This window comes from Flagellimonas sp. S3867 (assembly GCF_014698935.1).
Lineage (GTDB): Bacteria > Bacteroidota > Bacteroidia > Flavobacteriales > Flavobacteriaceae > Flagellimonas.
In genome coordinates, this window is record NZ_JACVMN010000001.1 from 1,556,637 (window position 1) to 1,671,979 (window position 115,343).

Annotated in this window: 120 protein-coding genes (2 of these 120 cut by a window edge); 46 read left to right on the forward strand and 74 right to left on the reverse strand. The window is 39.2% G+C overall.

What is annotated here, in order from left to right:
* The 5 genes from IAG46_RS06915 to IAG46_RS06935 all read left to right on the forward strand — a co-directional run.
* Window positions 1-368 carry the final stretch of a TonB-dependent receptor gene (locus tag IAG46_RS06915; protein ID WP_190809567.1) on the forward strand. The gene continues 2,944 nt to the left of window position 1, outside the view, so only the last 368 of its 3,312 coding nucleotides appear in the window; its start codon lies beyond the left edge, outside the window; the stop codon is at window positions 366-368.
* A gap of 33 nt (window positions 369-401) precedes the next feature.
* Entirely contained in the window at window positions 402-1,928 is a 1,527-nt protein-coding gene (locus tag IAG46_RS06920) for a RagB/SusD family nutrient uptake outer membrane protein (protein WP_190809568.1), read from the forward strand.
* Between the two features lie 145 nt (window positions 1,929-2,073).
* Window positions 2,074-4,350: a TIM-barrel domain-containing protein gene (locus IAG46_RS06925; RefSeq protein WP_190809569.1), complete on the forward strand. Its 2,277-nt coding sequence runs from the start codon at window positions 2,074-2,076 to the stop codon at window positions 4,348-4,350.
* A 6-nt stretch (window positions 4,351-4,356) separates the two neighbouring features.
* On the forward strand, window positions 4,357-7,674 hold the full coding sequence (locus tag IAG46_RS06930) for a VCBS repeat-containing protein (protein WP_190809570.1): 3,318 nt from the start codon (window positions 4,357-4,359) through the stop codon (window positions 7,672-7,674).
* A 79-nt stretch (window positions 7,675-7,753) separates the two neighbouring features.
* Complete coding sequence (locus IAG46_RS06935) at window positions 7,754-9,115, forward strand: exonuclease domain-containing protein (protein WP_190809571.1); 1,362 nt, start codon at window positions 7,754-7,756, stop codon at window positions 9,113-9,115.
* A gap of 1 nt (window position 9,116) precedes the next feature.
* Here IAG46_RS06935 and IAG46_RS06940 read toward each other — a convergent pair whose 3' ends face one another.
* From IAG46_RS06940 to IAG46_RS06950, 3 genes are all read right to left on the reverse strand, one after another.
* Window positions 9,117-9,893, reverse strand: a complete 777-nt coding sequence (locus IAG46_RS06940; RefSeq protein WP_190809572.1) for an aldose 1-epimerase — start codon at window positions 9,891-9,893, stop codon at window positions 9,117-9,119.
* Between the two features lie 3 nt (window positions 9,894-9,896).
* Window positions 9,897-10,877 (reverse strand): PLP-dependent cysteine synthase family protein, encoded by a 981-nt coding sequence (locus IAG46_RS06945; RefSeq protein ID WP_190809573.1) that lies wholly within the window; start codon window positions 10,875-10,877, stop codon window positions 9,897-9,899.
* A gap of 163 nt (window positions 10,878-11,040) precedes the next feature.
* Window positions 11,041-12,282 carry an ABC transporter permease gene (locus tag IAG46_RS06950; protein ID WP_190809574.1) on the reverse strand — a complete coding sequence of 414 codons (1,242 nt, stop codon included), beginning with the start codon at window positions 12,280-12,282 and terminating at the stop codon, window positions 11,041-11,043.
* Window positions 12,283-12,285: 3 nt separating this feature from the next.
* Between IAG46_RS06950 and IAG46_RS06955 the strand changes: the two genes are divergently transcribed.
* Window positions 12,286-13,512, forward strand: coding sequence for an exo-beta-N-acetylmuramidase NamZ domain-containing protein (locus IAG46_RS06955; RefSeq protein WP_190809575.1), 1,227 nt, complete (start codon window positions 12,286-12,288; stop codon window positions 13,510-13,512).
* On the opposite strand, the gene IAG46_RS06960 is transcribed toward IAG46_RS06955, so the two are convergent.
* Both IAG46_RS06960 and IAG46_RS06965 read right to left on the reverse strand, forming a co-directional pair.
* Window positions 13,509-14,339 carry a sterol desaturase family protein gene (locus IAG46_RS06960; protein ID WP_190809576.1) on the reverse strand — a complete coding sequence of 277 codons (831 nt, stop codon included), beginning with the start codon at window positions 14,337-14,339 and terminating at the stop codon, window positions 13,509-13,511. The two genes, IAG46_RS06955 and IAG46_RS06960, sit on opposite strands and share 4 nt — an antisense overlap.
* Before the next feature lie 21 nt (window positions 14,340-14,360).
* Entirely contained in the window at window positions 14,361-14,855 is a 495-nt protein-coding gene (locus tag IAG46_RS06965) for a YkgJ family cysteine cluster protein (RefSeq protein WP_190809577.1), read from the reverse strand.
* 82 nt (window positions 14,856-14,937) lie between these two features.
* Here IAG46_RS06965 and IAG46_RS06970 point away from each other — a divergent pair, with 82 nt between their 5' ends.
* Entirely contained in the window at window positions 14,938-15,648 is a 711-nt protein-coding gene (locus IAG46_RS06970) for a bifunctional 2-polyprenyl-6-hydroxyphenol methylase/3-demethylubiquinol 3-O-methyltransferase UbiG (RefSeq protein WP_190809779.1), read from the forward strand.
* 41 nt (window positions 15,649-15,689) lie between these two features.
* The gene (locus tag IAG46_RS06975; protein ID WP_190809578.1) at window positions 15,690-16,487 is read left to right on the forward strand and encodes a hypothetical protein; all 798 of its coding nucleotides are present in this window, start codon (window positions 15,690-15,692) and stop codon (window positions 16,485-16,487) included.
* Window positions 16,488-16,491: 4 nt separating this feature from the next.
* Here IAG46_RS06975 and IAG46_RS06980 read toward each other — a convergent pair whose 3' ends face one another.
* Complete coding sequence (locus IAG46_RS06980; protein ID WP_190809579.1) at window positions 16,492-17,124, reverse strand: 7-carboxy-7-deazaguanine synthase QueE; 633 nt, start codon at window positions 17,122-17,124, stop codon at window positions 16,492-16,494.
* 112 nt (window positions 17,125-17,236) lie between these two features.
* Here IAG46_RS06980 and IAG46_RS06985 point away from each other — a divergent pair, with 112 nt between their 5' ends.
* The 3 genes from IAG46_RS06985 to IAG46_RS06995 all read left to right on the forward strand — a co-directional run bounded on the left by IAG46_RS06985 (window position 17,237) and on the right by IAG46_RS06995 (window position 20,349).
* Window positions 17,237-18,760, forward strand: a complete 1,524-nt coding sequence (locus tag IAG46_RS06985; protein WP_190809580.1) for a helicase HerA-like domain-containing protein — start codon at window positions 17,237-17,239, stop codon at window positions 18,758-18,760.
* A 15-nt stretch (window positions 18,761-18,775) separates the two neighbouring features.
* Window positions 18,776-19,312: a hypothetical protein gene (locus IAG46_RS06990; protein WP_190809581.1), complete on the forward strand. Its 537-nt coding sequence runs from the start codon at window positions 18,776-18,778 to the stop codon at window positions 19,310-19,312.
* Window positions 19,313-19,386: 74 nt separating this feature from the next.
* Window positions 19,387-20,349 (forward strand): DUF4440 domain-containing protein, encoded by a 963-nt coding sequence (locus tag IAG46_RS06995; RefSeq protein ID WP_190809582.1) that lies wholly within the window; start codon window positions 19,387-19,389, stop codon window positions 20,347-20,349.
* Here IAG46_RS06995 and IAG46_RS07000 read toward each other — a convergent pair.
* Complete coding sequence (locus tag IAG46_RS07000; RefSeq protein ID WP_190809583.1) at window positions 20,346-20,768, reverse strand: helix-turn-helix domain-containing protein; 423 nt, start codon at window positions 20,766-20,768, stop codon at window positions 20,346-20,348. The genes IAG46_RS06995 and IAG46_RS07000 overlap by 4 nt on opposite strands.
* Window positions 20,769-20,865: 97 nt before the next feature.
* On the opposite strand from IAG46_RS07000, the gene IAG46_RS07005 reads away from it, so the two are divergent.
* A complete protein-coding gene (locus IAG46_RS07005) occupies window positions 20,866-21,705 on the forward strand; it encodes an alpha/beta hydrolase (RefSeq protein ID WP_190809584.1) in 840 nt (279 codons plus the stop codon).
* A gap of 75 nt (window positions 21,706-21,780) precedes the next feature.
* Here the strand turns inward: IAG46_RS07005 and IAG46_RS07010 are convergent, their stop codons facing one another.
* Genes IAG46_RS07010 through IAG46_RS07020 form a run of 3 tightly spaced genes read right to left on the reverse strand, consistent with a single transcriptional unit; the run spans window position 21,781 to window position 24,713 of the window.
* Window positions 21,781-23,223 (reverse strand): Gfo/Idh/MocA family protein, encoded by a 1,443-nt coding sequence (locus IAG46_RS07010; protein WP_190809585.1) that lies wholly within the window; start codon window positions 23,221-23,223, stop codon window positions 21,781-21,783.
* Window positions 23,224-23,239: 16 nt separating this feature from the next.
* Window positions 23,240-23,917: a DUF1080 domain-containing protein gene (locus IAG46_RS07015; protein WP_190809586.1), complete on the reverse strand. Its 678-nt coding sequence runs from the start codon at window positions 23,915-23,917 to the stop codon at window positions 23,240-23,242.
* Between the two features lie 4 nt (window positions 23,918-23,921).
* The gene (locus tag IAG46_RS07020; RefSeq protein WP_190809587.1) at window positions 23,922-24,713 is read right to left on the reverse strand and encodes a DUF1080 domain-containing protein; all 792 of its coding nucleotides are present in this window, start codon (window positions 24,711-24,713) and stop codon (window positions 23,922-23,924) included.
* A gap of 192 nt (window positions 24,714-24,905) precedes the next feature.
* Here IAG46_RS07020 and IAG46_RS07025 point away from each other — a divergent pair, with 192 nt between their 5' ends.
* Window positions 24,906-25,328, forward strand: coding sequence for a VOC family protein (locus tag IAG46_RS07025; RefSeq protein ID WP_190809588.1), 423 nt, complete (start codon window positions 24,906-24,908; stop codon window positions 25,326-25,328).
* A 2-nt stretch (window positions 25,329-25,330) separates the two neighbouring features.
* Here IAG46_RS07025 and IAG46_RS07030 read toward each other — a convergent pair whose 3' ends face one another.
* Window positions 25,331-25,948 (reverse strand): DUF2306 domain-containing protein, encoded by a 618-nt coding sequence (locus IAG46_RS07030; protein ID WP_190809589.1) that lies wholly within the window; start codon window positions 25,946-25,948, stop codon window positions 25,331-25,333.
* A gap of 123 nt (window positions 25,949-26,071) precedes the next feature.
* Here IAG46_RS07030 and IAG46_RS07035 point away from each other — a divergent pair, with 123 nt between their 5' ends.
* Window positions 26,072-26,227: a hypothetical protein gene (locus tag IAG46_RS07035; RefSeq protein WP_190809590.1), complete on the forward strand. Its 156-nt coding sequence runs from the start codon at window positions 26,072-26,074 to the stop codon at window positions 26,225-26,227.
* Here IAG46_RS07035 and IAG46_RS07040 read toward each other — a convergent pair whose 3' ends face one another.
* The 3 genes from IAG46_RS07040 to IAG46_RS07050 all read right to left on the reverse strand — a co-directional run bounded on the left by IAG46_RS07040 (window position 26,228) and on the right by IAG46_RS07050 (window position 30,370).
* On the reverse strand, window positions 26,228-27,112 hold the full coding sequence (locus IAG46_RS07040; RefSeq protein ID WP_190809591.1) for a bifunctional 5,10-methylenetetrahydrofolate dehydrogenase/5,10-methenyltetrahydrofolate cyclohydrolase: 885 nt from the start codon (window positions 27,110-27,112) through the stop codon (window positions 26,228-26,230).
* 74 nt (window positions 27,113-27,186) lie between these two features.
* Window positions 27,187-28,515 (reverse strand): signal recognition particle protein, encoded by a 1,329-nt coding sequence (gene ffh / locus IAG46_RS07045; RefSeq protein WP_190809592.1) that lies wholly within the window; start codon window positions 28,513-28,515, stop codon window positions 27,187-27,189.
* A 100-nt stretch (window positions 28,516-28,615) separates the two neighbouring features.
* Complete coding sequence (locus tag IAG46_RS07050; RefSeq protein WP_190809593.1) at window positions 28,616-30,370, reverse strand: hypothetical protein; 1,755 nt, start codon at window positions 30,368-30,370, stop codon at window positions 28,616-28,618.
* A gap of 114 nt (window positions 30,371-30,484) precedes the next feature.
* On the opposite strand from IAG46_RS07050, the gene IAG46_RS07055 reads away from it, so the two are divergent.
* From IAG46_RS07055 to IAG46_RS07065, 3 genes are all read left to right on the forward strand, one after another.
* Complete coding sequence (locus tag IAG46_RS07055) at window positions 30,485-30,982, forward strand: RNA polymerase sigma factor (RefSeq protein WP_190809594.1); 498 nt, start codon at window positions 30,485-30,487, stop codon at window positions 30,980-30,982.
* Between the two features lie 147 nt (window positions 30,983-31,129).
* Window positions 31,130-32,041 (forward strand): FecR family protein, encoded by a 912-nt coding sequence (locus tag IAG46_RS07060; RefSeq protein ID WP_190809595.1) that lies wholly within the window; start codon window positions 31,130-31,132, stop codon window positions 32,039-32,041.
* The gene (locus IAG46_RS07065) at window positions 32,022-34,589 is read left to right on the forward strand and encodes a carboxypeptidase-like regulatory domain-containing protein (RefSeq protein WP_190809596.1); all 2,568 of its coding nucleotides are present in this window, start codon (window positions 32,022-32,024) and stop codon (window positions 34,587-34,589) included. Before IAG46_RS07060 ends, IAG46_RS07065 begins: the two co-directional genes overlap by 20 nt.
* A 1-nt stretch (window position 34,590) precedes the next feature.
* On the opposite strand, the gene argS is transcribed toward IAG46_RS07065, so the two are convergent.
* Window positions 34,591-36,369, reverse strand: coding sequence for an arginine--tRNA ligase (gene argS / locus IAG46_RS07070; protein ID WP_190809780.1), 1,779 nt, complete (start codon window positions 36,367-36,369; stop codon window positions 34,591-34,593).
* Window positions 36,370-36,475: 106 nt separating this feature from the next.
* Here argS and IAG46_RS07075 point away from each other — a divergent pair, with 106 nt between their 5' ends.
* From IAG46_RS07075 to IAG46_RS07090, 4 genes are all read left to right on the forward strand, one after another.
* Complete coding sequence (locus IAG46_RS07075) at window positions 36,476-36,901, forward strand: hypothetical protein (protein ID WP_190809597.1); 426 nt, start codon at window positions 36,476-36,478, stop codon at window positions 36,899-36,901.
* The gene (locus IAG46_RS07080; RefSeq protein ID WP_190809598.1) at window positions 36,898-37,413 is read left to right on the forward strand and encodes a DUF1648 domain-containing protein; all 516 of its coding nucleotides are present in this window, start codon (window positions 36,898-36,900) and stop codon (window positions 37,411-37,413) included. The genes IAG46_RS07075 and IAG46_RS07080 overlap by 4 nt, the downstream gene beginning before the upstream one ends.
* 134 nt (window positions 37,414-37,547) lie before the next feature.
* Entirely contained in the window at window positions 37,548-39,029 is a 1,482-nt protein-coding gene (locus IAG46_RS07085) for a carboxypeptidase-like regulatory domain-containing protein (RefSeq protein ID WP_190809599.1), read from the forward strand.
* A gap of 136 nt (window positions 39,030-39,165) precedes the next feature.
* On the forward strand, window positions 39,166-39,363 hold the full coding sequence (locus tag IAG46_RS07090) for a hypothetical protein (protein ID WP_190809600.1): 198 nt from the start codon (window positions 39,166-39,168) through the stop codon (window positions 39,361-39,363).
* A gap of 287 nt (window positions 39,364-39,650) precedes the next feature.
* On the opposite strand, the gene IAG46_RS07095 is transcribed toward IAG46_RS07090, so the two are convergent.
* From IAG46_RS07095 to IAG46_RS07110, 4 genes are all read right to left on the reverse strand, one after another.
* Window positions 39,651-40,574: a PD40 domain-containing protein gene (locus IAG46_RS07095; protein ID WP_190809601.1), complete on the reverse strand. Its 924-nt coding sequence runs from the start codon at window positions 40,572-40,574 to the stop codon at window positions 39,651-39,653.
* Window positions 40,575-40,674: 100 nt separating this feature from the next.
* Window positions 40,675-41,811 carry a glycosyl hydrolase 53 family protein gene (locus IAG46_RS07100; RefSeq protein WP_190809602.1) on the reverse strand — a complete coding sequence of 379 codons (1,137 nt, stop codon included), beginning with the start codon at window positions 41,809-41,811 and terminating at the stop codon, window positions 40,675-40,677.
* Window positions 41,812-41,870: 59 nt separating this feature from the next.
* Window positions 41,871-42,800, reverse strand: coding sequence for a citrulline utilization hydrolase CtlX (ctlX, locus tag IAG46_RS07105; protein WP_190809603.1), 930 nt, complete (start codon window positions 42,798-42,800; stop codon window positions 41,871-41,873).
* Between the two features lie 47 nt (window positions 42,801-42,847).
* On the reverse strand, window positions 42,848-43,762 hold the full coding sequence (locus IAG46_RS07110; protein ID WP_190809604.1) for a dimethylarginine dimethylaminohydrolase family protein: 915 nt from the start codon (window positions 43,760-43,762) through the stop codon (window positions 42,848-42,850).
* 281 nt (window positions 43,763-44,043) lie between these two features.
* On the opposite strand from IAG46_RS07110, the gene IAG46_RS07115 reads away from it, so the two are divergent.
* Window positions 44,044-44,511, forward strand: coding sequence for a hypothetical protein (locus tag IAG46_RS07115; protein WP_190809605.1), 468 nt, complete (start codon window positions 44,044-44,046; stop codon window positions 44,509-44,511).
* A gap of 57 nt (window positions 44,512-44,568) precedes the next feature.
* Here the strand turns inward: IAG46_RS07115 and IAG46_RS07120 are convergent, their stop codons facing one another.
* The 37 genes from IAG46_RS07120 to IAG46_RS07300 form a co-directional block, all read right to left on the reverse strand.
* Entirely contained in the window at window positions 44,569-45,852 is a 1,284-nt protein-coding gene (locus IAG46_RS07120; protein ID WP_190809606.1) for a citrate synthase, read from the reverse strand.
* Window positions 45,853-45,982: 130 nt separating this feature from the next.
* Window positions 45,983-47,521: a glycogen synthase gene (locus IAG46_RS07125; protein ID WP_190809607.1), complete on the reverse strand. Its 1,539-nt coding sequence runs from the start codon at window positions 47,519-47,521 to the stop codon at window positions 45,983-45,985.
* 122 nt (window positions 47,522-47,643) lie between these two features.
* A complete protein-coding gene (gene eno, locus IAG46_RS07130) occupies window positions 47,644-48,936 on the reverse strand; it encodes a phosphopyruvate hydratase (RefSeq protein WP_190809608.1) in 1,293 nt (430 codons plus the stop codon).
* Window positions 48,937-49,053: 117 nt separating this feature from the next.
* On the reverse strand, window positions 49,054-50,166 hold the full coding sequence (carA, locus tag IAG46_RS07135) for a glutamine-hydrolyzing carbamoyl-phosphate synthase small subunit (protein WP_190809609.1): 1,113 nt from the start codon (window positions 50,164-50,166) through the stop codon (window positions 49,054-49,056).
* Between the two features lie 95 nt (window positions 50,167-50,261).
* Window positions 50,262-50,768, reverse strand: a complete 507-nt coding sequence (rplQ, locus tag IAG46_RS07140; protein WP_190809610.1) for a 50S ribosomal protein L17 — start codon at window positions 50,766-50,768, stop codon at window positions 50,262-50,264.
* Between the two features lie 60 nt (window positions 50,769-50,828).
* Window positions 50,829-51,821, reverse strand: a complete 993-nt coding sequence (locus IAG46_RS07145; RefSeq protein WP_190809611.1) for a DNA-directed RNA polymerase subunit alpha — start codon at window positions 51,819-51,821, stop codon at window positions 50,829-50,831.
* Window positions 51,822-51,839: 18 nt separating this feature from the next.
* Window positions 51,840-52,445, reverse strand: a complete 606-nt coding sequence (rpsD, locus tag IAG46_RS07150; RefSeq protein WP_190809612.1) for a 30S ribosomal protein S4 — start codon at window positions 52,443-52,445, stop codon at window positions 51,840-51,842.
* A gap of 101 nt (window positions 52,446-52,546) precedes the next feature.
* Entirely contained in the window at window positions 52,547-52,939 is a 393-nt protein-coding gene (gene rpsK, locus IAG46_RS07155) for a 30S ribosomal protein S11 (protein ID WP_190809613.1), read from the reverse strand.
* Between the two features lie 100 nt (window positions 52,940-53,039).
* Window positions 53,040-53,414, reverse strand: a complete 375-nt coding sequence (gene rpsM / locus IAG46_RS07160) for a 30S ribosomal protein S13 (protein ID WP_190809614.1) — start codon at window positions 53,412-53,414, stop codon at window positions 53,040-53,042.
* A 2-nt stretch (window positions 53,415-53,416) separates the two neighbouring features.
* Complete coding sequence (gene ykgO / locus IAG46_RS07165; RefSeq protein WP_013621733.1) at window positions 53,417-53,533, reverse strand: type B 50S ribosomal protein L36; 117 nt, start codon at window positions 53,531-53,533, stop codon at window positions 53,417-53,419.
* A gap of 5 nt (window positions 53,534-53,538) precedes the next feature.
* Window positions 53,539-53,754: a translation initiation factor IF-1 gene (gene infA / locus IAG46_RS07170; protein WP_014031991.1), complete on the reverse strand. Its 216-nt coding sequence runs from the start codon at window positions 53,752-53,754 to the stop codon at window positions 53,539-53,541.
* Between the two features lie 3 nt (window positions 53,755-53,757).
* Window positions 53,758-55,101, reverse strand: coding sequence for a preprotein translocase subunit SecY (secY, locus tag IAG46_RS07175; RefSeq protein WP_190809615.1), 1,344 nt, complete (start codon window positions 55,099-55,101; stop codon window positions 53,758-53,760).
* A gap of 12 nt (window positions 55,102-55,113) precedes the next feature.
* Window positions 55,114-55,566 (reverse strand): 50S ribosomal protein L15, encoded by a 453-nt coding sequence (gene rplO / locus IAG46_RS07180; protein ID WP_190809616.1) that lies wholly within the window; start codon window positions 55,564-55,566, stop codon window positions 55,114-55,116.
* A 13-nt stretch (window positions 55,567-55,579) separates the two neighbouring features.
* Window positions 55,580-55,759, reverse strand: coding sequence for a 50S ribosomal protein L30 (gene rpmD, locus IAG46_RS07185; RefSeq protein ID WP_190809617.1), 180 nt, complete (start codon window positions 55,757-55,759; stop codon window positions 55,580-55,582).
* Window positions 55,760-55,771: 12 nt separating this feature from the next.
* The gene (gene rpsE, locus IAG46_RS07190; protein ID WP_190809618.1) at window positions 55,772-56,296 is read right to left on the reverse strand and encodes a 30S ribosomal protein S5; all 525 of its coding nucleotides are present in this window, start codon (window positions 56,294-56,296) and stop codon (window positions 55,772-55,774) included.
* A 7-nt stretch (window positions 56,297-56,303) separates the two neighbouring features.
* On the reverse strand, window positions 56,304-56,657 hold the full coding sequence (gene rplR / locus IAG46_RS07195) for a 50S ribosomal protein L18 (protein ID WP_190809619.1): 354 nt from the start codon (window positions 56,655-56,657) through the stop codon (window positions 56,304-56,306).
* A gap of 11 nt (window positions 56,658-56,668) precedes the next feature.
* Window positions 56,669-57,211, reverse strand: a complete 543-nt coding sequence (gene rplF / locus IAG46_RS07200) for a 50S ribosomal protein L6 (protein WP_190809620.1) — start codon at window positions 57,209-57,211, stop codon at window positions 56,669-56,671.
* 19 nt (window positions 57,212-57,230) lie between these two features.
* Window positions 57,231-57,629 carry a 30S ribosomal protein S8 gene (gene rpsH, locus IAG46_RS07205; protein WP_190809621.1) on the reverse strand — a complete coding sequence of 133 codons (399 nt, stop codon included), beginning with the start codon at window positions 57,627-57,629 and terminating at the stop codon, window positions 57,231-57,233.
* A gap of 17 nt (window positions 57,630-57,646) precedes the next feature.
* On the reverse strand, window positions 57,647-57,916 hold the full coding sequence (gene rpsN / locus IAG46_RS07210) for a 30S ribosomal protein S14 (RefSeq protein WP_055397065.1): 270 nt from the start codon (window positions 57,914-57,916) through the stop codon (window positions 57,647-57,649).
* A gap of 1 nt (window position 57,917) precedes the next feature.
* Window positions 57,918-58,469: a 50S ribosomal protein L5 gene (rplE, locus tag IAG46_RS07215; protein WP_190809622.1), complete on the reverse strand. Its 552-nt coding sequence runs from the start codon at window positions 58,467-58,469 to the stop codon at window positions 57,918-57,920.
* 2 nt (window positions 58,470-58,471) lie between these two features.
* On the reverse strand, window positions 58,472-58,783 hold the full coding sequence (gene rplX, locus IAG46_RS07220; RefSeq protein ID WP_223826600.1) for a 50S ribosomal protein L24: 312 nt from the start codon (window positions 58,781-58,783) through the stop codon (window positions 58,472-58,474).
* A 16-nt stretch (window positions 58,784-58,799) separates the two neighbouring features.
* Window positions 58,800-59,168 carry a 50S ribosomal protein L14 gene (rplN, locus tag IAG46_RS07225; protein ID WP_190809623.1) on the reverse strand — a complete coding sequence of 123 codons (369 nt, stop codon included), beginning with the start codon at window positions 59,166-59,168 and terminating at the stop codon, window positions 58,800-58,802.
* 2 nt (window positions 59,169-59,170) lie between these two features.
* The gene (gene rpsQ, locus IAG46_RS07230) at window positions 59,171-59,428 is read right to left on the reverse strand and encodes a 30S ribosomal protein S17 (protein ID WP_109661651.1); all 258 of its coding nucleotides are present in this window, start codon (window positions 59,426-59,428) and stop codon (window positions 59,171-59,173) included.
* Window positions 59,429-59,441: 13 nt separating this feature from the next.
* Entirely contained in the window at window positions 59,442-59,633 is a 192-nt protein-coding gene (gene rpmC, locus IAG46_RS07235) for a 50S ribosomal protein L29 (protein ID WP_190809624.1), read from the reverse strand.
* A 19-nt stretch (window positions 59,634-59,652) separates the two neighbouring features.
* On the reverse strand, window positions 59,653-60,072 hold the full coding sequence (gene rplP / locus IAG46_RS07240) for a 50S ribosomal protein L16 (RefSeq protein WP_055397052.1): 420 nt from the start codon (window positions 60,070-60,072) through the stop codon (window positions 59,653-59,655).
* 20 nt (window positions 60,073-60,092) lie between these two features.
* Window positions 60,093-60,809, reverse strand: a complete 717-nt coding sequence (rpsC, locus tag IAG46_RS07245; protein ID WP_190809625.1) for a 30S ribosomal protein S3 — start codon at window positions 60,807-60,809, stop codon at window positions 60,093-60,095.
* Between the two features lie 8 nt (window positions 60,810-60,817).
* A complete protein-coding gene (rplV, locus tag IAG46_RS07250) occupies window positions 60,818-61,225 on the reverse strand; it encodes a 50S ribosomal protein L22 (protein WP_190809626.1) in 408 nt (135 codons plus the stop codon).
* A gap of 7 nt (window positions 61,226-61,232) precedes the next feature.
* Window positions 61,233-61,511 carry a 30S ribosomal protein S19 gene (rpsS, locus tag IAG46_RS07255; RefSeq protein WP_097047030.1) on the reverse strand — a complete coding sequence of 93 codons (279 nt, stop codon included), beginning with the start codon at window positions 61,509-61,511 and terminating at the stop codon, window positions 61,233-61,235.
* A gap of 12 nt (window positions 61,512-61,523) precedes the next feature.
* Window positions 61,524-62,348, reverse strand: coding sequence for a 50S ribosomal protein L2 (gene rplB, locus IAG46_RS07260; RefSeq protein WP_190809627.1), 825 nt, complete (start codon window positions 62,346-62,348; stop codon window positions 61,524-61,526).
* 9 nt (window positions 62,349-62,357) lie between these two features.
* Window positions 62,358-62,648, reverse strand: a complete 291-nt coding sequence (gene rplW / locus IAG46_RS07265; protein WP_190809628.1) for a 50S ribosomal protein L23 — start codon at window positions 62,646-62,648, stop codon at window positions 62,358-62,360.
* Window positions 62,649-62,655: 7 nt separating this feature from the next.
* Entirely contained in the window at window positions 62,656-63,285 is a 630-nt protein-coding gene (gene rplD / locus IAG46_RS07270) for a 50S ribosomal protein L4 (RefSeq protein ID WP_190809629.1), read from the reverse strand.
* Window positions 63,285-63,902, reverse strand: a complete 618-nt coding sequence (rplC, locus tag IAG46_RS07275) for a 50S ribosomal protein L3 (RefSeq protein WP_190809630.1) — start codon at window positions 63,900-63,902, stop codon at window positions 63,285-63,287. Before rplC ends, rplD begins: the two co-directional genes overlap by 1 nt.
* 158 nt (window positions 63,903-64,060) lie before the next feature.
* Window positions 64,061-64,366 carry a 30S ribosomal protein S10 gene (gene rpsJ / locus IAG46_RS07280; RefSeq protein WP_007094989.1) on the reverse strand — a complete coding sequence of 102 codons (306 nt, stop codon included), beginning with the start codon at window positions 64,364-64,366 and terminating at the stop codon, window positions 64,061-64,063.
* Between the two features lie 12 nt (window positions 64,367-64,378).
* Window positions 64,379-66,505, reverse strand: coding sequence for an elongation factor G (gene fusA / locus IAG46_RS07285; RefSeq protein ID WP_190809631.1), 2,127 nt, complete (start codon window positions 66,503-66,505; stop codon window positions 64,379-64,381).
* Window positions 66,506-66,513: 8 nt separating this feature from the next.
* Complete coding sequence (gene rpsG / locus IAG46_RS07290) at window positions 66,514-66,990, reverse strand: 30S ribosomal protein S7 (RefSeq protein ID WP_190809632.1); 477 nt, start codon at window positions 66,988-66,990, stop codon at window positions 66,514-66,516.
* Between the two features lie 22 nt (window positions 66,991-67,012).
* The gene (gene rpsL, locus IAG46_RS07295) at window positions 67,013-67,387 is read right to left on the reverse strand and encodes a 30S ribosomal protein S12 (RefSeq protein ID WP_031445118.1); all 375 of its coding nucleotides are present in this window, start codon (window positions 67,385-67,387) and stop codon (window positions 67,013-67,015) included.
* A 289-nt stretch (window positions 67,388-67,676) separates the two neighbouring features.
* Entirely contained in the window at window positions 67,677-68,432 is a 756-nt protein-coding gene (locus IAG46_RS07300) for a hypothetical protein (protein ID WP_190809633.1), read from the reverse strand.
* A gap of 422 nt (window positions 68,433-68,854) precedes the next feature.
* Between IAG46_RS07300 and IAG46_RS07305 the strand changes: the two genes are divergently transcribed.
* The 5 genes from IAG46_RS07305 to rlmB all read left to right on the forward strand — a co-directional run bounded on the left by IAG46_RS07305 (window position 68,855) and on the right by rlmB (window position 79,490).
* Entirely contained in the window at window positions 68,855-72,103 is a 3,249-nt protein-coding gene (locus IAG46_RS07305; protein WP_190809634.1) for a SusC/RagA family TonB-linked outer membrane protein, read from the forward strand.
* Between the two features lie 20 nt (window positions 72,104-72,123).
* Complete coding sequence (locus tag IAG46_RS07310; RefSeq protein WP_190809635.1) at window positions 72,124-73,845, forward strand: SusD/RagB family nutrient-binding outer membrane lipoprotein; 1,722 nt, start codon at window positions 72,124-72,126, stop codon at window positions 73,843-73,845.
* 32 nt (window positions 73,846-73,877) lie between these two features.
* Window positions 73,878-75,152 carry a hypothetical protein gene (locus IAG46_RS07315; RefSeq protein WP_190809636.1) on the forward strand — a complete coding sequence of 425 codons (1,275 nt, stop codon included), beginning with the start codon at window positions 73,878-73,880 and terminating at the stop codon, window positions 75,150-75,152.
* Between the two features lie 206 nt (window positions 75,153-75,358).
* Window positions 75,359-78,718: a VCBS repeat-containing protein gene (locus IAG46_RS07320; RefSeq protein WP_190809637.1), complete on the forward strand. Its 3,360-nt coding sequence runs from the start codon at window positions 75,359-75,361 to the stop codon at window positions 78,716-78,718.
* A gap of 40 nt (window positions 78,719-78,758) precedes the next feature.
* Window positions 78,759-79,490 carry a 23S rRNA (guanosine(2251)-2'-O)-methyltransferase RlmB gene (gene rlmB / locus IAG46_RS07325; protein WP_190809638.1) on the forward strand — a complete coding sequence of 244 codons (732 nt, stop codon included), beginning with the start codon at window positions 78,759-78,761 and terminating at the stop codon, window positions 79,488-79,490.
* Window positions 79,491-79,493: 3 nt separating this feature from the next.
* Here rlmB and IAG46_RS07330 read toward each other — a convergent pair whose 3' ends face one another.
* Window positions 79,494-80,219 carry a rhomboid family intramembrane serine protease gene (locus IAG46_RS07330; protein ID WP_190809639.1) on the reverse strand — a complete coding sequence of 242 codons (726 nt, stop codon included), beginning with the start codon at window positions 80,217-80,219 and terminating at the stop codon, window positions 79,494-79,496.
* A 119-nt stretch (window positions 80,220-80,338) separates the two neighbouring features.
* Here IAG46_RS07330 and IAG46_RS07335 point away from each other — a divergent pair, with 119 nt between their 5' ends.
* Complete coding sequence (locus tag IAG46_RS07335) at window positions 80,339-81,616, forward strand: replication-associated recombination protein A (RefSeq protein WP_190809640.1); 1,278 nt, start codon at window positions 80,339-80,341, stop codon at window positions 81,614-81,616.
* Here IAG46_RS07335 and IAG46_RS07340 read toward each other — a convergent pair.
* The 6 genes from IAG46_RS07340 to radC are packed head-to-tail and all read right to left on the reverse strand — an operon-like array spanning window position 81,613 to window position 87,209.
* Window positions 81,613-82,458 carry a hypothetical protein gene (locus IAG46_RS07340; protein WP_190809641.1) on the reverse strand — a complete coding sequence of 282 codons (846 nt, stop codon included), beginning with the start codon at window positions 82,456-82,458 and terminating at the stop codon, window positions 81,613-81,615. The genes IAG46_RS07335 and IAG46_RS07340 overlap by 4 nt on opposite strands.
* Before the next feature lie 13 nt (window positions 82,459-82,471).
* A complete protein-coding gene (locus tag IAG46_RS07345) occupies window positions 82,472-83,926 on the reverse strand; it encodes a DUF5723 family protein (RefSeq protein WP_190809642.1) in 1,455 nt (484 codons plus the stop codon).
* The gene (locus IAG46_RS07350; RefSeq protein WP_190809643.1) at window positions 83,923-84,474 is read right to left on the reverse strand and encodes a hypothetical protein; all 552 of its coding nucleotides are present in this window, start codon (window positions 84,472-84,474) and stop codon (window positions 83,923-83,925) included. Before IAG46_RS07350 ends, IAG46_RS07345 begins: the two co-directional genes overlap by 4 nt.
* 56 nt (window positions 84,475-84,530) lie before the next feature.
* Complete coding sequence (locus tag IAG46_RS07355) at window positions 84,531-85,217, reverse strand: YjjG family noncanonical pyrimidine nucleotidase (RefSeq protein ID WP_190809644.1); 687 nt, start codon at window positions 85,215-85,217, stop codon at window positions 84,531-84,533.
* Window positions 85,210-86,505, reverse strand: a complete 1,296-nt coding sequence (locus tag IAG46_RS07360; RefSeq protein ID WP_190809645.1) for a polysaccharide deacetylase family protein — start codon at window positions 86,503-86,505, stop codon at window positions 85,210-85,212. The genes IAG46_RS07355 and IAG46_RS07360 overlap by 8 nt, the downstream gene beginning before the upstream one ends.
* 5 nt (window positions 86,506-86,510) lie before the next feature.
* Entirely contained in the window at window positions 86,511-87,209 is a 699-nt protein-coding gene (radC, locus tag IAG46_RS07365; protein WP_190809646.1) for a DNA repair protein RadC, read from the reverse strand.
* A gap of 52 nt (window positions 87,210-87,261) precedes the next feature.
* On the opposite strand from radC, the gene IAG46_RS07370 reads away from it, so the two are divergent.
* The 3 genes from IAG46_RS07370 (at window position 87,262) to IAG46_RS07380 (ending at window position 90,546) form a co-directional block, all read left to right on the forward strand.
* The gene (locus IAG46_RS07370; RefSeq protein ID WP_190809647.1) at window positions 87,262-87,711 is read left to right on the forward strand and encodes a DUF1569 domain-containing protein; all 450 of its coding nucleotides are present in this window, start codon (window positions 87,262-87,264) and stop codon (window positions 87,709-87,711) included.
* Window positions 87,712-87,816: 105 nt separating this feature from the next.
* The gene (locus IAG46_RS07375) at window positions 87,817-88,749 is read left to right on the forward strand and encodes a hypothetical protein (RefSeq protein ID WP_190809648.1); all 933 of its coding nucleotides are present in this window, start codon (window positions 87,817-87,819) and stop codon (window positions 88,747-88,749) included.
* Between the two features lie 18 nt (window positions 88,750-88,767).
* Window positions 88,768-90,546 (forward strand): SMI1/KNR4 family protein, encoded by a 1,779-nt coding sequence (locus IAG46_RS07380; protein WP_190809649.1) that lies wholly within the window; start codon window positions 88,768-88,770, stop codon window positions 90,544-90,546.
* Window positions 90,547-90,566: 20 nt separating this feature from the next.
* Here IAG46_RS07380 and IAG46_RS07385 read toward each other — a convergent pair whose 3' ends face one another.
* Window positions 90,567-90,728, reverse strand: a complete 162-nt coding sequence (locus tag IAG46_RS07385; RefSeq protein WP_190809650.1) for a hypothetical protein — start codon at window positions 90,726-90,728, stop codon at window positions 90,567-90,569.
* A 487-nt stretch (window positions 90,729-91,215) separates the two neighbouring features.
* Here IAG46_RS07385 and IAG46_RS07390 point away from each other — a divergent pair, with 487 nt between their 5' ends.
* Window positions 91,216-92,088: a hypothetical protein gene (locus IAG46_RS07390; protein ID WP_190809651.1), complete on the forward strand. Its 873-nt coding sequence runs from the start codon at window positions 91,216-91,218 to the stop codon at window positions 92,086-92,088.
* Between the two features lie 27 nt (window positions 92,089-92,115).
* Here the strand turns inward: IAG46_RS07390 and murC are convergent, their stop codons facing one another.
* On the reverse strand, window positions 92,116-93,477 hold the full coding sequence (murC, locus tag IAG46_RS07395; RefSeq protein WP_190809652.1) for a UDP-N-acetylmuramate--L-alanine ligase: 1,362 nt from the start codon (window positions 93,475-93,477) through the stop codon (window positions 92,116-92,118).
* Between the two features lie 95 nt (window positions 93,478-93,572).
* On the opposite strand from murC, the gene IAG46_RS07400 reads away from it, so the two are divergent.
* The 4 genes from IAG46_RS07400 (at window position 93,573) to IAG46_RS07415 (ending at window position 95,639) form a co-directional block, all read left to right on the forward strand.
* A complete protein-coding gene (locus tag IAG46_RS07400) occupies window positions 93,573-94,046 on the forward strand; it encodes a cupin domain-containing protein (protein WP_190809653.1) in 474 nt (157 codons plus the stop codon).
* Between the two features lie 22 nt (window positions 94,047-94,068).
* Entirely contained in the window at window positions 94,069-94,380 is a 312-nt protein-coding gene (locus IAG46_RS07405) for a cupin domain-containing protein (RefSeq protein WP_190809654.1), read from the forward strand.
* 1 nt (window position 94,381) lies between these two features.
* On the forward strand, window positions 94,382-95,167 hold the full coding sequence (locus IAG46_RS07410; protein WP_190809655.1) for an SDR family oxidoreductase: 786 nt from the start codon (window positions 94,382-94,384) through the stop codon (window positions 95,165-95,167).
* Between the two features lie 91 nt (window positions 95,168-95,258).
* Complete coding sequence (locus IAG46_RS07415) at window positions 95,259-95,639, forward strand: DoxX family membrane protein (protein ID WP_190809656.1); 381 nt, start codon at window positions 95,259-95,261, stop codon at window positions 95,637-95,639.
* A gap of 66 nt (window positions 95,640-95,705) precedes the next feature.
* Here the strand turns inward: IAG46_RS07415 and IAG46_RS07420 are convergent, their stop codons facing one another.
* From IAG46_RS07420 to IAG46_RS07455, 8 genes are all read right to left on the reverse strand, one after another.
* A complete protein-coding gene (locus IAG46_RS07420) occupies window positions 95,706-96,425 on the reverse strand; it encodes a LytTR family DNA-binding domain-containing protein (RefSeq protein WP_190809657.1) in 720 nt (239 codons plus the stop codon).
* Complete coding sequence (locus tag IAG46_RS07425) at window positions 96,422-97,480, reverse strand: sensor histidine kinase (protein WP_190809658.1); 1,059 nt, start codon at window positions 97,478-97,480, stop codon at window positions 96,422-96,424. The genes IAG46_RS07420 and IAG46_RS07425 overlap by 4 nt, the downstream gene beginning before the upstream one ends.
* A gap of 52 nt (window positions 97,481-97,532) precedes the next feature.
* Window positions 97,533-97,742 (reverse strand): hypothetical protein, encoded by a 210-nt coding sequence (locus tag IAG46_RS07430; RefSeq protein ID WP_190809659.1) that lies wholly within the window; start codon window positions 97,740-97,742, stop codon window positions 97,533-97,535.
* Between the two features lie 241 nt (window positions 97,743-97,983).
* Window positions 97,984-100,041, reverse strand: coding sequence for a S9 family peptidase (locus IAG46_RS07435; RefSeq protein ID WP_190809660.1), 2,058 nt, complete (start codon window positions 100,039-100,041; stop codon window positions 97,984-97,986).
* 162 nt (window positions 100,042-100,203) lie between these two features.
* Window positions 100,204-100,728: a DUF4136 domain-containing protein gene (locus IAG46_RS07440; protein WP_190809661.1), complete on the reverse strand. Its 525-nt coding sequence runs from the start codon at window positions 100,726-100,728 to the stop codon at window positions 100,204-100,206.
* 63 nt (window positions 100,729-100,791) lie between these two features.
* The gene (obgE, locus tag IAG46_RS07445; protein WP_190809662.1) at window positions 100,792-101,793 is read right to left on the reverse strand and encodes a GTPase ObgE; all 1,002 of its coding nucleotides are present in this window, start codon (window positions 101,791-101,793) and stop codon (window positions 100,792-100,794) included.
* On the reverse strand, window positions 101,790-102,326 hold the full coding sequence (locus tag IAG46_RS07450) for a GNAT family N-acetyltransferase (protein WP_190809663.1): 537 nt from the start codon (window positions 102,324-102,326) through the stop codon (window positions 101,790-101,792). Before IAG46_RS07450 ends, obgE begins: the two co-directional genes overlap by 4 nt.
* Window positions 102,327-102,346: 20 nt before the next feature.
* Window positions 102,347-103,456 carry an adenylate kinase gene (locus IAG46_RS07455; RefSeq protein WP_190809782.1) on the reverse strand — a complete coding sequence of 370 codons (1,110 nt, stop codon included), beginning with the start codon at window positions 103,454-103,456 and terminating at the stop codon, window positions 102,347-102,349.
* Between the two features lie 118 nt (window positions 103,457-103,574).
* On the opposite strand from IAG46_RS07455, the gene IAG46_RS07460 reads away from it, so the two are divergent.
* The 5 genes from IAG46_RS07460 to IAG46_RS07480 all read left to right on the forward strand — a co-directional run bounded on the left by IAG46_RS07460 (window position 103,575) and on the right by IAG46_RS07480 (window position 108,277).
* Entirely contained in the window at window positions 103,575-104,735 is a 1,161-nt protein-coding gene (locus IAG46_RS07460) for a 5-(carboxyamino)imidazole ribonucleotide synthase (protein ID WP_190809664.1), read from the forward strand.
* Window positions 104,732-105,223, forward strand: coding sequence for a 5-(carboxyamino)imidazole ribonucleotide mutase (gene purE / locus IAG46_RS07465; protein WP_190809665.1), 492 nt, complete (start codon window positions 104,732-104,734; stop codon window positions 105,221-105,223). The genes IAG46_RS07460 and purE overlap by 4 nt, the downstream gene beginning before the upstream one ends.
* Window positions 105,224-105,309: 86 nt before the next feature.
* The gene (locus tag IAG46_RS07470; RefSeq protein WP_190809666.1) at window positions 105,310-107,340 is read left to right on the forward strand and encodes a M3 family metallopeptidase; all 2,031 of its coding nucleotides are present in this window, start codon (window positions 105,310-105,312) and stop codon (window positions 107,338-107,340) included.
* A gap of 149 nt (window positions 107,341-107,489) precedes the next feature.
* Complete coding sequence (locus tag IAG46_RS07475) at window positions 107,490-108,044, forward strand: sigma-70 family RNA polymerase sigma factor (RefSeq protein ID WP_190809783.1); 555 nt, start codon at window positions 107,490-107,492, stop codon at window positions 108,042-108,044.
* Between the two features lie 2 nt (window positions 108,045-108,046).
* Window positions 108,047-108,277 (forward strand): hypothetical protein, encoded by a 231-nt coding sequence (locus IAG46_RS07480; RefSeq protein WP_190809667.1) that lies wholly within the window; start codon window positions 108,047-108,049, stop codon window positions 108,275-108,277.
* Here the strand turns inward: IAG46_RS07480 and IAG46_RS07485 are convergent.
* Complete coding sequence (locus IAG46_RS07485; RefSeq protein ID WP_190809668.1) at window positions 108,274-109,098, reverse strand: hypothetical protein; 825 nt, start codon at window positions 109,096-109,098, stop codon at window positions 108,274-108,276. The two genes, IAG46_RS07480 and IAG46_RS07485, sit on opposite strands and share 4 nt — an antisense overlap.
* Window positions 109,099-109,224: 126 nt before the next feature.
* On the opposite strand from IAG46_RS07485, the gene gcvP reads away from it, so the two are divergent.
* From gcvP to IAG46_RS07510, 5 genes are all read left to right on the forward strand, one after another.
* A complete protein-coding gene (gene gcvP / locus IAG46_RS07490; RefSeq protein ID WP_190809669.1) occupies window positions 109,225-112,077 on the forward strand; it encodes an aminomethyl-transferring glycine dehydrogenase in 2,853 nt (950 codons plus the stop codon).
* Window positions 112,078-112,241: 164 nt separating this feature from the next.
* Window positions 112,242-113,300: a 3-oxoacyl-ACP synthase III family protein gene (locus IAG46_RS07495; protein WP_190809670.1), complete on the forward strand. Its 1,059-nt coding sequence runs from the start codon at window positions 112,242-112,244 to the stop codon at window positions 113,298-113,300.
* Between the two features lie 132 nt (window positions 113,301-113,432).
* The gene (locus tag IAG46_RS07500; protein WP_190809671.1) at window positions 113,433-113,981 is read left to right on the forward strand and encodes a methyltransferase; all 549 of its coding nucleotides are present in this window, start codon (window positions 113,433-113,435) and stop codon (window positions 113,979-113,981) included.
* A 49-nt stretch (window positions 113,982-114,030) separates the two neighbouring features.
* Complete coding sequence (locus tag IAG46_RS07505) at window positions 114,031-114,873, forward strand: glycosyltransferase family 2 protein (RefSeq protein ID WP_190809672.1); 843 nt, start codon at window positions 114,031-114,033, stop codon at window positions 114,871-114,873.
* Between the two features lie 37 nt (window positions 114,874-114,910).
* Window positions 114,911-115,343: the 5' end (the start) of a D-glycerate dehydrogenase gene (locus tag IAG46_RS07510; protein WP_190809673.1), read on the forward strand. Its footprint extends 548 nt past the window's final position; 433 of the gene's 981 nt are visible here — the first part of the coding sequence; the start codon lies at window positions 114,911-114,913; the stop codon falls past the right edge of the window.

Consider the following 115,343-nt stretch of genomic DNA (forward strand, 5'->3'; position numbering starts at 1 on the left):
ACAGACAGAATATGTCAGCTGACTTAGTCAATGCATGGTCACCACAAAATACAGGAAGTACTATTCCACGGAATATTTTTGGAGACCCTAACAACAACATTCGCCCTTCAAGTTATTTTCTTGAGGATGGGTCTTATTTCAGACTCAGAAACTTGCAAGTTGGTTATACATTCACTGAAAATGTGATGGACAATCTTCCAATTGACAGTTTGCGATTATACTTGACCGCTACCAATGTGTTTACCATTACAGATTATTCTGGTTTTGATCCAGCTTTGGGTAATGGAGGAACTTTTACAAGAGGTGTCGACAGAGGTTTCTATCCTTTGTCCAAATCCTTGATCCTTGGTTTGAACATTTCACTTTAATTAAAAAAATTGAACTATATAATACTTAAGATCATGAAAAGGAACAAGTATATCATAATCGCGATTTTAACCCTAATCGGGTTCAACTCGTGCAGCGATGATTTTATAGACGTTGAAAACAAAGAAGTGCTAACAGATTCCAGTTTTTGGCAGACCGAGGCACATGCTTTGCAGGCACTTACAGCAACCTATGCCGCCTTGCATAGCTCCAGTGGAAGCAAATGGGCATTCTTTGAGGAAATATATACGGCCATGGCCTACAAAGCCGATGACATGACCAATAATACGGCTGAAACCTATAGTAGATCCTTGGCCAGTTTTACCAATACAACGGAGGAAAGTGGACCTTTTAATATTTGGAGGACTGCTTATTCGGGTATCGGAAGGGCAAATCAGATTTTGTTGCAAGTACCAGAAATGGAAGCACTTTCGCAACAGACTAAAGACGTAATTATAGCAGAAGCAAAGTTTCTGAGGGCATATTTCTACTTTTGGCTGGTAACAGGTTTTGAGAATGTTCCTTTGGTAACATCCTATGAAACCGACCCTGAAAGTCTTTTCCCAGGTCAAGCATCACCAGCTGAAATTTGGGCTCAGATTGAAAGTGATTTGAATGACGCTGAACCGGCCCTTCTGGATGAGCATTCCTCTGAATGGAGAGGACGTGCCACTACGGGTGCCGCCAGAGCTTTACTCGGAAAGGCTTATCTATTTCAAGAAAAATGGGCAGATGCCGAATCCAAATTAGCTCAAGTTGTTGGCATGAACTATGCGTTGTTACCAAACTACGAGGATAACTTCAACGGAAATGCCGAAAACGGAAGCGAAAGTGTTTTTGAAATCCAATTTACGGGTGATCGATCCAATGGAAATGACGAACGACAAGTTTTCAATTTTGAAGTATCTCCATATGCCTTTGGTGGTTGGGAATTATTTTACCCTTCGCAATGGTTGGTAGATGAGATGAAAACTGACCTTAATGTCGGAGGAGAACCTAGTGATAGGGTGTATGCCAGTATTTTCTTTGATGATCCCGGTTCCGAAATGTATAGCAGGGATACTGATGAAAATGTAGCCTATAGCGATGCAGCTGGTAGTCTTGACAACCCCAACTACTTCAAAAAGTACTCCTTTAATGTAGATACCAATTTTTATAACGGAACCAACATTGCACTAATCAGATTTGCTGATGTATTGCTGATGTATGCCGAAGCATTGAATGAAAATGGCAAAACAGATGAAGCCATCACCGAAATCAACAAGGTTAGAGAAAGAGGAAACGCGGTGCCAATTACTTTAGGCAGTATGAATCAAAGTGAGTTGAGACAGCAGATTCGTCATCACGAACGTCCTGTAGAACTTTCCATGGAATTCGGAATCCGATGGTTCGACCTATACAGGTGGCAGCGAGGAAGCACAGCAACCGAATCTGTCAAAACCACATTGGAAAACCATAACAAACCATTCTCTGAGAATTTTCAAGAAAGAGATATTCTTTTCCCAATTCCATTGCAGGAAATCAATATCAATGAAAATCTTGATCAAAACCCTGGGTGGTAACACGATTAAGTTTAGTTGAGAGAGTTCAGTTAGTTTAGTAATTAGTAGCTTTTTCACCACCTAAGGGTCGCGGCGATCCTTAGGTGGTTTTTCATATCGGATAACACCCACCAAATCAATAAGACCTAACACTAACCACAATAAAATGAGGATAGCTTTTGTATTCTTTTTAGCTCTTTTTACAGCCCTAACGAGCTGCACGTCAGATAAAAACATAAACTATGACGGCTATACAACAAAAATCTATCTAGCTGATTCTGTTGAAATTTCATGGTACTCTCCCAAAATGTTTCGTTTTCGGGTATCCAAACTCAAAGGCGAAAAATTCGATTCCAAATATGATATTCCATTCCTAAATGGTCATTTTGAGCCATGGGAGAAAGTAAATTGTAGTTTTCAGGAAACTCGCACTAATTATAAAATATCAACGTCCGAAATTCAGTTGGATGTCAACAAGAAAACTTTGGAATGGAAAATCAATGACTTAAAAGGAAACAAAATTTATCCCTCCAAAGGTCAGGTTATTGGAATGTTCAAAGATGGATATTCCAAATTTGATAACGCCAGCGCCTTTAATGAATTCAATTTAAACAGCAGATACACCCATTGGTTCTATAACAAGGATACAGAAAGTTATACAGACACCTTTATAAAAGATAGCTTGATCAAAGATGATTATTTCATTTATGGTCCAGATTATAAAAGTATTTTTAAGCAATTTAACGAGTTGGTAGGCCCTGAACCCCTTCTTCCTAAAAAGGGATATGGTTTTTTTCAAACCCAACATTTAAGCTGTTCCGGAGATCAGGATGAATTTATGCAAGTTGCACATTTATTCAGAGAAAAAGACATTCCCTGTGACAACCTGATTCTTGATTTTGGATGGGGAGATGCATGCATTGGCGACAAGGAAATCACATGGGGCAGTAGTTTGGATTGGTCTGAAAATTACATCCAACCGCTATCTGCCGTACAAATGATTGATTCCCTAAAACAAATGAATTTGGATTTGATGTTGATCCATCACAATGCTCCCAATCATGTCAATAGGATAAACCATGGATGGACAGAAACCCTGTTCGATGAAGACGTTTGGTGGAAGCGGTATAAGGAAAAACTGGATATGGGAATAGCTGGTACCTGGCAAGATACCCGAAGAAATAACATTACAGATGCAGAAATTTGGAATGGCACCCAAAATTACATAGGCAAAAATCAAAGAGTGCTGTTCTTAGGATGCCGAAGAATGCAAGAAACCAACCCTTGGGATGACGGCCCAACCCAAATACCGGTGAATGCCATGATTGGCCAAAGAAGATACCCTTTTAGATGGGTTGGTGATTCCGATTTTACTTGGTCAGAGATGAAGTGGCAGATAAACGCCATTACCAATACCCATGGATCCATGAAAGGAATGTCGCACCTCACTTGGGATGTCTATGGCAAAACTCCATTGATTCAAGCGCGAATGAACCAGTTTGTGGACTTTTTAGGAGTATCCCGTTCACATAACCTAAAACCTTGGTCCGTTAGTTCGGATATCAATCAATGGAAAGAACGGATTGTCATTGAACGCTCCTCGGTCAAATCTTCCAATCAAGAAAATGCGGAGCGAATGGCTAGAGCTGATGAATATACCGCAGAAAAAAGTATCCGTAGACACAGAAAACTTAGATACCGACTCCTACCCTATATCTATTCCTTGGCCTATCAAAATTATTTAGAAGCAATGCCCATCTGCAGACCCATGGTTCTGCAATATCCTGAAGATGACCAATGCAATGGTAATCAATGGCCGTATCAGTATATGTTTGGCCCATCTTTGATGGTAGCACCGGTGTACCATCCTGAAGCAACACATACAATATATCTTCCCAAAGGTCAGGCATGGTATGATTACTGGTCGAAGCAAAAATTTGAAGGGGGACAAGTGATTAAATATGATTCGAGCGACCCGGATATGCTACCTTTACTGGTGCCCGAGGGAGCTACGCTTTGCTATGGAAAAGACAGAAATTGGATAACCCCAGGAGAACAGGATGAAACACTCTGGCTCGAAATATATCCGGGACAACAAGGAGAAACCATCATTTATGAAGACGACGGACAATCGATAGCTTATCAAGAAGGTGAATTTGCAAAAACCAAAATTCATTGGGAAATTGATCAAAATACCGGAGTCCTAAAATTAAATATTGACAAGGCTTCAGGTAATCACCAAAACAAGCTGATCCAAAGAATTTGGAAAATTAGAGTACTTGATCCTGAAAATACATATAACTCGGTAATTTCCGATAGGAATATTTTACATTTTGAAACCCCTTCGGTCATTGATAAAACCGAACTTGCAAACAATAGCCAATTTAAAGAAGTGACTTTAAAAGCTGCCTTAGATCAAAAAATCGAAATCAAATTTCAATAAGATCTTGTGAAGAAAAAGACCCTGTTCAAACTATTTGCTTATTCTACTGCAATTTTGTTATTGCTTTTGAGTGGTTTTTCCTGCACCAATTCCATAGAACGACCTGAAACAGAAGCTCCATATCTATTTACAGAAGTTCCTTCATCTGAAACTAGAATCACTTTCGTCAATGAAATTCCGGAAAACAGTGCCATGAACAGTATGGTTTACGAATATTTTTACAATGGGGGCGGGGTGGCCATTGGAGATATCGACAATGATGGACTTTCCGATATTTACTTTACGGCTAACCTTAAAGGGAATAAACTCTATAAAAATCTTGGAAATCTTAAATTCCAGGACATCACCACAAAGGCCAATGTGCAGAGTACTTTCGGTTGGACTACTGGGGTTACCATGGCCGATGTGAATGCCGATGGATGGTTGGACATTTACGTATGCAAATCCGGAAAAGGAAAAGCCACGAACAGAAAAAATCTCCTATATATTAACAATCAAAATGGGACTTTTACCGAAAAAGCCTCCGAATATGGACTCGATTTTTCGGGATACAGCACCCAAAGTTCCTTCTTTGATTATGATAAAGATGGAGATTTGGACATGTTCTTGTTAAATCACAATGTGAATCCCATAAATACCAATAACCCAGAAAACTTTAAAAACGAAAAGAACGAACTGGTCGGGGATTGTTTGTTTAGAAATGACAATGGTAGGTTCACCAATGTATCCAACCAAGCCGGTATCATCCAAAATTCATTAGGTTTTGGATTAGGTGTTTCCATTGGGGATATTGACCAAAACGGATGGCCCGATATTTATGTCGGAAATGACTATATCGAGCAAGACTATCTCTATTTCAATAATGGAGACGGCACTTTTACCGAAAAATTAAAGGCTAATACGGGGCATACTTCAAACTTTTCCATGGGAACCGATATTGCCGATATCAATAATGATGGCTATCTCGATATTATCTCTTTGGACATGGTCGCTGAAGATAATTATGGAATCAAAACGAGCATGAGTGGAATGAACCCCAAGTCATTCAATCATGCTGTTGATAATGGATTTCATTACCAATACATGTACAATGCTTTACAACTTAACAATGGTAATGGGCATTTTAGCGAAATAGGACAGCTTGCCAATATTTCGAGTACGGATTGGAGTTGGGCTCCTCTTCTTGCCGATTTTGACAATGATGGATTTAAAGATCTTTTTGTGACCAACGGATTAAAACGTGATTTCAGGAACAACGATTTCAAAAAATATAAGCTCAAACGGTTGCAACAAGCTCAAGAAAATGGCGAAAAGATGCCCAAGGTTATCGAAGAGTTAGTTCACAAAACTCCACAGCGCAAAACGCAAAATTACTTTTTTAAGAATAATGGAGATCTTACATATACCAAAACCTCAGCCGCTTGGGGATTAAATAAAACCACCTTTTCCAACGGTGCCGCATATGGCGATTTGGACAATGATGGGGATTTGGATTTGGTCATCAATAATATTGATGAAAAGGCCACAATTTTGCAAAATAACAGTCATCACAATTTCATCCAAATTCAATTTAAGGGTAATGAACAAAACCTTTTTGGCATTGGCACTAAGATTTTGATTGAGACTTCAAACGGAAAACAAAATTTCGAAAACTACCCCACCCGAGGTTACCAATCTGCTGTTGAACCTATAGTTCATTTTGGATTGTCCGATTTAGATAAGGTTGATAATGTTGTAATTACCTGGCCAAATGGCAACTCGCAAACAGTAATGGATGTTCCGGTCAATCAACGCATAACTGTGGATTATAAAGATGCAAAACCTCCATCGAACAACAAAACACACAACAAAACCATTTTCAACGATATTACAAAAGAGGTAGCTATTGGGCACGAACATCAAGAAAATGAACATGACGATTTTGTCAAAGAAAATTTGTTACCCCACAAAATGTCTCAATTTGGTCCTGCATTGGCCATTTCCGATGTAAATGGAGATGGTCTGGACGATTTCTATGTGGGTGGGGCAAAAGGATATTCGGCCTCGTTGTTCATGCAAAATTCCGATGGCACCTTCGCCGCAGGAAACAATCAACCATGGGATTTGGACAAAGAATTTGAAGATGTGGATGCTATATTTTTCGATGCAGACAACGACGGTGACAACGATTTATATGTAGTTAGCGGAAGTAATGAATGGGTGGCCGGACATGGACAATACCAAGACCGTTTATATATAAACAACTCCGGTGAATTCAAGAAAGAAGCACACCGCCTAACCAAATCTTTGTTTAGCGGAAGCTGTGTTAAACCTTTTGATTTTGATCAAGACGGAGATTTGGACCTATTCATCGGAAGCAGGCAAAAACCTCAAAAATACCCCTATGCCGAACCAAGTCTTTTGTTGGAAAATAACAATGGCATTTTTAAAGATGTTACAAAAGTAAAAGCTTCCGCTCTGGTCAATGCTGGAATGATTACCGATGCCATATGGACGGATTTTGATTCGGATGGACAAACAGATTTGATTGTTGTGGGCGAATGGGCAAAAATTGCATTTTATAAAAACAACAATGGTATTCTGGAGCTCGATGAATCTATCCTTTCCAATACCGAAGGTTGGTGGAACAGCATTAACGGTGCAGATTTTGATCAAGATGGGGATATGGATTATGTGGTGGGCAACCTTGGGTTGAATTATAAATACACTGCCTCTCCCAATGCTCCTTTTGAGGTGTATTCCACAGATTTTGATGATAATGGCACCAATGATATTGTCTTGGGGTATTATAATCAGGGTAACCTATTTCCACTTCGTGGAAGGGAATGCTCTTCACAGCAAATGCCTTTTATCAAAGAGAAATTTCCTTCGTACCATAGCTTCGGTTCTGCAGATCTCATCGAAGTTTATGGAAAGGAGAAATTAGAGCATTCGTTGCACCTAAAATCCAACACTTTTGCCTCTATCTATCTTGAAAACTTAGGAAACGGCAATTTCAATGTGCATCAATTACCCAACGAAGCGCAGTTATCTTCCATCAACGATATCATAATAGATGATTTTGATCATGACGGGCTAAAAGATATTTTTGTGGCCGGAAACCTCTATCAGTCCGAAGTGGAAACACCAAGAAACGATGCTAGTATTGGCTTGCTTTTAAAAGGAAATGGAAATTCTTCCTTCGAACCCATACCATATACTAAAAGTGGGGTTTTTCTAAATAAGGATGTGAAAAAAATGAAAATAATTGGCTTGGCAAATAAGAGTAAAGGTATTTTGGTCGCTTCGAACAATGATTCACTTAAATTGATTGCCAACCAATAATCCTTTCTTTCTAAAAAAAGGATTTCCATTTGTCAACCTTTCACAATATTCCTAATTTCAAGGTCCATTTTTTCTCGATTTGTATACTATCATCGACATAGAAACCTCCGGCAACGGAATTAAAGGCAACAAGATTACCGAAATTGCGGTATTTAAGTTTGACGGTCATCAAATCGTGGATGAATATACTTCCTTGGTCAATCCGCAATGCCCCATTCCCTTTTACATTACGGGTCTAACAGGAATTGACGGACAAATGGTGCAAAACGCTCCTCTTTTTGAACAGATCGCGCCTACGATTTTGGAAATGACAGAGGGCTGCATTTTTGTGGCACATTCCGTGAATTTTGATTATGGCGTCATTAAAGAGGAATTCCGGCAGATCGGGATTGATTTTACCCGAAAAAAGCTGTGTACGGTACGATTGTCAAGAAGATTGATTCCAGGATTACAATCATACAGCTTGGGAAAACTTTGCACTGCCGTTCAAATTCCATTAAAGGACAGGCACCGGGCCAGAGGCGACGCTCATGCAACGGTTTTATTGTTTCAAAAATTGTTGAATACCCCGGATTCGAATGTCACCATCAAAAAATTCTTAAATGCACGGAGTCAAGAAGCTACACTTCCTCCACATTTGCCAAAGTCGGTGTTTGATGATATCCCGCAAAAACCTGGAATCTATTATTTTAAAAATCAACAAGGGAAAATTATCTATGTGGGAAAAGCCATTAATCTCAAGAAAAGGGTTTTGGGCCATTTTTATGATAAAAGCACCAAGGAATTGCGAATGTGCAGCGAAACTGCATCGATTGATTACAAACTTTCGGGCAGCGAGTTGGTTGCGCTACTAATGGAATCTGCCGAGATAAAAAGGCTGTTTCCACCTTATAACAGTGCCCAAAAAAGGATTGTAAAGCAATACGCCATTTTTGAATATGAGGATAGAAAAGGAATTGTCCATTTGGCCTACAATGTGCTGAAAGGTGCCCCTAACCCCATAAAAATATTTTATAACCAAACTGATTGCAGGTCATTTTTGGAAGATATATGCAAAAATTTTGCGCTATGCCCCAAGTATTGCCATCTACAACAAGTAAATACTTCTTGTTCCCATCATGAAATTCGTTCCTGTGAGGGTATTTGCACTTCAACTGAATCGATTGCCGATTACAACCAAAAGGTGAAAGATGCCATTCTTGACATAAAAACGGAAAAATCAGGGATTCGAATCATCAAGGAAAAAGGAAGGGAACACAATGAAAATGCCTTTGTGCTTATTGATGAGGGTCTATACAAAGGTTATGGTTTTATAGACCAGAAGCAAAGTATTAATTCTTTGGCCGATATTGAAGCTCATATTATTCCCCAAAAAAACACTTTGGAAACACAACGGATCGTGGAAGCTTTGCTTTCAAAAGCAGAATCTTACGTTCTATAGATCAATCCACCAACAAATTGACCTTAAACACAGCAGCGGAATCCCCTAAAAATTGAAATCCCTCATGTAATTCGGTCTGCTTTACGGAATACGGATAGAAGGAAATGGGTTCAATACATACCATATTGGCAACCTCCGTCCAACACATAAAATGACCAAAACCTTTGGTGTTGATAGTTATGCTGCGCTTATCCTTTAAGGTGATGGACTCGGAATTTTCTACCTGAAATGCTCTACCGCCCACTTCCAAGACCTGTTCCAATGTAATTTCCTTTTCATCAGTGCAAATGGCAGGCTGATTTGTATGGATTTTAAAGGCAGGATGATACCCCAACATAAAAGGCATATCGCGTTCACCAGAAATTTTAAAGGTAATCTCCAATTGATTCTCCATTAACTCAAAAGACTTTTCAAATTCAAAACTATAGGGCCAAAAGAGCCATTGTTTGGTTGACTTTTCTGGAAATTTAGAATTTTTCACCGGAGTTCCGGCTTTATACTCTTTTCTAAATATTGCCGAAGTATCAGTCTTCGAAATCAGGTCATAATCCAGTTCTCGTAGCAATCCGTGTTGGTCTTGTATGGCATTGCTTCGAGGTACATGAACTCGAAAACCAGCCTTGTCCACCGGCCCGATTATCGGAAACATCTCAGTATCCGCACTACGCCAACCTGGACTTCCTTTTTGGTGGATAAATTCATGTTCATCATTGATAAAGCTTACCAATTCACCCTGGTCTATACGAACTGTATTGTTTCCGTTTTTTAAGTCTGTCATTGTTTAATCAATATACCCCTTTTCGCGCATCCAATCATCGTTGAACATTTTGCCCACATAACGGCTGCCATGATCATGGAAGAGTACCACCACCACATCGTCTTTAGTGAACTGTTCCTTAAGTTGTAGAAGGCCTTTTATCGCAGCTCCGGCAGAATTGCCCAAAAACATACCTTCTTCTTTGGCCAAACGTTGGGTATATACTGCGGCATCCTTATCAGTTACCTTGGTAAATCCGTCAATAACATCGAAATTGACATTTTTAGGAAGGATATCCTCCCCTATTCCCTCGGTTACATAGGGATAAATTTCATTTTCGTCGAATATCCCAGTTTCATGGTATTTTTTGAACACGGAACCATAAGTGTCAATTCCCCATACTTTGATATCAGGATTTTGCTCTTTTAGATAGGTTCCCACCCCTGAAATGGTGCCTCCGGTACCAACGCCTACCACAAAGTGGGTAATCTTGCCTTCGGTCTGCTCCCAAATTTCAGGTCCAGTGGTCAAATAATGGGCTTTGGTATTGCTCGGGTTATCATATTGGTTTACATACCAGGAATTTGGTATTTCTTCAGATAAGCGTCGTGCGGTTGAATAATAGCTTCTTGGGTCATCTGGAGCAACATCCGTAGGGCATACATGAACCTCACTTCCTACAGCCTTCAGAATGTCCATCTTTTCCTTGGATTGCTTGTCGCTGATAACACATATCATCCTATACCCTTTCACAACAGCAGCCAAGGCCAATCCCATTCCGGTATTTCCAGAAGTTCCTTCAATTATAGTACCTCCAGGTTGTAAGAGTCCAGATGCTTCGGCGTCCTCCACCATTTGGAGGGCCATTCGGTCTTTGACTGAGTTTCCAGGGTTAAAAGTTTCGTATTTGGCCAACACCAAGCAAGGTAATTCGGCGGTCAGTTTGTTGAGCTTTACCAAAGGCGTATCCCCAATGGTCTCAAGAATATTGTTAGCGTACTTCATAGTCGTTGCAAAGGTAATCTTTTGAATAATTGGATTTTGTCGGCATCCCATTTTTGGAAATTTGCTAAGTGAATGGAATTGGAAGGTGAAAAATTTGAATAATTATACCATTGCAAAAACAAGAAAGTGAGTTTTATCCGGTTTTTGTTGCATAATTATCATTTTACTCAAACTTAATGGCTTTAACCGGTGTGATTTTGGTGATGATATAAGAAGGTACCAATAACATCAACAGGCATAAAAGCATTGCACCTACATTAAGTAAGAGTACAGTTGGCACATCCATATGAACTGGAATGTATTCGATGTAATACTCTTCAGGATTGGGAAATTTAAAGAAGCGAAATTTATCTTGAAGATAGAGCAACACCAAACCGATACCATTACCCCATAACAAACCAATAGAGATCAAATAAGCTGCATTGTACAAAAATACTTTTCGAATGCTCCAATTATCGGAACCAAGAGCTTTTAAAACACCTATCATTTGGGTACGTTCCAGAATAAGCACCAAAAGGGCGGTGATCATATTTATACCACCTACGATAATCATAATTCCGATAATGAGCCCAATATTGAAATCGAACAGGCTGATCCATTCAAAGATTCTGAAGTATTTGGTTTTGATGTTCTGCGTATCTAAACTGGAAAGTGTTTTCCCATAGATTTCATTACTTTTTGCCTCCATTTGGTCGAAATCTTGGACAAAAACCTCAAAATTTCCTATTTCATCGACATTCCATTTATTCATCCGTTGAATATGTCGAATATCAACGAAGATGATATCCCTATCAAATTCTTCAAAGCCACTGTCATAAATACCAACTACCTCAAATTTTCGATTGTTGGGAGGTTTGGATGGGTCATTTTCCTTTAAGAAAATAGCAAAAAACGAATCACCGACCTTTAAGTTCAACAGGTTTGCCTTGATTCTGGAAATCAAAACTTCGTTATTCAGCTTCTCTGCATAATCGGGCAATCGTCCATCAACAAGATATTCTTTAAAAAAAGCCCAATTGTAATCGTTGCCCACTCCCTTGGCCAACATTCCTTCGAAGGTATCTGAAGTTCTAATTATTCCACCTTTGGTAGCAACCGCCTGCACATGGGATATTCCATCAACATCATGGAACTTCGGATAGAAATCTTGATTCAATGACACCGGGGCCACTGAAACCTCGGATGTATTGTTGTCGTAGTTTGAAATTTGGATATGTCCGTTGAAGGCCGCAACTTTTTCTCGAATCTTATGCTTTAGCCCCACACCAGTGGCGATGGCAACAAGCATCATTACAATACCAATGGCAATAGCTGCAATGGCAATTTTTATTATAGGTGCGGAAATGCTAATTTTATGCTCCTTCCCTGTAATCAGGCGCTTGGCAATAAACAATTCTAAATTCAACGAATGCCCATTTTATCTATTTTCAAAAGTACAGTTTTATTGTTGGTTTTGCTGTTTTCATCCTGCAGAGGTCAGGAAAAATCCCATAAATCGATGGCCGAAAACATAAAAACGGATACCATTGCACCAATCGTCGTTGGAGCCAATAGAACCCCGCATTATCTACCGTTGCTCGAAGGAAAAAAAATAGGGGTCGTTGCAAATCAGACCAGTGTTATTTTTAAAAAAACCGGACATACCCATCTTGTCGATTCACTACTTTCATGGAACGTAATGGTGAAAAAGGTTTTCGCACCTGAGCATGGTTTTCGGGGAAAAGCGGATGCTGGCGAACATGTTAAAGATGGATTGGATGCCAAAACTGGACTTCCCATCATTTCACTTTATGGAAAAAACCGAAAACCCTCTGCAGCGCAATTGGAGGAATTGGATTTGGTAGTTTTCGATATCCAAGATGTTGGGGTTCGATTCTACACCTATATCGCCACCCTGCAATTGGTCATGGAAGCCTGTGCTGAAAACAACGTTCCTATCTTGGTTTTAGACCGACCCAATCCCAACGGTCATTACGTAGATGGTCCGACCATGAAAAAAGAGCATACTGGATTTTTGGGAATGACCGAAATTCCTTTAGTCTACGGAATGACCATCGGGGAATATGCCCAGATGATTAATAAGGAGGTATGGCTTGAAGAAGGAAAAAAAGCCAACCTGAAGGTCATTCGGTTAGAGAACTATGCACATGGCACTTCATATCATTTGCCTATAAGGCCCTCACCCAACTTGCCGAACGATATTTCAATTACGCTTTACCCAAGTTTGGGTCTTTTTGAAGGAACAAATGTGAATGCCGGTCGTGGTACGGAGTATCAATTTCAACGGTTTGGGGCATCCTTCTTGGATAGTACAAAATATAGTTTCAGTTATGCTCCCAAACCTAATTTTGGGTCAAAATACCCTAAAGAAGAAGGTAAAAAGTGTTTTGGAACCGACCTTTCCCACATAAACCGGATGGATGCTGTTTCACTAAAATGGTTGATTGATGCCTATAAAAATTCCAAAGAAAAAGACAAATTCTTCAACACGTCAGGATTCACCAAACATGCTGGCACCACTGCATTGCAAAAACAGATTGAATCCGGGATGTCCGAAGAAGAAATTAAAAAAACTTGGCAGAAAGAACTCAAGACTTTTAAAAAAATCCGCGAAAAATATCTAATCTACGATTAGCCCTCAGTAGTTGGTCGGCGGTATTTATGAAAAGGTTGTTTTAATAATCCAGCGATGCTAGAATTTTCCTTTTCATCTGGAAAAGTGTCCACACCATATACAATCCTATCGGGATTTAACGTCATGAATGTTCCAAAAAGTCTATCCCAAATAGAAAAAATATTTCCATAATTAGAATCTGTATACGGTAGTTTATAATGGTGATGCACTTTGTGCATATCCGGACTTACAATAATCCAACTTATTGCATTATCTACTTTTTTAGGTAGCCTGATATTGGCATGATTGAATTGCGATAATACCACCGACATACTTTGGTATAACATGATTATGCCTATTGGCGCTCCAACAATAAAAATCCCAATTAACGTAAATACATATCGTATTACACTTTCCAGCGGGTGGTGACGATTGGCGGTTGTGGTATCCACATTATGATCGGAATGGTGCACCAAATGAACCATCCAAAGCGGTTTTACCTTATGCTCAACCCAATGTGCTGTGTAGGCTCCTATCAAGTCAAGAAACATAACACCTAACACCACATAAAGCCATAATGGCATTTCGGGAAGCCAATTGATAATTCCAAACTCGTTAGCTATGGTCCAATCGGATGTCTTCAAAAACAAAAAAGCCAGCGGAAAATTGACAAGAATTGTGGTTAGGGTAAAAAAGAAATTGGGCACGGAGTGTCGCCATTTTTTATATGGGATATTAAAAAGGGGTACAATACCCTCCAAAATCCAGAAAAAAGTGATTCCCCCTACCAAAATAAGACTCCGGTGTAAAGAGGGAATGGTTTCAAAGTAGGTCATGATTTGTTCCATACTTCCAAATATAAGAAATCGTCAAAGTTTGATTTTCCTTTTCATTTCCTCAACAATATTAAATGCAGCAGGGCATATCGCAATATTTTTTAAGGTGAGATCATTGATTTGCTGAAACTTTTTCCGGTCCGTATGTGGAAATTCACGACAGGCCTTTGGTCTAACTTCGTAAATGGAGCAATAATTATCGCTTCCCAAAAAAGTACAGGGCACCTTTTTTAGTACATAGTCGTTTTCTTCATCAACTCTTAGGTATTGCTCAATAAATTGAGATGGCTTTAATTTAAAATGCTTGGCAATACGTTCAACATCCGAATTCGTGAAAAGTGGTCCAGTGGTCTTACAACAATTAGCACAGTTTAAGCAATCTGTACGCTCAAATTCCTCTTCATGCAGCTCCTGCATGATGTAATCCAATTTTTTTGGCGGTCTTTTCTTAAGCTTGGCAAAAAACTTTTTGTTTTCCACATGCTTTTCCTTTGCTTTTTTTGGCAATTGTCCAAGTTCCTCTTTCATAGAACACAAACATAAAAAACTGTTGCTATTTAAACCTTAATCAATGATTAAAGTCTCATTTTTGCATCACCATTTAATTGTTATGGCTGATATTATAGGACAGGCATTGTTAGATTATCACTCTGGAAGCTACACAGAGGACATAAAAACATATTCTTCTTTGGGTGAAGAAGATCATATGCCGCTACCCTATCTGTTCCGTAGTTTCGATGAAATGCCGCTTTTGGAACAAAAAGCATTGGAACTATGCAATGGTAAGGTTTTGGACATAGGCTGCGGAGCAGGCAATCATGTGCTTTACCTACAAAGCAAAGGGTATGACGTTTCTGGCCTGGATGAATCAAAAGGTGCTATCGCGGTATGTAAAAAAAGAGGGATAAAAACTACCATCCTGTCCGCAATTCTTGATTTTGACGACGCCAAATTTGACACCATATTGCTTCTTATGAATGGTATAGGGTTGGCAGGAAAACTCGAGAATATTGATAGGTTTTTGCAACATTTGAAGTCGTTGTTACGTCCGAACGGACAGATTTTATTAGACTCCAGCGACATCATTTATATGTTTGACCAAGACGATGACGGGGGGTACTGGATTCCAAATAATTCGAATTATTATGGCGAGGTAAGTTTCCAAATGGAATATAAAAGCCGAAAAAGCTTACCTTTTCCCTGGCTTTATCTCGATTTTAATACACTCAAAAACGCCTGTGAAGCCCATAATATGACTTGTGAAATTGTAATATCTGGCGAGCATTTCGACTATTTAGCCAAACTTTCTATAAAAGAATAATAGAATTTATCATTGAACGTTCTATTAAAATAGTATTTACCATGAAAAAGAAAATTTTATTTTACTCCTTATTGTGTCTTGGTTTTATTTTGGCCTGCTCTAAGGATTCAGATGTAAATTCAGGGCCCACAAGTGTTGACAAATCGGCCAATCTTTTGGCTACTGGAGCTTCTGCCAATGATATCCTTGCCAACAACAATTTTAATAAGTTATTGATTGAAGTGGCTTATGTTAACGGTTTTAGGCCCACGGATGCAACTATGGACAGTTTTGAAACCTTTCTTAGAGACAGAACCTTTAAGACAGATATAGAATTTACTTTTAATTCATTGGAATCTCCCGGTGAGGAAACTCTAACCCTGCAAGAAATTGCAGATTTGGAAAGTGACAACCGGACGGCTTACAACAGTGGAAATACACTTGCTATTTATATTTATTTTGCCAATGCCCCTTCCGAAGACGATGATGAAAACCAAGGTTTGGTGACTTTGGGGGCTGTTTACAGAAATACTTCCATGATCATCTATGAATCTACCGTAAGAGGATTAGCAAGTTCTAGTAGTTCAATTAGTTTGACCGATGTGGAGAGTGCCACTTTACACCATGAGTTTGGTCATTTGTTCGGGCTTGTGAATCTTGGCACAACACCAGTAAACGACCACGAAGATCCGGATGCAGAAAATCATTGCAACGTAACAGGTTGTTTAATGAGGGCAGAGCTTCAGTTTGGTGGGCCTACCATGAAAATGCTCGAAAGCAGAGTCTCAAAAGGAGCTGCCGCAATCCCAACATTGGATGCAGAATGCATTTTGGACCTTCAAAATAACGGAGGACGATAAAATTCTAAGGAATATTCAAATATTTATGGGTCTGTAAAGACACAATCCATTTGGGATTTTGCATTACATAATCCACAATTAGGGGAATCATTTTTTCCCGAACACTCCATTCAGGTTGAAGATATAGGATGCAATTTTCATTGACTTTTGCAGCTTGTTCTTCTGCAAAGACAAAATCGTGCTTGTTGTATACGATCACTTTTAACTCATTGGCCACATCATAGATTTCGTCCTCCGGAAGTTTATTTTTTTTAGGAGATAGGCAAATCCAGTCCCAAGTTCCAGTTAACGGATAGGCTCCCGAAGTTTCAATATGGGTTTTTAAATCCTTCTTTTTTAAACCGGCTGTAAGTGGACCCATATCCCAGGTCAATGGCTCTCCACCAGTAATAACAATGGTATTGGAATATTTAGCTGCATTGCCAATAATATCAGTAATTGCCGTGGGAGGGTGGGTTTCAGCATCCCAACTTTCCTTTACATCACACCAATGGCAGCCCACATCGCAGCCCCCTATCCTCACAAAATACGCTGCGGTTCCTTTATGATAGCCTTCTCCTTGAATGGTATAAAACTCCTCCATTAAGGGAAGCATCTGCCCTTTTTCTACCAAATCTGTAAGCTGTTCCGAAACCATGGCGCAAAGATACGTTGGCTGGTTGGATTACTTTACAACACAAAGGAGTTGTTTATATTTCCAGTTTCAGAATTGCTTAAAATTACCCTATTTTTATCGGAAATTGAATTCCATGAGCACCAAGGAAAAATTCTTTGAACATATTGAGAAAGGCTACATCACCAAAGGTGATTATATTACCATGGGGGCCGGAATGTTCCAGGGAGAAGCTGTTACCAATGCATTTGTAAAAGTTCCGCTAAAAACACTGAACAGACATGGTCTTATAGCTGGAGCGACGGGTACAGGAAAAACCAAGACACTACAGGTAATCTCAGAAAACCTTTCAGATAAAGGCATTCCTGTGTTGCTAATGGACCTTAAAGGTGACCTTAGTGGAATCGCACAACCAAGTCCCGGACACCCCAAAATTGACGAGCGACACGAAAAAATTGGCCTTCCATTCAAGGCAAAAGGCTTTCCAGTAGAAATTTTATCACTTTCTGAACAAGATGGGGTTCGTTTACGGGCCACCGTTTCCGAATTTGGTCCGGTTTTATTATCCAGAATCTTAGACCTTTCCGTTACCCAAGAAGGTATTGTTGCCGTGGTCTTCAAGTATTGTGACGACAACAAACTGCCCCTATTGGATTTGAAAGACTTTAAAAAAGTATTGCAATATGCAACTGGGGAAGGAAAAAAAGAATTTCAAGATGAGTATGGCCGAATTTCGACCAGTTCTACCGGAACCATTCTAAGAAAAATAATAGAATTGGAACAGCAAGGTGCTGACCTATTTTTTGGTGAGAAATCTTTTGACGTTGATGATTTAGTCCGAATCGATGAAAATGGAAGAGGATACATCAACATTATCCGATTGACCGATATTCAGGATAGGCCCAAGTTGTTTTCCACCTTTATGTTGAGTTTATTGGCCGAAATATATGCTACATTTCCCGAACAGGGCGATAGTGATAGACCCGAATTGATTCTGTTTATTGATGAGGCACATTTGATTTTTAAAGAAGCTTCGAAAGCTTTGTTAGATCAAATTGAAAGTATTGTAAAATTGATTCGTTCCAAAGGAATTGGACTCTATTTTGTAACCCAAAACCCAACCGATGTGCCGGATGATGTGTTGGCACAATTGGGTTTAAAAGTACAACATGCCCTTCGGGCATTTACCGCAAAGGATAGAAAAGCCATTAAGCTAACAGCAGAAAATTATCCCGATTCCGAGTTTTATGATACCAAGGAAGTGCTCACCTCCTTGGGCATTGGTGAAGCCTTGATTTCTGCGCTGGATGAAAAAGGAAGACCAACCCCGCTAGCTGCCACCCTACTTCGGGCACCGATGAGTCGCATGGACGTATTAACGGATGCCGAGCTCAAGGAAGCATTAAGCAAATCAAAACTCATTAAAAAATATAATGAGGACATAGACCGTGAAAGCGCCTATGAAATCCTCAATGAAAAGATTGAAAAAGCCGAAAAGGAGGCTGAAAAAGAAAAAGAACAGGAGCAGAAACGAAAAACATCATCAAGGAGAAGCTCCTCTTCACGAAAAAGTACGCGTATGAATCCGGTGGTGAAGGTGCTTACCAGCGCCACATTTATTCGAGGGGTACTCGGAGTCTTAAAAAAGGTTATTCGTTAGTCAGTAGTCAGTGATATGAGAAAAACAATATTGATATTTAGTGCTTTTAGCTTGTTATGTATATATGGTTGTGGGGAAAAGGACACTTCGTTTTTGATTACCGAGAATTCTGTAGGGCCTCTTTCAAGTGAAACAACGGTATCCGAGTTGGAACAAGTTTTTGTAAATGATTCCATTTCAAAGGATACGGCAAAACAAGGTTCCAATAAAATTGAGGTTTACCAAAAGAACGGCAAACATCTATTAACTCTCACATCGAACTCGGACAGCATACCGACAGTGGAGAACATTCGCATTTTTGATACGCGATATAAAACGAACAAAGGCATTGGATTGCATAGCACCTTTAAGGATATCCAAGACAATTATTCCATTAAGAAGATTGTAACCACTATCAACAGTATTGTCATCCTTCCAAAGGAAAGTAACCTTTATTTTACCATTGATAAGGAAGAATTGCCATCCAACTTGCGATACACTTCCTCCAAAATTGAAGCTGTTCAAATACCACCTACGTCCAAAATAAAATATCTCATGATGGGGTGGGAATAACACCTGTTAATTAATTGCTAAAGAAGAGCAGTGCCTCCCTCCATTTCGGTAATTTGATGGGCAAAACCATCCACATGAAAACAGCCTTCTCCTCGTTTTTACTTCTAGTTCCTATGCTTTTATTGGCACAATATGATTTCGATGCCTCTTCTGAACATCCTTTTGGACTTCCCAATCCCAAAGCTCCTAAAGAGTTAATGGATTATGCTCCGATGATAGGAGAGTGCAATTGCAAATCGTATAGTCGAAAAGCGGACCAAACATGGGCAGAACCTGTGGATATGGTTTGGCGATTTAAATATATTATGAATGGGATGGGAATCCAAGATGAAACGCTAAAAGATGATCAAACCCATTCAGGCAGTATTCGCCAATTTAGCCAGGACAGTACACGCTGGTATGTACATTATTATACAAACAGAGCGGTTTCGACCACCCTACGCACCTGGGAGGGAAATAAGGATGAAGAAGGTAAAATTGTGCTTTATCGCGAACAAAAAGCACCGAATGGCACTGACGGATTTTATCGATTGTCTTTTTATGATATTGATGAGAAAGGATTTAAATGGGTTGGTGAATGGGTAGATAAAACAGAATCGGTAGTATTTCCAACTTGGAAAATTGATTGCTCAAATGGCAAAATTTCGCAATCCAATCCAGAAGAAAAGAATAAAATAATCGCTGCATCTAGAAGTTTTTCAAATGCCTATATAGCGCAAGATTTTGATGAAATGGCCAATATCTATACACATGACGCCAAGCTCATTCCTTTAGGAGTGCCTATTGTGGAAGGGCGCGAAGCCATCAAAGAACGTTGGAAAATGGGAAAAGAAACCAAAATACTTTCCCATGGCATGGATGCTTCTGAAATAACCATCATAGGCAATTATGCGTACGATTATGGATATTACCATGGCACCAGTCAAAAGGGAAAGGAACCACTTGCCCAATGGAAAGGCAAATATGTAGTTGTTTGGAAAAAAGAAGCAGGTGCTTGGAAAATGTATATTGATATCTGGAATAGATTGAGGGATTAGATCAGCCCATATTTTTCCCTATTTGCTATTACTTTTGGACTGTTCATCTGCATCCATTCGGTCAATTCCAATAGTCGTTCAACGTATGATTGACCAAAATCCGTTAAGCTATACTCCACCCGAATTGGAACTTCTGCAAAAACTTCACGTGAAATATACCCATCTGCTTCCAAGACTTTTAGTCGTTGACTAAGTACTTTGCTTGAAATGCCATAGACAAACTTCTTCAATTTATTGAAACGTAACACAGGAAAGTACCCCAGCCACAAAATAATAAGTGTACTCCACTGATCAGAAGCTACAGACATCACATCTCGAACAGGACAAAGTTCGGGTGGGTTTTTATAGTCGATGTGCCCAAACATTTTTTGCAACTTTTTTGCCATTCTAACTTGCTGATTTTCAGTAATAGTTTCCATTTTTATACTTGGTTTTGGCGAAGTGACTTCTTTTTTCTTCTAAAATGAATGTGTAATTTTGGTTTCTAATAAAGAGTAAGTTACAAAAAGTAACCATATGAAAAAACTACTCACCAAAATACTTCCTCTCGCCTACGGGCAATATTTTAATGTTTACTCACTTATTTCTTCAAAAAAAGCTGCCCATAAGGCTTTTAACTTATTTTGTACGGTACGGCGGGGCAAAGTGCAACCACTACAGGTTGATTATCTAGAGCAAGGAAAAAATGAGCTGGAGCATGTAGCTAACCATCAACTGCAATCCTATCATTGGCCTGGTAAAAAAGAAACTGTGCTCCTAGTTCATGGTTGGGAAAGCAATACCTTTCGTTGGAGAAACCTGATTAAGAAACTTCAAGAGGCCGACTTCAACATTATAGCTTTTGACGCTCCCTCCCACGGACATTCATCTGGCAAACTCTTATACGTGCCACTTTATGAGGAAGCATTGCACCATATGGTGAAAAAGTATGATCCAAAGTACCTCGTAGGACATTCGGTTGGGGGAATGACATTGCTATATAACGAGTACAAAAATCCAAACCCAAATGTGGATAAAATGGTAATCATTGGAGCTCCTTCGGAATTTCATGAGCTAATGAGTCACTATCAAGACCTTCTGAGATTCAGTAATCGGTTTATGGGCATTCTTGACGATTATATCTTAAATAGGTTTGGGTTCAAAATCCATGAGTTCTCTACCTCTAAATTTTCGCAATCCAATACCAAAAAAGGATTGCTGTTTCATGACCGATTTGATGCAGTTGCAACCTATCACGCCTCGGAACAAGTACATGCTAATTGGAAAGACAGCACATTGGTAACTACCGAAGGTCTTGGGCATTCCATGCACCAAGAGCAAGTGAACGGTCAGATTATTGAATTTTTGGAAGGATAAAACCTATCTTTAATTATAAAAAATCCCAAATACAAAGTATTTGGGATTTTCAAATTATCCTTTAAAAGGGGGGAGCTAGAATTTTCTATATTCCCCTTCCAAGTATTGATTGGCTTCTTCTTCTGCGAATTTTGCATTCTCACTGTCCCAATGCAGGGTTTGATTGGGAAAACGTCCGGCAATAACTCCCAACAAAATGGTTTCGGTCAAACGTGCGGCATATTCAAAAGGAGCCGTACACTTGTCCTTGCCGAGACAGGCATCAATAAATTGGTGATAGTGCTTGGGCCCTTCACTACCATAGTTTCTAATGGGCTCTCCTAAATTGTGCTTGGCAATATCTTTGGAAATGTCCACGTATTTACCACGTACAATTTTTTTAGGTAACTGCATAAAATGAGGTAAGAGCAAGCGTCCCTTTGTCCCGATGAACATGGCACCCTGTTCCGGTAGTTGGCCCTCTCCGGCAACGCCAGCATCCAAGGAATTGTTGTTTTTTACAGTTTGTTTCTTTTTGCCTGCGGCCTTGGCTCCAGGTAGCACCAAATCTTCATGCGCAGGAGGCATTCCCGGGCCATCATACCAAATCCACTTTAATGATTTACCCGTGTATTCCGTTCCGGGAAATTCGTATGTAACCGTGTTGTTTTCGGGATACCCAAAACCGTTCGGTTCACGGCATTCATTTATAATGGTCCTTGGGACATCTAGGTTCAATGCATTGTAAGGCGTGTCAAAAATATGAACGCCCATATCGCCCAAAGTACCACATCCATAATCCATCAGCTTTCTCCAATTCCCCGGATGGTAGTATCCTTCTTTGTAAGGGCGCTTTGCCGAAGTACCCAACCAAAGGTTCCAGTCCAACTGTGCAGGTACAGGATCTTCCCCTTCCGGTTCAGCACCATTGTATCCCCAAGATTTTGGACTCCATGCGTGTACGGTGTGCACTTTTCCAATAATACCGTCCTGTATCAGCAAAGTTGCCAATTTATAATCGTAGAATGAGTGCACCTGTATTCCCATTTGGGTGACCAGGCCTTTGTCTTGAGCCATTTTCTTCATGGCCCTGGATTCAGATACATAATGGGTCAATGGTTTTTGACAGTACACATGCTTGTCCTTTTGCATGGCCAGCAATGAAGCAGGCGCATGGGTATGATCTGGTGTGGATACGATAACCGCATCAATTTCATCAGCCATCTCATCCAACATCACACGGTAGTCAAAAAATACTCGTGCCTTTGGGTGTTTCTTTCGTGCCGTAGATAAATTGATTGCATCAACATCACAAAGTGCAATCACATCAACTTGAGGGTGGGATGAAATATCATTAAGGTCTGCAGCTCCCATATTGGCTACTCCAATATGAGCTGTTCTGATCCTACCATCCGGCTTTATTGCTTTTAACTTTTCATTGGCACTAAGAACGGAAGGTACAGCCAACAAACCGAGGGCTCCCACACCACTTTTTTTTAAAAAATCCCTCCTATCTTGATTTGACTTCTTCTTACTCATATTTTCATGTTATAAATTATTCTTTCGATGATAAATCTTTAATTTGAATGTTTCTAAAGCGAACCACATCACCATGTCCTAAAAATCCGATATGCCCCTTAGTTCTTTGCAACCCTGGATGTTCATTTTTGTCCATGGCACCATTTTTTGATGCTTCTTGGAAATCCCCATCAACAATCGTATTCCCATTGAGTACGATTTTGATTTTAGAGCCTTTGACCGTGACCACTTGCGCGTTCCATTGTCCAACAGGTTTTAGAAAACCACGTTTGGCCGGAATGACCCCATATACTGAGCCATGGTATTGGTATGGTTTTAATTTTGAATATTTTTCGGCTGTATTGTCCAGTATCTGCAATTCTTTGCCAACATAGGCCACATCACCTTCTAAAGGGGCATGTATGCCCAATCCATTGTTTGCACCGGGGGTCAACTGAAATTCAAACTTAAAAACAAAGTCGCTATATTCCTTTTCAGTAAATAGATTGCCTCCACTTCCACCTCCATTGGGGTCAACAACAATGTTTCCGTTTATGGCGCGATATGATTTTTTGTTTCCTATCCAGCCATCCAGATTTTCGCCATTAAAAAGTTTAACAAATCCTTCGTCAGCGACTTGCTTCTGTCCAAAACATTCGGAAACAAAAGCTGTAAAACAGAAAAGAACTACTAACAGGATGGCATTTCTTATCACAGGTTTATAGTTTTCTAATTTTTATATTTTTAAACCAAATAGGACTTGCATGATCTTGCAATGCTATGAAGCCGGTTTTGAATTTTCCATAATCCGGGCTGTTTTTCCATTTATCCGAATTTTTCTTTTCGTGCCAAGCTTCATCCCAAGGTACAAAAGATAACACCATTTCGCCGTTAAGCCAGTGTTCCACTCTTTCAGAGGTAAAAACAATTTTGGAAGAATTCCATTCGCCTACAGGATGTAAGGTCTTTTTTGATGCATCTGCCGCATGCATGGCATAATCCGAACCCGTTTGCTGAAGGGGTTTCAACTCCTCAGGTTTATCAGTGTAGCCAAGGCTTGTATTATACGCTGTTAAATCGTGGATTCTAGCATAGTTCTCGTCATCAATAAGCTGATATTCGGGTGAAACTACTGGCGGACCGTCATAACCTTCTTTAACATGATAAAAAATACCGCTATTACCACCTTCAGGCAGTTTCCATTCTAAATACAGCTCAAAATTATCAAACTCTTCTGCGCCATAAATAATATCCTTACCTCCTTTATAATCCTGTTCAAGTCCTAGTTCCGTGTCAAACGTCAGGGTGCTATCCTTTATAATCCAACCGGGTGGCAGAGATTCACCATTATAGGCTCTCCATCCTTCGGTACTTGACCCATCAAAAAGATAAATCCACTCATTAGCCTGCGGTTTTGTTTCTTCAATATTCACTTTTTCGGCATCGATCTTTTGTGCTATTTTGCACGAACCGATAATTACCAACGAGATCAGAATCGCAATTTTCCTCATAATACCTGTTATTCAATTATTTATGATGACAGCTACTAAAGATAATTACATTTGTTTTTTGGTGGAACTTTTTTATACCATCAACACAACACAAACCACGAATGTTATTTTATAAGGAATTATCTGTAGGTTAGGCAAAAATCAGCTGCCAATATTTGTTATGTTGATGATCACAGATTACTTTTATTTATTATGCAGAACATTACTCCTTTCCACATAGCCATTCCCGTTCATAATTTAGATGAATGTCGAGCTTTTTATAACGATATTTTGGGTTGTCAAGAAGGTCGAAGCAGCGATCATTGGGTCGATTTTAATCTTTTTGGACACCAATTGGTCATTCATTATAAACCGAAGTCGGAGGAAGCACTTCATACCAACCCGGTGGACGGCAAAAATGTTCCGGTTCCGCATTATGGCGTAGTGTTGCCCTGGGAAACTTTCCAATCTTTTTCCGAAAATCTGAAGGCAAAGGAAATTGAATTTATCATTGAACCTTATATCCGGTTCGAAGGTGAAGTTGGTGAACAAGCCACAATGTTTTTCTTAGACCCAGCCGGAAATGCCCTAGAATTCAAGGCTTTTAGAGATATTGGACAACTTTTTGCGAAATAGGATTATGCCAAGGTCAACCCCTTTTTTCTAACCCAGAAATAGGCAAAAATGATGTTAGGCACCCAGCATAACCATGCTACTATTTTGTATGCTATTAAAAACTCCCCAAAAGCAATGGTCAACAAGGGCAACCAAATTCTTAAGGTTACTGCGGCAAAACAAGCTGCATAACTATAAATCATCATGCCTTGGTGCAATTGCAAATCTTTAGAGCGAATAGCCTTGTATGCCTTTAAGGTGGTGTATAACCAAACTATGCCCAAACCTATAAATCCCATAGCTGATACTATTCCGCCTGTAGCAAAAAAACCAATATATATTGAAGATATGCCGCTTATCAGCACGGCTAAAACGTAGATTTTGCCCAAGTTTCTATGCAGTTTAAGGTTTTTGGCCCTTATTTTTTTACTGAATTGAGACCAACCGGTCAGCAATGCCAGGCCTCCAAAAGAAATGTGACTATAAAAAGCGACATTCCAGACCTGACTGGCCAACAATTCGGCTGTTTTGCCCTGCAACAGTCCCGAATTCTCTGCAGCAAAAACATACATTAGCGGGTATAATCCAACCATAATTGCCAAAAAAGCAAACACAAACCACGCAATTTTATTTCTAATCATGTCAATACTTCATATGATTCAAGACCAAGTTATCGAATAATTGGTGTAAAAAACAAGATTTAAAAAACGAAATCGTTATAAAATCAGTCGAACAGGCAATATCGCCACCAAATCTACTTTGTGATGAAAACTGTTCTTTTATCTGTTATGGTCATCTTTTCTTCATTGGTATTTTCAAGCTGCACCAACGATGAGGGAGAAAATGATCTCGATTTTATCGCTCCAAATGAGGAGGAAGAAAGCGTTGTATTGGCAAGTGAAAATGGAACCAAAGACTAGTTACGCTTTGTTTTCATGTCTTTCCCTAGCCAAAAGTGTGTTCTTTAATAGCATGGCTATGGTCATGGGGCCTACGCCTCCGGGTACTGGAGTTATATAGGATGCTTTTTTGCTCACATTTTCAAAATCGACATCTCCGGTGATATAGTATCCTCTTTCACGGGTCTCATCGGGCACACGTGTGATTCCAACATCGATAACAACCACATTATCCTTAACCATATCGGCTTTTAGAAAATTAGGGACTCCAAGTGCAGAAACAATGATGTCTGCTTGAAGGGTCAATTCTTTGATATCTCTGGTTCTGCTATGCGTCAAAGTTACGGTTGAGTTGGCGGCTTTGCCTTTTTGGCTCATTAAAATGCTTATGGGTCTACCTACTATGTGACTTCTTCCTATAACTACAGTGTGCTTACCTTCGGTGTCTACATCATATCTGCGCAACAACTCCATTATACCAAATGGTGTAGCGGGGATAAAAGACTTCATATCCAACGCCATTTTGCCAAAATTAGTAGGGTGAAACCCATCTACATCTTTATCGGGGTCCACGGCCATCAACACTTTTTGTTCGTCAATATGTTTGGGCAATGGGAGTTGCACAATATAACCATCAATATCAGGATTGGCATTTAGCGCAGCTACTTGTTTTAATAACTTGTCTTCAGTAGTTTCTTCGGGCAAATGAATCAAGGTTGATTCAAAACCAATTTTCTTACATGAGCGCACCTTGCTCCCCACATAGGTAAGGCTGGCACCATCATTACCCACCAATACGGCAGCCAAATGAGGGACTTTTTCTCCTCTTTCTTTCATTTGGGCCACCTCAACGGCAATTTCATCTTTAATTTGGTTTGATATTTTTTTCCCGTCGAGAATCTCCATTTTAATTGGTTGGTTTTTGATTTTAAGTGAAGGGTGAAAAGTTTGGGTTATTTATTCCTGTCCATTGGACATTATTACTTCATGTTTTGCATCATCTGCATCATTTTTTTTCCTCCACCGCCTTGCATCATCTTCATCATCTTGCTCATCTGATCAAATTGTTTCAGCAATTGATTTACTTCTTGAATGGTTCGGCCACTTCCTGCCGCAATACGTTTTTTGCGACTGGCATTCAATTTGGATGGGGTTGAACGTTCTTCGGGGGTCATGGAATGAATAATAGCTTCAATATGCTTGAAGGCATCATCATCAATATCTAATCCTTTTAAAGCTTTTCCAGCACCGGGAATCATGCCCATGAGGTCTTTCATATTCCCCATTTTCTTAATTTGCTGAATCTGGCTAAGGAAATCGTCAAAACCAAAGCGGTTTTTGGCAATTTTCTTTTGAATTTTACGAGCCTGTTCTTCGTCAAATTGCTCTTGGGCACGTTCTACAAGGGATACCACATCTCCCATTCCCAGAATCCTATCGGCCATCCGCGAAGGGTAGAAGACATCGATGGCCTCCATTTTTTCACCGGTACCGATGAACTTTATGGGCTTATCTACAACGGATTTGATTGAAATGGCCGCACCACCTCTGGTATCGCCATCCAATTTGGTAAGGATAACTCCATCAAAATTCAGGACATCGTTAAAGGCTTTGGCCGTATTCACCGCATCTTGCCCTGTCATGGAGTCCACTACAAACAACGTTTCCTGGGGCGTAATGGCCTTGTGGATATTGGCAATTTCGGTCATCATTTGCTCATCGACCGCTAAACGACCTGCGGTATCGATAATCACCACATCGCATCCATTGGCCTTCGCATGGGCCACTCCTGCTTGTGCAATTTTAACGGGATCGTTGTTTTCTCGGTCGGAATACACCTCAACACCAACTTGTTCTCCAACCACATGCAACTGGTCAATTGCTGCTGGACGATACACGTCACAAGCTACCAACAAAGGTTTCTTAGTTTTCTTGCTTTTGAGGTAACTGGCCAATTTACCGGAAAAAGTGGTCTTTCCCGAACCTTGTAGTCCGGACATTAAAATCACCGATGGATTACCGGAAAGGTCAATTTCTTCTGCATCGCCACCCATCAATTGGGTCAATTCATCTTTGACGATTTTGACCATAAGTTGGCCAGGTTGCAAAGAGGTCAATACATTTTGGCCCAGTGCCTTTTCTTTTACCTTATTGGTAAATTCTTTAGCTATCTTAAAATTAACATCTGCATCTAATAATGCCCTTCTAATTTCTTTGAGGGTCTCTGCAACATTGATCTCGGTTATTTGCCCATGTCCTTTAAGGACATGCATTGCTTTATCGAGCTTTTCACTTAAATTATCAAACATCTATCTATGTCATTTTAAAAGAGGGACAAATTTAATAATAAAAAGAAAAGGACGGCTTTGGGGAGAGCCGTCCTTTTCAAAAAAGATAGGGGAAAATCGTTTATATTCTTTCGAAAGTCAAGATTTCTGTAGAATTTTCGTCTTCATGAACCAAAACTATTTTTTCTGCAGTCACAGATTCTATATACCAGTCATCCGTGATTTCACCAAACTTGGCATCATTTGCAAAGTTCAGGAAGAACTTCAACTCATTATCATGGTTTCTGATAACTCTCCATAGACCTTCGATAATTGGATTGTCATTCTCATCTACTTGCACACGGTGCATTTCATTGAAATAGAAATCCAAACCATCAAATTCAGTGGTCATATCAACATTGTCCTCAACATATTCGGCAACCTTCCATGCACCAGCTCTAAGGGCAGTTCTAATTTCAACCACGTCGGCATCAGCATTATTATCATCACATACTCGTAATAAGATCAGTTCATAATCAATTTCATCTACTTCAAACCTTAATCGAGAGTCGTTAAGGTCTCGTAAAGGCCAGTCGAAACTTACACCAGGCTCGTCTCCCATAGTAATCAATAGGGATGGGATTCCTTCATTATTGGGACCAATTTCCCAAGTACCTTCGGATGTTGTTTCACCGTCGCTCAAAGTAACGACACCCTCTGGCAAGAACTTGAACTCAAATCCTATTAGTCTATCAATTTCTTCACCTTGATTTTTTACCTTTTTGATGATCCACTCACATTCTTTCAAGATCTCTCTTAAGGTATCAGGATTTGGGATATCATCTTCACAAAGTTGCTTCATGATAATCTTATTACCACCTTCAGCATGAAGTTTGATAGTATGGTCTCCTATTTCATATACCAACCACTCAAGGTTAAAGTCTACCAAGGTATCGAACTCAAGAGTTAATAGTGGTCCTCTGTCAGTAAAACTAGAACTCCAGGTACCATTAAGTATGTTTCCTTCTCTATCTTTAACAGTTACTCCACCATCTTCGGTAAATACCATTAGGTACTCCAAGTACTGATCAGTATGATTTACCTCATCTCTGATTACCTCACGTACTTGCCATGGGCATTGAGTCAGACAGAAATCAAATCTTTCTTCGTCGAAATCATCATCGTTAAAATCATCATCGTCATCTTCGTCACATTCGTCTTTGGCCATATCCAAAGCTTGGGCCAATTCGGCATTGCTATCTACAACAATCTCGGTACCATCAAATTTTTTCAAGGTAACAGGATACTGGATACTAACTAAGTCTCCATCTTCCAATCCTTTAAAGAACCTTCTTAACTGCTCATCACTTTCAACCACAACCTCACCGGTCTGTTGATTGTTGATATCAAACGTGAAAAGCGTAATAGGGTATACAAAGTCGATACACTCAATATCATCATCGTCACCGCCTTCTACACATTCTGCGGCCAATTCTCTTAGTTGTTCCTTGTTTTCAATAACAAGCTCGGAGAAATCGGCATAGGTAATGGTGATCGGGAAAAGAATTTCCAGAACATCTTCATCTACATCTACCTCATCAAAAATATCTTCAATAGTTTGAAGATCTTCTTTTGAATCGATAGTGATTTGAACACCATTTACTTCAACTGTGTAAGGGAACTGTAATGCGAAACAGCTAGCGCCGTCCACAATATTGTCATAAGAACCATCATTTGAGGATGTTTTCTCAATTAATACGGCTGTAGAGGAATTAGCCTCGATGGTCTCCTGGTTATTACCTCCGTTTACTTCCTCAAATTCTTCTTGACAAGAAGTAAAGCTAAGTGCCACAGCAAACAGTGTGACGTACATTAAGTTATTTATCAACTTTTTCATAACGATTTGGATTTTTTGGGTTATGCTTTGACCTTTAAACAACTCTAATGGAAAAAACCCTACCTGATCTTAATTTTTTTCAAATATCTTTGGGCATCAGACAAACCCTCCTAAATGAACAACGTTTGCGAAGAGCAGGTCTTTAGCTCCATATTCAAAGCTAATTCCAAAACGGTTTTCAACTATATATATTATAAGTTTGGGAATGAGGAGAAGGCCCATGATGCTGTGCAAGAAGCTTTTGTAAAGCTTTGGGAGAATTGTGCCAAGGTAATGCCCGAGAAAGCCAAGTCCTATTTATATACAGTGGCCAATAATTTGTATTTGAATGTAATTAAAGCCGAAAAAGTGCGATTGAAGTATGCAAAGCCCACTTTGGACATTTCAAACGAGTCGCCCGAATTCCTGTTGGAAGAAAAAGAATATCAGCAAAAATTGGACAATGCCCTGAGCAGTCTTCCTGAAAATCAACGAACCACTTTCTTACTGAATAGAATTGATGGAAAAAAATATGCGGAAATCGCAGAAATGGAAGGGGTAAGTGTAAAAGCCATTGAAAAACGAATGCATTTGGCGCTAAAAGCCTTGAGGGAAAAGATAGATGGAATCTAAAACAATGATCAATGTTCAAACAATGTCCAATAAGTTAGTTTTCTGATATGGAAACCATTGACAATTGCTAATTGTAAAATTGTACATTGATAAAAAAGTAGGGTTTTTTAAAACATAGTTGTTATTAAAACGTAAAGCATAGAAATCATGCAAGAAAATTATTTGGCAAAATGGCTTAGCGGAGAGCTTTCTGAGCAAGAGCTAGCGGAATTTAAAAAATCCGCCGAATATGCTTCTTATCAGAAATTAAGGGAGGTTTCAGGTAACCTGAAAGCTCCTGAATTTGATGTTGACCAAGCCTTGACACAGCTGAAAGAAGAACGTATTGGCAATGCACCAAAAGTGATTGCCTTGAATCCGTTCAAAAAATTCTTGCGTGTGGCAGCGGTTATTGCCGTATTGCTTGCTGGCTCCTATTTTTATGTAAATACTTTGGATGAATCTGTGACTACTCAGTTTGCTGAGCGTTCAGAGGTAGTTCTTCCCGATAATTCTGAAATCGTCTTAAACGCCGGCTCAAGAATCTCCTACAGTGAGAAAAACTGGAACCAAGAACGAAATGTAACTCTAACAGGAGAAGCTTTCTTTAAAGTAGCCAAAGGCAAAAAATTTACGGTATCAACCGAGCAAGGTACTATAGCTGTCTTGGGAACCCAATTTAATGTTGAAAACAGGGAAGGTTTTTTCGAGGTAACCTGCTTTGAAGGATTGGTCAGTGTTTCTTTTAATGGTAATGAAACCAAACTGCCGGCGGGCACTTCATTTGTTGCCATTGATGGAAAAGTAATGGACTCTTCGCCACCAAATACTACCCAACCCACCTGGGTGAATAATGAAAGCTCTTTTGAGCGAATTCCGTTAGGTTATGTCCTTGATGAACTCGAAAGACAATTCAATATTGAGGTAAATACAGAGAATGTTGATAAAAATCTATTATTTACAGGGACTTTTAGCAACACAGACTTGAAAATGGCGTTAAAAAGTATAAGCACCCCATCTAGAATGAATTACAAAATTGAGGGTGATAATGTGCTTTTCTATGCTGAAAAAACTCCGTAGCAGTCTTTTTGGTCTTTTCCTAGGGTTTTTACTCATACTACCTTTTAAAATACAAGGTCAGAATGAACAAAAAACACCTGTACCCCTTATATCCTATATTAAAACACTGGAAGACAAGTTTGATGTCAAATTTTCATTTATAAATGGAGATTTGGAGGATATTACCATTGCAGTTCCAAACAATCTGGTAACCCTTGAAGAAATTTTAGAGTACATAGCTTCACAATTTCAGCTCAAAGCTGATAAGCTGAGTCAACGTTATTATACACTTACCAAGCGCACCCTGGTCACCATATGCGGTAAAGTACTCGACAATTTTGCCGAGAACACCGTACCCGGAGCAACGGTTGAAGTATTTGGGACCGAAATCGCGTTTACAACCAATCCAGATGGAACTTTTACTCTTGAGGATATTCCACGAAACGGTGTGCTAAAAATCAGATACCTGGGGTACAATACGAAGTATATTGGGGTCGAAAATTTGATAAAAAGCGGAGGATGCCCACAGATTTTGATGGCACAGCATTACGAGCAACTGAAAGAAGTAATCGTATACAAATTTCTTACTACCGGAATCATACGGGAATCGGATGCAAGTATTACATTGAATACCAGTGAATTTGGAATTTTACCAGGTCTTATCGAGCCCGACATCCTTCAAACCGTTCAAGCACTTCCGGGCATTAAAAGTATAGATGAAACCGTATCGGACATCAATGTACGAGGTGGTACCAACGACCAGAACTTAATTTTATGGAATGGGATCAAAATGTACCAATCCGGGCACTTTTTTGGACTTATTTCTGCCTTTAACCCGTATTTAACGGATAAAATCACCGTAATCAAGAACGGCACCCCTGCTACTTTTGGTGACGGGGTGAGTAGTGTTATCCAAATGGAAACCGATAATGAGTTATCGGATTATTTTACCGGTGGGGCCGGGTTTAATTTTATTAGTGGTGATATTTTTGGGCAAATTCCCATCACAGAACGAATAGGGTTACAGTTTTCGGCCAGACGCTCAACTACCGATTTTTTGAATACCCCTACCTACAATAAGTTTTTTGACAGGGCCTTTCAAGATAGCAAGGTGACCAATCAAAACAATATAGCGGTAGATGATGACATTTTAAGAAGTGAAAACTTCTTTTTCTATGATTTTACCGGAAAACTTCTTTATGACATCAGCGATCAACACCAGTTACGATTGAATTTTATCAGCATTACCAATAATTTGGATTACACCGAAAATAATCTAACAGATCTTGAAACTACCAACAGTCTTCTAGATCAGAACAACTTATCCGTGGGAGGACAATTGCTGAGTCAATGGACGAATAGACTTTCCTCCAATTTAAATGTATACTATTCCCGCTACAACTTGGATGCAGAAAGTTTGTTCGGAAACCAAGTACAACTACTTTTTCAAAATAATCAGGTGCTGGAAAATGCCTTTAAATTGGATACCGATTATGAGCTATCCGATAAACTTCACTTGCATAGTGGTTATCAATACATTGAAACGGGAATCGTAAACACAACAATCCTTACACAACCTCAATTCAACAGCGAAATAAAAGGTGTTATTCGAATCCATGCGCCACATACCGAAATTGGATATAGATCAGATGGTAACAAGTTTATCGGTAAGGCAGGAGTTCGTTTTAATTATATGGAAAACCTGGGCACTTTTACCAAATTTTTGGTTGAACCCAGGTTAAATATGAGTTTTAGGCTTGCAAATTATCTTAGAGGTGAGGTCTTGGGTGAATTTAAAAGCCAGACCACTAACCAAATAATAGATTTGGAGCAAAACTTCTTGGGGATAGAAAAACGTAGATGGATTCTATCGGATGACAACACCCTTCCCATAACACAGAGCAAACAAGGCTCTATGGGAATCAATTACGAAAAAAACAACTTCTATTTAGGTCTTGAAGGTTTCTACAAAAAAGTGGATGGCATTAGCACCAGTACCCAGGGATTCCAAAACCAAAACCAGTTTAATGGTGAAATAGGCAGTTATGATGTTAAAGGGATTGAATTCTTAATCAACAAAAAAGGAAACAACTACAGTTCTTGGTTAAGCTATACCTATAACAAAAACGATTATACCTTTGAGACCATAATTCCTAACAGTTTCCCGAATAATCTTGATATCAGGCACACGCTGACCTTTGCAGGCACATATTCCTACAAAAATCTACAAGTTGGACTTGGAGCCAACTTTCGCACTGGAAAACCATTTACAGAGCCCGAAGATGGTAATTTAGCGCTGGACACATCGGTTTTTCCGGTTAGAATAAATTACAAATCGCCAAATAGCAGCAGGCTTCCTGAATATCTCCGTGTGGATGCTTCGGCCATCTATAAATTTGACATTGGTAGAAATGTAAAGGCCAATGCCGGAGTTTCCATCCTCAACATGACCAATAGGAAGAACAGCTTGAACAAATATTACAGAGTTAACGAAGACAACGAAATCGAAGCTGTGGAAAGCATTTCATTGGGCATTACCCCAAATGTGAGTTTTAGGATACATTTTTAAATTACATTCGTTCAGGAACATTAATGCCCAAAAGTTTGAATGCAGACTGAATCACTTCCCCCACTTTTCTGGAGAGTTGTACCCTAAACTGCTTTTTCTGTTCATCAGACTCACCCAAAATGGACACTTGTTGATAAAAAGAATTGAATTCCTTCACCAAATCATAGGTGAAATTAGCGATCAGTGCAGGGCTATAATTCTCCGCCGCCAATTGAACCGTCTCAGGAAAAAGTTGGATTTGCTTCAGCAACTCCTTTTCCTTTTCATGCAAGCTCAACGAGGTCTCAACTGCGCTAGACCCTAAATCCTCAGCTTTTCGTAAAATCGATTGTATCCGGGCATAGGTGTATTGGATAAACGGTCCGGTGTTCCCTTGAAAATCAACAGACTCTTCCGGGTTGAACAAAATCCGTTTTTTGGGGTCCACTTTTAAAATATAATATTTTAAGGCCCCAAGCCCAATAGTGCGATACAATTGCTTCTTTTCTGCTTCGGAATAACCGTCCAATTTGCCCAATTCCTCAGAAATGCTCTCAGCGGTATCTTCCATATTTTCGATCAAATCATCCGCATCCACAACCGTACCTTCCCTACTTTTCATCTTTCCACTTGGAAGATCTACCATACCGTAACTCAAATGGTACAATTGTTTGGCCCAATCATATCCTAGTTTTTGAAGAATAAGGAACAACACCTTAAAATGATAATCCTGCTCGTTTCCTACGGTATACACCATTCCATTAATGTCCGGATGGTCGGTAACTCGTTGAATAGCAGTTCCAATATCCTGGGTCATATAAACGGCGGTTCCATCGGAACGTAAAACGATTTTCTCATCCAAACCTTCTTCTGTAAGGTCAATCCAAACACTGCCATCTTCTTTTTTAAAGAAAACACCACGTTCCAGGCCATCTTTCACCACATCCCTACCTAAAAGGTAGGTGTCACTTTCATAATACAGCACATCAAAATCGACACCCAGGTTTTTATAGGTAACATCAAAACCTTTATAGACCCATCCGTTCATTTTTTTCCACAGGGCAACGGTTTCGTCATCACCACCTTCCCATTTTCGAAGCATTTCTTGAGCTTCAAGCAGAATGGGAGCTTCTTTTTCTGCCTTCTCCTTTTCAGTGCCTTTGGCAACCAACTCTTCAATTTGTTCTTTATATGCCTTATCAAAAGCCACGTAGTACTTTCCAACTAAGTGATCTCCTTTCAATCCAGATGATTCTGGAGTTTCACCATCGCCGAATTTCTGCCAGGCCAACATACTCTTGCAGATATGGATGCCCCGATCATTAATGATTTGGGTTTTGTACACCTTTTTTCCAGCCGCTTTCAAGATTTCTGAAACCGAATACCCCAACAAATTGTTCCGAATATGCCCCAAATGCAAGGGTTTATTGGTATTGGGTGAAGAATATTCGACCATCACGGCATCTTTGGATGGCGTTTTTACATATCCAAAGTCTTTTTCGCTGTACATGGAATTGAAAAAGTCCAAATAGAAATTATCTTCCACCACGATGTTCAAAAAGCCTTTGACCACATTGAATCTGGCCACCTCATCCACATTTTCCTGTAAATATTCACCGATTTTGGTTCCTATTTCAACAGGGTTCCCTTTTACAAAACGAAGCATAGGAAAGACAACCACTGTAATATCCCCTTCAAAATCCTTTCGGGTAGGTTGAAATTCCACCGCCGACAGTTCTGTTTGGAACAACTCTCCTACCGCTTTGATAACACTTTGTGAAATAACTTTTTGCAAACTCATGTATCTGGCCTTTTCAGCCTGCAAAACTACATATTTTTTACCCGTTTCCATCAATAATAATGGGCTTTGCCCATAACTAACCCACTGATTTTGGTTAATTTTAGAGATGCTTTTGAATGTCTCCTATACCGATAAAACTGTCACTAAAAAAATTGATGCGGCCGTAGGCAAGCCTTTTCCCTTGAAAGAACGGTTTGCAATGGGTGGAATCGGTTCGCCAAAACTCCATATTACCGAAACCAGCATCGAGATCCAGAATTTGCTTATCCTAGATAACAATTTGAACACCTGTAACATTGAAATGCGCCCAAAAGGCATCATTCTCAGGTTCAGGTCTTTGTTGGAAACCTATGGTTTGGTCATTCCCTACTATAAACTCAAACTTTATAAAGGAGATTTTGCCATCTACTCCATTTTTAAGGACCATTACTTTATCAAAGTAAGGTCGGACACCAAGGCCATTCAAAAGTATTTTAAGAAGGTATTGGATTATAAGGCAAACAACGCACAACCTTCCATTGAAGATTTATGAGCATATTCAGTAAAAATCCAAAAATTGAGGTAAAACCCACCGCTAGAGATAAAAATCTGGTCAAGTTAGGGTGGGCTATTGTGGCATTGAACATTTTATTGGTCCTTGTCTTTTATTTTGACCTTCCAGAAACCATTCCTACCCATTTTAATCTAAAAGGCGAAGCAGATGGACACGGACATAAATCAACACTTTGGATTATCCCCATCATTAGCGCCGCGCTGTATTTTGGGCTTGGCTTTTTTGTGACAAAAATGAAACCCTACCATATGAACTATCCGGTAAAGGTCACCGAAAAAAATGCCCCCGAATTATATGCTTTGGGTATTCGCATGATAGCGGTAATGAATCTAGCTTCGGTAATTGCTTTTTTGTTGACCACGGTAATCCTCCTTTTATATATAAAAGGAATTGTTGGCACTATCGATGTGCAACTTTTGGTAGGCTCATGGATCATAGTGGGAGCACTTCCATTTTTGTACATCTTCAAAATGTACAGCACTCCAAAATAAGCTACATTTTTACCGTTTTTCCCAGTATTTGGAACAATCCTTGTTACAAATTCCTGTTAAAGTCGTCTGCCAGAATGCAACCCTTTTGTTATTTAGTGCGTCTTTAATCAAATAAGCAATCAAAAAACGAACTGATGTCCAAATTCAATTTAACCCTAATTCTTTGCTTTTTGTTCATGTCCAGTGGTCTTTTTGCCCAGACCATAACTTCCAAACTGGTCGATGCAAAGACGCAAAAGGGCATTCCCTATGCAACCGTGCAATATGGCAAACACCAAGGCGTAATTACCAATGAAGAAGGCCGTTTCAGCTTTATTCTGGATGAAACCTCAACGCAGGACTCCATTTATATCTCGTCGATGGGTTATCAAAAAAAGGGGTTTGCGCTACAACAATTACAGGACAGCATCATTACCATAACGCCCAAAGCTATTGAGCTTACTGGTGTGTATTTGTTTGATAAGGAATTGGATGTGGATGAAATCATGGAACGAGTAGAAGACCGATTGCCCATCAACTACAACAAAGCACCACTTAAGCAGCGTTTCTTTTTGCGGCAATCCAGTTTTAATACGCTGCAGAAAATGGATATTGAATTTAAAAAATCTACCATTGCGGAGCTGGATGAACACTTGATTGACAGTATTATCTCCATTCTTCCTAAAAATTCATCTTATTACACCGAAACCTTGGGTGATTATTACCAAAACGGAGAGGAAAACAAATTAGAAATTATTAAAGCGGCCGAATTGTACGACAAAAGCAACGAAGGCTCCATGGAAGCGCTGTCCGACAAAATGGAGGCCATTTTTAGGGCCAATGTAAAACCGGACTCTTATCTAAAGATAAAATCGGGGATTTTTGGTGACAAGGTACCGGTGGACTCCATTCTGGAAAATGAGGAAGAAGCCGCTGAAATACAAGAAGAGCTCAAAAAACCTGAAAAGAACTACTTTTTGGGCAACCGTAAATACATTTTGAGTGAGATTACAGACCAGTTCTTTGGAAAGTCTAAATTGGATGTCGCCAAAAAGTTGAATCGTTACGAATATGAACTTTTAGGCTATTCCGAATTGGAAAACCAAGGGGTGTATGTGGTGGGCTATGCTCCCAAGGGCCGTGCCGATTTTCAAGGCAAACTGTTTGTTAATATCGAGGATTTTGCCATTATGCGCATGGACTACGAAAATGTAAAAACCATAAAAAGCATTAAGTTATTGGGCTTTAGCTACCAAGAGTTAAAATATTTTGGCAGCACTATTTTTTCCAAGTTTGACGGGGACAAATACCAGCTGAAGTTTATGAACTTCACCTTTGGACGCAAAATGGGGGTTGACCGACCTTTAAAGGTCATTGAAAAAAATAAACATGTAAAGGGCCGAAGAAAACAGAACGAACTCTCCCTAGCGTTGGACATTGTCAATTATAACACGGAAAAGTACGAATTGGTGGTGTATGACTCTGACGTGGTGGCTAAAACCGATTTTGAGGCTTTAAAAGAGGACGAAACCGTAAAGGCTACATATTTATCAGCCTATGACCCTGACTTTTGGAAAGGCTATACCATTATGGAGCCCAACCAGGCCATTCGGGAGTTTGTGGTTGAGGGGGAGTAAGGTGTTCAGATGTCAGGTTGAGTGTCATCCTGAGCTTGTCGAACGATAAACTTGTCAAAGTGATTCTAAACTTGCCATAAATGGCATTAACCCATCTAAATATTTACCTTTTCTTGTCTTTTCTAAAAATATAGGCATGAAAAAGGCACAACAAAAACAATTTTGCAGCTGGATTCACGATGGCTATGGCTCACCAGAAGAATTTGCCAAAATTTTTGATCAAGGTATTGAAATGCTCTTTTATATAGAAGATGATGTTTTTACCAAAAGGGAAATTCAAGAAGTTGTTGGTGCTATGAGGGGGATTGTTAATGTTCTAAGGTGCAATACTTAAGTATTGGGTAGTGGCTTGTTGTCAGACTAAGACTTTTGTCATGCCGAACTGACCTGTGCTGAATTTATTTCAGTATTTCGGTATCCCGTAAACGTGAGACCCTGAAACATGCTTCGACCTTGCTCAGCATCCGTTTAGGTGACGGCACGAGGTGACAAACAAAAGCTCCTTCCCTTTTTAAGGGAAGGTGGATTGGTGCTTTGCATCAAGACGGAAGGGATATTTACCCCCTGCGCCCACCTTTGGCGGACACCTCTCCCTAACTATGGGGAGGAGCTTTTATAGTTTTATTGCTCTAGCGAGGTTTTAGCTTGCCGTCTGTATTTACGTTTTATAGCACTAAATTTGGTAACATAGATATTGGTATTTTTCCCTTTTAGGCTATCGCTGCTGGTATAGTACAGCTGTTTACCATCTTGGGTCAAAAATGGGTACAGGTCACTGCCAGAAGTATTCAATTCCTCTATATTTTGGGGTATGGTCCAGACATCGTCTTGTTTAAAACTTATATAGAGATCGCCATAGGGCGAAATGTTGGTTTCCCGTTGTGAAGCCTCAAAAATAATCAGGTCGCCAGTGTCGTTGATCTCCAAGTTCCATTCCCCTGAGGGGGAATTCAGGGTATTTCCCATATTTACCGGCACCCCAAACACTCCATATTTAAATCTGGACATATATAAATCGCCCTGTCCATACCCTCCAGGCCTGTCAGAGGCAAAATAGAGGTTGCCGACACCATCAGTACGCGGGCTATATTCTGTGTGCTCCGAATTTATGGGATAGGATAAAACAACTGGTTCTCCCCATGCTCCGCTTTCATTCTTTGTTACCATCCAAATATCTGCAGAGGCTTGCGTATATGCCGTAGGTCTATTAGAAATAAAGTAAAGGGTATTTCCATCTTTGGACAGGTGTGGGTCGCTATCGTCAAAAATGCCAGAAAACGGAACTATTTTTGGAGCAGACCATTGATCATCTTTTTTGACAGCATGGTAAATGGCACTTTTCATATCGCCACCACCCCATTCGTGGTAACTTTTGGCTAAGTATAGTTCGTTGCCATCCGCAGTAAACGTAGGGGAATATTCTACCACCTCGGTCGAAATGTTGCCCGGCTCAAACTTGACCTTATCTTTTTGCTTATCGCATCCAAACCAAATTAATGAGACACAACATAGTAGGGTACATGTTATAAATTTTGGATTTCCCATATTCAATAGATTTTATAAAAGAGGGGAACCAACTCTGCCAACCTTACAGATGCGTATAAAAGTAGTGATTATCTGACAAATCCTTTGAAGAGCATATTGCTTAATTCTTGGGTAGTTGAAGCCATTGCTTCCATAGCTGGTAAGCGGGCCTCTGGTTTCCTTCACCATCCAACAGGCCATTATCTCGCCATACTTTTAAGATATCTGGTGGCGATGGGGTGTTTTCATACAATAGGTCATAGTCTCGATACACAAACCATATGGCAAATTCAGCATCCAGGGTATTTAAATGGTTCATCAATTTTTCAACATAACCCTTCTGCCAGTCTTCTGTGCTTTTTGCATTGACACCCAAATTATCTATGATCAAATCATCGGCAGAAAATCCTGTTTCTGAAACGGCAAAAGGTTTGGAGGTGTCCAAATTCCTAAAATCCTCCAACCAATTGTCGGCAAACAGATCCGGATTGGCATCGCGCGTTAAATTTTCGTAGTACAAAAATGGGTAGCTGCTCATCGCTACGTAATCTGAATGCGCAACAAGCATTTCCGACATCTCCAACAATTCCGTTTTCGGAGTATCAAAGGCTTGGTCCTGCAGACTGAGAAATATGGGTAAATTGGGATAATCAGCCTTTAAGGCTGTATAAACCGCTTCAACCAGGTTCAAAAATTGGGCAAAATCGGGGTCATCTTTTCTAAAGGTCGCATTTGTTTCAATGCCGTAACCAAAGTAGTCGGGATTCACCTCATCTATCAATCGCTTGCAATATTTAATAAAAGTGGAAACCACAATTGGATCATTAAAGCTCCTTCCTTCCCAAAAGGCTGGCAAGGATTGATGGCTTCCGGCATTGTTCCAATACTTGGCCAAATTGTTCCTACTTTGATCTGTAGGTGTGGTGGTGAGGATAATCTTGGTGCTGGAGGATTTAGAGTTTTTGGCGACATTTATTGTATTCTGCACTTCCACCGGAAATGGCAGATCGTTCATTACCTCATTCCAAGGCACCCCATAGTCAAGATGATTCAGGAATATGTCGCTATCAGCAATAACGTTTTCCAAAGTTTCTGTGAGCGCATCTACGCTATAATCGTATGGAAAAGCCGTAAATCCCATGAAAAAAGACCTTGCATCGGGTTCTACAACTTCTTGGGTATTATCCTTGTCTTCAGAACAGGAATAAACCATTAAAATCAAAAGAAACACAACAACAATTTGCTTTGTCTTAACCATGATTAACAAAACGTAATCTGGGTCAGAATTATTGCCAAAAACTTCCTGATTTTCAGCTTTTAAGCTTTGGGTAAAAACACCTCTGCCATCATGCAACGGGCACTTCCTCCGCCACAGGTTTCAATGGTGCTCAATGAGCTATGGATAATCGGGCAATGTTTTTCTATGGTTTCCCTTCGGGATTTGTCCAAACTATGATATGCCGCGGAACTCATTACCATATAGCGCTGGTCATTCGCCCCAATGACTTGAAGCATATTGCCTGCAAAATGGTACATCTGCTCTTCTGTGATATTGATGACTTCTTTTCCATCTTTTTTAAGATGCTCCACTACACTTTTTCGTTCTTTTTTATTATCAATAGTATCTAAACAGATGACCGCAAAGGTTTCGGCCATGGCCATCATTACATTGGTATGATAAATGGGCAATCGCTGTCCATCCACAGTCTGATTCGCGGTAAAAACGACCGGAAAACAATCAAAATCTTCACAGAATTCAATAAAAAGCTCCTCATGGGCCCGTTCAGAAAGGGCACAATAGGCCTTTTGGTTTACACGATCCTTTAAAATGCTTCCTGTTCCCTCTAAATAAACACCTTCTTCTTCAGCCGCTGTGTAGTCCACGATATTATCTATGCGGAAGCCCTCCTGCTCGAGCACGTCAAAAATATCCTCCCTGCGTTCTTTTCTTCGGTTTTCGGCAAACATGGGATATATGCAAACCGTGCCGCTGTTATGAAATGATATCCAGTTGTTCGGAAAAATGGAATCAGGGGTATCTGGTTCTTCGGTGTCGTCGATTACAATAACATTGACCCCATGATTTCTTAGTTTAGCAACAAAATCATCGAACTCCTTTTGAGCCTTGACATTGATTTCTTCGTTGCCCATGGTCATTTCCTCCTGAAAGTAGTTGTTTACGGCCGTCTGTTCATTCATTCTGAAATTGACCGGTCGAACCATTAAAATGGTATTGGTTACCTGCATTTTTTACCTGTGTTATTTCTCGAATGCACTCGAGATGACATTATATATTATTCTCTTATTAACGGCATTGTACTACAGCGCAATAGGCCTTCTTGTTTTGCAATTTCTGCATATGGAATTTCCTCGACGGTGAACCCCTGTTCCCTGAGCCAGTCATTCAAGCGTGTGAAGCCCTGTTCGGAAACCACAACTTGCTGAGAAATGGAGAACACATTACTGAACATCTGGTACATCTCATCTTTAGTGATTTCAAAGATGTTTTCCTTACCAAAATAATCTACCAGCCATTGGTACTCCTCTTCAAGCAAAAATCCATTTTTATGGAGAATGGCTTTGTCTTTTCCCACAGGCTGAAAGCAACAGTCCAAATGCAAAGCATTGTCCTTGGCTTCGGTATTCGATTTCCTTAACTCGAAGGATTTTACTTTTTTATGTGGAAATTGCTCTTTGATAAACTCAACAGCCTCTTTATTGGTTCTTGCGGTAATATAATCTGGGTAGTCATCGCCTGTGTAGGTACCGATGAAAATATAATCGTTCCAAGGCATCACATCTCCCCCTTCGATATGCACTTCTTCCGGAGGTCGGATTATTTTATTTGGGTCGATTTTATCCAAAACATGTTGAATGGCTTCAAACTCCCTTTCTCGATCGGGCAAAATATTGGAGTGAAATAATTTGTCCTCAATTACAAAGGCGATGTCCCTAGAAAAAATTTGATTGCAATCTTTTAAAATAGATGGTCCAAAAACTTCTACACCATGTTTTTCAAACACCTTTGCAAAGGCATTCATTTCCCTGACCATATCCTCTTCGATGGGATATGTTCCGGCCAAAATATGTTCTAAAGATTTGGGATCGTATGCTTCTTCGGGTTTTGGTGTTGGGCCACAACTTTCTGCGGTTCCCAATATCACTGCTTTGAGCGGGCTTGTTTCGTTTTCAATATGCAATTGCATCATATAACCGTCCTTTTTTATCAAATCAAGACCTCCAACTAGAGGAAATCCTTAAAAATTCTATGGCAAAACTAGCGCTTTGTTGTCGATTTTCCATTGACCCAAACGGAAAAAAACTTTATGGTGTTAGGGTTTTCCATGAATTGTTATAAATTTTAATTTTTTGATTACAACCATTTGATTTATAAGTAGTTAATACTCAATGGATTTTAAAAAATCTTCGTGAAAACTAACCAAATTTAGGCTATTCTCCTTACATTTAAATAAGGAAAAAGCTTTTTGGGATGAAAAAAATTATCCTTCCATTCTGTTTCATTGCACTGATTAGTATCGGGCTTTTGTCCATGAACAAGTTTCCTCCAAAATTTAACTTTTCGGAGGTGCTCGACCAGAAAAAAAGCAAAGCTACAGAACATTCAATAAAATATTCAGATTGCATTGAAATGGCCGAAATTTCAAAATTTACGGCTCAAGATACTGATGTACAAGTGATACGAGGAGATGTTCTTTTTGATGAAATAAATCTATGTCTGGAAAAGTATCAACGCTCTTTGGACTCAACCGTTAAAAACTTAAATACCATTGACGCCCACAAATTTTTGCACAGTGAATTCTTGCGATGCAAGAATCAATTAAATTCAGATTCTTTGTCTGTTATTAAAGCGTATTATCACAAGGGCATCATGAGCTTATGCTATGATCGTGATAAAGCGCTAAACTCTAAATCTGTTGGAAGGGTTGCAAAAAGGTGACAAAAAGAAGGGCGATCATATATGATCGCCCTTCTTTTTGTTTATTAGCTTTTAAAACTATCTTTTATTTACCCCAACAAACGGTCTGTAGTTTTCTCCAACATATATCTGTCTTGGTCTTCCTATGGGTTCTCCTCGTAGTCGCATTTCGCGCCATTGGGCAATCCAACCAGGTAATCTTCCCAAAGCAAACATTACGGTGAACATCTCTGTAGGTATTCCCAAAGCTCGATAGATAATTCCAGAATAGAAATCTACATTGGGATATAGTTTTCTTTTTACGAAGTATTCGTCTTCCAAGGCTTCTTTTTCCAATCCTTTAGCTATATCCAATATTGGGTCATTTATGCCTAAGCTACCCAATACTTCGTCAGCTGATTTTTTAATGATCTTGGCCCTTGGATCGAAATTCTTGTATACGCGGTGTCCAAAGCCCATCAATCTGAACGGATCGTTTTTGTCCTTAGCTTTGGCCATATATTTTTTTGTATCACCACCATCTTCTTGAATGGCTTCCAACATTTCCAAAACGGCTTGGTTCGCTCCGCCATGCAAAGGTCCCCATAAAGCAGAAATACCTGCTGAAAGAGAGGCAAAGAGTCCGGCATGTGATGATCCTACAATACGAACCGTAGAGGTAGAGCAGTTTTGCTCATGGTCAGCATGTAAAATCAGTAATTTATCCAAAGCGTCAATTGCAATGTTGTCTTTTTTGTATTCTTGGTTTGGTTTTTTGAACATCATTTTATGGATGTTCTCTACATAACCAAGCGTATCATCTCCATAATCTAAGGGGAGACCTTTTTTCTTTCTTTGTGCCCAAGCAACCAATACTGGAAATTTGGCAAGAATTCGCACAATGGAATGGTACATTGCAGCTTCGGAAGAAACATCAACTGAAGTCGGGTTAAACGCAACCAGTGCACTTGTTAATGAGGAAAGTACTCCCATGGGGTGGGCAGATTTTGGAAAGCCATCCAATATCTTTTTCATTTCTTCATCTACATGGGATTCTTCCTTAATATCATTATGAAAGGTCTCAAGCTGTTCTTTGTTTGGCAGTTCACCAAAAATTAAAAGATAAGCTACTTCCAAGAAATCGGCTTTTTCAGCCAAATCTTCAATGGAATATCCCCTATAACGTAAAATTCCTTTTTCACCGTCCAAAAAAGTAATTGCACTCTCACACGAGCCTGTATTTTTATACCCTGGATCTATGGTCACCATACCACTGGCAGCCCTAAGGGTTTTAATATCGATAGCCAATTCATCCTCAGTACCTTTTATAACTGGGAACTCGTATTTCTCACCTCCATATTCAAGTATTGCTTTGTCAGACATTTTATGTATTAAAAGATTAGTAAAATAAGAACCGGAAATTTACGAAAAAGCATAGGCATTAACAATTTCCCGGCTTCATTTATGGTATTGTTAACTATACTATTCGTAGGTCGAAAATTAATCGGGCAGTTTACTGCAAATTGTATAAATACTTGTAATATTTATCTACCGCTTTTTTCCAAGTGAAACGTTTTTTCTTGGCCGCAGATTGAATTTCCTTCCAGGTTGGTTTATCATTCTTATATATGTCAATTGCTAGATCAAAAGTATCGAGCATGCTCTTTATTTTTTCATCATAGGTGGCACCATCAAAACTAAACCCAGTTTTCATATGGTCAACCGTATCCTTAAGTCCACCCGTATGATGTACCAAACATGGGTTTCCATTTCGCATGGAAAGCATTTGACTTATTCCACAGGGTTCAAAAAGACTGGGCATAAAATATAAATCTGATTCCAGATAAATGGAGTCGATCAAGTTTTCTGACTGCCCGTTGGTGAATACAAAGTTCTTATGCTCATAGCTGAGTTTTCTAAAGAGTTCTTCGTATTCCGGGGCTCCGGTACCCAAAAGCATGAAAATACCATCTACTTTTTCCAATTTCTTCAAAATTTCGACAAAGGCTTCCGGGGATCTCTTAAAAAAGTAAAATTTCTGCTCTGTCAATCTCGCCACACTCGAAACAATAAACTTAGGTCTATTGTCTACAAACTCCATTATTTTTTCTCCGGTATGAGCCAAAAAGTCGGCTTTGTATTTTTTAGATTCTTCCTGCAACCATCTAAAAATGGCCTTTACCGTATTTCGATAGATAAAGCCTTTTTCTTCTTGGTTGATGTTTTTATAGTTGCATCCATTTAAAATACCAACAAGTCTTCCTTCTTTATTGGCCTTGACCAAATCCTCTTCCAAGCCTTCGCCCCCAATAAACTCAGGCGGGGAACTGGGCAGCATTACATCTTCCTTGTACGACGGGGAAACGGTATGTACTGCATCGGCAAAACGGATGCCCACAGCCATAAGGTTGATACAATCTTGATATCGATAGTCCATAAGGGACTTGTAATCGAAAACAACATCGGGAAACCAGTTTTTAAGGGAAGAGTAATTGTCATCAAACGGTCTGATGCCCTGAATGGCCAGATTGTGGATGGTGTAGACAATTCTAATGTCTTTCAGATTCTTGTATTCTTTATGGTATTCCCTCAAAAACAACAATAGACTGGAGTGCCAATCGTGCAAATGGATAATATCCAAATTTCCGAAGGAACCTTTTTTGATGGCTTCAGCTACTGCGGTACTAAAAATGAAATATTTTACCGCATCGGTATAAAAGGGTTCTTCGGGATCATTGTGATAAATGTGTGCTATATCTCCTGCTTCAATTTCGGGATGATGCAGTACGTAATGAACAATGTTCGGAAACTCTTTTTTTGGTTTTACCTCATAAAGTTCCGCAGTATATTTAAGTCCCCTGAGCACAAAGCTGAGCTTGGTCTTAAAAAGTCCCTCTTGGTGTAATCGGCCATAGGAGGGCACAACAACATGGACCTTATCGCCCCGTTCTGAAATTTGTCGGGGAACATCTCTTACTACATCTCCCATTCCACCTGCCTTGCAATTGGCTAGGGCGTCATTTTCCGCTGCTACGAAAAGAAAGTTGTTCATAGGTTAGATTTGCTTGGTTCTATTTGGTTTGTCAATCAATTTAGCTAAAGTTTATTGCTGAAACAAAAAAAAGCCTTTCTCAATTTGGAAAGGCTTTTTCAATGCTATAAAATCATTATCAATTAATTAACCTTGAATGCCTTTTCTTGTGGGTAATAAGCAGTGCTTCCCAACTCTTCCTCGATTCTTAGTAATTGATTGTATTTGGCCATTCTATCACTACGTGATGCTGAACCTGTTTTAATCTGTCCGGTATTTAAAGCAACTGCCAAATCGGCTATAGTATTGTCTTCGGTTTCACCTGATCTGTGTGACATTACAGAGGTGTACCCAGCATTTTTTGCCATGTTAACGGCTGCTATGGTCTCAGACAAGGTTCCTATTTGGTTTACTTTAATCAAAATAGAATTGGCAATTCCGTTTTCAATACCTCTGGACAGCCTTTCTACATTGGTCACGAACAAATCATCTCCAACCAACTGCACTTTATCCCCAACTTTGTCCGTAAGCATTTTCCAACCGTCCCAATCGTTTTCATCCATACCATCTTCGATGGATATGATTGGATATTTTTCGCAAAGGTCTGCCAAATATTGCGCTTGTTCTTCAGAGGTTCTTACTTTTCCTTTGTCACCTTCAAATTTGGTGTAATCGTATTTTCCATCCACATAAAACTCAGCGGAGGCGCAATCCAACGCAATCATTACATCATCACCTAGAGAATATCCAGCTTTATCAACTGCTTTGGCTATAGTATCCAGTGCGTCTTCGGTTCCACCCTCCAACGTAGGGGCAAATCCACCTTCATCACCAACAGCAGTACTCAAACCTCTGTCGTGCAATACTTTTTTAAGGTTATGGAAGATTTCTGTTCCCATTTGCATGGAATGGCTAAAATCTTTTGCTTTTACTGGCATTACCATAAATTCTTGAAATGCAATTGGGGCATCTGAATGTGATCCTCCGTTGATGATGTTCATCATTGGAACTGGAAGCGTATTTGCGCTCACTCCACCAACGTATCGGTACAATGGCATTCCTAATTCGTTTGCCGCTGCTTTCGCTGCTGCTAGGGATACTCCCAGAATGGCATTTGCTCCCAATTTAGATTTATTTGGTGTTCCGTCCAAGGCAATCATGGTCTCGTCTATATGATTCTGCTCAAATACTGATGTTCCCACCAATTCCTCAGCAATTGTCGTATTGACGTTATTAACGGCTTGACGGACTCCTTTTCCCATAAAAGAATCTCCTCCATCTCTTAACTCAACAGCTTCATGCTCTCCGGTAGAAGCACCAGAAGGAACTGCGGCCCTTCCCAAAATTCCATTTTCGGTAATCACATCAACCTCTACGGTCGGGTTACCTCTAGAATCTAAAATTTGTCTTGCATGAATGTTGATAATAATGCTCATCTGCTACTATTTATGGTTGAAAAAATCAGTTCGGCAAAGATACGAAAGGAGTGGTTTCGAATTTCATGAAAATTATCATGAAACTTTATCAATAACATAAAAATACCCTACAACGATTTAGTTCCTGCTAGTTTTGATAGCCTCGAAAAACTGGTCAAACAGGTATTCTGCATCATGTGGTCCAGGACTTGCTTCTGGATGGTATTGCACTGAAAATACTTCTTTGTCCTTCATTTTTATTCCTGCAACGGTATTATCGTTCAAATGGGTGTGGGTAATTTCCAATTCAGGATTTGCCTCCGTTTCTTCCCTGTTTACAGCAAAGCCATGGTTTTGAGAGGTTATTTCACCTTTTCCTGTTACCAAATTAAGGATGGGATGGTTGATTCCCCGATGTCCGTTGTGCATTTTATAGGTTGATACACCGTTGGCCAAAGCCAAGACTTGGTGTCCCAGGCAAATTCCGAACAAAGGCTTGTCCGATGCTATCATTTGCTTTGTTGTGGCAATTGCATCTGTAAGCGGTTCTGGATCCCCAGGCCCATTGGAAATGAAATATCCATCAGGGTTCCATTTTTTCATCTCTTCATAAGAGGTGTTGTATGGAAAAACTTTGATGTACGCACCTCTTTTGGCCAAGTTTCTTAGGATATTCTTTTTGATTCCAATATCCAAAGCTGAAATTTTGAACTCTGCATTTTCCTCACCATAACAGTACGGTTCTTTGGTTGAAACTTTAGAGGAAAGTTCTAAACCTTCCATGCTAGGTACTTTTTTAAGTTCTTCCTTGAGGGCATCAATCTCATCCACTCTAGTGGATATTAAAGCGTTCATGGCCCCATTATCGCGAATGTAACTTACCAAAGCCCTAGTGTCTACATCGGATATAGCAAAAAGATTGTTTTTATCTAGGAACTCCTGCAAACTCGAATCAGCACTCGGTCTGGAATATTCATAGCTGAAATTTTTAACAATAAGTCCAGCAATTTTAATTGAATCGGATTCGATTTCATCTGCATTGGTACCGTAATTGCCAATATGGGCGTTTGTGGTCACCATGATTTGTCCAAAATAAGATGGGTCGGTAAAAATTTCCTGGTAACCTGTCATACCTGTATTGAAACATACCTCACCTACAGCAGTACCTTCTTTGTCACCTACTGCCTTCCCATAAAAAATAGTGCCATCGGCCAAAAGTACTAGTGCCCTTTTCTTTGATTGATACTTCATTGCGCTTTTTTAATTTCGGTTTGACAAAAAAACATAAAAAAAGGATAAGTTTTCACTTATCCTTTTTTCAGTAATTAAATAGTAATTAACATCTTCTATTCTTCTGAATCGTCTGCTTTTACAGTTTCGGCAACTGGAGCAGCAGCTTCTACTTTTTTACCGCCTCCTCTTCTACTTCTTCGAGTAGTTTTCTTGGCAGGTTTTTTACCAGCGTTGTACAATTCGTTGAAATCGACCAATTCGATCATCGCCATGTCAGCATTATCTCCAAGACGATTCCCCAACTTAATGATTCGGGTATATCCTCCTGGTCTTTCACCAACTTTTTCTGCAACAGTGCTGAAAAGTTCGGTAACGGCTTCCTTACTTCTAAGGTTGCTAAAAACAATCCTTCTGTTGTGCGTACCTTTTTCGGTAGTTTGATTGTTCTCCGTCTTTGCTTTGGTGATCAACGGTTCTACAAACCGCTTTAAAGCTTTTGCTTTGGCAACGGTTGTGTTGATTCGCTTATGTTCTATTAGGGAACTGGCCATATTGGCCAACATTGCCTTTCTATGGGCTGCTGTTCTTCCTAAGTGGTTAAATTTCTTTCCGTGTCTCATTGTATTATTTTATCATCTTGCTTCCAAATCCCAAACTATCGGGAGAGCAAAATATGATTACTAATCTTTGTCCAATTTATATTTTGACAAATCCATTCCAAATTGAAGTCCTTTGTTGATTACCAACTCTTCCAATTCGGTCAATGATTTTTTACCAAAGTTTCTAAACTTCATCAAATCATTTTTGTTGAAGGAAACCAAATCTCCCAAAGTATCTACTTCGGCAGCTTTAAGACAGTTCAACGCCCTTACGGACAAGTCCATGTCTACCAACTTGGTCTTCAACAACTGACGCATGTGCAATGATTCTTCGTCGTAAGTCTCGGTCTGTGCGATTTCATCGGCTTCCAATGTAATACGCTCGTCAGAGAACAACATAAAGTGGTGAATCAAAACCTTAGCGGCTTCTGTCAATGCATCTTTTGGATTGATGGATCCATCTGTGATGATCTCAAAAACCAATTTTTCGTAATCGGTCTTTTGTTCTACCCTAAAGTTCTCAATGCTGTATTTTACGTTCTTTACCGGCGTGTAAACAGAATCAACCGCAATGCTTCCCAAGGGTGCATTGGATTTTTTGTTTTCCTCAGCTGGAACGTATCCACGGCCTTTTTCGATAATAACCTCAAGGTTAACACTTACTTTGGGATCCATGTTACAGATAACCAAATCTGGATTCAGCACTTGGTATCCTGAGATGAATTTTTGGAAATCACCGGCGGTCAACTGTTCTTTTCCACTTACGGAAACTGAAACGGTCTCGCTCTCAACATCATCAATCTGTCTTTTGAAACGAACCTGCTTAAGGTTCAAAATCATTTCCGTAACGTCTTCAACAACGCCAGGAATGACAGAAAATTCATGTTCAACTCCATCAATACGTACAGAAGTGATTGCAAAACCTTCCAAAGAGGAAAGAAGCACTCTTCTTAACGCATTTCCAACGGTTAATCCATAACCAGGTTCCAAAGGGCGAAATTCAAATTTCCCTTCGAAATCTGTTGAATCTATCATTATAACTTTATCGGGCTTCTGAAAATTAAGTAATGCCATATTGGATTAATGTTGATTTTATTTAGAGTATAACTCGACGATTAATTGTTCCTTGATATTTTCAGGAATCTGCATTCTTTCAGGAATAGCTACGTATGTACCTTCTCTCTTTTCAGAATTCCAAGTAATCCATTCATAAACACTACTGTTGTTTGCCAATGAATCATTGATGGCTTGAACGGATTTTGATTTTTCCCTAATGGCAACCACGTCGCCAGGTTTTAGAGAATATGAAGGAATATTTACTATTCCACCATTTACCGTAATGTGTCTGTGCGAAACCAATTGTCTTGCACCACTTCTTGTTGGTGAGACCCCCATTCTGTAGACTACATTGTCTAAACGGGATTCACACAATTGAAGCAATACCTCACCGGTAACGCCTTTGCTACGGTTGGCCTTGTCAAAAAGGTTTCTAAATTGTTTTTCCAAGATACCGTAGGTATACTTGGCTTTTTGCTTTTCCATTAACTGGATTGCATATTCAGACTTTTTACCACGGCGTCTGTTGTTTCCGTGTTGTCCTGGTGGGTAACTTTTCTTTTCGAAGGCTTTATCGTCTCCGAAAATCGCTTCTCCGAACTTTCTAGCGATTTTTGATTTTGGTCCTGTGTATCTTGCCATCTTCTTTGTTTTTGAAAGTACGATTATGAATTAAGGCTTATCCTTCGATAATCTATAGTGCACTTTCGTGAAGACCCTTTTGGGCCCATTATGATTATTAATTAAACTCTTCTTCTTTTTGGTGGTCTACAACCGTTGTGCGGTAGTGGGGTAACATCGATGATCTCTGTAACCTCTATTCCTGAATTATGGATTGAACGAATCGCAGATTCTCTACCATTTCCAGGTCCTTTTACGTAAACCTTTACTTTTCTAAGTCCAGCTTCGTGTGCAACTTTTGCACAATCTTCAGCAGCAACCTGGGCAGCGTAGGGAGTGTTCTTTTTAGAACCTCTAAATCCTAGTTTACCCGCGGAAGACCAAGAAATTACATCTCCTTTTTTGTTTGTCAAAGAAATGATGATGTTGTTGAAGGATGCGGTAACGTGTGCCTGACCTACAGATTCTACAACTACTTTGCGCTTCTTGGTTGTTTTTGTACTTGTCTTTGCCATATTTTTTAGTTTCTAGTTGTTAGTTCTTAGTTATTGGAATCCTAGACTTTTACATTTCAAACAGATTCTTCTAACGTCTAAATACTAATGACTACTATTATTATTTAGTTGCTTTTTTCTTGTTAGCAACTGTTTTTCTTTTTCCTTTTCTGGTCCTAGAGTTATTTTTGGTACGTTGACCTCTTAACGGCAATCCTGATCTGTGACGAATTCCACGGTAACAACCGATATCCATCAAACGTTTGATGTTCAATTGCGTTTCTGAACGAAGTTCACCTTCAATAGTGTAAGAGGCAACCGCTTCACGGATTTTCCCTATTTCATCGTCATTCCAATCTGAAACTTTAGTATCCTCACTTACTTGGGCTTTTTCCAAAATCTCTTGGGCCCTACTTTTACCAATTCCGTAAATGTAGGTAAGTGAAATAACTCCACGCTTTTGTTTAGGTATATCTACACCTGCAATTCTTGCCATAATTACCCTTGTCTTTGTTTAAATCTAGGATTCTTTTTGTTGATTACGTATAATCTGCCTTTTCTGCGCACTATCTTGCACTCGGCACTTCTCTTCTTTATTGATGCTCTTACTTTCATCGTAATTAGTATCTGTAAGTAATTCTTGCTTTTGTTAAATCATATGGACTCATCTCTAGTTTTACCTTATCGCCCGGAAGCAATTTGATGTAATGCATTCGCATTTTTCCAGAGATGTGTGCCGTTACAACATGACCGTTCTCTAATTCGACTCTAAACATTGCGTTTGACAATGCTTCGATTATAGTTCCGTCTTGTTCTATTGCTGGCTGCTTTGCCATAAATTATGCTACTTTTCTATTTTTACCGGTTTTCATCAAACCATCGTAATGTCTGTTCAACAAATAAGAATTTACTTGTTGTACTGTGTCAATAGCAACGCCCACCATAATTAATAATGACGTTCCTCCATAAAACAATGCCCAACCTGCCTGCACATCCATCAACTTAACCACTACCGCAGGTAAAACTGCCAATAGGGCCAAGAAAACTGAACCTGGCAATGTGATCAATGACATTATCTTATCCAAATAATCACCTGTTTCCTTACCCGGTCTAATGCCTGGAATGAAACCTCCACTTCTTTTCAAATCATCGGCCATTTTGTTCGTAGGAACGGTAATCGCCGTATAGAAATAAGTGAATATGATGATCAATATCGCGAATAATATGTTGTAGGCCAGTCCGAAAATATCGGCAAACTGAACTTCCATCCATTGTCCAACAGCAGTATTATTAAAGGTTCTACCCAATAAACTTGGGGCGAACATAATAGCTTGTGCAAAGATAATAGGCATAACTCCAGAGGCATTCAACTTTAATGGGATGTACTGTCGTGATCCCATAACATTCTTTTCATATCCTCCTGATGCTGTTCTTCTTGCATATTGTACTGGAATCTGCCTTACCGCCATAACCAACAGCACACTGGCCAAAATAACCAAGAACCAGATAATAACCTCAATCAAAATGAACATAATACCTCCGGTATTGTTCGTTGTTCTGGAAATAAATTCTTGAACGAAAGATTGTGGCATTGTTGCTATGATACCGATCATGATTAAGAGGGAAATACCGTTTCCGATACCTTTATCAGTGATTTTTTCACCCAACCACATGGCAAAAACACAACCTGTTACCAAGATGATTACAGCAGGAGCAATGAAATCCAAACCTTTACCCAGTATAAAAGCACTGTCTGGAACGCCAAGTGCTCCCAAACCAAACAAATATGCCGGTGCCTGAACTATACAAATAGCAATGGTCAACCAACGAGTGATTTGGTTAATGGTCTTCCTACCACTTTCTCCTTCTTTCTGTAGTTTTTGCAAGTAAGGAATTGCAATACCCATCAACTGCACCACAATAGATGCCGAGATATAGGGCATGATACCCAAAGCAAAAACGGATGCGTTAGCAAACGCACCTCCTGTAAAAGCATTAAGAATTCCCAGAATACCACTTTCGGTATTTGAGGTCAATTGCGCCAATTGGGAAGTATCAATACCGGGAAGAACAATCTGTGCACCAAAACGGTATACCAAAAGCAGACCTAAGGTAATTATGATTCGCTGCCTTAGCTCTTCAATCTTCCAAATATTTGATATGGTCTCAATAAATTTCTTCATGCTTATTTTTACTTATAAACTTATTGCTTCACCTCCTGCGGCCTCGATTGCTGCTTTTGCAGAAGCAGTAAATTTATGTACAGATATTTTTAGGGCAGCTTTTAACTCACCATCTCCTAAAATCTTTACCAAATCGTTTTTGTGTGCCAACCTGTTTTCAACAAGGATATCCAAAGTAACTTCCTTCTTCACTACACCATTGTCGACCAATTCTTGCAATTTGCCCAAATTGATACCTTGGTATTCTTTTCTGTTGATATTCTTGAATCCAAACTTAGGAACTCTACGTTGCAAAGGCATTTGACCACCTTCGAAACCAAGTTTTTTCGAGTATCCAGATCTAGATTTAGCACCTTTGTGACCTCTTGCTGAAGTTCCGCCTTTTCCCGAACCTTCTCCTCGTCCTAAGCGTTTTCCGTCTCTGTTTACAGCGCCTTCTGCTGGTTTAAGATTATGTAAATCCATGTACCGTTATATTTTAAGCTTCCTCAGTGGAAACCAAGTGTTTTACCTTATTTATCATTCCAAGGATATTAGGCGTTGCATTGTGTTCCACAACGTGCCCAATCTTGCGCAAACCAAGGGCTTCTAAAGTCCTTTTTTGGTTTTGAGTCCTCTTGATGGCGCTTTTTACTTGTTTAACTTTAATCTTTGACATAATATCCTCTATTTATCCCTTAAAGACTTTTTCTAAAGAAATTCCTCTTTGCTTTGCTACAGTGCTGGCATCTCTTAATTGCAAAAGTGCATCGAAAGTAGCTTTTACCACATTGTGAGGATTGGAAGATCCTTGTGATTTTGACAATACGTCGTGTACACCAACAGCTTCCAATACTGCTCTCACTGCACCGCCGGCAATAACTCCGGTACCATGTGAAGCTGGCTTAATAAAAACTCTTGCTCCTCCGTACTTTCCTTTTTGCTCATGCGGAAGAGTTCCTTTGTTTAAAGGAATGCGAACCAAGTTCTTTTTGGCATCCTCGATAGCTTTTGCGATAGCTGTTGCTACTTCTTTGGATTTTCCTAAACCATGTCCCACTACTCCATTCTCATCACCAACAACTACAATTGCTGAAAAACCGAATGCTCTACCACCTTTGGTAACCTTTGTAACCCTTTGGACACCTACCAAACGATCTTTCAACTCCAGTCCACCTGGCTTAACTACTTCTACGTTCTTGTATTTCTGGTACATAGTTTATTTAGAATTTTAATCCTGCTTCGCGTGCTCCTTCGGCCAATGATTTTACTCTTCCGTGATATAGGTTTCCTCCTCTATCGAAAGCTACAGCCTTTACACCTAGTTTAAGTGCTTTATCGGCAATTGCTTTACCAACTTGGATTGCCACCTCACTTTTGGTTCCTTTTGCTTCTACATCCTTGTCTCTTGATGATGCAGCTGCCAAGGTAACCCCCTTTTCGTCATCAATCAATTGAGCGTATATCTCTTTGTTGCTTCTGAAAACAGACAATCTTGGTCTTGCTTCAGTACCAGAAGAAACTTTTCGTATTCTTCTTCTGATTCGTAATCTTCTTTCGGTCTTAGATAATCCCATAGTGCTACTAATTATGCTGATTTACCTGCTTTTCTTCTTAATTGCTCACCAACAAACTTGATTCCCTTTCCTTTGTAAGGTTCTGGCTTACGGAAAGCTCTGATCTTGGCAGCAACTTGTCCTACCAATTGTTTGTCATGAGACGTTAATTTTATAATTGGATTCTTTCCTTTTTCGGAAATTGTTTCAATCTTTACTTCAGGTGCAATGTTCATAACTATGTTATGTGAGAACCCAAGTGCCAAATCCAATTTTTGTCCCTGGTTACTGGCTCTATATCCAACTCCGACCAACTCCAATTCTTTGCTCCATCCTTTGGAAACACCTTCAACCATATTGTTCATAAGGGAACGATACAGTCCGTGTTTTGCTTTATGTTCTTTTGAATCAGATGGTCTTGCAACATGAATGGCTCCATCTTCAACCTTTATCGCAACTCCTGAAAATTCTTGGGTCAATTCGCCCATATTACCCTTTACGGTAACTACATTCTCGTTCACTTCTACAGTGACACCTTCAGGAATTGTAATTGGATTGTTACCTATTCTAGACATTTTTTTTCTCTTTACTCAATTAATAAACGTAGCACAATACTTCGCCGCCCACGTTATCTTGCTTTGCTTGTTTGCTGGTCATAACTCCATGAGAAGTCGAAACAATAGCAACTCCCAAACCGTTAAGAACTCTTGGCAATTCATCTGAACCTGTATATTTACGAAGTCCAGGTCTACTTACCCTCTGCAATTTTTTAATAATCGGCTCTTTGGTAAACTTATCGTATTTCAAGGCAATTTTAATATTTCCTTGAACCTTGTTATCCTCGAACTTATAGCTCAAAATATATCCTTGGTCGAACAATATTTTGGTAATCTGTCTTTTTAAATTGGAAGCAGGAATATCTACTACCCTATGACCTGCGCTACTGGCATTTCTAATTCTGGTCAAATAATCTGAAATTGGATCTGTAAGCATTTCTTTTCTTTATCTGTTTACCAACTTGCCTTTTTAACTCCTGGAATCAAGCCTTGATTGGCCATTTCCCTGAAAGTAACCCTCGAGATACCGAATGTTCTCATGTAACCTCTTGGTCTTCCAGTCAATTTGCAACGATTGCGCATACGCACAGGAGATGCATTTTTAGGCAACTTTTGCAAAGCTTCGTAATCTCCGGCCTCTTTTAAAGCCTTTCTTTTCTCAGCATATTTTGCAACCGTTTTAGCCCTTTTTACCTCACGGGCTTTCATTGATTCCTTAGCCATATTAGTTCTTTTTAAAGGGTACTCCCAATTGGGTTAACAATGATTTTGCTTCTTTATCTGTTTCAGCAGAAGTAACGAACGTAACATCCATTCCATTAATTCTGTTGATTTTGTCAATATTGATTTCTGGAAAAATGATTTGCTCAGTTATTCCAAGATTGTAATTTCCTCTTCCATCAAAACCATTGGCCTTCACTCCTTGAAAATCACGTACCCTTGGAAGGGCAGATGTAATCAATCTATCCAAAAATTCATACATACGTTCTCCTCTAAGTGTTACTTTGGCGCCAATTGGCATCCCTTTTCTTAACTTAAAGGCAGCAACATCTTTTTTAGACATTGTGGCTATTGCTTTTTGCCCCGTAATGTTGCTCAACTCATCAACTGCATGGTCAATTAGTTTTTTGTCGGATACGGCAGCACCAACACCACGGCTCACAACTATTTTTTCCAATTTAGGAACCTGCATTACATTTTTGTAACCAAACTCCTCGGATAGTGCTTTTACCACACGCTCCTTATATTCTGCTTTTAATCTTGGAATGTAACTCATAACTAAATTACTTCATTGGATTTTTTGGCGAACCTTACTTTCTTTCCATCCCTTACTTCGTATCCAACTCTTGTGGCATCACCAGATTTTGGGTCAATCAACGAAAGATTGGAGATATGTATAGGGGCCTCTTTTTTTACAATTCCTCCCTGAGGATTCTTTGCGCTAGGCTTTTCGTGTTTGGATACAGTATTGACACCTTCTACGATAGCTTTGTTCTTATCGCTGTCAACCTTGAGCACCTTTCCTTCGGATCCCTTGTGGTCTCCCGTGGTCACTCTAACTGTATCTCCTGTTTTTATTTTCAACTTCATCTCTGTGATATTTCTTTTAAAGCACTTCTGGTGCCAATGAAACAATCTTCATGAACTGCTTGTCCCTAAGCTCTCTGGCAACCGGTCCAAAAACCCTAGTTCCTCTCATTTCACCAGTAGGGTTCAATAATACACATGCATTGTCGTCGAAACGGATATAAGAGCCATCTGGTCTTCTTACTTCCTTCTTTGTTCTAACTACAACTGCTGTTGATACAGAACCTTTCTTTATCGTACCATTGGGTGCAGCTTCCTTAACGGTAACTACAATCTTATCTCCCAATGAAGCATATCTTCTTTTTGTTCCCCCAAGTACACGGATGGTCAAAACTTCTTTTGCACCTGTGTTATCCGCAACTTTTAATCGTGATTCTTGCTGTACCATAATTATTTAGCTCTTTCAAGGATTTCAACCAATCTCCAGCATTTTGTCTTGCTCAATGGTCGGGTTTCCATTATTTTAACGGTATCGCCTTCCTTGCAGTCATTCTTTTCGTCGTGGGCAACATATTTTTTGGTCTTTAGAACGAACTTACCATACATTGGGTGTTTCACTCTTTTTACCTCGGAAACCACAATTGATTTCTCCATTTTGTTGCTGGTAACAACCCCTATTCTTTCTTTTCTTAAGTTTCTTTTTTCCATAAGGCAGAACCAATTATTGTAATTCCCTTTTTGTTAATTCCGTTGCAAGTCTTGCCACCGTCCTTCTTGTTTTTTTAATCTGTAAAGGATTTTCCAAAGGAGTAACGGAATGTGCCATTTTTAAATCAGCGTGTTGCTTTTTTAAATCTGTCAACTTTTCCCTTATTTCTTCAATTGAAAGTTCTTTTATCTCTGATTGTTTCATCTTTCTTTTCAATTAAAATTTAAGCAGAGTAATCCCTAGCTACGATAAACTTGGTTTTCACTGGCAATTTTTGCGCTGCAAGCCTTAATGCTTCCTTTGCAATATCCATAGGAACCCCCGCTACTTCGAACATAATCCTTCCAGGTTTAACAACGGCTACCCAATATTCTGGAGCACCTTTACCTTTACCCATACGTACTTCAAGAGGTTTCTTCGTGATAGGCTTGTCCGGGAAAATTTTAATCCACAATTGACCTTGCCTTTTCATATACCTTGTCGCAGCAATACGTGCAGCCTCTATCTGACGGGAAGTGATGAAATGTGAATCCAAGGATTTGATACCGAACATTCCATTGGAAAGTTGGTGTCCTCTTTGGGAATTCCCTTTCATACGTCCCTTCTGGGCTTTACGAAATTTTGTTCTTTTTGGCTGTAACATTTTACCTTTACTTTATCTTATTACTTTCTACGACGTTGTGGTTTCTTACCATCACGTTTGTCGCCTTTACCTTGACCTTTAGACAATCCTACTAGTGGGGAAAGTTCTCTTTTTCCATAAACCTCACCCTTCATTATCCAAACTTTGATTCCCAATCTTCCGTAAGTAGTATGTGCTTCATGTAAAGCATAATCTACATCTGCACGGAAAGTCGATAATGGAATTCTTCCTTCTTTGTAAGACTCGGAACGTGCCATTTCAGCTCCGTTCAAACGTCCAGAAATCTGAATTTTGATTCCTTCCGCATTCATACGTATTGCAGCTGCAACAGCCATTTTAATAGCTCTTCTGTATGAAATTCTGCTTTCAATCTGTCTTGCAACACTAGCAGCAACCAAATTGGCATCCAGCTCAGGTCTCTTTATTTCATGAATATTGATCTGAACCTCTTTATTGGTGATTTTCTTAAGCTCTTCTTTAAGTTTATCAACCTCTTGTCCACCTTTACCGATAATAATACCTGGTCTAGCCGTAGTAATAGTAATGGTGATCAGTTTTAAGGTTCTTTCGATAATTACCCTTGACACACTGGCTTTTGCCAAACGTGCATGGACATATTTTCTGATCTTATCGTCCTCAGCAAGCTTATCGCCATAATCATTACCTCCATACCAGTTGGATTCCCATCCTCTGATAATTCCTAAGCGATTTCCTATCGGATTGGTCTTTTGTCCCATATTATACTCTAGCTTTGAACATTATTGTTAGATTCCAAGATCATGGTAACATGGTTGGAACGTTTTCTAATTCTATGTGCTCTTCCTTGTGGTGCAGGTCGTAGTCTTTTCAACATAGTTCCTCCATCCACACGGATCTCCTTAATAAAAAGGTCAGCATCTTCAATGCTTGCATCTTCATTTTTAGCTTCCCAGTTGGCAATTGCTGAAAGCAATAGTTTTTCCAACTTTCTTGAAGCTTCTTTCGGGTTGAACCTTAGAATAGCCAAGGCCATTTCTATCTGCTTTCCTCTAATCAAGTCAGCGACCAAACGCATTTTTCTTGGTGAGGTTGGACAGTTGTTCAACTTTGCGATAGCGAGCTGCTTTTTCTCTTCTTTTAACCTTTCGGCCATTTGTCTTTTACGAACTCCCATAGCTTACTTACTTTTTACCTTTGTTTTTAGCTCCTGCATGACCTCTAAAAGATCGTGTAGGTGAAAATTCTCCAAGTTTGTGACCTACCATGTTCTCAGTAACATACACAGGAACAAATTGTCTCCCGTTGTGCACCGCGATGGTCTGTCCTACGAAATCCGGAGTTATCATTGAGGCTCTTGACCATGTTTTGATAACCGTTTTCTTACCTGAATCTATATTGTTCTGGACTTTCTTTTCCAGACTATGATGAACGTAAGGTCCTTTTTTTAATGAACGTGCCATTTACTTTTTCTTTTATTTCTTTCTACGTTCTATGATATATCTATTGGTGTCTTTTGTCTTAGAACGCGTTCTAAATCCTTTAGCAGGAATACCGTTCTTAGATCTTGGATGACCTCCAGAAGCCCTTCCTTCACCACCACCCATAGGGTGATCGACTGGGTTCATTGCTACTGGTCTAGTTCTTGGTCTTCTACCCAACCATCTGCTTCTACCTGCTTTACCAGATACCAACAATTGGTGGTCAGAGTTGGAAACAGCTCCAACAGTGGCCAAACAACTGGCCAGTATCATACGTGTTTCTCCTGATGGCAATTTAATGGTAACAAACTTTCCATCTTTTGCCATCAATTGTGCAAATGTACCAGCGCTACGTGCCATAACAGCACCTTGACCTGGTCTCAGTTCAATACAAGAAATAATGGTACCCAAAGGAATTTCACTTAATGGAAGTGCATTTCCAATTTCCGGGGCAGCTTTGGCACCTGAAGAAATCTTCTGACCTACCTGCAAACCATTTTGGGCAACTACATATCTTTTTTCACCGTCTTTGTACTCAACAAGTGCGATAAATGCAGTTCTGTTGGGATCGTATTGGATAGAAACAACTTTGGCTTCAACTCCTTGCTTATCTCTTTTGAAATCGATAACACGATACCTTCTTTTGTGACCTCCACCTCTATGGCGAATAGTCATTTTTCCTTGACTGTTCCTACCACCTGACTTTTTTAACGGAGCAAGCAAGCTTTTCTCCGGCTTATCAGTAGTAATCGCGTCAAATCCGTTTACTACTCTAAAACGCTGTCCAGGGGTTATCGGTTTTAATTTTCTAACTGACATTTCTCGTCTTTATAGATTACTGTAAAAATCAATAATATCACCTTCCGCCACATCAACTATTGCCTTTTTTAAAGCATTTGTTTTTCCGTGTTGGATACCTGTTTTTGTATAACGACTCTTACGACTTGGACCATAATTCATGGTTCTCACCTTTTCTACAGAAACTCCATAAGTAGCCTCAACCGCTTCTTTAATTTGAAGCTTGTTGGCCGTTGGGTCAACGTAGAAACCATAACGATTGAAAAGCTCGCTATCCGCGGTCATTTTTTCCGTAATGATTGGTTTTATCAACACACTCATGATTTTCTTATTTCTTAAGGTTCGATTCTATTCCTTCCAAAGCACTTTCAGTAAGCACTACATTGTTAGCGTTAACTATTTTGTAAGTGCTTAATTCTGAGTTAGTTATAACTTCAGAACGCTCCAAATTGCGCGACGACAAATATACATTATTATTTGAATCGCCCAACACGATAAGAGACTTTTTATTTTCCATTCCAAGAGAGGTTAAAAAAGCAACGAAATCTTTGGTCTTTGGCGCTTCAAAATTGAAGTCCTCAACAACTGTAATTGCCTTCTCTTTTGACTTTAATGTTAAGGCTGATTTACGAGCCAAACGCTTAACATTTTTGTTCAGTTTTTGGGTGTAATCTTTTGGTCTTGGGCCAAAAATTCTACCACCACCTCTAAAAATAGGAGACTTAATGCTACCGGCCCTTGCGGTACCTGTACCTTTTTGCTTTTTAATTTTTCTGGTACTTCCGGCAATCTCAGCTCTTTCTTTAGCTTTGTGAGTACCTTGTCTTTGGTGTGCCAAATACTGCTTTACATCTAAATAGATGGCATGCTCATTAGGCTCTATTTCGAAAACATCCTTAGAAAGGTCAACCTTTCTTCCCGTTTCTTTTCCTTTGATATCTAAAACTGCAACCTTCATTACTTCTCAATTGTTACGTAAGCATTCTTGTGACCTGGTATAGCACCTTTTACCACGATAAGGTTTTTCTCAGGAACAACTTTCAATACTCTCAAGTTTTGAACTGTTACTCTATCTCCACCCATTCTACCGGCCATTTTCATACCTTTGAAAACACGGGCAGGATAAGAGGCCGCACCAATGGAACCAGGAGCTCTTAATCTGTTGTGCTGACCATGCGTAGCTTGACCAACTCCAGCAAATCCATGTCGTTTAACAACTCCTTGGAATCCTTTTCCTTTTGATGTACCAATTACATCAACAAATTCACCTTCTTCAAATAGATCAACACCTACTGTGTCTCCTAATTTGTATTCACCTTCAAAATCCCGGAACTCAACGACTTTCTTCTTGGGAGAAGCACCTGCTTTTTTAACATGACCCAATTCGGCCTTGTTTGCACGTCTTTCTGCCTTGTCATCGAAACCAAGTTGAAGGGCACTGTACCCGTCCACCTCTTCGGTTCTGACTTGGGTAACCACGCATGGTCCAGCTTCAATAACGGTACATGGAACATTCTTTCCATTCTCGTCGAAGATGCTGGTCATACCGATTTTTCTTCCTATTAACCCAGACATATTTATAATTATTAATTGTTTACTTTTTGTTGCGCCAATTTCTTGGCAAAAAAATTGGGTCAAGAAAATCCTCTGACCCAGATTTTTTTCTTTCACCGTTTTTCCCTTGCGAAACGCTCAGGACATGTCCTCCACCAATATAGTGGCGGAAAATTTACTTATACTTTGATCTCAACCTCAACACCACTTGGAAGCTCAAGCTTCATAAGGGCATCAATGGTTTTTGATGAAGAGCTATAAATATCCAACAACCTCTTGTACGAGCTTAATTGGAATTGCTCTCTAGATTTTTTGTTCACGTGAGGTGAACGCAAAACCGTAAATATCTTCTTGTGCGTTGGCAACGGAATTGGACCAGTAACCACCGCACCTGTTGTCTTAACTGTCTTAACAATCTTCTCAGCAGACTTATCCACCAAATTGTGATCGTAAGATTTAAGTTTTATTCTAATTTTTTGACTCATCTTGCTGAAAAATTAAGCGGTTACTCCTTTTACTGATTTAATAACTTCCTCTGCAATATTGGTTGGAGTTTCGGCATAGTGCGAAAATTCCATCGTTGATGTTGCTCTACCCGAAGACAATGTTCTTAATGATGTAACATAACCAAACATTTCCGATAAAGGAACCTCTCCTTTAACTACTTTGGAACCAGCTCTATCACTCATATCGCTAATAGTTCCTCTACGTCTGTTAAGGTCACCTACAATATCACCCATGTTTTCTTCAGGTGTTAGCACCTCAATTTTCATGATAGGCTCCATCAATACAGATCTAGCAGACTTTGCAGCAGATTTATATCCCATTTTTGCAGCCAACTCAAAGGACAATGAATCTGAATCCACAGGGTGGAAAGAACCGTCCTTCAGAGTTACCTTCATACTATCCATTTCGAATCCAGCTAAGGGACCATTTTTCATAGCCTCTTTAAATCCTTTTTCTACAGATGGAATATATTCTTTAGGAATATTACCTCCTTTTATTGTGTTTACAAATTCCAATCCTACTACTTCATCACCTGCAGGCTCCATAGTAAAGACGATATCGGCAAACTTACCACGACCACCAGACTGTTTCTTATAAACTTCTCTATGATCAGCAGCTTGTGTAATTGCCTCTTTGTATTCAACTTGAGGTTGACCTTGGTTAACCTCAACCTTGAACTCGCGACGTAAACGGTCGACAATAATATCCAAGTGAAGCTCGCCCATACCAGAAATAATGGTCTGTCCTGAAGCTTCATCGGTTTTTACCTGGAATGTAGGGTCTTCTTCCGCCAATTTCGCCAAAGACATCCCCAATTTATCTACATCAGCCTTAGTCTTAGGCTCAACTGCAATACCGATTACTGGATCAGGGAAATCCATACTTTCCAATACGATAGGATGTTTTTCCGCAGACATGGTATCCCCAGTCTTGATGTCCTTAAATCCAACAGCCGCACCTATATCGCCCGCTTCTATATAATCAATAGCATTTTGTTTATTGGAATGCATTTGATAAATACGTGAGATACGTTCTTTTTTACCTGAACGGTTGTTCAAGATATAAGAACCTGCATCTAAACGACCAGAGTATGCTCTAAAGAATGCCAAACGACCAACGAAAGGATCTGTAGCAATTTTAAATGCTAAAGCAGAAAATGGTTCTTTCGGGTCTGGTTTTCTAGTTACTTCGTTTCCTGTATTCGGGTCAGTACCTACAATATCATCCTTATCCAAAGGTGAAGGCAAGTAACGACAAACAGCATCCAATAAAAATTGAACACCTTTATTTTTGAATGAGGAACCACAAATCATGGGAATGATCGCTCTATCCATTACAGCGGCTCTAAGTGCAGCATGTACTTCTTCCTCAGTAATGGAATCTTCATCCTCGAAGAATTTTTCCATTAACTCTTCATCATATTCAGCAACGGCTTCGATTAAGGCAGCTCTATACTCCTTAACTTCAGCTTTCATTTCCTCAGGGATATCGATAACATCAAAAGTAGAACCGAAGCCCTCTTCGTGCCATACTATAGCTCTATTCTTTGCCAAATCCACTATTCCTTTGAAATCCGCTTCATCTCCAATGGGAAGAACAATAGGAACTGCATTGGAGCCCAACATGGTTTTAACCTGGTTGCACACCATAAGGAAGTTAGATCCTTGACGGTCCATTTTGTTCACGAAACCAATACGTGGAACTTTGTAGTTATCGGCCAATCTCCAGTTAGTTTCGGATTGAGGCTCTACACCATCAACCGCACTAAACAAGAAAACCAATCCATCCAATACACGTAATGAACGATTCACCTCTACGGTAAAATCAACGTGTCCGGGAGTATCAATAATATTAAAGTGGTATCCTTTGGCGTCAGCTGTAGGCTTCCCTTGTTCGGTAGGGAACTCCCATGTACAGGTTGTAGCGGCAGAGGTAATGGTAATACCACGCTCTTGCTCTTGCTCCATCCAGTCCATTGTAGCTGCACCATCGTGCACTTCACCTATTTTGTGACTTACACCGGTATAAAAAAGAATACGCTCTGTAGTAGTGGTTTTTCCAGCATCAATATGTGCCGCAATACCAATATTCCTTGTATATTTTAAATCTCTTGACATTTTACCAACTAGAATCTAAAGTGAGAGAATGCTTTATTTGCTTCAGCCATTTTGTGGGTATCCACTCTTTTCTTTACTGCAGCACCTTCTTCTTTTGCAGCAGCCAAAACTTCCGCAGCCAATTTTTGCGCCATTGATTTTTCATTACGCTTTCTTGCATAACTGATCAACCACTTCATTGCAGTAGAAATTTTTCGGTCTGGACGAATTTGCATTGGAATCTGAAATGTAGCACCACCAACTCTTCTACTTCTCACCTCTACGTGTGGCATTACATTGGAAAGGGCATCTTTCCAAAGCTCCAATCCTGATTTTTCTTCGTCAGTATTTTTCTCATCAACAATATCAATTGCATCATAAAAGATTTTGAAAGCAACTGATTTTTTCCCATCCCACATCATCATGTTTACGAAACGTGTTACCAACTGATCATCAAATCTTGGATCTGGCAACAATGGCCTTTTCTTTGCCTGTCTTTTTCTCATTACTTCTTCTTAAAAGCGTTAATTACTTCTTAGGACGTTTTGCTCCGTACTTAGACCTACGTTGTGTTCTACCGGCTACACCAGCAGTGTCCAACGCACCACGAACAATGTGGTATCTAACACCTGGTAAATCCTTTACTCTTCCACCTCTTACCAATACTATCGAGTGTTCTTGGAGGTTGTGTCCTTCTCCAGGGATGTAAGCGTTCACTTCTTTACCATTTGTAAGCCTTACCCTTGCAACTTTACGCATTGCGGAGTTAGGTTTTTTTGGTGTAGTTGTGTAAACACGCGTACAAACCCCTCTTCGTTGAGGACACGAATCCAAAGCAGCCGATTTACTCTTCTTGGTAATTGTGACTCTTCCTTTTCGTACTAATTGTGAAATTGTTGGCATTAAAAATTTCTATTAAATAAAAATAACCCTCTTTTTGAGGGCTGCAAATGTAATGATATTTCGGAATAATTCAAATGCCTTACTCTTTTTTTACAAGAATAATTCAATGCATTTGTCCATCGATGCGATTCAATATTCCATAACGCAGATTTAGGTTAGCCAAAAATATTGATTCAGAATGAGGAAATGGAATTTGGAATAACCAAAAATATTGTATTCAAGGTTACTATTTTAAGGGTATATATATTAAGGTATAGATGAAAAAGTTAATTCATCCCCAAACATGACCTTAATTTATTGAATTGACATAATCGATCAATTTAATTAAATGTTCTTTTTCCTTGAGACTGACATTGTTTTCTTTAATAAACTTTTTCACTTGCCCATGATTTTCCTTGGGAATGAACTCCATTAAAGCTTTTTTGGAATTCTTCAAGCGCTGCGGATTTTTTTCACCAACTGCAATATAATAGGTGTTGGAAGTCAGAAATTGGGGTGGCACTGGCTCATGATACGAGGTTTCAGGTTTTTTGCCCTCTTTGAAGTTTTTGGTCTTTTTATGATACAAACTGTATTTGTCATTTGAGATCAACTCTGAAAGATATCCTTCAACAAAGTTTTTTTCATTATCCACAAAACTTTTTAGAACATATTTCTCATTTCCGATTTCAAAAGTCAGCCGTGTACTTTTAGAAATAGCTTCAGCTTCGTGTTTTTCCGTTTTTTTTGCCTCCATTTCATCGGCGTAGGCATTATACCGCATAAGATAACTGCCATAATACTGGTCCCCCAGATAAACTTTGCCCATTATAAAATCCTCATCAAAATACATTGAGCCTCTTATGTCGGATAGCTTAATTGGTTTCCCATTCCAATTTCTGAACCTATTGGTCAACTCATTCATATGAGCGGTCATCGTGGTATTGTTCCAAATAGGACCAACAGAACTCAAAGTACTCGAATAACCCTCTTGGGAAAAACTTTGGTTTAGAGAAAGAAAACCATTGAACAAAAGCAGAAAAGATAGAATATTGTTCGTATTCATTATTTTTTTTGTTAACAATCTACAATGATTGAAGCTTTAGAAAGTACTTCTACATCGGGAACACAAAAAGAAAGTTTTAAGAATAAAAATTATTTAAACCTTACTATTATAAAATAAACCCACCCTATGTGTATCAATTCACATATTTACTTGTAGCGGAACACTATCCACTAAAATTGGGCATTTACGTTACAAATCCCACATTATTTATCACTGTTTCAGCAAATTCTAACATATTCAACACCACGAAAATTTCTATTCAAAAGTTTTAATAAACAAGCTATTGTACATCAAGAATTTTGAATAATCCGGATAAAGCCCATTGTAATTGCAAACATCATCTTAAAATTTTAGTAAAATTAGTTTGGATTATTAACATGAAATTATGATTTTAGCGCCTAGCTAATTCAAATAATTTTAAAATGAGAACAAAACTTAATGGATTGTTAACGCTGTTATTGGCGTTTGTTGTGCAAATTTCCCTTGCGCAAGACAAGACGATTTCAGGTACAGTTACGGATTCCTCTGGACTTCCGCTGCCTGGTGTCAATATTGTCGTTGAAGGCACCACTAACGGTACCCAAACAGATTTTGATGGAAACTATGCTATTAGTGCAAGTCAAGGTCAAACACTTCTTTTTACTTACATTGGACAAAGAGCCACAAGCAGATTGATTGGTGCAGAGAGCGTAATCAATGTTCAAATGGAGGACGATACCCAAGCCCTAGAAGAAGTAGTTGTTACCGCTCTTGGTATTAAAAGAGAGAAGCAAGCGCTGGGTTATGCCGTAACCGAAGTAGGTTCAGAAGATTTGGAACAACGCCCAGAAGGTGATGTTGCCCGTGTTCTTCAAGGAAAAGCTTCTGGTGTACAAATTACACAACAGAGTGGGCTTTCCGGTTCAGGTACAAATATTATAATTAGAGGTCAAACAACCTTTGCCGGTAGTAACCAAGCGTTATTTATCGTAGATGGTGTTCCTTTTAGTACTGACACGAATCCTTCGGGAAGAAACGGATCCCGTCAAGATTTCGTTAACGGTAATAATGGTTCAAGTAGATTCTTGGATCTTGACCCAAACAGTATTGAGAGCGTAAACGTTCTTAAAGGACTTGCAGCAGCAACGCTTTATGGTTCACAGGGTCGTAACGGGGTAATTTTGATTACCACAAAAGGTGGTTCAACTCAACAAGGACCCAAAAAGACAGAGATTACAGTTAATTCATCGATATTCTTTAACGAAATTTCTTCGCTGCCAGATTATCAGAATGAATATGGTAATGGTTTTGATCAAGCCTTCGGATGGTTCTTTAGTAACTGGGGGCCTAGTTTTAGAAGAGAAGGTGCCTCAGGTTGGGGTAACCAAGCTGCTATTGATGACAATGGAACACTTGCCCACCCATACTCCACGTCAACAGCTGCTATCCAAGCTGCTTTTCCAGAGTTTCAGGGAGCAAGATACGACTGGAGACCTTATGACAGTGTAAAGAACTTCTTTAAGACAGGTACAGTCGCCAATACTTCTGTCAACGTTAGAGGAACTTCAGATGACGGGAAAGTTGGTTACAACATGAACTATGGTTATTTAAAAGATAACGGTTTTACGCCTAACAACAGTGTTACCCGTAACACACTTTCTGTGGGAGGTAGAGCGATTTTATCCAACAAGTTTACTGTCAACGGTACATTGAACTTCGCTAGAACAAAGTTTGTCTCGCCACCTGTTGCTTTAAGTCAAGGTAACGGTGCGACAGGTACAGGTTCTTCCGTGTTCGGTGACCTTTGGTTTACGCCAAGAAGTATCGATGTTCAAGGACTACCTTTCCAAGATCCCATTACTGGTGGAAGTGTTTATTACAGACAGAACAACTCTATCCAGCACCCTCTTTGGACGGTTAACAATGCTGAGACCAACCAAGAGACCAATAGGGTTTTTGGGCAGGCAACTGTTCAGTATGAGCTTAACGACAACTTGAATATTATTTACCGAGCAGGTATTGATATCTATAGTGAAGGAAATACAAATTTCCAAAACAAAGGAGGTATCAACAGTAATAGTGGTGACGTTAGATTGGCAAGTGGTATCTATGAAACATGGAACAATACCAATACAATATGGGATCACAACCTTGTATTGAACGGAGATTATGATATCACCGAAAAAATCGGTTCCACATTTAACGTTGGAGCAACCACACGTCGAGAAGTATTTAACCAAAATGGTGTTGCCAGTGATGGCCAACAAGTTTTTGGAGTATTAAGACACTTTAACTTCTTGAATCAAAATGAGATCGAAAGCTTCATCGAAAGAAATATTGCAGGGGTATACGCTCAGGCAGATTTTGACTATGACAGCTTCTTATATTTAACGCTTGCGGGAAGAAACGATTGGGTTTCTAACTTTTCTACAGAAAACCGTTCTCAGTTCTACCCTAGTGCAAGTGTATCTTTTATACCTACAGCAGCTATCGATGGTTTGAAATCCGAAAACATTTTAAACTATCTGAAAATTCGTGGTGGTATTGGAGTTTCTGCTAACTTTGATGGTACTTCAGCTTATCCAATTGCAAGTACCTTGACATTGGATACACAAGATTTTCAAGATGGGTCCGGAAGAAACGTAGTTTCAAATACTACAGGAATACGACTTGGTAATCCTAACCTGCAACCAGAGACTTTGGAAGAAATCGAAGTTGGTATTGAGTCCAGATGGTGGGATAGCAGAATTACTTTGGATGCTTCCGTTTATCAAAGAAAAACCAATGATTTGATTTTGGACAGACCGCTTGATCCAGCAACTGGGTTTACGGTTACTGCAACCAATATTGGTGAAATTGAATCTGAAGGTGTTGAAATCGATTTAGGAGTCAACTGGATCAGAGCTAAAGACGAAGGTGGTTTCGATTGGACTACCAACTTAAACTTTACAGCTTACGAAACAACAGTAGTTGATTTAGGATTAGATACTGATCAGGTAGTTTATTCAGGATTTTCAAACTTAGGTAATGCTGCCATTGAAGGAGAGCCTTTAGGTGTTTTCTTCGGAAGTCAGATACTAACCGATGCCAATGGAGATTTTGTTGTAGGTGCAGATGGTAACTACGTTCAAGCTCCAAATGATGGCATCATCGGTGATCCAAACCCAGATTGGGTAGCAAACGTAAGAAACAGCCTTTCTTATAAGAACTTTACTCTAGGATTCCAATGGAACTACACCCAAGGAGGTGACGTATACTCATCCACTATTTCCACATTGTTGGGTAGAGGTTTGATTACAGAGACCATTGACAGGGAGAACACTTTTATTCTTCCAGGTGTGGATGCAAACGGAAATGTCAATAACAGACAGATCAACAATTCCACGTATTTCTTTAGTAACCTTTTGTTCGGTCCTAGCGAACTGCAGGTTTATGACGCTACCACGGTTAGATTACAAGAAGCTTCATTGAGCTATAGCTTGCCAAGTAAATTCTTGGACAAGACGCCATTTGGCTCACTTTCGTTCACCGTATCAGGAAACAATCTTTGGTACAGAGCAATAAATACTCCCAAGGGTGCAAACTTTGATCCTAATACATCAGGTACTGGTGTAGGTAACGGTTTTGGATTTGATTTTATCAACGGACCAAGTTCAAGAAGATACGGACTTAGTGTAAAAGCATCATTCTAAGAATAATAACTATGAAAATAATGAAAAATATAAACAGATATTTGACTTTGACGGTCTTGGGAGGATTGCTTGCATTCACCTCCTGTGAGACCACGGAGCTCGACATTACAGCGAATCCAAATGCGCTTACCCCTGATCAAGCAGGTGTCGACTTCTTCTTAAATTCAATTCAAGAAGATTTTGTAAGGCAATTTGAAGGAGATGCAGATTTTGACCTTAGCGATAACTGGGCCTCTGGTGGAAACACCACCGGTGATGGTTTCAACGAATTGGGAATGGAACTGACACGTGTTGTAAACATGAATGGTAGAAACTATACCAGTGTTTATCAAGACAGTGACATGAACGATGAATGGATCAACGCTTATAGAGGTGTTCTTGCCGACATTCGTGCCATGACACCATTGGCAGAGGAAGCAGCTCAGACCAGACACATTGGGATAGCGCAATTTATTGAGGCATATCTAATGATCAGCATGGTTGACTTCTTTGGTGATGTCCCCTATTCCGAAATCATTCAAGGAGGAGAGCAAAACTTCAATCCCGCGGTAGATTCAGGTGCTAGTATCTATGATGCCATGTTGGTGTTGTTAGATCAAGCCATTGCAAATTTCAATAGTACGCCATCAGCAAATCCAGCACAGGATTTCTTCTATGGCAATGATTATGGTAAATGGGAAAGAGCGGCCAATACACTTAAATTAAAGATTTATCTTCAACGTAGATTGGTAGATTCAGGTGCAGCCGCAAGCTTTAATGCAATCATAGCTAGTGGAAATTATATTCAAGATACAGCAGACGATTTTCTTTGGGCTTGGCCTGCAACAAGTGCTACACAGCCTGATACTAGACACCCAAGATATGGTATTAACTACCAAGCTGCCGGTGCTGGAGAATACATGTCCAACTGGTTAATGCAAACAATGGATACTTCAGATGATCCAAGAACACGTTACTATTTTTACCGACAGACCAATGCTGTTCCAGGTGCAGAGATAGCACCTAACGAGGAATTGTTGAACTGTTCTTTGGAAACTCCTCCTCAGCATTATATAGATGCAGGTTTTGGTGGCGACTTCTGTTACCTTCCAAACGGTTTCTGGGGTAGAGCACATGGTGAAGCAGATGGTATTCCGCCAGATGGTCTTTTAAGAGCTACCTATGGTACTTACCCTGTTGGTGGTAGATTCGATGATGATAGTTTCCAGGCTATTGGCCCATCTTCAGGTGGAGCTGGTACAGGAATCACAAACTTATTGACAGCCTTTGGTGTCGATTTTATGAGAGCCGAAATGGCACTTGCAGCAGGTGATGAACCTGGAGCACGTACTTTCATGTTGGCTGGTTTGGCAAAATCAGTTGCCAAAGTTCAAGCCTTTTTGGCCGGTAGAGAAGCAGGAGCAGACGTGTCTTTTGCACCTTCAGAAGGTGATGTCAACGGGTATAGCACTCAAATCGGAATCGATTATGATGATGCCGATACAAATGGAAAATGGGACATTCTAGGAGAGCAAACCTTTATTGCCCATTTTGGAAATGGTGTTGAAACCTATAACTTCTACAGAAGAACAGGTTTCCCAACAACATTACAGCCAAACTTGGAGCCTGACCCTGGAGTTTTTATCCGTTCCATGTACTACCCTGCTAATGCTGTGAACAACAACTCCAATATCACTCAGAAGGCAGATCAGACACAACCCGTTTTCTGGGATACTAATGCAACTGCCCCGGTGGCGAACTAAAAAAAAGAGCAATGAACATAAAATTTAAATTCATGAAAAATTATAAGGTATATGTCCTGCTTGTCATGGCAGTCTTTATCACCTCATGTTCTGAGGATGATAAGATTTCCGTACTTGTACAGGAGACTGTAGGAAGTGGCGCTATCTTGAGAACTTTGTCCCAGTCTGGCGCGCTAGATATGTTTGATACAGCCAGTACGTTGTCATTCTCAATTCAAGAGCAAGATGACCAAGGAGGTGCCCTTTTGGACAATGTTGTGATAACCGCAACTTTTATTGACAATAACGGAACCGACAACTCTGGTTCAGGAGTTCTTGCCACAATATCTGAATTTGGCACATTTGAGGGACTTCCAAGTTTTGATTATGATGTTACTCTCGCTGAAGTGCTTACTGCCGTAGGAGTAACGCTTCCACAGGTACTTCCTGGAGATCAGTTTGTGATAGACATGGAACTTTTCACTACAGATGGAAGGTCTTTCAAAAACTCTGACACAACAGGTAACGTAAGCGGTGGGTCTTTCTTTAGTTCTCCTTACCGATATACAAAAGTGGTGGATGACGGAATTGAGTTTGCCATAGAAGACGTAAATGATAACGAAGTTTCCCTTACAAATCCCAATACAGATTATTCTGTTTCTATTACCATAGATGATGGGAACGATCAAGCCTTAGTGGAAACATTGAACATATACCGTGCATTTGTTGATAGGAGTATTGGTGATGGTGAAACAAGCCGATCTGAAGATGAAGCACTTTTCGCGACTTTCACAATTGCTGATTTGGATATTGAAGAAGGAGTAAGCTCTCTTGATTACGTTATTACTTTGGATGATCTTTATGGTCCAAACTTAACTTTTGATGATCTTGGTGTAAATGATGAGTTCCAATTGAGATATGAAGTGGTTACGGCTGATGGCCGAATTGTAACTACCGATGAGAACGACACTGAGTATTACAGAGCAGTCTTTGTTACAGAATGTATACAATTAAATGCGGACGCTCCTTTCCCCGGCGAATACACCATTAACTTCTTTGATAGTTTTGGTGATGGATGGGATGGTGCATTCTTTACGGTAACTATTGATGGAGAACAAGTAGGAGGAAATCTTACCATAGAAAATGGTGAGAATGGCACAGAAACTTTTACAGTTCCTGAAGGTGCAACTTCGCTAGTACTTAGTTATACGTCAGGTAACTTTGAAGAAGAGCACACCTATACTCTATTGGACCCTAATGGCAATTCAGCTGGAGCTGGAGGACCATTTATTGAAGTAGGGCCAGTTGAAATACAAGTTTGTGAGTAATAGAATCATATTTTCTATATAGAAAAAGGCATCCATAATATGGATGCCTTTTTTGATGATATCAAGTATTGTTAGATTATATTTGAGTTTTCGACTCAATATTCTAAGTTCACCTTTTCAAATTAAATCAATACATTAAACAACGATTAAGCATTGATAGTTTTTCATTGCAAATCCGTAGGCATTAATTCAAGTATATTCCCATCATGATTACTTTAACCAAAAAGAATATATTTTTCCTATTGACAGCAGTTTTCCTTATACCTGTTGGTTGTGACACCGTAAAGAAAAATGAGGAAGCCCAATCAGGAACATCTACTGACTTTGCCCAAAAGCAAACGCTATTCAAAAAACTTGACCGATCTTCAAGCGGCATTAATTTCTCCAACACTATTCAGCATGATGTTTCTACCATGCACAATCTTTTCGACTACGACTACTTCTACAATGGAGCTGGTGTCGGTGTCGAAGATTTGAACAATGATGGCCTTTTGGATGTTGTTTTTAGTGGGAATCAGGTCGAAAATAGAATATACCTGAACCAAGGAGACCTGAAATTCCAAGATGTCACTAAAGCTGCTGGTATTAATGCTGGCAAGCAATGGTCCAATGGCATCACTTTTGTTGACATCAACAATGACGGTTGGATGGACATCTATATTTCCCAAGGAGGTCCAAATTCGAGAGAAAATCGAAAAAATCTACTACTCATCAACCAAAAAGACAGCTCATTTCTAGAAAAGGCCGAAGAATACGGCTTGGCAGATATGGGCATTAGCACGCAATCTGCTTTTTTTGATTATGACAAGGACGGTGACCTTGATTGTGTTGTGATGAATGAAAATGAACTTTATGGGCTCGATCCCATAAGCTTAAAAAGATACGTTGGTTCCACTGAAGAAAATTTATATTTCAATTCTTCGCACCTGTACCGCAATGACAACGGAAAATTCATTGATGTAACCAAAAGTGCCGGACTGGAAAAACCCATTTTTGGATTAGGGCTCATGATCTCTGATCTTAATGAAGATGGTTGGATGGACATTTATATGGCCAGTGACTATTACCTGCCCGATGTTATGTACATCAATAATAGAAATGGAACCTTTTCCGACCAAATAAAGGAAACCACCAATCAAATTTCATTTTACGGAATGGGAATTGACGTGGCAGATTTGGATAACGACACCCTACAGGACATTTTTGTGCTCGATATGGCGGCCAATGACCATGTAAGATCCAAAACACTGATGGCTTCCATGAGTACAGGTCGATTCGATTATCTGGTAAACAAAGCGGATTTCCAATATCAGTACATGTATAATTCGCTACAAAAAAATGTCGGAGGCCTTAAATACAACAACATATCCCAAATGTCCGGAGTGGCCAATACGGATTGGAGTTGGTCGGTTTTGATGAACGATTTTGACTTGGATGGTCAAAAGGAAATCCATGTGACCAATGGTTACAGACGGTACGCACTGGATAATGATCTACAAAGACAAGTTTTTGAGGCCAGACAAAAGTATGGTGGCAATGTTCCACTTGAAGTAAAACATCAACTATACGAGTCCATGCCTTCTGAAAAATTGCCCAACATTATGTACAAGCAAAATTCGGAATTGAACTTTACCGATGTTTCTTCGGAATGGGGTTTGGCCGATTTTTCCTTTAGCAATGGTGCAGTTTCCGCTGATTTGGACAACGATGGAGACCTTGACCTTGTTATTAACAACATGGATGATAACGCCTTTGTATATCAAAACCTATCCGTTGAGGAAAAAAGGGGTAATTATCTCAAGGTAATTGCAAAAGGAGAGAATTCGGAGGAATTTGCCAAGGTTAAAATCAACGTTGGCGACAACGCTCAATTGATTGAGATAAAACGTGTACGAGGCTATAGGTCTTCACAAGAAAATAATGCTCTTTTTGGTATTGGATCCAATACCACGATAGATACTGTTACCATCTACTGGAAAAATGGCAAGATGCAGCAGAAATTTAATATTCCTGCCAATTCTACCCTTACATTTAATAAAACTGAGGCCAAAGAAACCTACATACCTAATCAATCCCCCAAAGGCTATTTTAAAAATGTAAATGGTCTAAATATCGGATTGGATTTTGTTCATAAAGAAAATGTTTACGATGATTTTGAAGACGAAATATTGTTGCCGTACAAACAATCCAACTTGGGGCCTTTTATCTCCAAAGGCGATATCAATAACGATGGACTAACCGATTTTCACGTAGGAGGTGCCTCAGGGCAAGCAGGACAGATTTATCTGCAGAACAACAAAGGTTTTACCAAAACAAGCTCCCCTGCCCTACATAATGATGCCCAATTTGAGGATATGGAATCCATGTTCTTTGATTTTGACGGAGACAACGACCTAGATTTATTTGTTACTAGTGGAGGCAATGAATTTGCCGAACATTCCTCGTATCACACGGATAGAATTTATTTGAATGATGGTGCAGGCAGTTTTACTCGATTGGAAAGTGATGCCTTGGGCAAATATCCAAAAAATGGGAAGTCAGTTAGTTTTATCGATTACGATAAGGATGGTGACAACGATATTTTGGTGGGGAATAGGGTATCCCCAAAAATGTATCCCAATCATCAACCATCCGCACTTTTTGAGAATGCTAACGGAGAATTGATCGAGGTAACCCAAGAGATTTCTCCCGGTTTTTCAGATTTTGGAATTGTAAATGATATTCAGGTAACAGACATAAATAATGATGGCTGGCAAGATTTTATTGCGGTCGGGGAATGGACAGGTATCGGTATTTTCATCAACGAGCAGGGAACATTTAAAAATATCAGCCCAGACAATGCCATCCTCAAAGAAAAAGGCTGGTGGTTTTCTGTAAGTGAGACCGATGTGAACAATGATGGCCTAAAAGATTATATCATTGGGAACGCTGGCCTCAACATCAAGTTCAAGGCTTCTGCCGAAAAACCTTTTAAAATCTACGCTACTGATTTTGACGATAACGGCACCAATGATATTGTATTGAGTAAAAAGTATAATGGAACCTATGTGCCGGTTCGCGGAAGGGAGTGTTCGTCTCAACAAATGCCATTCATTAAAGAAAAATTTGAAACCTATACCGAATTTGCGAATGCCAGTTTAACCGATATTTATGGAGAGAAACTAAACTCGTCTTATGAGAACAGCATTACGCAGTTTGAGTCGGTCCTTTTAATCAACAGAGGAAACCTCAATTTTGAGAAAAAACAGCTTCCAGTTAGCGTGCAATCCTATCCATTATTGGATTGTTCCTTTGTTGATGTGAACAAAGACGGGTTTGAAGATGTAATCACAGTGGGCAATATATATGAAACGGAGGTTGAAACACCTCGTTTGGATGCTCTTTCTGGCGTAATTTTATTATCCAATGGGAAGGATGGTTACCACAGTGTTCCACCTCAGGAATCAGGCCTTATTTTGGATGGCAATGTAAAAAGCATTGAACTCATCGAAGGGCCAAATAATCAAAAGTATTTAATTAATACAACCAATAATGGACCTTTGATGGTTCATAAAATTTCTTCTTAAGCAGAAGTAGTTTACCTTGCGCACCGAATAAGAGCACTATATGAGCAATCAAATCTATGGTATCAGGGCGATACTTGAGGCAATTGAAGCTGAACAACCGATAAATAAGATATTCCTTCAAAAAGGACTTGGCGGAGAGCTGTACAAGACATTGGAGACCGTAATCCGTAAAAATGGACTCAGTAGTTCGTACGTTCCTGTTGAGAAATTAAATAGATTGACCCGAAACAATCATCAAGGAGCAGTGGCCAATATCTCCCCTGTTCAGTTTCAAAATTTTGAGGAATTGGTGGAAAAGGTATTGGAAAAAGCGGGTTCTCCACTTTTTCTTTTGCTTGACCAAGTTTCGGATGTTCGCAATTTCGGCGCAATTATAAGAACGGCTGAATGTTGCGGCGTAGATGGTATTATTGTTCCGAAAAATGGTGCTGCACCAATTACCGAAGACACGGTAAAAACTTCAGCAGGAGCTGCTTTCAAAGTTCCCATTGCAAAGGTAGATCATTTAAAAGATGCCATATTCTATTTACAATCTTCTGGCATCGAAATTATTGCTGCAACGGAAAAATCGGAAAACCATATTTATTCTATTGCGCTTGACAAACCTTGTGCAATTGTTATGGGTGCCGAAGACAAAGGCATTTCTAGCTCAATCCTAAATCTCGCGGACCATAAGGCCAAACTTCCCCTTTTGGGTGAAATAGAATCATTAAATGTTTCTGTAGCCTGTGGTGTGTTTTTGTACGAGGTGGTACGACAGCGAATTCAATAGCCTTCAGGAATTCTTGTCTTTTTTATAATGGTAGGTGATTTCAATCTTGTTTTGAGATTCTTTTGGAGGACCTTCTATAAAATTCCCATTTTCATCAAAGTGTTTTAAAAAAGGGTCGTTTTCCTCATTATAATCTTCCTGCTCCCAATGGTATTTTTTATGCCTCGGCACCTTAACTTTTAACATAAGCGCCAAAACCAGACCGGTCATAAATCCTGACAAATGTCCTTCCCAAGAAATACCTTCTTCGATAGGAAAAATGTACCATATCATGCTTCCATAAATGAAGACAACAACCAACGACAGCGCCACTAGTCTAAAATGTTTGGCAAATACTCCTTTGAAAAAAATGAAACTTGCCAAAACATAAATAACTCCACTGGCTCCAATATGATAAGATGGTCTGCCAATCATCCAAGTTAAAATACCCGAAATTAAGATACCCCAAACCAACGTTTTAAGGGCAACTGACCTATAGAAGTAAAACAGAAAGGAAATTAGAACTGCCAATGGTATGGTATTGTTGTACAAATGCTCTAGTGAACCATGGATAAATGGACTGAAAGCAATTCCTCTTAACCCAATAATTTCTCTGGGATTGATTCCATACTCATTAAAGTTGGTTCCAAACTGAAGTTCCAACCAAAAAACAGTCCATATGGAGAGTATGGCCAAAAGTGGTGCCATCAATACCCCATTGGAAAATTTAAAATGATTCATATCCGACATGCTATTTTGCAATCAATTATCTGGCCATATCATGAAATTACACATTTTGTCATGTTTTACTCAAAAACCATTGGAACAGATTTTCATCGCTACTCTAAAATTGTCTTATTTTTATCGGTATGAATGAACCCTTGGCGGAGCGGATACGCCCAAAAACTTTAGAAGATTACATAAGCCAAAATCACCTAGTGGGAGAAAAGGGCTCATTGACCCATCAAATTAAGAATGGAATTATCCCATCTTTGATTTTATGGGGGCCTCCAGGGACCGGTAAAACTACGTTGGCCAACATTATTGCCAATGAAAGTCAAAGACCCTTTTATACGCTTAGTGCTATCAGTAGCGGTGTTAAGGATGTTAGGGAAGTGATCAACAAAGCCAAACAGGCCGGAGGTCTCTTTACCGCCAAAAATCCAATTTTGTTCATTGATGAAATCCACCGATTTAGTAAGTCACAGCAAGATTCTTTATTGGGTGCTGTGGAAAAGGGATGGGTCACACTTATTGGGGCAACCACGGAAAATCCAAGTTTTGAGGTAATTCCGGCACTTTTGTCCCGTTGTCAGGTGTATATCCTAAACCCATTTGAAAAAGAAGACTTGGAGTCGCTTTTGAATCGGGCTATGGAAACGGATTCTATTTTAAAGTCAAAGAAGATAGATTTAAAGGAATCAGAGGCCCTGCTGCGACTTTCAGGGGGTGATGGTCGTAAACTCTTGAATATTTTCGAGCTTATCGTCAACTCTGAAACCGGAGAAAAGGTCACGATTACCAATGATCTTGTGCTTCAAAAAGTGCAAAAGAATACGGTACTCTATGATAAGACCGGAGAACAGCATTACGACATTATTTCAGCCTTTATTAAATCAATTAGGGGCAGTGACCCAAATGGAGCGGTATATTGGCTCGCCCGGATGATTGAAGGGGGCGAAGACGTAAAATTCATTGCCCGCAGATTGGTCATATTGGCCTCTGAAGATATTGGCAATGCCAATCCTACAGCCTTAGTGCTTGCAAACTCCGCTTTTCAAGCGGTAAATACTATTGGGTATCCGGAAGCTAGGATTATACTGAGTCAATGCGCTACATATTTGGCCAGCTCGGCCAAGAGCAATGCAAGTTATATGGCCATAAAATATGCACAACAGAAGGTAAAGGAAACAGGAGATTTATCGGTTCCCTTGGCCATTAGAAATGCGCCCACAAAGTTGATGAAAGACATAGGGTATGGCAAAGGATACGATTATGCCCATGACCACGAAAACAATTTTGTTGATTTTGAATTCTTGCCTGATGAAATTTCGGGAACTACCTTTTACCAACCAGGGAAAAATCCAAGGGAAAATGCCATGAAAGAGTTCTTAAAAAAGCGGTGGAAAGATAAATACCAGTTTTAGAATTTGATATTCAGTTCTTTTGGTTTTTTGCCTCCGCCATCTGCATACTCCAAAATCCATTTTCCATCTTGCATGGTAAGCATGCCATTTCTACCATCATGATTCACCAAAAAGATATTTTCTACAGAGGTTTTCATTAATTTCATTACCACCTTTGGTGTACTATCCACAAGTTGATAGCCATTTTCAATGGGTTGGGCATATAAAAGACCTTTCTGAGAAGGAACTTCGGCGTTTTCTGTTTTTACATATGACGATTCTTTGGGCTCGACACTTTTATAAGTTTGATTTTCGGGAGTAGCTTCTTGAACAATTACATGTTCCTTAGGTTTTTCCTCCAACTGCTTTACATCGTTTTTAAAACTTACGGTCACAGGTTGCTGATCTGTGGTTTTCTTCTGCTCGTCTTTTGAGGGCGTATACACATAGTTCATCTCTTCAAATGAAATAAAAGATTCGTTGACAGCCTCCCTATATGCAGTTCTAAATTCTTTTATCTTACTACGCCCTTCTATTGATCGAAAGATTTCATTTAGCTGACAATCTTTAAGCACAATCACAACTTTGGTGGCAAAAAGTGAAGAATTGTCTTCCAAATCTGCCAATAGTCCCAAACATCTATTGTTGGCCAAATCTACCGGCAAAGCATCATCATAGACAACATTAAAGCCATTTTTCGTAAAAAGATGTTTGATTATCGTACTTGTTTGATGCCTGTTAGGGCTTTTAAAGGCATCAAACTGTTTGGGCACAATAATATATTTATACTTGTTCAATTGCGCACTCATCTGCATGCTTAGACCTACTGTAAATACAGTTAATATTAGTAATCTCAGTTTCATATTATGTGACTAATCAATTATCGTTCCAAGATATAATATTAAATCCAAACTGTAAAGAGGCATAGTGACTGTCAGGAATATTTTGATAACCTAAAAGGTTATCTCCCAAGATGTAAAAATTTACTGGACCCATTTGAAGATTAAGTCCCAATCCAATATTGGTAAGTGAATATTTGTCCGCTGTATATGTCGTTTTAAAGGAAAAACCACTTCCAAGTCGCTTTTGAAAAAACCCAGTGACAGCAGCTTGCACACCTCTGGGGCGCTTCATGAAAAACAATTGTCCGCCTACACTATTCCTGTAGAACGCATCATTTTGTCCACCTTGCGCATTTATTCCGCATCCACAATTTTCATCGAAAACACTACCCTCGCCAAAATTATAACGGATAGAACCATAGACTTTTACCGGCCTAAATGAAATATAACTTTTGTCGTTCTCCTCATATGGAATGGCCTCTTCCAATTCATCAACCAAGTCCTCCCAAAGGTTGTTGTTGAGATTTGGTATATCCTCCGGCAAAAAAACCGTAATACCTTCGTTGCTTGCATTTCCGCTAACGGTATAATTTCTAACATCCTTGGAATTGTGGATGAATCCGACATCCAAAACGCTACCGGTAATTGTAGTTTGGGGATTAAGTTGATGTGTGAAACCAGCATCAAATCCAAGACCTAAATTACCTCCAAAAAGCACCCTCTTCATAAATAATTTTGCCAAATCTCTTTGGGTCGTACCTGTATCTTCCTCCAGAATATCCACAATACCTTCCACTCCAGAAGTTTGAAGTTTCATATCGGCTGTTATACTGGTGGTAAATATGTTATCTTGGCCTTGAGAGGTTCTAAATGACCCGAAGTTCTGAATGGTTTGAAATTGAAAGATACTGGAATACACCTTGGCACGTGCGCCGATGGTAAGAGTATTGCTAATTTTTCGGTTAACCCCAAAATGGGCCACATTGACCATTTCACCTCTAAGGCTAAGATCACCAAGATCAAAACTTCTACCTATATTGGCCCCTCCGTTACCTTCAAATGCCAAAGCGGCAAGATCTTTGGGCCAGTATACAATGATATCAGTCTCACCGTACATTCCAAAACTATAATAATCGTCCGGCCTGTTCTTTCCACGAAAACCAATATTGAACCCATCTATTTGACTTGTGGTACTAAAATCATCCCGTTTGCTCATTCCATCAATCAAACGTTCCCTGACTTTAGTGGTAAAATCAATGCCATCGTTGGCAAAAAGGTCATTTACGGTAACGCCACTGGTTCCAGCTTGAAAAGATAATCCAGATAGTACAGGAACCCCAACATGCCATTTTTCCAAGGTTTTTACTCCTGGATTAACCAACAAAGATTGTGGAATCTCATAAAAATCGTATAACAATTGCTTGTTTTGTCCATGTAAAGTTATGGCCCCAAACAAAGCGGCTAAAAGTAGATACCTGCAAATCTTCATTTTAGTCTAAATGTAAATTCACCCGCTGATCTTAATATCAATTTAGGCTCTGGCAGTGTGGAAACACTGGTTGAGTCACCAAGGTTGTTAGCACTTATCCTGAGTGCCGAAGTAGTGGTCAAAATATCGATATTTTTACCTCCTGGACCATAAAACACCTCTAACGAAAATAATGGAGCCGGTGTTGGGTCTACATCAAATACTTGAGCATCCAACACGTTACCTGTTTCATCTAAAAACTCAATGGTAATACTAAGTTCTTTGCTTGTGGTGTTCTCAATTTCGTAAGTAATTGTTCCTTCCAATAAATTCTCCGCCACGAATTGTTCGTTAAAAGCTTCAAAATTTACAATCTGGGAATAGAAATTGTTAAGGTCTCCAACGGCATTAATATGCTGCTCTTCTGATTCAAGATAAAACAAGCTTGATGCAACGGTTGGGGTAATACTCAAATCGTCAAACTGGTTAAAATCTTGTTTCTCAGCACATGAAAAAGCCAAAAAAAAGATTATGACCGCCAGCGTGGGTGGAATAAATAGTCTTCTCATAGGTTAAAAAGCATTTCTAGTACAACATTTGAGGCTGGCTATACCTTATTATAACTTTATAAAATGCTTTTTATTTCAATAAGACTGTCAATCATTTTGCATAAATCGTGCTGTGGTTCGCTATGCGCATTAAAGTGCAGTGCATGCAATCCCACTGATTGGGCTCCCATAATATCCGCCTCAAGACTATCCCCTATCATCAAGGCCTTTTTTGGAGATACCCTGGCTTTTTCGAGAGCAAGCTCAAAAATATAGGGATGTGGCTTTTTTACCCCCGCGGTTTCAGAATTTATTATTTGATCAAAGTAATGATGGATTTTTGAACCTTTCAGTTTCTTTTCTTGGATTTCTTGAAATCCGTTGGTGATTATGTGCAATCTATATTTTGGTGATAAATATTCCAAAACATCTTGGGTGTGGGGAAACAAATTGGTGAAAGAAGACAGATTTTCAATATAGTCATCTGCTAACATATTTATCAATTCATCGGAAACATGAACATTTATCTTGTCAAACGTTCTTTTCAACCTTTGATATCTAAGCTCCGACTTACTTATTCTATCCTCACGGTATAATTTCCAATAGTTAAGGTTAATAGGAACATATATGTCTAAAAATTTATCCAATTCCACTTCAAGTTGTTTTTCTTTCAGGATTTTTTGGAAGGTAAGGGCCGAATTCTTTTCAAAATCCCATAAGGTATGGTCCAAATCAAAGAAAATGTCGGTAACCGCTTTAAACATAGTAGCGTTTTAAAAAAGATTGGTAAAGCTCGAACCAATTTATTTTATGGCTACTTCCAAGTAATTCATTTGAAAAAACCGCAATCAAATCCCCATTCACCTGCTTGATTTGCCTATACACCTGATCCATGATTTCAAAAGCCTCATCTTTTCTCTTATAATTTATGAGCGCATAATCATGAACGGCAAATGGATGCACTTTTAATGGCTGTCTCACTTCCATATTTATATCATAAAAATGGAATGGAGTGCACGTACCGGCCCTAAAACCAATTTCGTGGGTGTAGCCCATAGAAAAATCATCGGTAAACTCTGTTTCAATAAGATTTCGATAAGTGCTTGGCACATTTACACGGTTATATCGCAACCTAGAATAGTTAACAGGTCGATTTATTAAATCGGCCAATGTTCTTTTTTCTTCCTTCAACACCTTTTTATCTGTTGATGAAAGAAATGAGGTACTCAACGAAACTTCGCTATAATCTGCAACTGATTTTATAAGGTACCTAAACTTATTATTATTTGCTGAGACATTTTTATCGTGCGCAGAATATTTGGCCAGCTGAAAAAAGAACATGGTTTTTATGGGAAATTTTTTATGAATATCTATCAACTCATAAAAATTATCATAGGGGTCCTTTTTAAAACCTAAAAGCACGGACAAACGTCTTACCATTGATCTAAACTTGAACTTGCCCAAATCAAGAAAAAAACCACCCAAACTTCTCGTAAATCCTCTTAAAGCATAACAATGGGAGGTGGTCACATTAATTATTGGAGTAAAGGAATACTTTCTTTGTTTGGTTTGAATATCTGGAAAACGTTCTTTTAAGGCCCGGAGTAACTTATGGGCCCAAATATCCACAACCGGGAGTTGCAAAAACCCGTTCTGATGGGCAATACTTTCCTTTGCCGGGAACCGACCTACACTATCCTTTACATGGGGCAGGTATTCCTCGTACCGACTCAAAAGAAAAAAACTGGCCGAAAATATATCATAAGGTATTGCACTTCGTTCACCACATGAAAAAAAGCAAGGAACCCCATCCCAATCTGATACTTTTATCTCAAGATCATTGATTCCCTGTTCAAAGAGCAGGTCATTGCTTCGGATAAAAAATTCATTCTGTAAAGGTTGCTTGGAATATGTGATTTTTGGCCCGGAGTGCTTAATAAAATCTTCGACTTTGGTTGTAAATGTTACCTCCACTCCCAAAATTCGTTCAAACAGCTGCCTAGTTGTATAGGTTAACCGATTTGTAATTTTATGGGTGTATATCAATAACATATCTACTAAAGTATTCCCTTATCTGCAAAACTCAAATAATTGTGTTGGGTTAATATTAAATGATCCAACACTTTTATGTCCAGGGCTTCACCTGCTTTTTGCATTTTTTTTGTAATCTGTTTATCCGCAGCACTTGGTTTTATCGTTCCCGATGGATGATTATGGGCCAGCACAATGCCTACAGCACCCAATTCTAAAGCTTGCTTCATTACCAAACGAACATCTACCAAAGTCCCCGTAATACCCCCTTTGCTCAGTTGCGATTTATGGATAATCTTATTGGAATTGTTTAGATATACGATCCAAAATTCTTCGTGTTCCAACTCACCCATTACTGGATAGAGTAATTCAAAAGCATCTTTGCTATTGGATATCTTGTATATTTTTTCTGCATCATCCCCCCTGCGTCTACGACCCACTTCCAATGCTGCAGCAATGGATACGGCTTTGGCTTCACCGATACCTTTAAATTGTTTTAGCTGGTTGACAGAAAGTTTACCCAATTCATTTAAATTATGGTTTACGGATGCCAATATTCGTTTGGATAACTCCACTGCGCTTTCTCTTTTACTTCCTGAACCAATCAATATAGCGACCAATTCAGCATCGGAAAGTACAGAACGGCCCTTTTGCACCAATTTTTCCCTGGGCTTATCATCATCCGCCCAATTTTTTATGGAAAAGGAAACCACTTTTTCTTGCATGGTTTAAATATAGAAGATTAATTTATGTAATTTTCATTGTTAAGATCCAACTATGAAATCACTTTTTGAAACCGAATCACATTCAGAAATTTTAAGTCGCATCAACAAGTTGAACGAGTCCTCGAAGGGGTTATGGGGTAAAATGGAGGTTGGCCAAATGTTCTTTCATTGTCAATTTCCATTGAATTTGGCTTTGGGAAGATATGAAATGAAAAAACCAAACCCAATTATGAAACTAATTTTTAAAAGTTTTAAGAAAGGTTTGTATGATGATAAGTTATGGAAGCACAATATGCCCACAGCGAAACCTTTTAAAGTAGTGGACAAAAAAGATTTCGAGCCTGAAAAAGAAAAATTAATCACGGCGGTCAATGATTTCCATGAAGAAAAAAATAGAACAAGCTGGGAACCGCATCCAGCTTTTGGACATTTCACCCATGAACAATGGGGCAAAATGCAGTACAAACACCTAGATCATCATTTAACGCAGTTCGGAGTTTGACCACATAACAAATTAAATCTTTTTCCTATCCACATCAATCCATAAAAGGCAACCGTCAAACGCAAAAGCATCTTTTTGGCCATTTCCCTAATTTCCCGATAAAAAATGGTCAAAATTTATGGTTTTAACATCATACCCATACTTCCTTTTTTATTTGCAATCCAAATTGTGAAGTCTCAAGCCGTAAATATTCCATGTTTAGATAGGCAATTGGCCTTATCAGACAAAAACAGCGTCTTAATTCGGAAAAAAAAGAAACTATTCTACTGGAATATAGAGACGAACCAAAGGTTGTTTTCTAAAGGATTCAAAATTGCCTATCCTTTTTTTGATAAAGCCGCTTTAGTTCAGGAAGATGGGAAATATGGGGTAATCGACAGAAACGGCCGATTCATAATTGACGCTAGGTATGAAACTTTTGAGTTGGCACCTTTCCCACATGAGGCCCATATTGTAATTTTTAACGACCTGACCATTAATCTAAAAACTGGTCAAAAAACTACCCGTTATCTAAGGGATGAAGAGCCTGCGCCTCCCAAAATCCGAACCCCGCAAGATCAGAAAGGAGAAAAATGGTTACGAAAGAGTGATCATATTAAGGCATTTATGCAATTTGAAAAGATTGTTGCCATTGGGATTGACTTCGTTATCGTCTCAAACAAGGGTAAAATTGGAATCACCGATATAGCTGGAAACGCTTTGTCTGAACAAGATTATGAAGCTGTGCGATTTACTGAAAAATACCCACACGGTATTCACTCCATTATCGGGTTAAAAAACGAAAAAATATGGCATTACTTCCGCAATGGTGAAAAGCTACTCGAAAGCTCCTTTGCTTGCGTCCGATTTGATGTTGAACTACCCAATGCGATAGGTGTGTTCCAAAAAAAGAAACATTACAAAGTGCTATTTACAGACGGCAGTGTTTCCGAAAAACGGTATGATGCCATATCCCAAAATGCGTTCGTGGCACAGCGCAAAAACAAGATTTATTTGCTAAAAAGTGATGGGCAAGAACAATTGTTCTATCGCAACTAAACCTTAACGCATAATTCAATGATAGAAAAAACAGCTAGGTTAAAAGAACTGGTTTTTGAGAATTCCAGATATCTAAGTTCCAATGACAGCTTTCAATATTTGCCGTTGAAGGAAGAAGAAATTCTGGCGTTTGAACAACGACACATGATTACTTTGCCCCAGGATTATCGTGATTTCCTTCTACATGTAGGTAATGGAGGGCTTGGGCCAGGGACTGGAATTTTACCGCTTCAATTCCATAAGACCCATACCCATCTTCGATTGCCTTGGGTAGACCCTGTGGCATTCAACAAACTGTTTCAATACAATGAACAGGTAAATTTTGATGCATTTAACGAGCAAATAGACAAGATTTTCAAAAAAAAGGATTCGGAGGAATTCTCGTTGTACCACTCTGCCGATAATGGTCTGCTTTGCATTGGAGATGCAGGCGGGGGCACCTACTATGGTCTGGTCGTAAATGGAAAAAATCAGGGACAGATATGGGTCAATGCACTAGTGAGTGATGATGGTTTTGTATGGCGTGCAAACAGCTTCGCCGAATGGTATGAAAAATGGCTGGACGAAAAGATACAGCAAATACAGAAAAATAATAGGGTCCTAGAAAAGCAGTTCTCGCTTAATGTCACCACTATCTTTATGCCCAGTAATCTGCAGGAATTGCATGCATTTGTGCAGAACTTTGAAAAAGCAAAGGATAGGCAACCTGTCAAAGATTTGTTTAATAGGTTGTTGGTGGGCAAAAAGCAGCAACCACTTGATATTTTGCAAGCCTGCATAGCATATGCACTACATCATCAGGAGTTTGTAGATCATGAGTTGGCTTTGCAATTGGTCAAAAAGGTATCTGAAAACCCAAGGGAAGATATGCTAAAGACATGGTTATGCCAAGAAGGAACGGCACTGGCGGGGTTGGGTAAAGTTCAACAGGCCATTGCTTGTTTTGAGAAGGCGAGGAAGTACGAGGATGAGGAATACTGCCAAGGGGAACTTGATGACAAATACACAATGCATTTGAGCCTCTGCCATCTCAAGCGGGGCCAATCGGAGCAAGCATTGCTAGCTATGGTTTTTGATGACGAGATATGTGATATGGATACAGTTGTGTCCTTACTGCACGAATGCTATTACATGTACAAGAATTATGAAGTGGCCATTAAATGGGGACAATTGATTCTCGATTGGGAATTGTTTCAGGAAAACGAGGAAAGTGAAGAATATCTTCCTGACATCTACCTAATAATGATCTCTTCGCATGCGAGACTGAAAAATGACAAACAGGTTCACCTATTCATTGATACATTGAAACAAATCAAACCAAGTATTGAAATGGTTCCCTATGAAAATATAGCTAAGGAACTGATTAAGGCCAAATGCTATTCCATTGCGCTTAAATGTCTGGAATCTTATGCTTCTTTCCCACGAGCGCAAGAAAATCTTCAGGGACTGAACAATCTTAAAGGATGCTGCTACTCCGAATTGGGCAATTATAAAGAAGCGGTAACATGTTTTCAAGAAAGTTTTCGGATTCATCACTGGGTAGTACCTTACGCCAATTTGATCAGATGTTATATTCGTTTGGAAAAATATGAAAAGGCTCGACAAATATTTGATGAAATAGTCGCTTTTGACCCTTATTATTCGTGGAGTTACTACCAGTTTGCGCTGTACTATATCAAATCCCAAGAAGAACATAAAGCTCTAGAATTTCTCAGAAAGGCAGTATCGCTGGGCTTTGATAAAAATGAAATTTTAATTAACCCAGACTATTGTCATTTGGCTGAAAAAGTGGATTAGGGATAAATACAACCAAAAAATTAGTTGTCCTCGTCCTCACTTTGGATTTCTTGATGTTCAATTTTAGCACGGGTATCATTGATCATTCGATCTTCTTCCAAAAAAACATTGGAAATCCCGAGCATAAATGCGGCCATCAATATGGATGTAAGACGTCGGATTCTCTTCGGTAATTTGTCCATAAAAAAAAGGAAAGGTGATTTCACACAAAATACCAGACAATTACCATTCCATGGGACAGGAGACTGACAAATTTGCTTATTGAAAAAGTTAATTGCTTTAGTGTTCTTATTATGTCTTTCCAAACCGTCCTACACCAGCGATTTAATTGATGTTTTCTATAAAATTCCATCGGAATATCTTCTAAACAAAACTATGGAGGAAAAAAAACTACTAGTCGATTGTTATTTTGAAAACACACAATATGTCCCTGAGGAGAATAGATTCCCAGAACCTCCTGAAAGGTTAATTCTAATAATTGACATCCAAAATGGATATATGTAGCTTTACGACGGTAGTGAAGGAATGATAGAGTTGTCTTATTGGAATCAAAAAAATTTGGTATAAAAAGTTAACCTTCTAATTCATCAAGTCATATAGGTCAACCGTCAATTCTATTAACGTATCCATTCTTGCTTAAGGTAACTTAGTGAATTCATTTTCAATGAAGTGATAAAAAACATAACATTTTCATTAATACTCCTTATTTCATTTTCTGGTTTTGGGCAGGATGTTGTTGAGAGTCAAATCAAAGAAATTAGAAAACGGTTTTACGCGCTTGACAATTCCAAGTTAAGCATGGTGGCTGTTGAGGACTACCATTTCTATCTTCAAGATGGCAATATAAAAAAGGTGACTTACGAGAATGGTTCAACTAGATACGAATGTTATTTTGACCTAGATTTCATCCCAAACCATGCCTACTTTATATACGTGACAGAAAATAGAGGCAATGGTCCCCATGAAAATAGATATTATTTTAGTGAAGAAGGAGAGCTGATTCGTTGGGTCAACCATGGTAAGAATGAAGTGATTTTAAATGGGCAAACTTGTGTAATAAAGTCCAAATTAATTGCGCAATCGAAGGATTTGCTGACCATTTATAACAACCACTTATTGAACAACGAAAATCCCCAGTATCGAAGATTGGTTTTTGAAATAAGGACCGAGGTAAATGATATGTTAACCAAAGTCCTTGTGCCAGATACTACAGAAATTCTTAACGTTCCTGACGAATTTTATTTTTCCCATACAGTTGAATTTAATGACAAAAATGGAAAAAGGATTAAATCGCTAAGTTTTATTGGAGGAGATCACGGATACCAAAAGGACACTGCCTTTTTTAACAAAATAGGGCAAATACTATACAAAGTTTCTAAAAACAAGGACATTTTCGGACGCTCAAGCTCACGTTATGAGTATTATAAGCAAGGTGAATTATTCAGAACGGTTGAACAGATTTCTGTTAATCATGAGAAATGGAGTAGTTCAATTTGCATAGGTTTCAATCATATTTACGCAGATGAAATATATGATTATTAAAACATTACAAGACTAAACAACTTTAATTTACTCATCACTTATGATGCCCTTAAGTCTTGCAAATTCCAATCCACCATAATTCCCGGAACTCATCAGCAACAAAGTGGACTCTTCAAAGTCTTGTGCAAAAAGATAATCTTGGAAGGTTTTGGGGTCCGTAAAAATGTGAATATCCTCTCTTTGCAAGGCTTCGGCTATTTGTTTTTCGGTTACCTCTGCCAGTTGCTTTATTTTAACCGCATTGGGTGAATAAAATACCACAGCTTCGTCGGCTGCATTTAAAGCTCCATTGTATTCCTTTAGAAATTCTGCATTTAAACTGCTATACGTATGCAATTCTAAGCAAGCAAGTAATTTTCGATTGGGATATTGCTCTTTTACAGCATTTGTAGTCGCTTTTACCTTACTGGGAGAATGTGCAAAATCTTTATACGCAACTTTGTTTGCCCCTTCAGCTATCTTTTCCAACCGTTTTGAAGCTCCTTTGAAAGAAGCGATGGCTTCATAAAAATCAGCTTCGTCAACACCCATATTTTGACAGATCCATTTGGCACCCGCCAAATTGTTCAGATTATGCTGTCCAAATATTTCAATGGGCATTTCCCCCTCAGGAGTATCCAATAGCGTTACCCCATTCTCAACCCGATACGCTGGAGTTGCATATGGAAACTTTCGGATGGAATTTTCAGAAGCTTCCACCACCTCTTTAACCGCTTTATCTTCCTCATTATAGGTAATGGATCCACCCCTAACAATGCCATCTACAAAAATCTGGAATTGCTCAACATAATTTTCAAAAGTTGGGAATACATTGATATGATCCCAGGCAATTCCACTTAAAAGCGCAATATTGGGTTGATACAAATGAAATTTAGGTCTTCTGTCAATAGGCGAAGACAAATATTCATCTCCTTCCAAAACTATAAAATCATTCTCCTCGGTAAGGTGCACCATGCGCTCAAATCCTTCCAATTGTGCACCTACCATATAATCTACAGGGATATCATGATAATGCAATACATGAAGAATCATGGATGTAATGGTTGTTTTTCCATGACTGCCCCCTATGACTACCCTTGTTTTGTATTTGGATTGTTCGTATAAAAATTCGGGATAAGAATAAATTTTCACACCCAATTCTTGGGCTCTGAGCAATTCGGGGTTATCAGGTTTGGCATGCATTCCCAAGATCACGGCATCTACACTATCCTCAACTTTTTCGGGAAACCAACCAAAATCCTTTGGAAGCAGACCCTTGGCCTCCAACCTACCCTTCGAGGGTTCAAAAATAACATCGTCACTACCCGTAACCGTATAACCCTTATGTTCCAAGGCCAAGGCCAAATTGTGCATAGCACTACCGCCAATGGCTATAAAATGGATTTTCATCGTTTCAATTTATAGTTCAAAAATAGACATTGACAATGCCAATACAAACACAGATGTAATCTTATTAATCACTACCTTGTTTTAAAATTAAAGCAATGAGATATTTAGTATTTTTCCTATATTTTTATCTACCTATTATTGCATTAGCTCAGAATTCCGATTATCCCATTAAATCATTTATGGATGAAGGAGTCAAAGCACCCAATACGCATCATTTAGGAGATGCATGGCTAAACTTTTTGCTTCAAGAAGAAGATGGTTTGGACTACAATATCACCCAAGCTACATTTAGTCCAAATGCAACACTAGATTGGCATAAGCATAGTACTCCCCAAGTATTGATTGTATTAGAAGGGGAAGGATATTATCAAGAAAAAGGAAAAGACCCCATAATTATTAAAGAAGGAGATGTTATCAAGTGCAAAAAAGATACCGAGCATTGGCATACATCATCGAAGGACAGCAAGGTATCCTATCTAGCCGTTTATGGAAACTCCCCAACAATTTGGACTGAGAAAGTTACCAGGGAATACTACAACAGCGTGGCGGAAAAATTAAACCAAAAATAGAATCAAACAATTGACAATCATTATGAACTTAAAAAATATCCCCAGTAAAGAAATCATGCCAGGTTATCATGGAAAAATGGTGCACAGTGACACCATGACTTGGGCCTTTTGGGATGTTGAAAAAGATGCAGAAGTACCCGAACACCACCATGTGCATGAACAGATAATGCATGTACTGGAAGGCTCCTTTGAATTTACCTTAGGAGGAAATACAAAAGTTTACGTGCCTGGAGATGTGGTAATTATTCCTTCGAATGTTCCACATAGTGGAAAAGCCTTGACCGAATGTAAATTGATGGATGTCTTTAGTCCAGCAAGGGAAGAATATAGATAGTATGAAAATATCTCTTCAAGGAAAAAGTGCGCTTGTAGGTGGAAGCAGCAAAGGTATTGGCGAGGCAATTGCCAGGCAACTTGCCGAAAGTGGGGCCAATGTGACCCTTATGGCCAGAAATGAAGGTCGCTTGCAAAAAATTGTTTCAGAATTGCCCACAACACAAAGACAAAAGCATCAATACATAACGGTGGATTTTTCGAATTTTGAAGGTTTCAAGGCAAAGATTATTTCTTTTTTTACGCAGAATTCCATTGATATTCTTGTAAACAATACCCAAGGACCAGAAGCTGGAGGCGCCTTGGAAAAAAAGGTGGAAGATTACCAAGCTGCTTTTGACTTGCTATTTAAATCGGTGGTGCTCACCACGGAATTGGCTATAAAACATATGCAGAGGAAGCAATGGGGCAGAATTATTAATGTAGCCTCGGTTTCAGTAAAAGAACCTTTGAGCTACCTGGCACTTTCCAATTCCATTAGGGCAGCGTTGGTCACCTGGGCCAAAAGCCTTGCCATTGATGTGGCCAAAGATGGCATTACCATAAACAATATACTTACTGGTTATTTTGATACAGACCGGATTACCCAACTCAATGCCAAAAAAGCCGAGAAAATGGGTGTTTCTGTATCGGAAGTGCGGGCTGCCATGGAAGCACAGGTACCCATGAAACGTATAGGAGACCCTTCGGAATATGGTTATTTAGTCGCTTTTTTGGCATCAAAACAGGCCAGCTATATCACAGGAACCAATATTCCCATTGATGGTGGATTATTAAAATCATTGTGATTTATTTCCAAAATCGAAGCAATAAGACCATTCAATTATCGAATTCATAAATTTTGGTTAATTTTATTGCTTAACCACTAAAAGTTCAATTATGAATTCAAAAGTTTTTATGGTAGTACGGATTCTCCTAGGATTATTCGTCTTAACCTTTGGTTTGAACAAATTTTTTCATTTCATTCCGTTTGGGGAGATGTCTGAAGGCGCAATGAATTACTTTGGCGCATTAACCTCAACTCACACCTTGACAATCGTGGCTATTGTTGAAATTTTATCAGGATTGTCCTTTATTTTAAATAAATACGGTGCACTCATGGCTTTAATTCTTATGAGTGTTTCGATAAATGCCGTACTGTTTCATGCGGCATTTGCACCGGCACTAGCCGATATTATGGGCGCTTTGATACTTATTATTTTGAACATTGTTGTTCTTATAGGATATAAAGATCGATATAAAGAAATTCTACGAGCTTAAAACATTTAAAAAAAGGCCTTCTTTAAAAAGAGGGCCTTTTTCATTGCTACAACATTCGTTTTTTGATTATAAACTCATTTTATCCTTGAATATATAGGATTGTCTTCTTGAAACTTCGATTTCTTCTTCGTTTTTCATTTTCAGTTTTAATTTACCATTGAACCATGGCACTACGCTGTTAATGTAATTGGTATTGACAATTTGCTGTCTATTCGCCCTGAAAAATGATTGATTCGGCAGCTTTTCTTCAATTTGATTGAGCGATTTGTACAACAATGGTTTTTTATCTTGAAAAAACACTCTGGTGTAATTGCCCACGATTTCAAAATGTGAAATCTCACCTATTTTCACCAACCAGCACGACTCTCCATCTTTTATGAAAATCTGACTGGTCTCCGATAATTTTGCTGATTTTTCTTCATTGTTTTCTTCCAATCTAGCTTTTACCTTATCCAACGCCATGGTAAAACGCTTTTCATTTATAGGCTTTAGCAAATAATCCAAAGCGTTGTACTCGAAGGATTTTATAGCATATTCGTCAAACGCGGTGGTAAAAACCGTTATAGGTACCTCATCCAACATTTCAAGTAGCTCAAAACCATCCTTTTCGGGCATATTGATATCCAAAAACAGTAGATCTGGGGCTTGTTGCTGAATCAGCTCAAACCCCATATCCACATTCTCCGCCTCACCAACAAGCTCAATTTCATCATGTTTTTTGATGAGTTCTTTAAGCTCGTTGCGCGCCAACCTGGAATCTTCAACAATAACCGTCTTGATTTTCATTCCATTGGTATTTTAATATCTGCCACTACTTCTCCATCAATTTCACGTAAATTGAAGGAAGCTTTATCTGCATACAGCAATTCCAATCGTTGTCTTATATTTTTTAGTCCTAATTGGGTTGTATTCTTTTGAAGTTTTAGTTTTCCGGTGTTCTTGACCTGTATTTTTAGCAAACCACCTTCCTCTTTGGCTGCCAATACGATTCTACCTCCTTTTTTCAGGTTGGAAATTCCATGTTTGGCAGCATTTTCGATCAACAACTGTATAATCATTGGAGGGATTTGTTGTTGTAGTACTTTTTCATCGACTTCTTTTACAAACTCCAACCGATTTTCAAATTGAATTTTTGATAGGTCAATATAATTATCCACAATCTCCAACTCTTCCTGTAACGGAATGGAGTTAGCATTGTTCTTTGTGAGCGAATACCTCAAAATTTCTGAAAGCTTTGTCAACATATCCCTCGATTTCTCAACGTCTTCCAACATTAATCCTCTGATATTGTTCAAACTATTGAACATAAAATGAGGATTTATCTGACCCTTGAGCGTGTTTAATTGCGCTTGTTTCAGATTGGTATTCAATTCCAGTCGTTCAATTCGGTCCCTGTTCAACTTTAAGAATAACTTGATCACCAAATAGGTAATTGTCCAGGCCACTATTAAAAACAATGAATTCATAATCTGAATCCATACCTTATCATAATTCTTGAACATCTGAATTTCGGCCTCAGTTAGACTTGGGCCCATTTTTACATACGCATAGCCAAAGACATAATTTAAGGCGCCAAACAAAGCGGCTGTTAACAACATAGAAACCGCAATCTTGATAAATTCCTTGAGCCCAAAAGAATCAAATTGAATGTTTTTTTTAAGATACCATCGGAGGAGTGAGGTGGAAAAGATTCCCATAAACATTCCAACCACTATGGAATACACCAACAATTCGACCGTTATTTTGTTTAATATAAAAATCGATAACAGGTTAATGAATCCCCAACCGAAAAATTGAAGTATCCAGAAGGTATAATTGCTTTTTTTTCTACTCAAGTCCATTCACAAAAATTATCACCGATCCAAATATAATCTTTTGTTTAACTAAGTAATCTTAGGGTTTTGAGGTCGCACTTTTTCTTCTTAAACCCCAGCAACAGCCTTTCCCTGTATTTAAAAAGGCTATCCACATAAAGGTCGAACCCGTATAGAAGAATGGAAAAAAGTCCATATCCCAATTATCCAATTTGCCCAAGATGGCAAAAGTCGTTAGTAAGATTCCCGAAATAAAAATAAACTTCTGTGCTTTATTTAGTTTTTTCATTTTTATGTTTTTTATTGTTGTTATCTACAGGCTGTTATATCAGGATGTTGATAAGTAAAGTGATTAAAAATTTGGCTAAAGTTATCATCGTAACCGTCTTTTGATGTTTATACCTCAAAAATACACCATACATAGGCCCAGGGAAAGGAGATTATGGCCAATGGTATATTTAACATTGTGAACGGTAAGCATAAAAAAAAAGGAGCCTTTAAGGCTCCTTTTAAATTTTAATTTTGACTGATTAGTCTTTCAGTGGCGTTAGTATTTCCTGCTTGCCCAAATGTTTTGCATAAAAGCCCATCATGGCCTTATAGAGTTCCAATCTATTTTCCTCTTTTCCAAATCCATGTCCTTCATCATATTTTACCATATAAGGTACATCATATCCCTTGCCACGAAGTGCACTTACAATTTGGTCAGATTCGTCAATGTTTACTCGAGGGTCATTCGCTCCTTGTACAACGAATAGCGGTTTTTTAATCTTGTCAATTTGATATACGGGTGACACTTCTTCCATTACCATTTTCTCTTCTGGATTATCCTCATCGTACCAAATTTCCTTGATAATTTTTAAATAGGGTTTCCAATATGGAGGAATGGTCTTCATAAAGGTGAAAAGGTTGGAAACACCAACATAGTCGACCCCACAGGCATATAGATCAGGTGTTTTGGTCAATCCTCTTAGAACGGCATAACCTCCATGGCTTCCACCATAAATGGCCGCCTTGCTTCCATCTACCCAACCTTGGTCGATAACGTATTGCAATCCATCTTCTACATCATCCATGGCTTTGCGTCCAATTTGCTTGAAACCAGACTCCAAAAATTCCCTTCCATAGCCCCCCGAAATTCGGAAATTGACCTGAAGGGTGGCATATCCCCTGCTCGCAAACAATTGGGCCTCTGGGTTAAATCCCCAAGAATCCCTTATACCTTGTGGACCTCCGTGTGGGTTCACAACTACCGGTACTTTTTGTCCGGCCAAAGCCGCTTTTGGGAGTGTTATATAGCCATGCAACGTGATTCCATCCCGACTTTTGAAAGTGATTGGTCGCATTTCTGACATATCCTCTTCTTTCAATTGGGGCATGGTGTTATACAGTTCTTTTAAATCATTATTTGCAACGTCATAGGCATAGTAAACTCCATAAAGGCGATCACTATCTATATAAACCATTAATAAGTTTTCGTCTTCTGTGGTATCTAAAACGTTGTACTGCTTCCCAGGAAGTTCTTTGGCTACTTTTTTATCCAGTTTTTTATAAGGCTCGCTTACCGGTACTACAATACTCTTCTCTCCTTCATACTGAAAATAATCAATGGAATAGTTTCTTGTTCGAGAGAGCCCCATATTCTGAACATCATAATGATCATTGACAAAAACTTTTTCAATGACCTTATCTTCCTTGAGATTATAGAGCACTATTTCGGCTTTATCGCTTTGCAAATTTGATAGCACGTAGGCATCATCTGGATCTTCTGTTGCATAGTTGAAATCCAAAATATTGAAATTGTCTTTCCAGTTAAGGCTCTTGAGCAATTTATACCCACCATTTCCATCTTCGTAATAAACATCTTGCTCAACACCGTCCCTGATCCTCACATAACCCTTCAAATTTCCATCCTTATCAAAACTGTATCCAAAAATGGGATTAACCGGATCATCATTGCTAAAAAGTTGCGTTAATTCACCTGTGTTCAAGTTCACTTTGTATGGTTCAAAAACCTGAGGATTGTTTTTGTTCATGGAGACAATAATATGCTCTTTATCTTCTCTCAACAGTTCTGTAAATTGGGCACGGACACCGTCAAACGGCGTAAGGTCCTTTAAATTACTTCCATCGAGATCAACAGCGTAGATGTGATAATTTTCATTACCCCCTTTATCCATCAAATAATAGAGTCTTCCATTGTTCAGCCAACCATAACCGCGTACCAGCTCATCTTTTTCCTCAATGGCCCTTTTCGCCACACCTGTGGCAATATCCTTCACATAAATATGCTGTTTCCCATTTTCATCCCGCTCACGATAAGACAGGTACTTACCATCTGGAGAAAATCTGAAAGTGAAAGCCTTTGGGTTGGCAAAATAATCGTCCACAGTATATCGGTAATCTCCTTCATCTAAAGATGCAAGTGAAATGAGTTCATCATTGGAACTCACCAATTCAGGCTTTCCCGGTAGACTTTGTTCTCCTTTCTTCGAGTCTGTCGCCGATTCTTGGGCATACGTGGTAAATCCTGTAAACAAGAACAGGAATGAACCACATAGAAGCTTAAAATTCAATGTTGTTTTCATAAGTGTTGAATTAATTGTTTCTGATTGAAATTTGTAGTTAATCTTTTATAAGACCTATTTTTTAGGCTTTTGTTACAAGTTTTAAGGGTATAAAAGTAGTATGCCCTCATAGAACCATGAACTAGATTATGGTAAACGGTAAATTACCTTTGGTAAGTGGAATTATCTCTTTTCGGGAGGGAACTTTGAAAATACCTTTTTTACAACAGCTCGCAATCTCTCCTCCCTAACACTTGGTGAAGCATTTTCACGATAGCCGCTTTCACTTGTTGCCTGCCAAAATAGAGCATCTTTTTGTGCGTCAACAAAATCGAATTGTATTTGGCGTTGAATTCCGGAAGTTCCCAATGGCAATCCCACGGATACGCCCCCTCCAACATTACGCCCACCTCCACCGATACCAACACCTACAGCGTTGTTGGGTGCACTTCGATACTCGCTGCTAAGAATATTGATAAAAAAGTCGGGTTCTTCGGCAAGTATGTATCCTTTCGATTGCAGTGTAGAATCTAAAATACGTGTCAAACGTTTTTCATCCAATCCGCTTAAACCCGATTCAACATCCGAGAAGTAATTATAGCTGGTGTAATTAGAAAAATCAGTGGCTTTGTCATAGTCATAACTTACCCTTACCCCTGCACAGGAGATTAATAAACAGCAAACGACTATTAAAAAAAAGCTTCGCATGATTAATTTTCAAATACCATTAAAATTAATCAATATTCAGATTCAAAATAAAATTGGACCGGCTTATTCGTTCAATAGCTTCCAAAGCTCATCCTTGAGTTCTTGGATTCCTTGTTGGGCAACGGAAGAAATAAAAAGATACGGGACATTTTCAAAATCTTTGTCCAGTTCAATTTTCATTTCAGCCATAAGCTCATCGTCTAGCATATCACTTTTAGAGATGGCCACCAATCTTTCCTTGTCCAAAAGTTCTGGATTGTAGCGTCTCAATTCATCCAACAGTATCTCATATTCTTTAGAGATATCATTGCTATCGGCCGGAATCAAGAAAAGCAATGTGGCATTTCGTTCAATATGCCTTAAGAAATAATGACCCAATCCTTTGCCTTCAGCGGCACCTTCAATAATTCCAGGAATGTCCGCCATGACAAAACTTCTGAAATCACGATACTGGACAATGCCTAAATTAGGCTTTAGGGTGGTAAACTCATAATCGGCGATCTTGGGTTTGGCCGAAGTCATTACTGAAAGTAATGTGGATTTTCCAGCATTGGGAAATCCGACCAGTCCAACATCCGCCAATAATTTCAATTCAAGGGTTACTTGGGCTTCTTGCCCAGGAATTCCAGGTTGTGCATATCGAGGGGTTTGATTGGTCGAGCTTTTAAAATGCCAGTTGCCCCTACCTCCTTTTCCACCTTCGAGAACAATCTTTTCTTCTTGATCATCGGTAATCTCAAAAAGCACCTCGTTGGTATCTGTATCACGAATTATGGTCCCCAGAGGCACTTCTATATACACATCTGTTCCATCAGCTCCGGTACTTCTATTTTTACTTCCGTGTTCTCCGTGACCTGCTTTAAAGTGTTTTTTGAACTTATAGTGTACCAGGGTCCATAGGTTTTTATTGCCTTTTGCAATTACATGTCCACCACGTCCGCCATCTCCACCATCCGGACCACCTTTGGTGATGTACTTTTCGCGATGTAGGTGTACGGAACCCTTGCCTCCGTTTCCGGAAGCCAAATTTACTTTTACATAATCAACAAAATTACCTTCTGTCATGATTCCTGCCCTATTTTGCTTTTTTTAATAATATAAGTGATGTTTTCTTCTTCAGCCACTACATTTTTATCCATCGATAATTGAAAACCATTTATAGAGGTTAACTTTTCCACTGCTTTTTGGGAACGAAGATTGTCCTTGGCCACAAAAAATAAAATCCGATTTATATGTTGAAAGGCGTACTCCATCATCAACCATTTTATCACTCCATTATAATGCCCGCCCCAATATTTTCTTGACAAAAATGTCCATCCAATTTCCACGGCATCCTTAAAATTCGAACGAATCTTAAATCGAGAGCTACCGATAACCTCACTTGACTCCTTATCTATAATTATTAAACACCCTTTTGAAGCTAGTGAATCTTCAAAAAAATTGGTGAAGCCTGCCAAGGTGCATCTATTTTTATCTGGATGTTGTTCCCATATTTTTGGATCTGCAGCAACCGTAAAAAGGGCATCAAAATCTTCAGCAGCCAGCGGTCTTAAAATGACCAAATCATTGTTCAAGTTTGGCTGTAAATCAAATTCCATTGGTGCAAAAGTTTAGAAAATCAGGAAAGTGCATCGATTACCTCGCCCAAACGCTCCGTAATCTCTTCAATTTCGCCGATGCCATTTACGGAATGGAATTTACCCTGTTTCTCGTAGTACGCTTTTAGGGGCGCCGTTTTTTGATTGTATTCGTCAAAACGGTTGCGGATCTTACTTTCATCTTGATCATCGGAGCGTCCGCTTTCTTTTCCGCGCTCCAACAAACGGTTCACCAAAATATCATCTTCTGCTTCCAGGGCAATTGTGGCATTTACTTTCATGTTCTTGGATTCCAAAAAGTTGTCCAAAGCCTCGGCCTGGGCTGCTGTTCTTGGGAAACCATCAAAGATGAAACCAGCTGCTTGCGTATTTTTCTCCACCTCATCCTTCAGCATATTAATGGTAACTTCATCTGGCACCAAATCCCCTTTATCCATATACGATTGGGCCAATTTGCCCAACTCGGTTCCGTTTTTTATGTTGTATCTGAAAACATCCCCGGTAGAGATATGTTTCAAATTGTATTTTTCCTTTAAAAATCCCGCTTGGGTTCCTTTGCCAGCTCCCGGCTTTCCAAAAAGCACTAGGTTGATCATATGTATTTGGTTTAATTGGTATACTTCTCTCAAGTTTCTTCCTAATTCGTTGTAATCCAGACCGTATCCAACAATAAAAGTATCCGGAATTTCAATGCCTATGTAATCTATGGCATATTCCCCATTATAGATATCTGACTTGTAAAACAAGGAAGCGATTTTGAACTCCTTCACATTGGTCTTTGCAAAAAGATGCACTAGTTGTTTCAAAGTTCTTCCCGTGTCGATTACATCTTCAAGAATAATAACACTTCTGCCCTCTATGTTTTCCGGCACATCCAATAACGTCTCTACAATACCTGTGGAAGTTAAACCGTGATACGAACTCAACCGTACAAACGACACTTCGCAGGGGTATGGATAGGCTTTTAAAAAATCGGAAACGAACATAAAAGCCCCATTGAGAACGCCCACAAAAATGGGTACCTCATCTTTATAATCAGCAGCAATTTGGGCTGCCATTTTATCTATGGCCCCTAAAATCTGATCTTCCCTTATATAGGGCTTAAACACCTTGTCATGAAGCTTTATCAACTTGTCGTCCATTTAAATAGGTTGGCAAAGATAACATTTTTAGGGTCTCTAATCCCCTTGGTTTTTCTTCCCTTCGCGGAATTCATGTATTTTTGCTTTCATTCCAAATCAAGGACGAATGCGTTTTTTCTCTTCCAACTTTAAACTTGGGATTTTAGGAGGGGGTCAATTGGGCAAAATGTTGCTTTATGAGACCCGCAAATGGGACATCCATACAAAGGTCATGGACGCTTCCGATGAAGCGCCATGTAAAATTTCGTGCAATGAATTTATTCAGGGAAGCCTACTCGATTTTGATGCTGTTTATTCCTTTGGAAAAAATGTGGATGTACTTACCATCGAAATTGAAAATGTAAACGTGGAGGCTCTTGAAAAACTAGAAGACGAAGGTGTAAAGGTATTTCCCCCGACCAAAGCGCTTCGAATTATCCAAAACAAGGCTACCCAGAAGCTTTTTTATACCGACAACAACATTCCAACCGCTCCATTTACCCGATTTGCCTATACTTCCGAAATTGAAGATAGCATTTCAAATGGTGGGCTACAGTTTCCATTTGTGTGGAAAAGTGCCCAGTTTGGGTATGACGGTCAGGGTGTGAAAGTGGTAAGGCAGTTGGTAGATTTGGAAGGATTGCCCAATGTCGAATGTATTGCCGAAGAAATGGTTCATTTTAAAAATGAACTGGCGGTAATCGTGGCCAGAAACGAAAAAGGGGAAGTTGTAACATATCCTGTTGTGGAAATGGAATTTCATCCCGAAGCCAACCAAGTGGAATATGTTATCTGTCCCGCTCGAATTGATGATGATATTGCTCAAAGAGCCCAACAAGTGGCCTTAAAAGTTTCAGAATCCATAGCACACGTAGGATTACTTGCCGTAGAAATGTTCCAGACCCAAGAAGATGAAATTTTGGTCAATGAAGTGGCCCCAAGGCCACATAACAGTGGACATTACAGCATTGAAGCCAGTTATACCAATCAATTTGAGCAGCACATTAGGGCTATTTTAGGATTACCTTTGGGGAAGACTGACAGCAAGGTGGCCGGAGTGATGGTGAATTTGGTAGGAGCTGAGGGATATACCGGCAACGTAATTTATGAAAACATAGAATCCATATTGAAAATGGATGGGGTGACTCCCCATATTTATGGTAAAAAACAAACGCGCCCTTTCCGTAAAATGGGCCATGTGACCATTGTGGACCAAAACATGGCAAGGGCACGTGAAATAGCACAAAAAGTTAAGGAAACTATTAAAGTTATAGCAGATAAATCATGAGTAAAGTAGCCGTTATTATGGGAAGTACAAGTGACCTCCCTGTTATGCAAGATGCAGTGGATATTTTAAAAGGATTCGACATTGAGGTGGATGTAGACATTGTATCTGCGCACAGAACGCCTGAAAAATTGTTTGATTTTGGGAAGAACGCCCATAAAAATGGTTATTCCGTAATCATAGCCGGAGCTGGAGGAGCGGCCCATCTTCCCGGAATGGTAGCATCTCTTTCTCCATTACCCGTTATTGGTGTTCCGGTGAAAAGCAGCAACTCTATTGATGGTTGGGATTCCGTACTGTCCATTTTACAAATGCCAGGGGGAGTTCCAGTGGCCACAGTGGCCTTGAATGGAGCAAAAAATGCCGGTATCTTGGCCGCCCAAATCATTGGTAGTGCCGATAAATGTGTATTGGACAAAGTTGAAGTCTATAAACAAGGGCTCAAAGAAAAGGTCATCAAAGGCGCAGAAAAAGTTAGAAATACGAAGTAAAAAATACCAAAACTATATTTTCAGTAGAACTGTCCTCCTAAGTCTATCGAAGGAGCAGTCGCGAACCAATTATCCCAAAATATATAATGAGCAACCCTCTATTAACCTCATTTGACAAAGCCCCATTTGAGCAAATGAAAAACGAACATTTCAAACCGGCTTTTTTGGAGGCTATCGAAAAGGCAAGAAAAGAAATTGATGCCATCACAGAAAATCAGGCGTTTCCATCTTTTGAGAATACATTGGAAGCCTTGGATTTCTCAGGTCGGCAATTGGATAGGGTTTCAAGTGTTTTTTTCAATCTGAATTCCGCCGAGACCAACGAGCAAATTCAACAAATTGCCCAAGAAGTTTCCCCATTGCTGTCAGCATTTAGCAATGATATTACCCTTAACGAAAAACTTTTTCAGCGTATAAAATCAGTTTACGACCAAAGAGAAGACTTGGACCTTACTCCCGAGCAACATACCCTGCTCGAAAAAAAATACAAAAGTTTTAGCCGAAACGGTGCCAACTTAAATGAAGTTGAAAAGAAAAGACTTCGGGAAATCGATGCCGAACTTTCCAAACTCAAGTTGAAATTTGGCGAAAACGTATTGGCAGAAACCAATAAATACGAAATGTTGTTGGCCAATGAATCCGATTTGGATGGATTGCCCGACGGAGCCAAAGAGGCAGCGGCTCAACTAGCAATATCAAAAGATAAAAAAGGCTGGTTAATCACCTTGGATTATCCCAGCTATATCCCATTTATGAAATATGCCAAAAACAGGAAATTGCGCAAACAATTAGCGTTGGCCTTTGGCAGTAAGGGGTTTCATGATGATGAGTTAGATAACAAAGAGAATGTTCTGAAAATTGTTTCACTTCGACATGAGCGTGCCAATCTTTTAGGGTACAATACCCATGCTGATTTTGTTTTGGAAGAGCGAATGGCGGAAACACCAAAAAAGGTTTTGGACTTTTTAAACGAATTGCTCGAAAAAGCCAAACCAGCAGCAGAAAAAGAATTTGATGAACTTGAAGCTTTCGCCAAAGAACTAGATGGAATTGACCACTTGGAAAAATGGGACAGTGCCTTTTATTCAGAAAAAATGAAGCAAAAATTGTTTGATTTGGATGATGAAAAACTCAAGCCCTATTTTAAACTTGAAAATGTTGTTGACGGGGTTTTTAAGGTCGCCGGAAAGCTCTTTGGGTTAACATTTAAAGAGGTTTTTGATGTTGAAAAATACCATGAAGAGGTCAAAACTTTTGAGGTATATGACGAGTCGGGCAATTTTATCTCACTTTTTTATGCTGATTTTCATCCCCGACCTGGCAAACGAGGTGGTGCCTGGATGACATCCTACAAATCACAATATCGGCTGGATGGAAAAAACAGTCGACCACATATATCCAATGTATGCAACTTTACCAAACCAACAGAAACCAAGCCCTCTTTGCTCACTTTTAATGAAGTAACCACCTTGTTTCATGAATTTGGTCATGGACTGCATGGCATGTTGGCAAATACAACCTATCCAAGCCTATCGGGGACTTCCGTTTATTGGGATTTTGTGGAACTGCCCAGTCAGGTCCTGGAAAATTGGTGTTACGAAAAAGAAGCGCTTGAATTATTCGCTTTCCATTATGAAACAGGAGAGGTTATTCCTATGGAATTGGTCAAAAAAATAAAAGAATCAGCAACTTTTCAAGAAGGAATGGCCACTTTACGGCAATTGAGCTTCGGATTTTTGGACATGGCATGGCATGGTACCGATTCTTCTAGTGCAACAGATGTAAAAAAATATGAGACGGAAGCATTTGAAGGTACAAACTTGTTCCCCGAAACCCCTGAAACATGTATGAGTACAGCCTTTTCACATATATTTCAGGGAGGCTATTCTTCAGGCTACTACAGTTATAAATGGGCAGAGGTATTGGATGCCGATGCATTCGATTACTTTAAGGAAAATGGGATTTTTAATAAAGAAGTTGCAGCTAAATTCAAGATACATGTTCTATCCAAAGGAGGCACAGAAAATCCTATGACACTCTATAAGCGTTTTAGAGGATCAGAACCCAAAATTGAGCCTTTATTGGAGCGAGCCGGGTTAATAAAAAAGGTTGGATAAGTGGTTCGAACGCATTTTGCATTCTGTTAATCTTTATTTAAAGTCTAAGATCATTACCTTTTCGTGATACTTTTTAAAGTCGTTTGTAATGGACAAAACATAGAATCATTAACTAAAATCCATTACATTTGGTATTTCTTGAAAAAAAAATGGTGGCGTACAAACTTCAACCTGAAACTTGGGTAGATCAATATGCAGATTACCTGTTCAATTATGCGGTGGCACGTGTAAGTGACGCAGAAATTGCTAAAGATTTAGTGCAAGAAACTTTTTTTGCGGGACTTAATTCAGCTAAAAATTATAAAGGCGATGCTGCCGAACGTACCTGGCTGATAGCGATTTTAAAAAGAAAAGTAATAGATCATTATCGAAAAATAAACTCAAAAAAAGGGAAAGCAGAAGTTCGAGTAAATTATAATGCTAGCTCAGAATCTGAGGGTGATTGGCTGGAGGAACAAGTGGCTGACCCATTTAGCAAGGATGGTGATAATACCATTGAAAATGAAGAGCTCGGTTTGGCAATTCAAGAGTGTATCGCAAAACTACCAAAAAAACAATCCTTGGTTTTTAAGATGAAAACCATTCAAGGAATGAGTACCGAGGATATTTGTAATGAACTTGGAATTAATCCGTCCAACCTGTGGGTGATGATCCATAGAGCAAGAACCGCCCTAATGGGCTGCTTGAATCAAAATTGGTTTTAGTTATGAAGATTACATGTGAAGAAGCATCACATATATGCAACAAATCGCAATACAATGAAGCTGGCTATTGGCAAATGCTAAAATTGCGTATACATATTTTAATGTGCAAAACTTGTGCAAAATTCACAAAGCAGAATAAAGCATTAACCTCTCTTTGCGAGCGGGCTGGTCTTAATACGCTTTCTGAAAGTGATAAGGAAATTATGAAAAAAGATTTGGAAAAACATCTTTAATCAAAGATTACCCAAATCCATAGCAGACCACACCATAAAATAGGAATTCCCTCTACCCAAAACGAAACAAGATTGTTTCTTTGCATATTCTTTCCGTAAAGGAACACGCCTACCAAAACAAGGCTTATAACCAATCGTGTCCATATCTCCATTAGATACAGTTCATCCTTCAAAAAAGTAAGAAAGAAGCATAAAACGGTCAAAACAATGCCTAATTTTTTTGTTTTGTCAATTCCTAATACTTGGGGCAAGGTTTTCAATGCCGAGCTATCCCATTTTAGATCTCGTATCTCGAAGGGTAAAAGTAGCACAAGCACCAAGATGAACCGTTGGCAAAACAAAACCCCTAAATCCCAGGAAATGGCCATTTTTACATTTGAAATTGGCAAAAAAACCGTAAATCCTACCCAAACCAAAGCCACTATGTAAATTTTGAATCCACCCAGACTTCTCAAGTTTTTGGTTTTGGGCAATAATGGTATGGCATACAAAGTAGAAAGCAAAGATAAAAGCAATACTGCAGTCCAAATTTGGGTATCAAGTTGTGCAAAAAAATAGAGGGCCGGTATAAAGCATAGAAAACTAAAAATTTGAATGCTTTTATGATACGTATTTGAAACAATCAGATACTTTTCTGCCTCAACCCCATATTTTACAAAATTGTAGCATACAATTGTACCGAAAAAAGTAAATCCAAATAGCGGATAATTTGTTGGAACATCTAACAAAAGTGTTGTGGCCAACATCAGGGAAACTACTGCCAATCCCACATGAATGCTGGCGTTTAAGTAAAAATTAAAAAATATTCTTGGTAATATCATCCGTCAAAAATTCTAACTAATACCAAAACGTTAATTTGTGGTTAACAACTTTGAAGCGGCTGTTTTCAAAATTGCCTATTTTCATCGAATTTATCCCTAATTTTGTGCACTTTATTGGATTAAACTATGAATACAGATGTGTTTGCCTTACGGCATATCGGTATTACCGAGAAAGACCTTCAACCGATGTTCGAAATCGTTGGAGTAGACCATATGGAACAGTTGATTTATGAAACCATTCCAAATGATATTCGCTTAAAAAAACCTTTAGATCTCCCAGAGGGAATTAGTGAACATGAGTTTCTTACCCATATTCAACAACTGGCGGAAAAAAACAAAGTTTTTAAGTCTTATATAGGACTGGGATACCATGAAAGCCTAATACCCTCCGTCATCAAAAGAAATATTCTGGAGAATCCGGGTTGGTATACGGCTTACACGCCTTACCAAGCGGAAATTGCCCAAGGAAGATTGGAAGCTTTGCTAAACTTCCAAACCATGGTAAGCGACCTTACTGGAATGGAATTGGCCAACGCCTCCCTTTTAGATGAGAGTACCGCCGCAGCCGAAGCTATGACCATGTTGTTTGATGTTCGTTCCAGACAGCAAAAAAAGGATGGAACAATCAAATTCTTTGTTTCCGAAGAGGTATTACCTCAGACTTTAAGCCTTCTTGAGACAAGATCTACACCATTAGGCATAGAGTTGGTCATTGGGAACCATGAAGAGTTTGGTTTTTCGTCAGATTTCTATGGCGCTCTTCTGCAATATCCTGGAAAACATGGTCAGGTAAACGACTATGCTGAATTTGTGGAAAATGCGAAATCCAATGATATCAAAGTTGCTGTTGCAGCCGATATTTTAAGCTTGGTTATGCTTACTCCTCCAGGTGAATGGGGTGTTGATGTTGTGGTCGGCACTACACAGCGCTTTGGCATTCCTTTGGGATACGGAGGCCCACATGCCGGTTTTTTTGCCACAAAAGAAGATTATAAAAGAAGTATTCCGGGCAGAATCATTGGAGTAACCAAAGATACTGATGGCAACAGGGCTTTGCGTATGGCGCTACAGACCCGCGAACAACATATAAAAAGAGACAAAGCCACTTCCAATATTTGCACGGCACAAGTATTATTGGCTGTGATGGCTGGCATGTATGCCGTTTATCATGGTCCAGAAGGCCTAAAATATATTGCGGAAAAAGTTCATAACCATACCCGGTTACTATCTAAAAGTTTGACTGCTTTAGGCTTGGAGCAATCGAACACTGCGTTCTTTGACACCATTAAGGTTCAGGTGAAGGATGCGGGTGGATTAAAAAAAGTTGCAGAAAGTAAAGGTATCAACTTTAACTATATCGATGACAATTCAGTTTCAATTTCATTGAATGAATCTTTCTCGGAAAATGACTTGAAGCTTTTGGTTTCGTGCTTTGTGGAATCCCAGCAGATTCAAAAAGACATTTCAACAGTTTTTCATGTTGAAGAAATTATCCCAAAAACACTGCAGCGTCAATCATCTTTCTTGGACCACGAAGTGTTCAACTCCTATCATTCCGAGACCGAGCTGATGCGCTATATCAAAAAATTGGAACGGAAAGATTTGGCATTGAACCATTCCATGATTTCATTGGGTAGTTGCACCATGAAACTGAATGCTGCCTCAGAAATGCTTCCTTTAAGCTGGGCAAACTGGGGGAACATCCACCCTTTTGTGCCTTTAAACCAAGCAGAGGGCTATCAATTAGTTTTAAAAGAGCTGGAATCGCAATTAACCACAATTACTGGCTTTGCAGCTACGTCATTGCAGCCCAACTCTGGTGCGCAAGGTGAATATGCTGGATTAATGACCATCCGGGCTTATCATGAGTCACGAAAAGAAGGTCATCGAAACATTTGTATAATTCCGGCTTCGGCACACGGAACCAACCCAGCATCGGCAGTTATGGCCGGAATGAAGGTCGTTGTTACCAAAACGGATGAAAAAGGAAATATCGATGTTACCGATTTGACCGACAAAGTAATCCAGCATTCCGAGAATTTAGCTGCGTTGATGGTCACCTATCCTTCCACACATGGTGTTTTTGAATCTTCCATTGTTGAGGTCACTAAATTGATTCATGAGCATGGTGGGCAAGTGTATATGGATGGCGCTAATATGAATGCCCAAGTTGGATTGACAAATCCGGCTACCATCGGAGCTGATGTATGCCACCTGAATCTACACAAAACCTTTGCTATTCCACATGGTGGAGGTGGTCCAGGAGTAGGTCCTATTTGTGTTGCTGAACAATTAAAACCATTTTTGCCGTCAAACCCAGTGGTTAACACGGGAGGCGAAAAAGGAATCACTGCCATTTCAGGGGCACCATGGGGAAGTGCTTTGGCCTGTTTGATTTCCTATGGGTACATTAAAATGTTGGGGGCAGAAGGGTTGACAGAATCCACAAAAATGGCCATTTTAAATGCCAATTATATTAAAGACCGACTTAAAGGAAAATATGATGTGCTCTATACAGGTGAAAGAGGGCGCGCTGCACATGAAATGATCGTAGACTGTAGACCTTTTAAGGCGCATGGAATTGAAGTAACTGATATAGCCAAACGACTCATGGACTACGGTTTTCATGCTCCAACGGTTTCATTTCCCGTGGCAGGAACCATTATGATAGAACCCACCGAAAGTGAAAGCCTGGCCGAACTTGATAGGTTTTGCAAAGCAATGCTTGCTATCCGGGAAGAAATCGACGAAGCCAGTTCAGAAGATTCCAATAATGTTTTAAAAAATGCCCCTCATACATTGGAAATGCTCACAACTGACAATTGGAGTTTCCCCTATAGCAGACAAAAAGCCGCTTTCCCATTACCTTTTGTAGGAGAAAACAAGTTTTGGCCATCCATTCGAAGGACAGATGAAGCCTTTGGGGATCGTAATTTGATCTGCACTTGCACCCCTATCGAAGCATATGCTGAGGCATAGGAAATCTATGATGAATACTGGAAAAGAGCTTTGGGTTTCTTTGAAATCCAAAGCCTTTTTTTATTAAAAACATTTTAAACCTTTATTTGAACATCGTATGTACTTTTTTTGTGTTTAAACCAATTCAGCATACGTGAATTATCTTAATGCTATAAATCTCAACTATGAATATCGGTATCACGGGCACTGGAAGTTACATTCCTTCAATCATCACAAAAAATGAAGATTTTTTGGAACACGATTTTTTAGGGACTGATGGTGAAAATTTCACCCATGAAAACACAGTGATCATTGAAAAATTCAAGGCCATAACTGGAATATTGGAGCGACGATATGCTTCTTCAGATCAAAACACTTCTGATCTTGGGCATTTGGCGGCAGAAAAAGCAATACAAGATGCGGGGATCGACAAAGAAGAGTTGGATTACATCATTTTTGCGCACAATTTTGGAGATGTTACATCGGGAAAGGTTCAAGGTGATACCCTACCCAGTCTTGCCACGCGGGTAAAACATTTACTGAAGATCAAAAATCCAAAATGTGTTGCTTATGATATGCTTTTTGGATGCCCGGGCTGGATAGAAGGGGTTATTCAGGCGAATGCTTTTATCAAAAGTGGTTTGGCCAAAAAGTGTTTGGTTATCGGCGGGGAAACACTTTCGCGAGTTGTAGACCAACACGATCGAGACAGCATGATCTATTCCGATGGCGCCGGAGCTGCGGTAATTGAAGGCAATAATGATTCTGGCGAAATATTAAGTCATGCATCCGTTACGCATGCCAACGGAGAAGCTTACTATCTGTTTTTCGATAAAACATATAAAAACGATGGCTGCCCAAACACGCGTTACATAAAGATGCATGGTCGAAAAATCTATGAATTTGCCTGCACTTATGTTCCGCAAGCCATGAAGGATTGTTTAGATGACAGTGGTGTTAGCATAGGAGAAGTAAAAAAAATATTCATCCATCAGGCCAATGAGAAAATGGATGAGGCCATAATCAAAAGATTCTATCGCCTGTATGGCGAACAAGCACCTTCCGACGTTATGCCCATGAGTATTCATAAACTGGGAAACAGTTCCGTTGCCACCATTCCCACCTTGTATGATCTAGTACGAAAAGGTGAGCTCGAAGACCATGAAGTAAAAAAGGGAGATGTTGTGATCTTTGCCAGTGTTGGTGCTGGAATGAACATTAATGCCATTGTATATAGGGTATAAAACACAATTTCCAAACCCATCAACATCGAATTAAGTGTCTTTTTTATGCCAATTCACGATATTAATGTCAAAATGTATGTCTGCAGGTCTTAGCTATTAGGAATTGTAATTTGATTTTTGGAATTTTAACCGATGTACGAAAACAACTTTCCCAATAAACGATACAAGCATACCCTCAATTTTTTACAAAAACATATTGCAACTTCAGAATCTATTTTGGATTTAGGAGTGGAAAATCCTTTTTCTGAAATCATGAAATCCAATGGGTACCAAGTAAAAAATACCAGTGGCGAGGATTTGGATATTGACTTTCATAAGGTTGCCGAATCAAACACAGAGGTCGTTACGGCTTTTGAGATTTTTGAACACTTGGTGGCACCTTTCAATGTGTTGAAGGAAATTAAAGCCAATAAATTGGTGGCCAGCATACCGATGCGACTTTGGTTCTCCTCGGCTTATCGCAGCAAGACCGATCCGTGGGATAGGCACTACCATGAATTTGAGGATTGGCAGTTCGATTGGGTACTGGAAAAGGCCGGCTGGACAATCAAAGATTCAGTCAAATGGACCAACCCAGTAAAAAAAATAGGCCTAAGACCGCTGCTCCGTCTTTTTACCAATCGATATTATATTGTTTATGCCGAAAGAAACTCCAAATCTCAAACATCAAATTCCAAATAACAACAAATCATGATTGGAATTTGTAATTTGGTTTTTGGAATTTTTGTGAATGAATATTAGCATCGTCATCCCGGCCCATAACGAAGCATTGTTTTTAAAAGATTGTTTGAATTCATTTACTGTTCAAACCCATCTTCCTAACGAGGTCATTGTTGTTGATGACAATTCCAGTGACGCTACTTTTAAAATTGCTTCAGACTACGCCAAAAAATATGATTGGTTAAAAGTTGTTCAACGCAAGTCAACAAACGAACATATTCCAGGGAAAAAAGTGGTGGACACCTTCAATTTTGGGTTGAAACATGCCTCAAATCACGATTTAATTGGAAAGTTTGATGCCGATATTGTTCTCCCTTCCAATTATTTTGAAGTTATGGTGAACCATTTTCAATCCAACTGGAAATTGGGCATGTGCTCAGGTTTGCTTTACGTAAAAAAGGGAGATGATTGGTTTTACGAAAACATAGCAGATAAAAATCATATCCGTGGCCCAATAAAATTATATCACAAAGCTTGTTTTGATAAAATCGAAGGCCTACGTCCAGGAGTTGGATGGGATACCGTTGATGTTTTGTTGGCCAAATACCATGATTTTGAAACCTTGACAGACCCTTCGTTGCTAGTAAAGCATTTACGACCAACAGGACATGGGTATAGTAGAAAAAGTTATCTTTCCAAGGGTGAGGCCCTCTACAAAATGCGATATGGAATTATACTTGCCAAAATAGCCGCCCTTAAAATGGCATGGCAAGCAAAAAGCCCAAGACTATATCTTCAAACAATTTTGGGTTACTTAAGAGCCATGATACAACGGATTCCAAGGTTTGTCACTAAGAATGAAGGCTCTTTTATCCGAAAATACCGTTGGAAAGGAATCCTGACGAAATTGTAGTTAATACCTTTAGATTTAAATCCAACCAAAAAAGGAAATGATCAAAAAAAAAGTACTTCTAACCCGAATTTTTCCAAAACTGGCAACACAACTTTTAGAAGATGCTGGTTATGAAGTTATAGCTTGGGACCAAGAACAGCCCATGCCCTATGATGAGATGATTAAAGTTGCCCAAAGTTGCAATGCGCTTTTCTGCACCTTGACTGATAAAATCGATGTTGCTTTTTTAAATAGATGCTCCCATTTGAATATTATCACTCAATTTGCGGTTGGTTATGACAATATTGCTATTGCAGAAGCCACAAAATTGGGAATCCCCATTGGATATGCCCCAAATGCAATGAACGAAGCCACCGCAGACATTGCTTTTGGATTGATGATTGCTACAGCTCGAAAAATGTTCTTTATGAACCAAAAAATAAAGAATGGACAATGGGGTTCTTTTGACCCGGTGGGACATTTAGGTTTGG

Bases quoted from the DNA above. Each gene is read 5' to 3' on its own strand.
- IAG46_RS07500 (WP_190809671.1), top strand. From the start codon at position 113,433: ATGTACGAAAACAACTTTCCCAATAAACGATACAAGCATACCCTCAAT.
- rpsC (WP_190809625.1), bottom strand. From the start codon at position 60,809: ATGGGACAAAAGACCAATCCGATAGGAAATCGCTTAGGAATTATCAGA.
- IAG46_RS06925 (WP_190809569.1), top strand. From the start codon at position 2,074: ATGAGGATAGCTTTTGTATTCTTTTTAGCTCTTTTTACAGCCCTAACG.
- eno (WP_190809608.1), bottom strand. From the start codon at position 48,936: ATGAGCATTATTATCAACATTCATGCAAGACAAATTTTAGATTCTAGA.
- rplV (WP_190809626.1), bottom strand. From the start codon at position 61,225: ATGGGAGTTCGTAAAAGACAAATGGCCGAAAGGTTAAAAGAAGAGAAA.
- IAG46_RS07375 (WP_190809648.1), top strand. From the start codon at position 87,817: ATGGTCAAAATTTATGGTTTTAACATCATACCCATACTTCCTTTTTTA.
- rpmC (WP_190809624.1), bottom strand. From the start codon at position 59,633: ATGAAACAATCAGAGATAAAAGAACTTTCAATTGAAGAAATAAGGGAA.
- IAG46_RS07115 (WP_190809605.1), top strand. From the start codon at position 44,044: ATGAAAAAAATTATCCTTCCATTCTGTTTCATTGCACTGATTAGTATC.
- IAG46_RS06985 (WP_190809580.1), top strand. From the start codon at position 17,237: ATGAGCACCAAGGAAAAATTCTTTGAACATATTGAGAAAGGCTACATC.
- IAG46_RS07110 (WP_190809604.1), bottom strand. From the start codon at position 43,762: ATGATGCAATTGCATATTGAAAACGAAACAAGCCCGCTCAAAGCAGTG.
- ffh (WP_190809592.1), bottom strand. From the start codon at position 28,515: ATGTTTGATAATTTAAGTGAAAAGCTCGATAAAGCAATGCATGTCCTT.
- IAG46_RS06995 (WP_190809582.1), top strand. From the start codon at position 19,387: ATGAAAACAGCCTTCTCCTCGTTTTTACTTCTAGTTCCTATGCTTTTA.
- rplQ (WP_190809610.1), bottom strand. From the start codon at position 50,768: ATGAGACACGGAAAGAAATTTAACCACTTAGGAAGAACAGCAGCCCAT.
- IAG46_RS07315 (WP_190809636.1), top strand. From the start codon at position 73,878: ATGAAAAATTATAAGGTATATGTCCTGCTTGTCATGGCAGTCTTTATC.
- IAG46_RS07340 (WP_190809641.1), bottom strand. From the start codon at position 82,458: ATGAAACTGAGATTACTAATATTAACTGTATTTACAGTAGGTCTAAGC.
- rpsH (WP_190809621.1), bottom strand. From the start codon at position 57,629: ATGCTTACAGATCCAATTTCAGATTATTTGACCAGAATTAGAAATGCC.
- carA (WP_190809609.1), bottom strand. From the start codon at position 50,166: ATGAAGTATCAATCAAAGAAAAGGGCACTAGTACTTTTGGCCGATGGC.
- rplX (WP_223826600.1), bottom strand. From the start codon at position 58,783: ATGAAGTTGAAAATAAAAACAGGAGATACAGTTAGAGTGACCACGGGA.
- rpsK (WP_190809613.1), bottom strand. From the start codon at position 52,939: ATGGCAAAGACAAGTACAAAAACAACCAAGAAGCGCAAAGTAGTTGTA.
- IAG46_RS07435 (WP_190809660.1), bottom strand. From the start codon at position 100,041: ATGAAAACAACATTGAATTTTAAGCTTCTATGTGGTTCATTCCTGTTC.
- IAG46_RS07495 (WP_190809670.1), top strand. From the start codon at position 112,242: ATGAATATCGGTATCACGGGCACTGGAAGTTACATTCCTTCAATCATC.
- IAG46_RS07485 (WP_190809668.1), bottom strand. From the start codon at position 109,098: ATGATATTACCAAGAATATTTTTTAATTTTTACTTAAACGCCAGCATT.
- IAG46_RS07480 (WP_190809667.1), top strand. From the start codon at position 108,047: ATGAAGATTACATGTGAAGAAGCATCACATATATGCAACAAATCGCAA.
- IAG46_RS07095 (WP_190809601.1), bottom strand. From the start codon at position 40,574: ATGGGAAATCCAAAATTTATAACATGTACCCTACTATGTTGTGTCTCA.
- rlmB (WP_190809638.1), top strand. From the start codon at position 78,759: ATGAGCAATCAAATCTATGGTATCAGGGCGATACTTGAGGCAATTGAA.
- rpmD (WP_190809617.1), bottom strand. From the start codon at position 55,759: ATGTCAAAGATTAAAGTTAAACAAGTAAAAAGCGCCATCAAGAGGACT.
- murC (WP_190809652.1), bottom strand. From the start codon at position 93,477: ATGAAAATCCATTTTATAGCCATTGGCGGTAGTGCTATGCACAATTTG.
- IAG46_RS07005 (WP_190809584.1), top strand. From the start codon at position 20,866: ATGAAAAAACTACTCACCAAAATACTTCCTCTCGCCTACGGGCAATAT.
- rplO (WP_190809616.1), bottom strand. From the start codon at position 55,566: ATGGATTTACATAATCTTAAACCAGCAGAAGGCGCTGTAAACAGAGAC.
- IAG46_RS07440 (WP_190809661.1), bottom strand. From the start codon at position 100,728: ATGCGAAGCTTTTTTTTAATAGTCGTTTGCTGTTTATTAATCTCCTGT.
- IAG46_RS07065 (WP_190809596.1), top strand. From the start codon at position 32,022: ATGCTGAAAAAACTCCGTAGCAGTCTTTTTGGTCTTTTCCTAGGGTTT.
- rpsS (WP_097047030.1), bottom strand. From the start codon at position 61,511: ATGGCACGTTCATTAAAAAAAGGACCTTACGTTCATCATAGTCTGGAA.
- IAG46_RS06970 (WP_190809779.1), top strand. From the start codon at position 14,938: ATGGCTGATATTATAGGACAGGCATTGTTAGATTATCACTCTGGAAGC.
- IAG46_RS06945 (WP_190809573.1), bottom strand. From the start codon at position 10,877: ATGAAGTACGCTAACAATATTCTTGAGACCATTGGGGATACGCCTTTG.
- IAG46_RS07385 (WP_190809650.1), bottom strand. From the start codon at position 90,728: ATGGACAAATTACCGAAGAGAATCCGACGTCTTACATCCATATTGATG.
- rpsG (WP_190809632.1), bottom strand. From the start codon at position 66,990: ATGAGAAAAAGACAGGCAAAGAAAAGGCCATTGTTGCCAGATCCAAGA.
- IAG46_RS07405 (WP_190809654.1), top strand. From the start codon at position 94,069: ATGAACTTAAAAAATATCCCCAGTAAAGAAATCATGCCAGGTTATCAT.
- rplC (WP_190809630.1), bottom strand. From the start codon at position 63,902: ATGTCTGGGTTAATAGGAAGAAAAATCGGTATGACCAGCATCTTCGAC.
- rplE (WP_190809622.1), bottom strand. From the start codon at position 58,469: ATGAGTTACATTCCAAGATTAAAAGCAGAATATAAGGAGCGTGTGGTA.
- IAG46_RS07060 (WP_190809595.1), top strand. From the start codon at position 31,130: ATGCAAGAAAATTATTTGGCAAAATGGCTTAGCGGAGAGCTTTCTGAG.
- IAG46_RS06920 (WP_190809568.1), top strand. From the start codon at position 402: ATGAAAAGGAACAAGTATATCATAATCGCGATTTTAACCCTAATCGGG.
- obgE (WP_190809662.1), bottom strand. From the start codon at position 101,793: ATGACAGAAGGTAATTTTGTTGATTATGTAAAAGTAAATTTGGCTTCC.
- IAG46_RS07355 (WP_190809644.1), bottom strand. From the start codon at position 85,217: ATGTTTAAAGCGGTTACCGACATTTTCTTTGATTTGGACCATACCTTA.
- IAG46_RS06980 (WP_190809579.1), bottom strand. From the start codon at position 17,124: ATGGTTTCGGAACAGCTTACAGATTTGGTAGAAAAAGGGCAGATGCTT.
- IAG46_RS07360 (WP_190809645.1), bottom strand. From the start codon at position 86,505: ATGTTATTGATATACACCCATAAAATTACAAATCGGTTAACCTATACA.
- IAG46_RS07040 (WP_190809591.1), bottom strand. From the start codon at position 27,112: ATGGAGATTCTCGACGGGAAAAAAATATCAAACCAAATTAAAGATGAA.
- IAG46_RS07335 (WP_190809640.1), top strand. From the start codon at position 80,339: ATGAATGAACCCTTGGCGGAGCGGATACGCCCAAAAACTTTAGAAGAT.
- IAG46_RS07090 (WP_190809600.1), top strand. From the start codon at position 39,166: ATGAAAAAGGCACAACAAAAACAATTTTGCAGCTGGATTCACGATGGC.
- IAG46_RS07120 (WP_190809606.1), bottom strand. From the start codon at position 45,852: ATGTCTGACAAAGCAATACTTGAATATGGAGGTGAGAAATACGAGTTC.
- ykgO (WP_013621733.1), bottom strand. From the start codon at position 53,533: ATGAAAGTAAGAGCATCAATAAAGAAGAGAAGTGCCGAGTGCAAGATA.
- rplB (WP_190809627.1), bottom strand. From the start codon at position 62,348: ATGTCAGTTAGAAAATTAAAACCGATAACCCCTGGACAGCGTTTTAGA.
- rplN (WP_190809623.1), bottom strand. From the start codon at position 59,168: ATGGTACAGCAAGAATCACGATTAAAAGTTGCGGATAACACAGGTGCA.
- IAG46_RS07460 (WP_190809664.1), top strand. From the start codon at position 103,575: ATGCGTTTTTTCTCTTCCAACTTTAAACTTGGGATTTTAGGAGGGGGT.
- IAG46_RS07420 (WP_190809657.1), bottom strand. From the start codon at position 96,425: ATGAAAATCAAGACGGTTATTGTTGAAGATTCCAGGTTGGCGCGCAAC.
- IAG46_RS07075 (WP_190809597.1), top strand. From the start codon at position 36,476: ATGCTTTTGAATGTCTCCTATACCGATAAAACTGTCACTAAAAAAATT.
- IAG46_RS07125 (WP_190809607.1), bottom strand. From the start codon at position 47,521: ATGAACAACTTTCTTTTCGTAGCAGCGGAAAATGACGCCCTAGCCAAT.
- IAG46_RS07055 (WP_190809594.1), top strand. From the start codon at position 30,485: ATGAACAACGTTTGCGAAGAGCAGGTCTTTAGCTCCATATTCAAAGCT.
- IAG46_RS07380 (WP_190809649.1), top strand. From the start codon at position 88,768: ATGATAGAAAAAACAGCTAGGTTAAAAGAACTGGTTTTTGAGAATTCC.
- argS (WP_190809780.1), bottom strand. From the start codon at position 36,369: ATGAGTTTGCAAAAAGTTATTTCACAAAGTGTTATCAAAGCGGTAGGA.
- IAG46_RS07350 (WP_190809643.1), bottom strand. From the start codon at position 84,474: ATGAGAAGACTATTTATTCCACCCACGCTGGCGGTCATAATCTTTTTT.
- IAG46_RS07310 (WP_190809635.1), top strand. From the start codon at position 72,124: ATGAAAAATATAAACAGATATTTGACTTTGACGGTCTTGGGAGGATTG.
- IAG46_RS07100 (WP_190809602.1), bottom strand. From the start codon at position 41,811: ATGGTTAAGACAAAGCAAATTGTTGTTGTGTTTCTTTTGATTTTAATG.
- rplF (WP_190809620.1), bottom strand. From the start codon at position 57,211: ATGTCTAGAATAGGTAACAATCCAATTACAATTCCTGAAGGTGTCACT.
- rpsN (WP_055397065.1), bottom strand. From the start codon at position 57,916: ATGGCTAAGGAATCAATGAAAGCCCGTGAGGTAAAAAGGGCTAAAACG.
- IAG46_RS07345 (WP_190809642.1), bottom strand. From the start codon at position 83,926: ATGAAGATTTGCAGGTATCTACTTTTAGCCGCTTTGTTTGGGGCCATA.
- IAG46_RS07145 (WP_190809611.1), bottom strand. From the start codon at position 51,821: ATGGCATTACTTAATTTTCAGAAGCCCGATAAAGTTATAATGATAGAT.
- IAG46_RS07085 (WP_190809599.1), top strand. From the start codon at position 37,548: ATGTCCAAATTCAATTTAACCCTAATTCTTTGCTTTTTGTTCATGTCC.
- rplD (WP_190809629.1), bottom strand. From the start codon at position 63,285: ATGAAGGTTGCAGTTTTAGATATCAAAGGAAAAGAAACGGGAAGAAAG.
- IAG46_RS07450 (WP_190809663.1), bottom strand. From the start codon at position 102,326: ATGGAATTTGATTTACAGCCAAACTTGAACAATGATTTGGTCATTTTA.
- rpsL (WP_031445118.1), bottom strand. From the start codon at position 67,387: ATGCCAACAATTTCACAATTAGTACGAAAAGGAAGAGTCACAATTACC.
- rpsE (WP_190809618.1), bottom strand. From the start codon at position 56,296: ATGTACCAGAAATACAAGAACGTAGAAGTAGTTAAGCCAGGTGGACTG.
- rpsQ (WP_109661651.1), bottom strand. From the start codon at position 59,428: ATGGAAAAAAGAAACTTAAGAAAAGAAAGAATAGGGGTTGTTACCAGC.
- IAG46_RS07400 (WP_190809653.1), top strand. From the start codon at position 93,573: ATGAGATATTTAGTATTTTTCCTATATTTTTATCTACCTATTATTGCA.
- IAG46_RS07020 (WP_190809587.1), bottom strand. From the start codon at position 24,713: ATGAGGAAAATTGCGATTCTGATCTCGTTGGTAATTATCGGTTCGTGC.
- IAG46_RS07030 (WP_190809589.1), bottom strand. From the start codon at position 25,948: ATGATTAGAAATAAAATTGCGTGGTTTGTGTTTGCTTTTTTGGCAATT.
- IAG46_RS06960 (WP_190809576.1), bottom strand. From the start codon at position 14,339: ATGGAACAAATCATGACCTACTTTGAAACCATTCCCTCTTTACACCGG.
- IAG46_RS07320 (WP_190809637.1), top strand. From the start codon at position 75,359: ATGATTACTTTAACCAAAAAGAATATATTTTTCCTATTGACAGCAGTT.
- IAG46_RS07425 (WP_190809658.1), bottom strand. From the start codon at position 97,480: ATGGACTTGAGTAGAAAAAAAAGCAATTATACCTTCTGGATACTTCAA.
- rplR (WP_190809619.1), bottom strand. From the start codon at position 56,657: ATGGGATTATCTAAGACCGAAAGAAGATTACGAATCAGAAGAAGAATA.
- IAG46_RS07475 (WP_190809783.1), top strand. From the start codon at position 107,490: ATGGTGGCGTACAAACTTCAACCTGAAACTTGGGTAGATCAATATGCA.
- radC (WP_190809646.1), bottom strand. From the start codon at position 87,209: ATGCAAGAAAAAGTGGTTTCCTTTTCCATAAAAAATTGGGCGGATGAT.
- IAG46_RS06965 (WP_190809577.1), bottom strand. From the start codon at position 14,855: ATGAAAGAGGAACTTGGACAATTGCCAAAAAAAGCAAAGGAAAAGCAT.
- IAG46_RS07415 (WP_190809656.1), top strand. From the start codon at position 95,259: ATGAATTCAAAAGTTTTTATGGTAGTACGGATTCTCCTAGGATTATTC.
- IAG46_RS06990 (WP_190809581.1), top strand. From the start codon at position 18,776: ATGAGAAAAACAATATTGATATTTAGTGCTTTTAGCTTGTTATGTATA.
- fusA (WP_190809631.1), bottom strand. From the start codon at position 66,505: ATGTCAAGAGATTTAAAATATACAAGGAATATTGGTATTGCGGCACAT.
- gcvP (WP_190809669.1), top strand. From the start codon at position 109,225: ATGAATACAGATGTGTTTGCCTTACGGCATATCGGTATTACCGAGAAA.
- rplP (WP_055397052.1), bottom strand. From the start codon at position 60,072: ATGTTACAGCCAAAAAGAACAAAATTTCGTAAAGCCCAGAAGGGACGT.
- IAG46_RS07430 (WP_190809659.1), bottom strand. From the start codon at position 97,742: ATGAAAAAACTAAATAAAGCACAGAAGTTTATTTTTATTTCGGGAATC.
- purE (WP_190809665.1), top strand. From the start codon at position 104,732: ATGAGTAAAGTAGCCGTTATTATGGGAAGTACAAGTGACCTCCCTGTT.
- IAG46_RS07370 (WP_190809647.1), top strand. From the start codon at position 87,262: ATGAAATCACTTTTTGAAACCGAATCACATTCAGAAATTTTAAGTCGC.
- IAG46_RS07410 (WP_190809655.1), top strand. From the start codon at position 94,382: ATGAAAATATCTCTTCAAGGAAAAAGTGCGCTTGTAGGTGGAAGCAGC.
- IAG46_RS07330 (WP_190809639.1), bottom strand. From the start codon at position 80,219: ATGTCGGATATGAATCATTTTAAATTTTCCAATGGGGTATTGATGGCA.
- IAG46_RS06940 (WP_190809572.1), bottom strand. From the start codon at position 9,893: ATGACAGACTTAAAAAACGGAAACAATACAGTTCGTATAGACCAGGGT.
- IAG46_RS07080 (WP_190809598.1), top strand. From the start codon at position 36,898: ATGAGCATATTCAGTAAAAATCCAAAAATTGAGGTAAAACCCACCGCT.
- IAG46_RS07000 (WP_190809583.1), bottom strand. From the start codon at position 20,768: ATGGAAACTATTACTGAAAATCAGCAAGTTAGAATGGCAAAAAAGTTG.
- IAG46_RS07305 (WP_190809634.1), top strand. From the start codon at position 68,855: ATGAGAACAAAACTTAATGGATTGTTAACGCTGTTATTGGCGTTTGTT.
- rpsJ (WP_007094989.1), bottom strand. From the start codon at position 64,366: ATGAGTCAAAAAATTAGAATAAAACTTAAATCTTACGATCACAATTTG.
- rpsM (WP_190809614.1), bottom strand. From the start codon at position 53,414: ATGGCAAGAATTGCAGGTGTAGATATACCTAAACAAAAGCGTGGAGTT.
- IAG46_RS07010 (WP_190809585.1), bottom strand. From the start codon at position 23,223: ATGAGTAAGAAGAAGTCAAATCAAGATAGGAGGGATTTTTTAAAAAAA.
- secY (WP_190809615.1), bottom strand. From the start codon at position 55,101: ATGAAGAAATTTATTGAGACCATATCAAATATTTGGAAGATTGAAGAG.
- IAG46_RS07505 (WP_190809672.1), top strand. From the start codon at position 114,031: ATGAATATTAGCATCGTCATCCCGGCCCATAACGAAGCATTGTTTTTA.
- IAG46_RS07300 (WP_190809633.1), bottom strand. From the start codon at position 68,432: ATGAATACGAACAATATTCTATCTTTTCTGCTTTTGTTCAATGGTTTT.
- IAG46_RS07050 (WP_190809593.1), bottom strand. From the start codon at position 30,370: ATGAAAAAGTTGATAAATAACTTAATGTACGTCACACTGTTTGCTGTG.
- IAG46_RS06955 (WP_190809575.1), top strand. From the start codon at position 12,286: ATGCCCATTTTATCTATTTTCAAAAGTACAGTTTTATTGTTGGTTTTG.
- rplW (WP_190809628.1), bottom strand. From the start codon at position 62,648: ATGAGTGTGTTGATAAAACCAATCATTACGGAAAAAATGACCGCGGAT.
- infA (WP_014031991.1), bottom strand. From the start codon at position 53,754: ATGGCAAAGCAGCCAGCAATAGAACAAGACGGAACTATAATCGAAGCA.
- IAG46_RS06975 (WP_190809578.1), top strand. From the start codon at position 15,690: ATGAAAAAGAAAATTTTATTTTACTCCTTATTGTGTCTTGGTTTTATT.
- ctlX (WP_190809603.1), bottom strand. From the start codon at position 42,800: ATGCAGGTAACCAATACCATTTTAATGGTTCGACCGGTCAATTTCAGA.
- IAG46_RS07025 (WP_190809588.1), top strand. From the start codon at position 24,906: ATGCAGAACATTACTCCTTTCCACATAGCCATTCCCGTTCATAATTTA.
- IAG46_RS07470 (WP_190809666.1), top strand. From the start codon at position 105,310: ATGAGCAACCCTCTATTAACCTCATTTGACAAAGCCCCATTTGAGCAA.
- rpsD (WP_190809612.1), bottom strand. From the start codon at position 52,445: ATGGCAAGATACACAGGACCAAAATCAAAAATCGCTAGAAAGTTCGGA.
- IAG46_RS07035 (WP_190809590.1), top strand. From the start codon at position 26,072: ATGAAAACTGTTCTTTTATCTGTTATGGTCATCTTTTCTTCATTGGTA.